Origin of the sequence: Lysobacter sp. ESA13C, from assembly GCF_019970005.1 — a bacterium.
Lineage (GTDB): Bacteria > Pseudomonadota > Gammaproteobacteria > Xanthomonadales > Xanthomonadaceae > Lysobacter > Lysobacter antibioticus_B.
The window spans coordinates 459,559-572,719 of sequence record NZ_JAHXYK010000002.1 but is presented as its reverse complement, the minus strand read 5'-3'; the positions used below and the strand labels follow the sequence as shown (position 1 = coordinate 572,719).

At 67.3% G+C, this 113,161-nt stretch carries 100 protein-coding genes, 5 tRNA genes and 2 pseudogenes (2 of these 107 running past the window's edge); 34 read left to right on the top strand and 73 right to left on the bottom strand.

Annotated elements, in window-relative coordinates; translation table 11 throughout:
- Nucleotides 1-390 carry the end of a TraB/GumN family protein gene (locus tag LC490_RS05570; RefSeq protein WP_223619547.1) on the top strand. The gene continues 840 nt to the left of window position 1, outside the view, so only the last 390 of its 1,230 coding nucleotides appear in the window; the start codon falls outside the window, past its left edge; its stop codon occupies nt 388-390.
- A 417-nt stretch (nt 391-807) separates the two neighbouring features.
- On the opposite strand, the gene LC490_RS05565 is transcribed toward LC490_RS05570, so the two are convergent.
- From LC490_RS05565 to LC490_RS05540, 6 genes are all read right to left on the bottom strand, one after another.
- Nucleotides 808-1,608: a general secretion pathway protein GspB gene (locus tag LC490_RS05565; RefSeq protein ID WP_223619546.1), complete on the bottom strand. Its 801-nt coding sequence runs from the start codon at nt 1,606-1,608 to the stop codon at nt 808-810.
- Nucleotides 1,609-1,617: 9 nt separating this feature from the next.
- Nucleotides 1,618-3,309, bottom strand: coding sequence for an AAA family ATPase (locus LC490_RS05560; RefSeq protein WP_031371678.1), 1,692 nt, complete (start codon nt 3,307-3,309; stop codon nt 1,618-1,620).
- Nucleotides 3,310-3,513: 204 nt separating this feature from the next.
- Nucleotides 3,514-3,657 (bottom strand): hypothetical protein, encoded by a 144-nt coding sequence (locus LC490_RS05555; protein ID WP_223619545.1) that lies wholly within the window; start codon nt 3,655-3,657, stop codon nt 3,514-3,516.
- An 84-nt stretch (nt 3,658-3,741) separates the two neighbouring features.
- Complete coding sequence (locus LC490_RS05550) at nt 3,742-6,819, bottom strand: efflux RND transporter permease subunit (RefSeq protein ID WP_223619544.1); 3,078 nt, start codon at nt 6,817-6,819, stop codon at nt 3,742-3,744.
- A gap of 12 nt (nt 6,820-6,831) precedes the next feature.
- Complete coding sequence (locus LC490_RS05545; RefSeq protein WP_223619543.1) at nt 6,832-10,359, bottom strand: efflux RND transporter permease subunit; 3,528 nt, start codon at nt 10,357-10,359, stop codon at nt 6,832-6,834.
- 90 nt (nt 10,360-10,449) lie between these two features.
- On the bottom strand, nt 10,450-11,595 hold the full coding sequence (locus tag LC490_RS05540) for an efflux RND transporter periplasmic adaptor subunit (RefSeq protein WP_223619542.1): 1,146 nt from the start codon (nt 11,593-11,595) through the stop codon (nt 10,450-10,452).
- Nucleotides 11,596-11,935: 340 nt separating this feature from the next.
- Here LC490_RS05540 and LC490_RS05535 point away from each other — a divergent pair, with 340 nt between their 5' ends.
- Together LC490_RS05535 and LC490_RS05530 are read left to right on the top strand one after the other, a co-directional pair.
- Entirely contained in the window at nt 11,936-12,334 is a 399-nt protein-coding gene (locus LC490_RS05535) for a cytochrome c (RefSeq protein ID WP_031371682.1), read from the top strand.
- Between the two features lie 8 nt (nt 12,335-12,342).
- Nucleotides 12,343-12,798: a cytochrome c gene (locus tag LC490_RS05530; RefSeq protein WP_031371683.1), complete on the top strand. Its 456-nt coding sequence runs from the start codon at nt 12,343-12,345 to the stop codon at nt 12,796-12,798.
- Between the two features lie 182 nt (nt 12,799-12,980).
- Here LC490_RS05530 and LC490_RS05525 read toward each other — a convergent pair whose 3' ends face one another.
- Both LC490_RS05525 and LC490_RS05520 read right to left on the bottom strand, forming a co-directional pair.
- Nucleotides 12,981-14,699 carry a hypothetical protein gene (locus LC490_RS05525; protein ID WP_223619541.1) on the bottom strand — a complete coding sequence of 573 codons (1,719 nt, stop codon included), beginning with the start codon at nt 14,697-14,699 and terminating at the stop codon, nt 12,981-12,983.
- Nucleotides 14,700-14,718: 19 nt separating this feature from the next.
- A complete protein-coding gene (locus LC490_RS05520) occupies nt 14,719-15,315 on the bottom strand; it encodes an NfuA family Fe-S biogenesis protein (protein ID WP_031371685.1) in 597 nt (198 codons plus the stop codon).
- A 143-nt stretch (nt 15,316-15,458) separates the two neighbouring features.
- On the opposite strand from LC490_RS05520, the gene LC490_RS05515 reads away from it, so the two are divergent.
- Nucleotides 15,459-15,800, top strand: coding sequence for a 4a-hydroxytetrahydrobiopterin dehydratase (locus LC490_RS05515; RefSeq protein ID WP_031371686.1), 342 nt, complete (start codon nt 15,459-15,461; stop codon nt 15,798-15,800).
- A gap of 7 nt (nt 15,801-15,807) precedes the next feature.
- A complete protein-coding gene (locus tag LC490_RS05510) occupies nt 15,808-16,224 on the top strand; it encodes an energy transducer TonB (RefSeq protein WP_051884795.1) in 417 nt (138 codons plus the stop codon).
- 151 nt (nt 16,225-16,375) lie between these two features.
- Here the strand turns inward: LC490_RS05510 and LC490_RS05505 are convergent, their stop codons facing one another.
- Nucleotides 16,376-17,332: an RluA family pseudouridine synthase gene (locus LC490_RS05505; RefSeq protein ID WP_031371688.1), complete on the bottom strand. Its 957-nt coding sequence runs from the start codon at nt 17,330-17,332 to the stop codon at nt 16,376-16,378.
- 501 nt (nt 17,333-17,833) lie between these two features.
- On the opposite strand from LC490_RS05505, the gene LC490_RS05500 reads away from it, so the two are divergent.
- A complete protein-coding gene (locus LC490_RS05500; RefSeq protein ID WP_223619540.1) occupies nt 17,834-21,220 on the top strand; it encodes an Rne/Rng family ribonuclease in 3,387 nt (1,128 codons plus the stop codon).
- 291 nt (nt 21,221-21,511) lie between these two features.
- On the opposite strand, the gene LC490_RS05495 is transcribed toward LC490_RS05500, so the two are convergent.
- On the bottom strand, nt 21,512-22,159 hold the full coding sequence (locus LC490_RS05495) for a response regulator (RefSeq protein ID WP_031371689.1): 648 nt from the start codon (nt 22,157-22,159) through the stop codon (nt 21,512-21,514).
- A gap of 202 nt (nt 22,160-22,361) precedes the next feature.
- Here LC490_RS05495 and LC490_RS05490 point away from each other — a divergent pair, with 202 nt between their 5' ends.
- Both LC490_RS05490 and LC490_RS05485 read left to right on the top strand, forming a co-directional pair.
- Nucleotides 22,362-23,213, top strand: coding sequence for a M28 family metallopeptidase (locus LC490_RS05490; RefSeq protein WP_223619539.1), 852 nt, complete (start codon nt 22,362-22,364; stop codon nt 23,211-23,213).
- Between the two features lie 105 nt (nt 23,214-23,318).
- The gene (locus tag LC490_RS05485) at nt 23,319-24,131 is read left to right on the top strand and encodes an isocitrate lyase/phosphoenolpyruvate mutase family protein (RefSeq protein ID WP_223619538.1); all 813 of its coding nucleotides are present in this window, start codon (nt 23,319-23,321) and stop codon (nt 24,129-24,131) included.
- 13 nt (nt 24,132-24,144) lie between these two features.
- On the opposite strand, the gene LC490_RS05480 is transcribed toward LC490_RS05485, so the two are convergent.
- Nucleotides 24,145-24,456 carry a DUF2782 domain-containing protein gene (locus tag LC490_RS05480; protein ID WP_223619537.1) on the bottom strand — a complete coding sequence of 104 codons (312 nt, stop codon included), beginning with the start codon at nt 24,454-24,456 and terminating at the stop codon, nt 24,145-24,147.
- A gap of 1,034 nt (nt 24,457-25,490) precedes the next feature.
- Here LC490_RS05480 and LC490_RS05475 point away from each other — a divergent pair.
- On the top strand, nt 25,491-26,951 hold the full coding sequence (locus LC490_RS05475) for a TIGR04222 domain-containing membrane protein (RefSeq protein WP_223619536.1): 1,461 nt from the start codon (nt 25,491-25,493) through the stop codon (nt 26,949-26,951).
- An 80-nt stretch (nt 26,952-27,031) separates the two neighbouring features.
- Here the strand turns inward: LC490_RS05475 and LC490_RS05470 are convergent, their stop codons facing one another.
- A complete protein-coding gene (locus LC490_RS05470) occupies nt 27,032-28,474 on the bottom strand; it encodes a hypothetical protein (RefSeq protein WP_223619535.1) in 1,443 nt (480 codons plus the stop codon).
- 490 nt (nt 28,475-28,964) lie between these two features.
- On the opposite strand from LC490_RS05470, the gene LC490_RS05465 reads away from it, so the two are divergent.
- A complete protein-coding gene (locus LC490_RS05465; protein WP_223619534.1) occupies nt 28,965-30,332 on the top strand; it encodes an alpha/beta fold hydrolase in 1,368 nt (455 codons plus the stop codon).
- 136 nt (nt 30,333-30,468) lie between these two features.
- Here the strand turns inward: LC490_RS05465 and LC490_RS05460 are convergent, their stop codons facing one another.
- Complete coding sequence (locus LC490_RS05460) at nt 30,469-31,779, bottom strand: hypothetical protein (RefSeq protein ID WP_223619533.1); 1,311 nt, start codon at nt 31,777-31,779, stop codon at nt 30,469-30,471.
- Nucleotides 31,780-31,992: 213 nt separating this feature from the next.
- Between LC490_RS05460 and LC490_RS05455 the strand changes: the two genes are divergently transcribed.
- Entirely contained in the window at nt 31,993-33,348 is a 1,356-nt protein-coding gene (locus LC490_RS05455) for a hypothetical protein (RefSeq protein WP_223619532.1), read from the top strand.
- Nucleotides 33,349-33,403: 55 nt separating this feature from the next.
- Here the strand turns inward: LC490_RS05455 and LC490_RS05450 are convergent, their stop codons facing one another.
- From LC490_RS05450 to LC490_RS05440, 3 genes are all read right to left on the bottom strand, one after another.
- Entirely contained in the window at nt 33,404-34,450 is a 1,047-nt protein-coding gene (locus LC490_RS05450) for a saccharopine dehydrogenase NADP-binding domain-containing protein (RefSeq protein ID WP_223619531.1), read from the bottom strand.
- Nucleotides 34,451-34,648: 198 nt separating this feature from the next.
- Complete coding sequence (locus LC490_RS05445; protein ID WP_223619530.1) at nt 34,649-35,371, bottom strand: hypothetical protein; 723 nt, start codon at nt 35,369-35,371, stop codon at nt 34,649-34,651.
- Between the two features lie 207 nt (nt 35,372-35,578).
- Entirely contained in the window at nt 35,579-36,706 is a 1,128-nt protein-coding gene (locus LC490_RS05440; protein ID WP_223619529.1) for a serine hydrolase domain-containing protein, read from the bottom strand.
- Nucleotides 36,707-37,088: 382 nt separating this feature from the next.
- Here LC490_RS05440 and LC490_RS05435 point away from each other — a divergent pair, with 382 nt between their 5' ends.
- The 3 genes from LC490_RS05435 (at nt 37,089) to LC490_RS05425 (ending at nt 39,054) form a co-directional block, all read left to right on the top strand.
- Nucleotides 37,089-37,688, top strand: a complete 600-nt coding sequence (locus tag LC490_RS05435; protein ID WP_343223001.1) for an isochorismatase family protein — start codon at nt 37,089-37,091, stop codon at nt 37,686-37,688.
- A 37-nt stretch (nt 37,689-37,725) separates the two neighbouring features.
- The gene (locus tag LC490_RS05430; protein WP_223619527.1) at nt 37,726-38,634 is read left to right on the top strand and encodes a LysR family transcriptional regulator; all 909 of its coding nucleotides are present in this window, start codon (nt 37,726-37,728) and stop codon (nt 38,632-38,634) included.
- A 132-nt stretch (nt 38,635-38,766) separates the two neighbouring features.
- On the top strand, nt 38,767-39,054 hold the full coding sequence (locus tag LC490_RS05425; RefSeq protein ID WP_223619526.1) for a hypothetical protein: 288 nt from the start codon (nt 38,767-38,769) through the stop codon (nt 39,052-39,054).
- Between the two features lie 85 nt (nt 39,055-39,139).
- On the opposite strand, the gene LC490_RS05420 is transcribed toward LC490_RS05425, so the two are convergent.
- From LC490_RS05420 to LC490_RS05410, 3 genes are all read right to left on the bottom strand, one after another.
- On the bottom strand, nt 39,140-40,051 hold the full coding sequence (locus tag LC490_RS05420; protein ID WP_223619619.1) for a DUF2268 domain-containing protein: 912 nt from the start codon (nt 40,049-40,051) through the stop codon (nt 39,140-39,142).
- Nucleotides 40,052-40,268: 217 nt separating this feature from the next.
- Nucleotides 40,269-40,775 (bottom strand): hypothetical protein, encoded by a 507-nt coding sequence (locus LC490_RS05415; RefSeq protein ID WP_223619525.1) that lies wholly within the window; start codon nt 40,773-40,775, stop codon nt 40,269-40,271.
- 73 nt (nt 40,776-40,848) lie between these two features.
- Entirely contained in the window at nt 40,849-41,691 is an 843-nt protein-coding gene (locus LC490_RS05410; protein ID WP_223619524.1) for an energy transducer TonB, read from the bottom strand.
- 259 nt (nt 41,692-41,950) lie between these two features.
- Here LC490_RS05410 and LC490_RS05405 point away from each other — a divergent pair, with 259 nt between their 5' ends.
- Nucleotides 41,951-42,286: a hypothetical protein gene (locus LC490_RS05405; protein WP_223619523.1), complete on the top strand. Its 336-nt coding sequence runs from the start codon at nt 41,951-41,953 to the stop codon at nt 42,284-42,286.
- 798 nt (nt 42,287-43,084) lie between these two features.
- On the opposite strand, the gene LC490_RS05400 is transcribed toward LC490_RS05405, so the two are convergent.
- Nucleotides 43,085-43,174: transfer RNA gene (locus tag LC490_RS05400), tRNA-Ser, on the bottom strand.
- Between the two features lie 273 nt (nt 43,175-43,447).
- Nucleotides 43,448-44,341 (bottom strand): annotated as a pseudogene (locus LC490_RS05395) (LysR family transcriptional regulator); the annotation flags it as partial.
- Between the two features lie 116 nt (nt 44,342-44,457).
- Here LC490_RS05395 and LC490_RS05390 point away from each other — a divergent pair.
- Nucleotides 44,458-45,036, top strand: a complete 579-nt coding sequence (locus tag LC490_RS05390; RefSeq protein ID WP_223619522.1) for an NAD(P)H-dependent oxidoreductase — start codon at nt 44,458-44,460, stop codon at nt 45,034-45,036.
- A 137-nt stretch (nt 45,037-45,173) separates the two neighbouring features.
- Here LC490_RS05390 and LC490_RS05385 read toward each other — a convergent pair whose 3' ends face one another.
- Both LC490_RS05385 and serS read right to left on the bottom strand, forming a co-directional pair.
- A complete protein-coding gene (locus LC490_RS05385; RefSeq protein WP_223619521.1) occupies nt 45,174-45,557 on the bottom strand; it encodes a hypothetical protein in 384 nt (127 codons plus the stop codon).
- Nucleotides 45,558-45,588: 31 nt separating this feature from the next.
- Complete coding sequence (gene serS / locus LC490_RS05380) at nt 45,589-46,881, bottom strand: serine--tRNA ligase (protein WP_223619520.1); 1,293 nt, start codon at nt 46,879-46,881, stop codon at nt 45,589-45,591.
- Nucleotides 46,882-47,074: 193 nt separating this feature from the next.
- Here serS and LC490_RS05375 point away from each other — a divergent pair, with 193 nt between their 5' ends.
- The gene (locus tag LC490_RS05375) at nt 47,075-47,743 is read left to right on the top strand and encodes an energy transducer TonB (RefSeq protein WP_223619519.1); all 669 of its coding nucleotides are present in this window, start codon (nt 47,075-47,077) and stop codon (nt 47,741-47,743) included.
- A gap of 135 nt (nt 47,744-47,878) precedes the next feature.
- Nucleotides 47,879-48,502, top strand: a complete 624-nt coding sequence (locus tag LC490_RS05370; protein ID WP_223619518.1) for an energy transducer TonB — start codon at nt 47,879-47,881, stop codon at nt 48,500-48,502.
- 213 nt (nt 48,503-48,715) lie between these two features.
- Here the strand turns inward: LC490_RS05370 and aroA are convergent, their stop codons facing one another.
- From aroA to serC, 4 genes are all read right to left on the bottom strand, one after another.
- On the bottom strand, nt 48,716-50,041 hold the full coding sequence (gene aroA, locus LC490_RS05365) for a 3-phosphoshikimate 1-carboxyvinyltransferase (RefSeq protein ID WP_223619517.1): 1,326 nt from the start codon (nt 50,039-50,041) through the stop codon (nt 48,716-48,718).
- On the bottom strand, nt 50,038-51,222 hold the full coding sequence (hisC, locus tag LC490_RS05360) for a histidinol-phosphate transaminase (RefSeq protein ID WP_223619516.1): 1,185 nt from the start codon (nt 51,220-51,222) through the stop codon (nt 50,038-50,040). Before hisC ends, aroA begins: the two co-directional genes overlap by 4 nt.
- Nucleotides 51,219-52,439 carry a prephenate dehydratase gene (gene pheA, locus LC490_RS05355; RefSeq protein WP_031371719.1) on the bottom strand — a complete coding sequence of 407 codons (1,221 nt, stop codon included), beginning with the start codon at nt 52,437-52,439 and terminating at the stop codon, nt 51,219-51,221. Before pheA ends, hisC begins: the two co-directional genes overlap by 4 nt.
- A 141-nt stretch (nt 52,440-52,580) precedes the next feature.
- A complete protein-coding gene (gene serC, locus LC490_RS05350) occupies nt 52,581-53,666 on the bottom strand; it encodes a 3-phosphoserine/phosphohydroxythreonine transaminase (RefSeq protein ID WP_031371720.1) in 1,086 nt (361 codons plus the stop codon).
- 160 nt (nt 53,667-53,826) lie between these two features.
- On the opposite strand from serC, the gene msrP reads away from it, so the two are divergent.
- Nucleotides 53,827-54,798, top strand: coding sequence for a protein-methionine-sulfoxide reductase catalytic subunit MsrP (gene msrP / locus LC490_RS05345; protein ID WP_223619515.1), 972 nt, complete (start codon nt 53,827-53,829; stop codon nt 54,796-54,798).
- 100 nt (nt 54,799-54,898) lie between these two features.
- Nucleotides 54,899-55,516 (top strand): protein-methionine-sulfoxide reductase heme-binding subunit MsrQ, encoded by a 618-nt coding sequence (gene msrQ / locus LC490_RS05340; RefSeq protein WP_031371722.1) that lies wholly within the window; start codon nt 54,899-54,901, stop codon nt 55,514-55,516.
- A 225-nt stretch (nt 55,517-55,741) separates the two neighbouring features.
- Here msrQ and LC490_RS05335 read toward each other — a convergent pair whose 3' ends face one another.
- Nucleotides 55,742-56,545, bottom strand: coding sequence for an FHA domain-containing protein (locus LC490_RS05335; protein WP_031371723.1), 804 nt, complete (start codon nt 56,543-56,545; stop codon nt 55,742-55,744).
- 202 nt (nt 56,546-56,747) lie between these two features.
- Between LC490_RS05335 and LC490_RS05330 the strand changes: the two genes are divergently transcribed.
- Nucleotides 56,748-57,023 (top strand): polyhydroxyalkanoic acid system family protein, encoded by a 276-nt coding sequence (locus LC490_RS05330; protein ID WP_031371724.1) that lies wholly within the window; start codon nt 56,748-56,750, stop codon nt 57,021-57,023.
- 176 nt (nt 57,024-57,199) lie between these two features.
- Here LC490_RS05330 and LC490_RS05325 read toward each other — a convergent pair whose 3' ends face one another.
- Complete coding sequence (locus LC490_RS05325) at nt 57,200-58,003, bottom strand: hypothetical protein (RefSeq protein WP_223619514.1); 804 nt, start codon at nt 58,001-58,003, stop codon at nt 57,200-57,202.
- Nucleotides 58,004-58,096: 93 nt separating this feature from the next.
- Between LC490_RS05325 and LC490_RS05320 the strand changes: the two genes are divergently transcribed.
- From LC490_RS05320 to LC490_RS05310, 3 genes are all read left to right on the top strand, one after another.
- Nucleotides 58,097-59,389 carry a patatin-like phospholipase family protein gene (locus tag LC490_RS05320; RefSeq protein WP_031371726.1) on the top strand — a complete coding sequence of 431 codons (1,293 nt, stop codon included), beginning with the start codon at nt 58,097-58,099 and terminating at the stop codon, nt 59,387-59,389.
- A gap of 156 nt (nt 59,390-59,545) precedes the next feature.
- The gene (locus LC490_RS05315) at nt 59,546-60,151 is read left to right on the top strand and encodes a phasin family protein (protein WP_223619513.1); all 606 of its coding nucleotides are present in this window, start codon (nt 59,546-59,548) and stop codon (nt 60,149-60,151) included.
- A gap of 396 nt (nt 60,152-60,547) precedes the next feature.
- Nucleotides 60,548-61,594 (top strand): restriction endonuclease, encoded by a 1,047-nt coding sequence (locus tag LC490_RS05310; protein ID WP_223619512.1) that lies wholly within the window; start codon nt 60,548-60,550, stop codon nt 61,592-61,594.
- 287 nt (nt 61,595-61,881) lie between these two features.
- Here LC490_RS05310 and LC490_RS05305 read toward each other — a convergent pair whose 3' ends face one another.
- Nucleotides 61,882-63,870: an SDR family oxidoreductase gene (locus LC490_RS05305; RefSeq protein WP_031371729.1), complete on the bottom strand. Its 1,989-nt coding sequence runs from the start codon at nt 63,868-63,870 to the stop codon at nt 61,882-61,884.
- 152 nt (nt 63,871-64,022) lie between these two features.
- Between LC490_RS05305 and LC490_RS05300 the strand changes: the two genes are divergently transcribed.
- Both LC490_RS05300 and LC490_RS05295 read left to right on the top strand, forming a co-directional pair.
- Nucleotides 64,023-64,280, top strand: coding sequence for an acyl-CoA-binding protein (locus tag LC490_RS05300; protein ID WP_031371730.1), 258 nt, complete (start codon nt 64,023-64,025; stop codon nt 64,278-64,280).
- A gap of 34 nt (nt 64,281-64,314) precedes the next feature.
- Entirely contained in the window at nt 64,315-64,941 is a 627-nt protein-coding gene (locus LC490_RS05295) for a TetR/AcrR family transcriptional regulator (RefSeq protein WP_031371731.1), read from the top strand.
- A gap of 126 nt (nt 64,942-65,067) precedes the next feature.
- On the opposite strand, the gene LC490_RS05290 is transcribed toward LC490_RS05295, so the two are convergent.
- Complete coding sequence (locus tag LC490_RS05290) at nt 65,068-65,472, bottom strand: hypothetical protein (protein WP_223619511.1); 405 nt, start codon at nt 65,470-65,472, stop codon at nt 65,068-65,070.
- Nucleotides 65,473-65,654: 182 nt separating this feature from the next.
- Between LC490_RS05290 and LC490_RS05285 the strand changes: the two genes are divergently transcribed.
- The 3 genes from LC490_RS05285 (at nt 65,655) to arsC (ending at nt 67,267) form a co-directional block, all read left to right on the top strand.
- A complete protein-coding gene (locus LC490_RS05285; protein WP_031371733.1) occupies nt 65,655-66,509 on the top strand; it encodes a hypothetical protein in 855 nt (284 codons plus the stop codon).
- A gap of 140 nt (nt 66,510-66,649) precedes the next feature.
- Nucleotides 66,650-66,724: transfer RNA gene (locus tag LC490_RS05280), tRNA-Val, on the top strand.
- A 177-nt stretch (nt 66,725-66,901) separates the two neighbouring features.
- Nucleotides 66,902-67,267 (top strand): arsenate reductase (glutaredoxin), encoded by a 366-nt coding sequence (gene arsC, locus LC490_RS05275; protein WP_031371734.1) that lies wholly within the window; start codon nt 66,902-66,904, stop codon nt 67,265-67,267.
- Nucleotides 67,268-68,290: 1,023 nt separating this feature from the next.
- Here the strand turns inward: arsC and LC490_RS05270 are convergent.
- From LC490_RS05270 to LC490_RS05255, 4 genes are all read right to left on the bottom strand, one after another.
- Entirely contained in the window at nt 68,291-69,913 is a 1,623-nt protein-coding gene (locus tag LC490_RS05270) for an FMN-binding glutamate synthase family protein (protein WP_223619510.1), read from the bottom strand.
- Between the two features lie 148 nt (nt 69,914-70,061).
- Entirely contained in the window at nt 70,062-71,351 is a 1,290-nt protein-coding gene (locus tag LC490_RS05265; protein WP_223619509.1) for a nucleotide sugar dehydrogenase, read from the bottom strand.
- A gap of 153 nt (nt 71,352-71,504) precedes the next feature.
- Nucleotides 71,505-71,819 carry a hypothetical protein gene (locus LC490_RS05260; RefSeq protein WP_223619508.1) on the bottom strand — a complete coding sequence of 105 codons (315 nt, stop codon included), beginning with the start codon at nt 71,817-71,819 and terminating at the stop codon, nt 71,505-71,507.
- A 1-nt stretch (nt 71,820) separates the two neighbouring features.
- The gene (locus tag LC490_RS05255) at nt 71,821-72,888 is read right to left on the bottom strand and encodes a diguanylate cyclase (RefSeq protein ID WP_152566161.1); all 1,068 of its coding nucleotides are present in this window, start codon (nt 72,886-72,888) and stop codon (nt 71,821-71,823) included.
- A gap of 306 nt (nt 72,889-73,194) precedes the next feature.
- Between LC490_RS05255 and LC490_RS05250 the strand changes: the two genes are divergently transcribed.
- Nucleotides 73,195-73,542, top strand: coding sequence for a hypothetical protein (locus LC490_RS05250; RefSeq protein WP_223619507.1), 348 nt, complete (start codon nt 73,195-73,197; stop codon nt 73,540-73,542).
- A 107-nt stretch (nt 73,543-73,649) separates the two neighbouring features.
- Here the strand turns inward: LC490_RS05250 and LC490_RS05245 are convergent, their stop codons facing one another.
- The 6 genes from LC490_RS05245 to LC490_RS05220 form a co-directional block, all read right to left on the bottom strand.
- Entirely contained in the window at nt 73,650-74,039 is a 390-nt protein-coding gene (locus LC490_RS05245; RefSeq protein WP_223619506.1) for a nuclear transport factor 2 family protein, read from the bottom strand.
- 188 nt (nt 74,040-74,227) lie between these two features.
- The gene (locus LC490_RS05240) at nt 74,228-74,929 is read right to left on the bottom strand and encodes an SDR family oxidoreductase (protein WP_223619505.1); all 702 of its coding nucleotides are present in this window, start codon (nt 74,927-74,929) and stop codon (nt 74,228-74,230) included.
- Nucleotides 74,929-75,495, bottom strand: coding sequence for a hypothetical protein (locus tag LC490_RS05235; protein ID WP_223619504.1), 567 nt, complete (start codon nt 75,493-75,495; stop codon nt 74,929-74,931). Before LC490_RS05235 ends, LC490_RS05240 begins: the two co-directional genes overlap by 1 nt.
- A gap of 548 nt (nt 75,496-76,043) precedes the next feature.
- On the bottom strand, nt 76,044-77,027 hold the full coding sequence (locus tag LC490_RS05230) for an NAD(P)-dependent oxidoreductase (RefSeq protein WP_223619503.1): 984 nt from the start codon (nt 77,025-77,027) through the stop codon (nt 76,044-76,046).
- A 213-nt stretch (nt 77,028-77,240) separates the two neighbouring features.
- Nucleotides 77,241-78,062 carry a right-handed parallel beta-helix repeat-containing protein gene (locus LC490_RS05225; RefSeq protein WP_031371435.1) on the bottom strand — a complete coding sequence of 274 codons (822 nt, stop codon included), beginning with the start codon at nt 78,060-78,062 and terminating at the stop codon, nt 77,241-77,243.
- A 567-nt stretch (nt 78,063-78,629) separates the two neighbouring features.
- Entirely contained in the window at nt 78,630-79,394 is a 765-nt protein-coding gene (locus LC490_RS05220) for a hypothetical protein (protein ID WP_223619502.1), read from the bottom strand.
- Nucleotides 79,395-79,531: 137 nt separating this feature from the next.
- Between LC490_RS05220 and LC490_RS05215 the strand changes: the two genes are divergently transcribed.
- Nucleotides 79,532-80,626, top strand: a complete 1,095-nt coding sequence (locus LC490_RS05215; protein WP_343222999.1) for a M35 family metallo-endopeptidase — start codon at nt 79,532-79,534, stop codon at nt 80,624-80,626.
- Between the two features lie 90 nt (nt 80,627-80,716).
- On the opposite strand, the gene LC490_RS05210 is transcribed toward LC490_RS05215, so the two are convergent.
- The 3 genes from LC490_RS05210 to LC490_RS05200 all read right to left on the bottom strand — a co-directional run bounded on the left by LC490_RS05210 (nt 80,717) and on the right by LC490_RS05200 (nt 82,931).
- The gene (locus LC490_RS05210; RefSeq protein WP_223619500.1) at nt 80,717-82,081 is read right to left on the bottom strand and encodes a S8 family peptidase; all 1,365 of its coding nucleotides are present in this window, start codon (nt 82,079-82,081) and stop codon (nt 80,717-80,719) included.
- Nucleotides 82,082-82,276: 195 nt separating this feature from the next.
- The gene (locus LC490_RS05205) at nt 82,277-82,654 is read right to left on the bottom strand and encodes a hypothetical protein (RefSeq protein ID WP_152566162.1); all 378 of its coding nucleotides are present in this window, start codon (nt 82,652-82,654) and stop codon (nt 82,277-82,279) included.
- 7 nt (nt 82,655-82,661) lie between these two features.
- Entirely contained in the window at nt 82,662-82,931 is a 270-nt protein-coding gene (locus tag LC490_RS05200; RefSeq protein WP_031371440.1) for a hypothetical protein, read from the bottom strand.
- A 647-nt stretch (nt 82,932-83,578) separates the two neighbouring features.
- On the opposite strand from LC490_RS05200, the gene LC490_RS05195 reads away from it, so the two are divergent.
- Together LC490_RS05195 and LC490_RS05190 are read left to right on the top strand one after the other, a co-directional pair.
- Nucleotides 83,579-84,145 (top strand): XRE family transcriptional regulator, encoded by a 567-nt coding sequence (locus LC490_RS05195; protein ID WP_031371441.1) that lies wholly within the window; start codon nt 83,579-83,581, stop codon nt 84,143-84,145.
- Nucleotides 84,146-84,150: 5 nt separating this feature from the next.
- Complete coding sequence (locus LC490_RS05190) at nt 84,151-84,696, top strand: GNAT family N-acetyltransferase (RefSeq protein ID WP_223619499.1); 546 nt, start codon at nt 84,151-84,153, stop codon at nt 84,694-84,696.
- 179 nt (nt 84,697-84,875) lie between these two features.
- Here LC490_RS05190 and LC490_RS05185 read toward each other — a convergent pair.
- From LC490_RS05185 to LC490_RS05075, 23 genes and pseudogenes are all read right to left on the bottom strand, one after another.
- Nucleotides 84,876-84,962: transfer RNA gene (locus tag LC490_RS05185), tRNA-Leu, on the bottom strand.
- A 466-nt stretch (nt 84,963-85,428) separates the two neighbouring features.
- Nucleotides 85,429-85,502 (bottom strand) — tRNA-Cys (locus LC490_RS05180).
- A gap of 133 nt (nt 85,503-85,635) precedes the next feature.
- Nucleotides 85,636-85,711: transfer RNA gene (locus LC490_RS05175), tRNA-Gly, on the bottom strand.
- 126 nt (nt 85,712-85,837) lie between these two features.
- Nucleotides 85,838-86,413, bottom strand: coding sequence for a CDP-diacylglycerol--glycerol-3-phosphate 3-phosphatidyltransferase (gene pgsA, locus LC490_RS05170; protein WP_031371443.1), 576 nt, complete (start codon nt 86,411-86,413; stop codon nt 85,838-85,840).
- 119 nt (nt 86,414-86,532) lie between these two features.
- A pseudogene (gene uvrC, locus LC490_RS05165) lies at nt 86,533-88,356 on the bottom strand (excinuclease ABC subunit UvrC); the annotation flags it as partial.
- Nucleotides 88,357-88,754: 398 nt separating this feature from the next.
- Entirely contained in the window at nt 88,755-89,231 is a 477-nt protein-coding gene (locus LC490_RS05160; protein WP_031371445.1) for a low molecular weight protein-tyrosine-phosphatase, read from the bottom strand.
- A 2-nt stretch (nt 89,232-89,233) separates the two neighbouring features.
- Nucleotides 89,234-90,016 (bottom strand): 3-deoxy-manno-octulosonate cytidylyltransferase, encoded by a 783-nt coding sequence (kdsB, locus tag LC490_RS05155; RefSeq protein ID WP_223619498.1) that lies wholly within the window; start codon nt 90,014-90,016, stop codon nt 89,234-89,236.
- Between the two features lie 254 nt (nt 90,017-90,270).
- Complete coding sequence (gene lpxK, locus LC490_RS05150) at nt 90,271-91,314, bottom strand: tetraacyldisaccharide 4'-kinase (protein WP_223619497.1); 1,044 nt, start codon at nt 91,312-91,314, stop codon at nt 90,271-90,273.
- Nucleotides 91,311-93,059, bottom strand: coding sequence for a lipid A export permease/ATP-binding protein MsbA (gene msbA / locus LC490_RS05145; protein ID WP_223619496.1), 1,749 nt, complete (start codon nt 93,057-93,059; stop codon nt 91,311-91,313). Before msbA ends, lpxK begins: the two co-directional genes overlap by 4 nt.
- Nucleotides 93,056-93,505 carry a biopolymer transporter ExbD gene (locus LC490_RS05140; protein ID WP_031371449.1) on the bottom strand — a complete coding sequence of 150 codons (450 nt, stop codon included), beginning with the start codon at nt 93,503-93,505 and terminating at the stop codon, nt 93,056-93,058. The genes msbA and LC490_RS05140 overlap by 4 nt, the downstream gene beginning before the upstream one ends.
- Before the next feature lie 11 nt (nt 93,506-93,516).
- Nucleotides 93,517-94,182, bottom strand: coding sequence for a MotA/TolQ/ExbB proton channel family protein (locus tag LC490_RS05135; RefSeq protein ID WP_036148319.1), 666 nt, complete (start codon nt 94,180-94,182; stop codon nt 93,517-93,519).
- A gap of 27 nt (nt 94,183-94,209) precedes the next feature.
- Entirely contained in the window at nt 94,210-96,594 is a 2,385-nt protein-coding gene (locus LC490_RS05130) for a DNA internalization-related competence protein ComEC/Rec2 (protein WP_223619495.1), read from the bottom strand.
- Between the two features lie 2 nt (nt 96,595-96,596).
- A complete protein-coding gene (gene lolD / locus LC490_RS05125; RefSeq protein WP_223619494.1) occupies nt 96,597-97,343 on the bottom strand; it encodes a lipoprotein-releasing ABC transporter ATP-binding protein LolD in 747 nt (248 codons plus the stop codon).
- On the bottom strand, nt 97,336-98,580 hold the full coding sequence (locus tag LC490_RS05120; RefSeq protein WP_031371452.1) for a lipoprotein-releasing ABC transporter permease subunit: 1,245 nt from the start codon (nt 98,578-98,580) through the stop codon (nt 97,336-97,338). The genes lolD and LC490_RS05120 overlap by 8 nt, the downstream gene beginning before the upstream one ends.
- Nucleotides 98,581-98,745: 165 nt before the next feature.
- The gene (locus LC490_RS05115; RefSeq protein WP_031371453.1) at nt 98,746-99,192 is read right to left on the bottom strand and encodes a hypothetical protein; all 447 of its coding nucleotides are present in this window, start codon (nt 99,190-99,192) and stop codon (nt 98,746-98,748) included.
- Complete coding sequence (locus LC490_RS05110; protein WP_031371454.1) at nt 99,143-99,418, bottom strand: succinate dehydrogenase assembly factor 2; 276 nt, start codon at nt 99,416-99,418, stop codon at nt 99,143-99,145. Before LC490_RS05110 ends, LC490_RS05115 begins: the two co-directional genes overlap by 50 nt.
- A gap of 25 nt (nt 99,419-99,443) precedes the next feature.
- Nucleotides 99,444-100,127 carry a hypothetical protein gene (locus tag LC490_RS05105; RefSeq protein ID WP_223619493.1) on the bottom strand — a complete coding sequence of 228 codons (684 nt, stop codon included), beginning with the start codon at nt 100,125-100,127 and terminating at the stop codon, nt 99,444-99,446.
- Nucleotides 100,124-100,546, bottom strand: a complete 423-nt coding sequence (locus LC490_RS05100) for an MAPEG family protein (RefSeq protein WP_031371456.1) — start codon at nt 100,544-100,546, stop codon at nt 100,124-100,126. The genes LC490_RS05105 and LC490_RS05100 overlap by 4 nt, the downstream gene beginning before the upstream one ends.
- Before the next feature lie 107 nt (nt 100,547-100,653).
- Nucleotides 100,654-101,436, bottom strand: a complete 783-nt coding sequence (locus LC490_RS05095) for a succinate dehydrogenase iron-sulfur subunit (RefSeq protein WP_031371457.1) — start codon at nt 101,434-101,436, stop codon at nt 100,654-100,656.
- Nucleotides 101,437-101,517: 81 nt separating this feature from the next.
- Nucleotides 101,518-103,272 carry a succinate dehydrogenase flavoprotein subunit gene (sdhA, locus tag LC490_RS05090; RefSeq protein ID WP_051884726.1) on the bottom strand — a complete coding sequence of 585 codons (1,755 nt, stop codon included), beginning with the start codon at nt 103,270-103,272 and terminating at the stop codon, nt 101,518-101,520.
- 42 nt (nt 103,273-103,314) lie between these two features.
- The gene (gene sdhD / locus LC490_RS05085; protein WP_031371459.1) at nt 103,315-103,710 is read right to left on the bottom strand and encodes a succinate dehydrogenase, hydrophobic membrane anchor protein; all 396 of its coding nucleotides are present in this window, start codon (nt 103,708-103,710) and stop codon (nt 103,315-103,317) included.
- The gene (gene sdhC / locus LC490_RS05080) at nt 103,707-104,102 is read right to left on the bottom strand and encodes a succinate dehydrogenase, cytochrome b556 subunit (protein ID WP_031371460.1); all 396 of its coding nucleotides are present in this window, start codon (nt 104,100-104,102) and stop codon (nt 103,707-103,709) included. The genes sdhD and sdhC overlap by 4 nt, the downstream gene beginning before the upstream one ends.
- 96 nt (nt 104,103-104,198) lie before the next feature.
- On the bottom strand, nt 104,199-104,387 hold the full coding sequence (locus LC490_RS05075; protein ID WP_081930722.1) for a succinate dehydrogenase assembly factor 4: 189 nt from the start codon (nt 104,385-104,387) through the stop codon (nt 104,199-104,201).
- Nucleotides 104,388-104,525: 138 nt separating this feature from the next.
- On the opposite strand from LC490_RS05075, the gene LC490_RS05070 reads away from it, so the two are divergent.
- Nucleotides 104,526-105,290, top strand: a complete 765-nt coding sequence (locus LC490_RS05070; RefSeq protein WP_223619492.1) for a folate-binding protein — start codon at nt 104,526-104,528, stop codon at nt 105,288-105,290.
- Between the two features lie 387 nt (nt 105,291-105,677).
- Here LC490_RS05070 and asnB read toward each other — a convergent pair whose 3' ends face one another.
- The 6 genes from asnB to LC490_RS05040 form a co-directional block, all read right to left on the bottom strand.
- Nucleotides 105,678-107,654: an asparagine synthase (glutamine-hydrolyzing) gene (gene asnB / locus LC490_RS05065; RefSeq protein WP_223619491.1), complete on the bottom strand. Its 1,977-nt coding sequence runs from the start codon at nt 107,652-107,654 to the stop codon at nt 105,678-105,680.
- Between the two features lie 5 nt (nt 107,655-107,659).
- Complete coding sequence (locus LC490_RS05060) at nt 107,660-109,975, bottom strand: thiamine pyrophosphate-dependent enzyme (RefSeq protein WP_223619490.1); 2,316 nt, start codon at nt 109,973-109,975, stop codon at nt 107,660-107,662.
- 59 nt (nt 109,976-110,034) lie between these two features.
- Nucleotides 110,035-110,709 (bottom strand): glutathione S-transferase family protein, encoded by a 675-nt coding sequence (locus LC490_RS05055; RefSeq protein WP_223619489.1) that lies wholly within the window; start codon nt 110,707-110,709, stop codon nt 110,035-110,037.
- On the bottom strand, nt 110,673-111,227 hold the full coding sequence (locus LC490_RS05050; RefSeq protein WP_223619488.1) for a GNAT family N-acetyltransferase: 555 nt from the start codon (nt 111,225-111,227) through the stop codon (nt 110,673-110,675). The genes LC490_RS05055 and LC490_RS05050 overlap by 37 nt, the downstream gene beginning before the upstream one ends.
- Nucleotides 111,228-111,425: 198 nt before the next feature.
- The gene (locus LC490_RS05045) at nt 111,426-112,589 is read right to left on the bottom strand and encodes an acyl-CoA dehydrogenase family protein (RefSeq protein ID WP_031371466.1); all 1,164 of its coding nucleotides are present in this window, start codon (nt 112,587-112,589) and stop codon (nt 111,426-111,428) included.
- Nucleotides 112,590-112,936: 347 nt separating this feature from the next.
- On the bottom strand, nt 112,937-113,161 hold the end of the coding sequence (locus LC490_RS05040) for a glycine zipper 2TM domain-containing protein (protein WP_051884720.1). 597 nt of this gene lie beyond the right edge of the window; the window shows 225 of its 822 coding nt (coding positions 598-822); the start codon falls outside the window, past its right edge; its stop codon occupies nt 112,937-112,939.

Sequence of the window (113,161 nt, the reverse complement as noted above, 5' to 3'; positions counted from 1 at the left end):
GGCATCGCCTGGGGCTTCTGGAAGGGCGGCGCAGCGATGGGCGCCGACCTGCTGCTGCAATGGGTGCTGTTCACCGGCGGCCTGGCCGCGCTGGGCTGCCTGCTCGCCGGCGGCCATCCCTTCAGCATCATCACCGCCGCGGTGGTCGCCCCGTTGAAACCGTTCCGCCCCGGCGTGCCGACCGGCGCGCTCAGCGCCCTGGTCGAAGTGCATCGGCGCAAGCCGGCCTACGGCGACTTCATGGCCCTGCGCGACGACGCGCAGACGCTCAAAGGCTGGTACCGCAACCGCGTCGCCCGCGTGGTGCTGAACTTCATGCTGACCAACATCGGCACCGGCATCGGCGTGTGGCTGGCTGGGTTCCGCATCGCGAGCAAGCTGGTCGGTTAAGGGGCGGGTTTAAGCGGCACAGCTTCGCCGTCACGCCCTATTGCCCCTTTTGTGAGGGGCAAGTGCCCGACGCGGGATTCGTTGCAGACGAGCAAACGGAGCGCGGAGGTTGCCTTCGTGCCGATGACGTTGCGTGGAAGTGCAAGAGCAAATCCCCCTTGCCCCCTCACAAAGGGGGAGGACTGTTACGCGGTGTGACTACAGTTGGAGCCACTGAACTCCTGTACCGCGAACGCCCTCGCGCAGAGCGAACCAGCAGTTTCATGCGCCGTACCTGTTGCCCCCTTTGGAAAGGGGGCAAGCGCCCGGCGCAGGATTCGTTGCAGACGAGAAAACGTAGCGCCGGGGATTTGCCTTCGTGCCGATTACGCTGCGCAGAAGCGGCTATCGGAGACGGAGCTTCCGTATCGCCAAGGCTCAACGAATCGGCAGTTTCAGGCGCCGTCCGTTCCAGTCCAGGACCACACCGTCGGTCCTGATCGCGACCAGCACGGCATCGCCGATGCGGCCGCCTTCGGACAGGCGCTGGCCGTCGATGATCACGAACCGCTGCGCCGGTGCGTCGTTCCACATGTGCATGCTCAGTTTGAGCGGCGGCAGCTGTTTGCGCTCGGCGGCCGGAAGGTCGGCGAGTAGCAGCAGGCCTTCGTTGCGTTCGACGGCCACCGGCGCCGGCGGCGCGGGCGGCGCTACCGGCAACGGTTCCGGCACCGCGATGGGCGGCGCCGGCCGAGGTTCCGGCGCCGGCGGCGCGCGCGGCGCGACCGCGACGGTCTCTTTATTTGTCTCTCTCTCCGGCTTCGTATCCGCAGGCGCCGGGGGCGCTGGCGCCGCGACGACGGCCGGGCTCGCCGGCACCGGTGCGGGTGCTGCCGGCCTCTGCTCTGGTTCCGATTCTGATTCTGGCACCGGTTTGACCGGAGCAGCAGGCGACTCGGCGATCGCGGGCGCTTCGATCCGAGGCGGCCCGGCATCGGCGATCCGATCGCGCTGGCCGACTTCGCCCGTGCTATCGGCGAGAGGTTCGACGGGCGGGCTCTGCCGGCTGCCGAACCACCAGGCAAGCGCAGCGACGACGACCGCAGCGAGCACCAGCCACCACCCGATCGGCGTGGATTGACGCTGCACGCGGGCGACCGGCGGCAGTTCCGCATACAGGTCGGGCGACTCGCCGCGGCGGCGTTCGGCCTCGGATTTGCGCAGGGCTTCGAGAATCAACGACATCCTTTACTCCAGCACCGACTGCAGACGCGGGCCTGCGTCGCCGGACGACAGCGCCAGCATGGTCTCCGGACCGACGACGCCGTCGCTGAGCAAACCGCGTGCGGTCTGGAAACGACGCACGTCCTCGATGCTCGCGCCACCGGCCGCGGTCGCGCCGAGCCGCGTGCGCAACCACTCGCCGCGTACACCGCCGGCGCGCGGCGACAACGACGACGCCAAGCCCTCCGGGCCGCGCCATACAGCGGCATACTCGCCAGTCCATAAACGTTCGAGTGCGGCGCGCTCGGTGTCGAATGAAGTCCCGTCCAGCGACAAACGCACCTTGCTCGCATCTACCCCGCTCAGCAGCACCCAGGGGTCGCGGACGCCGAGGCGCAGATGCAGCAGCACCGGACGGCCGAACTGGACCAGTTTTTCCAGACTCGCCTCGCCGCGCAGGCAATAGACTCCAGGAGCGATAGGAGGGACACATCGCGATGCTGCGGCAACGGCCGCCTCATCCGTCGGCAGCTGCCACGCGCTCAGCAACTGCCGCCATGCCGGTAGCGAAGCGACCTCGGCCGCAGCGACACGCTGCGCGAAAGCGGTCTCGTCCAAATGCGGCGTTGCAGTCGGGTCCTTCGCTACAGCCGCCCGTTCCGTACTCGCTTCGGTCTTCGCTGCCGATGGCGTCTTATCCGCATCCGTGGTTCCGGCCTGGCCGCGCGGCTTGGCCGAGGTCTTCGCGATGAGCGCGCTGTTCCCCGCCCCGGCCTGGCCCGTCGATGCGTTCGCCGTGGCCGGTGGCGGCTGTGTCCACCACCACAGCGCGCCGAGCGCCAACGCCACTATGGCCGCGGCAGAAAGAATGGCGAGGCGTTGATGCGAAACGCCTCGCTGGCTCGGCGCCAGCGCTTCGGCAGCGGCCCGGTTCACGGTGCTCTCGTCGACCTGGATGTTGTCGTGAGCGTAACCGCCGAGCAAAGCGCGCTCGGCGATCACGTTGATCAGTCTCGGCACGCCGCCGGAATGCGCGTGAATGCGCTTGATCGCGCCGGGCGTGAACGGCAAGCGCTGACCGCCCGCGATGCGGTAGCGATGGCGCAGGAAGGCCGTGGTTTCGTCCGCGCTCAACGGGGTCAAGTGGAAACGCGCGGTGATGCGCTGCGAGAGTTGGCGCATGTCGGGGCGCGCGAGCATGACGCGCAGCTCCGGCTGGCCGAGCAGGATGATCTGCAGCAGCTTCTGGGTATCGGTTTCCAGGTTGGTCAGCAACCGCACCTGCTCCAGCGCTTCCAGCGAGAGGTTTTGCGCCTCGTCGATGATCAACACCACCCGCAGGCCCTGCGCATAGGCGCCGAGCAGGTAGGCATTGAGCGCGTCGACCAAGGCCTTGACGCTGCCGCGCTTGCCGGCCAGATCGAGGTGCAGTTCCTCACAGATCGTTTCCAGCAGCTCGACCGGGGTCAGGCGCGGGTTCAGCACCAGGGCGACGTGGGTCTTCTCCGGCAGTTGTTCGAGCAGCAACCGGCACAGGGTGGTCTTGCCGGTGCCGACTTCGCCGGTGAGCTGGACGAAACCGCCGCCCCCACCCTGGCCGATGCCGAACAGCAGGTGCGCGAGCGCATCCCGGTGACGCTCGCTGAGAAACACGAAGCGCGGGTCGGGGGTGATCGAGAACGGCGGCTCCTTCAGGCCATAGTGCTCGAGGTACATGCGCGTCGTCGTGGCTTCGAGGCGCCTAGCCTGCCATGAAATCGTGTTGGCACGCGCCCTGCCCTCGTCGGGACTGCGCGCGGCGCAAAAGGAACGTGCGCTCCGGCCGGTTTCGGCCTCTGAAGCGCCTATGCCCCCCAGTGGAAGGGATATACAAGCGCCCCGACCTCAGCCGGGGCGCGCTTCAGGCGGGTCGTCGCCGTGTCAACCGCAAGGCAAGGTGATAATCACCAAAATTTCGTTGACGCGTTGGCACAGGCCGATACCGCCATCGCCGGCGAACGCCGAACTCGCGAAACCGGTCAGCATCGCCGCCAGGGTCAGAACCGCCATGGTCTTCTTGCGCATCTTTCCTCCATAAGATGTGGCGCACGGCTCCATCTCCGTGCCCCACCAAGTTAGCGACCCGCAATAGCAGAGTCAACGCATGGCTCAAATCTGCTGTGACGTAGCGCCCACTTCGGATGGCACGCCGCGGGCGCGCCGCACCAGCTTGGCGCTACCGCTGCGCAGGTCGTCGAGGATGGCGTAGATGGTCGGCAGGAACAGCAGGCTGACCACGGTCGAGAACGCCAGGCCGCCGGCGATCGCGCGCGCCATCGGGAAGTACGGCGGCATATTGCCGCTGGTCTTGGTCGACAACGCGATCGGCACCATCGCCAGGATCGCCGTGCCCATCGTCATCAGGATCGGGCGCAGGCGCTCGCGGCTGCCTTCGACCAGTGCCTCGGTGCGCGACAGGCCCCGACGCCGCAGGTTGTTGATGTGCTCGATCATGACGATGCCGTTGTTCACCACCACGCCCATCAGCACCAGTACGCCGATGAAGGACATGATCCCGAAGGTGGTACCGGTGATCCAGAACAGCCAGAACACCCCGAACACCGAGAACAGCACGCCGCTCATGATCGCCGAAGGGAACAACAGCGATTCGAACACGGCCGCCATCACCACATAGATCATGATCAGGGCGATCAGCAGATTGAACAGCATCTGCTGGTTGGCCTCGTCGTCGCGCTGGAACGCACTGCCGTCGAAGGAATAGCTATAACCGGGCGGGAACGCGACCCGCTTGAGGATCGCTTCCATTTCCTTGCGCGCCTCCGGCACCGTGACCTTGTCGCCGAGGTTGGACTTGATGGTCAAGGTGGTCTGGCGGTTGACCCGGCTGATCTGGGTCGCCGAGGGATGCACGTCGACCTCGACCATGCTCAACAGCGGCACGCTGCGGCCGTCGGGCGCGCGCACGGTGAAGGACGCGATCTCGGCGGTGCTGAACTGATCGGCGCCGGCGAAGCGCGCCCATACCTGCACCTCGCTGTCGCCGCGCCGGAACTCGCGCAGGGTGGCGCCGCGCAAGGCCAGTCCGACGAACTTGGACACCTCGTCGGCGCTGAAACCAAACGCGGCGGCGCGTTCGCGGTCGACCCGGATGCGCAGCTCGTTGTTGCGGTCGCCGGCTTCGACACGCACGTCGCGAAAGCGCGGGCTGCGCGCCAGGATCGGCACGATGTCCTGGCCCAGCCGTTCAAGCATGGCGCTGGAATCGCCGACCAATTGCACCTGGACCTGATTCTGCTGGCCCTGATCGCCCTCGTCGCCGATGCCGATACCGGCGCGCGCCGATTTCGGCAGGCCCTTGCTGATCTCGTCGGTGATCGGCTTGGTCTTCTTGACCAGTTCCTTGTCGAAGGTGATGACCGTGTTGGCGTCGCCGTCCTCGCTGTAATACGAATAGACCTGGGTGATGTGGAATTTCTTGCGGTTGGCGTCGAGATAGTCCTCGATCCGCTTGACCTCGTCCGACATCTGCTCCTTGGTGTAGCTGCCCTTCCACTGGTAGTAGACGCGGGCGCTGTCGCCGCCCTCGCCGCCGAACATGTCGTACTTGGTCTGGGTCATCGGCCAGATGCTGATCGCGATGATCAGCAGGATGCCGAACACGCTCCAGCCGCGGTGCTCCAGGCTCCAGCGCAACAGCCGGGCATAATTGCGCTGCAGGTAAGGAATCAGCCCCGTGCTGCGGTTGATGGTCGGCGGCGTCTTGAGCCGCGCCGAGATCATCGGAATCAGGCTCACCGCGACCAGCCACGAGGCCAGCAGCGAGACCGAGATCGTGATCGCGAGCTGCGACATGAAGATCTTGATCTGGTTGGTTTCGCCGAACAGATTCGGCACGAACACGATGCAGTGGCACAGCGTGCCTGCCGACAGGGCGATGGCGACGTGGCGAGTGCCGATCACCGAGGCCAGCCGCGGCTGGTCCGGCATCTTCTCGCGCTCCTGGTAGATGCTCTCGACCACCACCACGGCGTTGTCGACCAGCATGCCGACAGCCAGCAGCAGGCCCATCATGGTCAGGATGTTGAGAGTCACGCCGACGAAGTACATGAAGCCCAGGGTGATCACGAAGCAGATCGGGATCGCGAGGGTTACCATCAACGTCGACGGCCAATGGCGCAGGAAGAAGAACAACACCGCCATCGACAACACCAGGCCGACCGCGCCGGCCTCGGCCAACTCCAGCAACGAACTGGTCACCTCCTCGCCTTCGTTGGAAATGATCTTGAACTGCACCCCGCGCAACGCCGACTCGGACTTGATCTTCTCGACCTCGGCCAGCGCCAGGCGCGACACTTCGACCAGATTGGCGCTGCGGTCCTTGAAGATGTCCAGGCCGACCGCCGGCTTGCCGTCGAGGCGCCGGCCGTAAGCCATGCGTTTGGGCTTGTAGCGGACCTCGGCGATGTCGCCCAGACGGGTGCCGTTGGTGCCGATGACCAGGTCGCGCAACTGCTGTAGGTCGGTGATTTCCCCGACCGGCTGCACCCGCAAGCGGCGCCCGCCGTCCTCGATCTCGCCGGCCGAGACCGAGAAGTTGACCGCCTGCAGGCGCGTGGTCAACTCATTGAGGCTGATGTTGTGCGCGGTCAGCCGGTCCGGCGCGATCGCGATCTCGACTTCGTTCGGAGAGACGCCGGAGATTTCGACCTTGGCCACTCCGGGCAGGCGCTCGATACGGCGCTTGAACTCGCGGTCGATCAGTTCATAGGAGCCGGACAGGTCGTGCTCGCCGGCCAGGCGGATGCGCAAGAACGCCTGATCGGTCGTGGAGAACTTGAACACGAAGTAGCGCTGCAGATCGTCCGGCAGGTCGCTGCGGATCGCATCGATGCGCTCGCGTGCCTCGGAGGCCGCGATGGCGATGTCGCGGTCCCAGTTCGCGAATTCGATCACCACCTCGGAACTGTCCGCGCGCGCAGTCCCCTCCATTCGCTTGATGCCGGTCATCGTCGACAACGCGTCTTCGGTCGGGCGCAACACCGTGCGCTCGACCTCTTCCGGGGTCGAGCCGGTATATGGCATCTGCACCACGAGGAACGGGAACGAGACCGACGGGAAGGCCTCCAGCGGCAGGCGCACCGCCGCAATCAGGCCGATCACGAACATCGACACGAAGGCCATGATGACCGTGACCGGACGCCGGATGCTGAACTCAGCAACACTCATCCTGGGTGCTCCTCAGGCCTGGCCCGGCTGGTGGCCGTGCAGCGAATGATGCGGGTCGGCGTCGTGCAAAGGCGCCTGCTCGTCGTGGATGTGTTCGGCGACCGCATTGGAGTCGCGGCGGGCGCGACGAGCGCGCTCGCGATAGTGCTCGTCGGAGCGGCGGTCGAGCAGGTCGTACACCACCGGGATCACCAGCAAGGTCAGCAGCGTCGACACCAGCAAGCCGCCGATCACCGTGATCGCCATCGGCGCGCGGACTTCGGCGCCCTCGCCGGTGGCGATCGCAAGCGGCAGGAAACCGAACAAGGTGCAGGTGGTGGTCATCACGATCGGGCGCAGTCGCGAACGCGCGCCTTCGATCAAGGCCTCGCGCTTGCCCACGCCCTCCTCGCGCAGCTGATTGACCTTGTCGATCAGGATGATCGCGTTCTTGACCACCAGGCCGACCAGCAGGATCAGGCCGATGAATACCACCACCGATATCGGCGAACGGGTCATGACCAGGGCCAATACCGCGCCGACCAGGGCCAACGGGATGGTGAACAGGATCACGAACGGATGCAGCAGCGACTCGAACTGCGAGGCCATCACCAGGTAGACCAGAAAGATCGCCAGGCCGAACGCGAACAGCAGCGAGTTGATCGACTGCTGCAGCTCCTCGCCCTGGCCGCCGATGTGCATGCCGATTTCCGGGCCGAGCGGCTGTTCGGCGACCATCCGGTTGACCTCGTCGATAGCGCCGCCGAGGTCGATCTCGCGCAAGTTGGCCGAGACGATCGCCACTCGAACCTGATCGGCGCGATGGATCTCGCTGGGGCCGGTGGTCGAGACCACGTCGGCGACCGAGCTCAAGGTCACCGGCCGGCTGCTGCCCGGATTGACGATCAAACGACGGATGCTTTCCAGCGAGGCCCGGTCGGATTCGCGCGCCCGCACCAGCACGTCGATCTTGCGGTCGCGGAAGCTATAGCGCGTGGCGACTTCGCCGCGCACCTTCTTGACCACCGCGTCGGCGATCTGGCGCGTGGTCAGGCCGAGCGCACCGGCCCGGTCCTGGTCGAAACGGATCTGGATCTCCGGGAAGCCTTGCTCCACGGTCGACTTGACGTCGGCGTAGTGCGGGTTGGCGCGCAGCATCGCCGCCATACGTTGACCGGCGCGCTGGATGGTCTCCAGGTCCTGGCCGCGCAGTTCGATTTCCAGCGGCGTCGAGAAACTGAACAACTGCGGGCGAGCGAAGCCGACCTGGGCCGACGGATGCGCACGCATGGTTTCGCGCAGGCGCTCGGTCTCGCCCGCCTCGACTTCCTTGCTGCCGCCGTCGGCCATCACCACGGTCAGCTTGCCGATGTTTTCGCCGCTCTCGGTCGGGTTCGCGTCCAGGCGAGTGCCGCTGCCGCTAACGCCGAACAGCGCGCGGATGCCGGGGTCCTTGTCGTGCTTGAGCTGCAGCTCGCGCACCAGCTTGTCGGTCTCGCGCAGCGGCGTGCCGGGCGGCAGCTTGACCGTCATCTCGAAGCGATCCTGGGCCAACTGCGGGATCAGATCGGTGCCGAGCAAGGGCACCGTCGCGATCGTCGCGACGAAGGCGGCGCCGGCGAGCAGCAGCACCAGGGCCGGTCGACCCAACGCCGCCGGTAACAGCTTGAGATAAGTGCTTTCGGCGCGACCGTACGGCGCCATGGCCAGATCGCTGGCCTTGCGCATGACAGGGCCGACCACCGCGGCGAGAATACGCCAGGCGCGCACCACCGCCCAGGAGATGCCGAAGAAGCTCCAGCGGACCGCCGCGACGATCGCGTAAAACGGCCACGACAGCACTTTCAGCACGCGGTTGCGCGGCCGCCAACGCGGATGCGGCGCTTCTTCCTGGAAACCCATCGCCGGCCGTCCGCGCAATGCGCTCAGCATCGGGATCAGGGTCATGGACACGATCAGCGAGATGCCGATCGCCAGGGCTACGGTCAACGCCTGGTCGCGGAACAACTGGCCGGCGATGCCTTCGACGAACACCAGCGGCAGGAACACCGCAATCGTGGTCAGGGTCGAGGCGACCACCGCCATGCTGACCTCGCGGGTGCCGGTAACGGCCGCTTCGAGAATGCCGAGCCCGCGTTCGCGCGCCTTGGCGATGCTTTCGAGCACCACGATCGAGTCGTCGACCACCAGGCCGGTGGCCAAGGCCAGGCCGCCGAGCGACATCACGTTGAGACTCAGATCGAGCTGGCCCATGAAGAAAAAGGTGGTCACGATCGAGACCGGCAGCGACAGGCCGATCACGAAGGTGCTCCAGCCATCGCGCAGGAACAGGAAGATGATCAGGATCGCGAGCAGGCCGCCGATCACCGCGTCCTTCTTGACGTCGGCGATGGCATGGCGGATGAACTGCGACTGGTCGTCGATCGTGGTCAGCTCGACGTCGGCCGGGATCTGCGATTTGATCGCCTCCAGCCGCGCCTGGATGGCGTCGGCGCTGGCCACGGTATTCGCGTCGCCTTCCTTGTAGATCGCCAGCTCCACCGCTTCCTTGCCGGCCAGGCGGATGATCGCTTCGCGCTCCTTGTAGCCTTGGCGGACTTCGGCGATGTCCTTCAACCGCACCGGCTTGCCGCCGGCCGGGGTGCTCTGCTCGCCCGAAGAGGCACTCTGCACCGAAGCCGCGGCGGCCATGGCGTCGGCCGAGCCGGAAGCGGCGGCGACTCGCGCCATTTCCGCGGCCGCGTCCGCGGCGGCGTTGCCGCCGGCCGCCTGCGTCGTGACCAGCATCTCGCGGATTTCCGGCACGGTCGCGAACTGATTGACCGTGCGTACCAGATAACGCTGGTTGCCTTCCTGCAGGCTGCCGCCGGAGATATTGATGTTCTCCTGCTGCAGGCGCTGGATGACGGTGTCAATCGGCAGATTGAGCTGGGAAATCTTTTGCTGGTCGATATCGACCTGGATCTCGTCCTCCAGACCACCGCCGACCTTGACCGCGGCGACGCCGTCGACCGGTTCGAGTTTCTTCTTCAGGTCGTCGTCGGCGTAACGGCGCAGTTCGGTCAGGCGCCTGATCGCATCGGTCTCGTCGGCCGCCGCCCCCTTGTTGGACAGGGCGATGCGCAGGATCGGCTCGGTCGAAGGATTGAAACGCAGCAGCACCGGCTTCTTCACTTCCAGCGGCAACTGCACGACTTCCATCTTGTCGCGCACTTCCAGGCTGGCCTGATCCATGTCGGTGCCCCAGGCGAACTCCAGCACGACGTCGCTTTGTCCGGTGCGCGAGACCGACTTGAGCTTGCGCAAGCCCTTGACCACGCCGAGCGCCTCTTCCAGCGGCTCGGTCACCAGGGTCTCGATTTCGGTCGGCGCGGCGCCGGTGTATTCGGTGCGGACCGTCAGCGTCGGGTAGCTGAGATCCGGCAGCAGGTTGACCTTGAGGCTGTTGAGGGCGATCACGCCGAACAGCAGGAAGGTAATGGTCACCATCGCCACCGTGACCCGGCGGCGCGTGGAGAATTCCACGAGGTTGAAGGACGTCGTGTCCGAAGGCTGAGCCACAGTCAGTCCCCACGTTCTTTAAGTGTTATGTGGGCCGCCGCCGCGGTGGACCGCGGCAGCGGCAAGGGCGCGCGTACGACGCGCGCTTGCTTACTGTTTCTGTGCGGCGGGCTTCGCGGCGGCGACTTCACGCGGCGCAGACTGGCCGATCAACTGCACCTCGGTCCCTTCGCGCAACGCCGTCTTGCCCGCGACCACGACCTGGTCGCCGAGCTTGAGGCCGTCGCGGACCTCGGCCCAGGCGCCGTCGAGATAGCCCAGCTTGACCGGGACGCGCGAGACCTTCTTGCCGCGCACCACGAACACCGCCGGGTCGCCCTCGTCGTCGAGCAGCGCCGCACGCGGCACCACCAGCGCATCGGCACGGTTGTCGTAATCGATGCGCAGGCGGCCGAACATGCCGGGCTGCAGCGTGCCGCCGCCTTCGAAGGCGCAGATCACCCGGAACGTGCCGCTGCCGGAATCGACCACCGGGGCGACGCGGTCGACCGTGCCGGTGAAGACCTTGCCGGGCATGGCATCGACCTGCATCTGTACCGGCAAGCCCGCTTTCAGCGTGGCCAGCTCGCGCTCGGGCACGTTGAGCGTGGCCTCCAGGCGCGAGGTGTCGACGATGCGGATGATCGGCGAGTTGATCTGGACGAAGTTGCCGGTCTTGATCGAACGCGAGGCGACGATGCCCGAGATCGGCGCTTCGACCTTGGCGTAAGACAACTCCAGGTTCGCCATGCGATTGGCGGCGCGGGCGTTCTCCAGGTCGTAGCGCAGTTGGTCGTTGTCGTTGGCGCTGAGCAGGCGTTGTTCGGCCAGTTGCTTGGAGCGGGCGTAGTTGGCCTCGAGCTTGCGCATGGTGGCGTTGGTCTGGGCGGCCTGCAGCTCGGCGCGCGCCGAGTCGAGCCGGACCAGGATTTGGCCGGCCTGCACGTGCTGGCCTTCCTCGACCATCACCGCGAGCGCCACGCCCGAGGTCTTGGCTACCACCTGCGATTCGGCCCGCGCCTCCAGCGGCGCAGTACCGGTGTAGCTGGCCGCGATCGCGCGCCGCGTCGCCTGGGCGACCTCGACCGGAACCGCTTCCGATGCTTTGTCCTTGGCTTCCTTGGCCTGCGCTTCCGCAGCGCCGGCGCCGCCCTTGCAGGCCGACAGGCCGAGCACACAGGCCAGGGCCAGGGCGGCGACTGCCACCGTGCCGCCCATTGCCGGACCGCTCTTGCGGATATTGGTGAGTTGACGCATTCGAGACGACCCCAAGCTCTAGTTTTTTCGTCGGTTACCGGTCGTATGCCGGTGTTGTATATAGGTATATCACCGGCCCTGAAAACCACCATCCGCCGAAGGTAATGGTGACTGGAGCCATGCATTTATTCTGAGGCACGGTTAGCGCGAGCGATGCCGATCGCGCGCCTGCGGCGGCCTCGGGCGGCGCGCCAGCGCCACCCGCCGAGTATGGATGCGCTCAAGGACGACTTCGTTGCAGTCGCATGGCCGGCTATACTCGCCGACTTATGCGCGGCTCCGGCCCTGCACAGCCAGCCACCACCTTTCGCTAGCCATTCGAGATTGCGGACTAGACATGATGCGACCGCTGATGACCGCCGCCTGCTTTGCCCTGACCCTGGCCGCCATGACGGCGCACGCCGAGGAACCCGCCAAGGCGCCGGCCCCCACCGCCGCCGCCGCCATTCCGGCGCCCTCGGCCACTCCGGCCGCCGCGCCGGCCATCAAGGGCAGTGCCGAGACCGGCCGCCAACTGACCTATACCTGCCAGGGCTGCCACGGCGTCACCGGCTACAAGAACGCGTACCCGAACTATCACGTTCCCAAGATCGTCGGGCAGTCGCCGGAATACCTGACGAATGCGCTGACCGAATACAAGAAAGGCACGCGCAAGCACCCGACGATGCAGGCCCAGGCTCAGAGCTTCTCTGACCAGGACATCGCCGATATCGCCGCCTTCCTTTCCAGCGCCAAGTGAGCCGCCCCATGACGAACTCCAGCTTCTTCAAGAGCGGCCTCGCCATCGCCCTGTTCTCGGTCCTGACCCTCGCCGCCTGCTCGCAGGGCGGTGAAGTCCCGGCCGGCCATTCTTCGGCCGACCGCGACGCCGGCCACACTTCGTCGTCGGCGGGCCTGCCGGCCGGCAACGTCGCCGCGGGCGAGAAGCTCGCCAGCGTCAAGGGCAAGGCCACCGGCCAGTCCTGCGTCGACTGCCACGGCGCCGAAGGCAATGCGCCGATCGACCCGACCTACCCGAAGCTCGCCGGCCAGTACCACGATTACATCGCGCACTCGCTGCAGATGTACCGCGATGGCGACCGCGAGCACCCGCTGATGTCGAGCCAGGCCAAGGATCTGAACGATCAGCAGATCGCCGATCTCTCCGCCTACTTCGGTTCGCGTCAGAAAAGCCAACTGCGCGACCTGCACGGCATCCACTGAGCCGTCGCGCGGCCTCGCCGCGCAGTCGATCAGACACAAACGGCCCGCATCAGCGGGCCGTTTTCGTTTGCGGCGGCATTTGCGAAAGAGCCGCTGCTGCCCGAGCCCTGGCGAACTGCGCTACCGCGACAACTAGCGCAGCCCAGCCCTCTGGAGCCAGGCATCCAATCCAGCGACCGCCTTCACCCGCCCGGCGGCGGCCGCACGCTGCCGTTGTCTTCCTGCAGATGCGGCTTGAACGGGATATCCGGCGGCGGCCGCGCGGTGGCCGGTTGTTCGTTGAGGTTCGGGTCGTTGATGCCGCAACTGCCGCCGAGCATCAGCAGGGCGACCGAACACTGGATGCTTTTGCCCTTGCTGCCCGGGATCGGAATCATCACCGTCTGCACGCTGCGCCGGACCCACTCGGCCAGCAGGGTCTCGTTCGGGCGCCAGTACTTGTCGAGCGCGGTCGGCTCGTAATCGGTGGGCTTGCGCCGCAACCAGGTGCCGGCACGGTCGAGGTCCTTGATCTCGGCGGTGATCGTGCCCGGCGGTTTGCCCGGCGAAGCCGAGCCCGGCGCATCGGCCAGACGCACGCTGCCGTCGCTGTTGTACAGGCCCGGCGTGTCGCCGCGCTGACCGCCGGGCTGGTTGCGGGTGGAATCGCCCCAATCGTCGCCGCGCTTCGGCGACGACCAGGTCCCGGGCGCGGGCGTCGGTTTCGGGCCGGCGCCGGCGGTCGCCGCGGGCGGGCTCGAACTCGCGGCCGGGGCCGAACTCGAAGCGGCAGGCTTGGAACTGGACGCGCTTGCCGGCGCAGGGCTGGTGGCGTTCGCAGCTGAGGCTGGAAACGACGGCGGCGCAGCCGGCGCAGTGCTCGGCGACGGCGCGGTCGAGGCGGCCGCGGACGGCGTGGGGATGTCGGCGATGCGCACCTGCGGCGCGGTCGAACGCAGCTGCGGCGCCGCGATCGATGGCGTCGGCAACTCGCGCACCGGCACCCGCGACAGCGGCGCAGGCACGTCGCGCACGCTCACTTCGCGCGGCTGCACCGCGATGCTCGGCGCGGCGATCTCGCGCTGCGGCAATTCGCGCGCGATCGGCTGCAACGGCGCCGGCACGTCGAGCGACGGCACCGGCTGGGTCTTGGCCTCGAGTTGCGGCACGCGCGGGGTGTCGTCGAGGCGGCGACGCGTCGGCGGCAACACGAAGATCTGCGGCGAATCCGGCACTTCCTTGCTGACCATCACCGGTTGCTCGACGGTCGGCGCCGGCAGTTGCGGTTCGGGCACGTCGCGCTGCGGCACCTCGGGCAAGGTCGCCTGCAGTTCCGGGGTCGGCAAGGGCGCATCCGCCGCCAATTGCGGCGGCGAAGGCTCGGCCGGGGCCGGCTGTTGCTGGGTGGGCTGCTGCGCCTGCGGGGTCTCGGCCTGCGGCTGGTCGCTCGGCTGCTGCGAGCCGCCGCCGGGTTCCTTCGGCGTGCCCTCGCCGATGTATTCGATCATGGTGACGTTCTCGCCTTCCGGCGGCGGCCGGGTGGCGAAGAACTGCAGATACATCAGCCAGATCAGCAGGCCGGCGACGAAGATATGCCAGACCAGCGAGAACGCGCCGGCGATCCAGCGCAGCCAGCGCTCCTCGCGCTCCGGCGGTTGCCATTGCTGACGCCACAGAGTCGCGAAGGCCTGCCAACGGTTGAGCATGGCCGCGCGCGGCGGCGGTTGCGCCAAGGGCCGCTGCGCGATCACCGCGACCAACGCGTCCGAAGTCGCGCCGGTCACCGCACCGCTGCGTTCCTGCAACGACTCCAGCCAGCTTTGCCAGCCCGCCGGGAATTCGCCCGGCGGGGGCGAATCGCGCCGCATGGAAAGCCGCAACCGGCGTTGCAGTGCTTCGATGACGGAGGCGGCGGTGGGCATAGGCTGCGCCGCGCCGGAATCAGGCGGCGGTGTCTCGAGGGATGTACGGCGCGTCACCGGTCTCGTGATCGGTGGCGTCGCGTACCGCGGTCACGCCCGGCACCTTGGTCATCAAGGTGGTTTCGATGCCCTGCTTGAGGGTCACGTCGGCCATGCCGCAACCGTGGCAGCCGCCGCCGAAGCGCAGCACGACCACGCCGTCGGCGGTCACTTCCTGCACCGAGACATGGCCGCGGTGCTGGGCGAGCTGCGGGTTGACCTCGTGTTCGACCACCCAGCGCACCCGCTCGACCAGCGAGGCCGAATCGGTCGGCGCCTCGCCCTTGATCTTGGGCGCGCGGATCTGCAACTGGCCGCCGGTGGCCTTGACCTCGTAATCGATCTCCGCGCCGTCCAGGTACTGCACGCTGTCGGCGCGCAGCCACAGGGTGAAGCCCTCGCAATCCACCGCCCATTCGTCGCCGGCCAGATCGGCCGGTTCGGCGAACTCCAGGCGCACGTCGGCGCGCGGCGTACCCGGATGCACCGCCGACAGCCGCACTCCGAGCCCCGGCAGGGCCTCGCGCTCGAGGAGTTTGCGGAAGTGGGTTTGCGCGGATTCGGAAATATTGATCATCGGGCTATTCTAACGGGGTCAGCACGGCATGAAGCCGTGCATGCATCCTACGACCGTCGGCGATACGATTCCGTTCATGGAAGGCGGTCGCGGCGCAGAAACAACGCCGCGGCGCCATCGCCGGGCCGCCAGGAGTCCGCAGCATGAACGATCTCATCCCGCTTTCTCAGGCTCATTGCATCGCCCGCCGCGGCAGCGAGCACCGGCTCAGCGAAGCCCGGGTCCGCGAACTGCTGCCCGAGGTGCCGGGCTGGGAGCTCGCCGAAGACGGACATGCCCTCACCCGGACCTTCCGTTTCGACGACTATTATCGAACGATGGCTTTCGTGAACGCCCTGGCCTTCATGGCCAATCGCGAAGACCATCATCCCGATCTCGGCGTCCACTACGACCGTTGTGTGGTGCGGTATTCGACCCACGATGTCGGTGGCCTGAGCGAGAACGACTTCATCTGCGCGGCCAAGGCCGACGCTCTGACCGGTTGATCCCGCCATGAACCCAATCCGCAGCAACTCCCGCCTCTCGCCGCGTCTGCTCCCGGTAATCGGCGCCGCCCTGCTCGCCCTGGTCGCCGCCGGCTGCGGCGAACGCGCCGCGGATGCGCCGATCATTCCATCCACGCCGCTGCGCGCGGTCGACACGCCGCCGCCGGATTACCCGCAGGAGATCGGTTGCGACCAGATCGGCGGCAAGGTCGTGCTGCAGCTCAGCGTCGGCCCGGACGGCAAGCCGAAGAAAGTCGACGTGCTCGAAAGCAGCCGCACCCCGGCGCTGGACCAGGCCGCGATCAAGGGCGTGCAGCGTTGGCGCTTCGAAGCCGCGACCCGCAACGGCAAGCCGGTGTCGACCGACATCCAGGTCCCGGTGACCTTCCACTCGCCGGCGACACGCCCGGAGCATTGCGGCTGAGGCCACTGGCGCAGTAAATCCAGCCAGACGACAACGCCGGCCTGAGCCGGCGTTGTTCGTTCGGAGCCGCCGCATCAGGCCGGAGCGCCTGGTACCGAAGCCTGATCCCCGTACCGCTCCCCGCAGGCAGCGACTACGCGGGGACTTCGGCTCAGCCCAGGCGATCCAGCACTTCGACCAGCTCCGGCGCCAACGGCGCGTTGAGCAGATACGGCTCGCGGCCGCCGTCGAGGGCGAACTCCAGGGTCGAGGCGTGCAGGAACAGGCGCTTGAGACCGGCCTGCTCGCGCAGGCGCTTGTTGGCCTCGACCTCGCCGTACTTGTCGTCGCCGGCGACCGGATGGCCGATGTGCTGGGCATGCACGCGGATCTGGTGGGTGCGGCCGGTTTCGATCCGCACCTCGCAATACGATTGCCCGCCGCGCCGCTCCAGCACTTTGAAGTGGCTCAGCGACGGCTTGCCGTCGCGGTGCACCTGGACATGGCGCTCGCCGCCCTGGCGCAGGCCGATGTGCAGGGCCGCGTCCACGCTCATCACGCCCTCGGGCATGCGCCCGGTCAGCAGCGCCAGATAGCGCTTGGCGATCCCGCCCTCTTCGCGCATCAAGGCCTGCATCTCGGTCAGCGCCGAACGCTTCTTGGCCACGATCAGCAGCCCGGAGGTGTCGCGGTCGAGCCGGTGCACCAGCTCCAGGGTCTGACCCGGGCGCAGCGCGCGCAGGGTCTCGATGGCGCCGAAACTGATCCCGCTGCCGCCGTGGCTGGCGACCCCCGAGGGCTTGTTCAGGGCGAGCAGGCGCGCGTCCTCGAACACGATCGCCGCGTCGAGGGCGTCCATGAACCCCTTCGGCGGGGTCGGCTTGTCGCCCTGTTCGCTGAGACGAACCGGCGGAATGCGCACCTCGTCGCCGGCCTCGAGCTTGCGCTCGGCCTTGGCGCGGCCGCCGTTCACGCGCACCTGGCCAGAGCGCACGAGCTTGTAGATCAAGGACCTGGGCGCACCTTTGAGTTGGCCCAGGAGGAAATTGTCGAGCCGTTGACCTTCACGATCTTCGGGTACACGCACCGTCCGTGCGCCGGTGTTACCGGAGTTTGCTGTCTGGGTCATCCCGAAGCGTTATCTGTTACACTCGCGACGCGAGATAAGGTTTTGATTTCGCTGGGAGTTGTACCCGACCGCGTCGCCTGACAAGCGTGCGGTTCGGTACGGGGCCGAAAGCCCCTCCCGCGATTCCGGTCCGCGTCTAACCACTGCCCACGGGGTAGCCATGTTAGCAGCGACGGACCGGCGGAACCGGCCAGCGCCCGATGGGTCAAACCGTCGAGATGAACACCCGTGCGGCGCCCAAGCCTGAGGCTCGTTGAGAGCCGGCTTGACGCGTCGCCGCCCGCCCCGAGCGACGTTCGCGTCGCCGGCCCCGAAAGAACCGAGTAGGTAAGAAGCGCTCCCGCGGCGTGCCGTGGTGATGTAGCGCTGGTAGTGGAGACCTCGCCGGCGCGCGGGCGGCCCGCATTCGCTGCGGCCGACGATCGCGACGGCGAAGTCTCAGTTCCCAGATAGCGAAACGCCATGGCGTTCCGCGCGGTAGAGCGCGCGAGGAACGCAACAATGAAGCGCATGCTGATCAATGCGACGCAGGCGGAAGAACTGCGCGTCGCCATCGTCGACGGCCAATCCCTGTACGACATCGATATCGAACAGCCGTCGAAGGAACAGAAGAAGTCCAACATCTACAAGGGCCGCATCACTCGGCTCGAACCTTCGCTGGAAGCGGCGTTCGTCGACTACGGCGCCGACCGCCACGGCTTCCTGCCGCTGAAGGAAATCTCCCGCGACTATTTCCAGCCCGGGGTCGACCATAACAAGGCCGGCTTGCGCGAGCTGTTGCGCGAAGGCCAGGAAATCGTCGTCCAGGTCGACAAGGAAGAGCGCGGCAACAAGGGCGCCGCCCTGACCAGCTTCATCTCCCTGGCCGGCCGCTACATGGTGCTGATGCCCAACTCCCCGACCGCCGGCGGCGTCTCGCGCCGGATCGAAGGCGAGGACCGCGCCGCGCTCAAGGACGCGATGGACAAGCTGACCATCCCCGACGACATGGGGGTGATCATCCGCACCGCCGGCGTCGGCCGCGATGCCGAAGAACTGCAGTGGGACCTGGATTACCTGGTCAGCGTCTGGAAGGCCGTCACCGACGCCGCCCTGAGCAAGCAGGCCCCGTTCCTGATCTACCAGGAATCGCGCCTGATCATCCGCGCCCTGCGCGACTACATGCGTCCGGACATCGGCGAGATCCTGGTCGATACCGACGAGATGTACGCCGAAGCGCGCGAGTTCGTCGAGCAGGTCATGCCGCACAACCTGCGCAAGCTGAAGAAGTACGCCGACGACACCCCGCTGTTCAACCGCTTCCAGATCGAGTCGCAGATCGAGAACGCCTACGAGCGCACCGTCCGCCTGCCCTCCGGCGGCGCCCTGGTGATCGACCAGACCGAAGCCCTGACCGCGATCGACGTCAACTCGGCGCGCGCAACCAAGGGCGGCGACATCGAGGAAACCGCGTTCAACACCAACCTGGAAGCGGCTGAGGAAGTCGCGCGCCAGATGCGCCTGCGCGACCTCGGCGGCCTGGTGGTCATCGACTTCATCGACATGGCCTCCAACCGCCATCAGCGCGACGTCGAGAACCGCCTGCAGAACGCCCTCAAGCAGGACCGCGCCCGCGTTCAGATCGGCCGCATCTCGCGCTTCGGCCTGCTCGAACTGAGCCGCCAGCGCCTGCGTCCGTCGCTCGGCGAGTCCAGCCAGTTGGTCTGCCCGCGTTGCGACGGCCACGGCCGTATGCGCAGCGTCGAGTCGATGTCGCTGTCGATCCTGCGCATCGCCGAAGAGCATGCGATGAAGGAGAACACCGGACAGGTGCTGGTGCAGGCCCCGACCGAGATCGCCAATTACCTGCTCAACGAGAAGCGCCGCGCGCTGACCGAGATCGAACAGCGCCACGGCGCGCCGATCGTGATCGTCGCCGACGAGCAGCTCGAGACCCCGCATTACGAAGTCACCCGTGTGCGCGAAAACGAGATCGGCGAAGAGTCCTCCAAGCCCAGCTACCAGCGCGGCACCCAGCGCAAGCTGCCGCTGCATGCGCTGACCAAGGCCCATCTGAACATTCCGGATGCGCCGATCGTCACCAACGTCAAGCCGCTGCAACCGGCGCCGCTGCGCGAACCGCGCGAGCCCGCCGTGGCCGCGGCTCCCGCCCCGGCACCGGCGCCGGTCGCCGCGCCGACCCATTCGGTCGGTCTGGTCGAGCGCATCCTGCGCATCTTCCGCGGCCCCTCGCAGCCCGCTCCGGCCCCGGCCGAACCGGCCGCGCGCAGTTCGGAAGGCCGCGGCCGCAACGACCGCAACGGCCAGCGCCGTGGCGAGAACCGCAACAACGCCGGCAAGGGCGGACGCGACGGCGGTCGCCGCGACGAGCAGCAGCGCCGCGACGAACCGCGTCGCGACGAGCAGCGTCGCGACAAGCCGGCGCAGAACGCCCAGCCGCAGGCCGCCCAGCAGCCGCCCAAGCAGAAGCAGCCGCAAGCGCAGCAGCAGCCCAAGCCGCAGCAACCGCAGCAGACGCAACAGCCCAAGCCGCCCAAGCCGCAGAACGACGAGCGCGCCGCCCAGGCCGCCGGCGGGACCCCGCGTCCGCCGCGCGAACCCAGGCCGCCGCGCCAGGACGCTCCGGCTCCGGCTGAAGCCGTCAGCGCCGCGGCGATCGTGCCGGCCGCCGTGGCCGCCGCATCGGCCAGCGCCGGCGCTCCCATCGCCGTGCCGGCCGTGCCGAGCGTCAGCGACGAGACCGCACTGAAGACCGAAGCCGCTGTCGCGGCCGTCGCCGTCGCCGTCGACAATGCCGGCAGCGAGCCGCGCGACACCGACGAAGCCGCAGGCGAAGGCGGCGGCCGTCGCCGTCGTGGCCGCCGCGGTGGCCGTCGCCGTCGTCGTGGCAACGGTGAAGCCGTTGCCGGTGGCGAAGGTCAGGGCCAGGACGAGAACGCATTCGACGACGAAGACGAGATCGGCGGCGAACCCGCAGCGGCCCCGGCCGCGGCGAACCGTTCGCAGCCCGAGTTCGACTTCGAGGACGAAGGCAGCGCACCGGCGCCGCGCGCCCAATCCACGGCACCCGCTGCTGCCGCAGTCGCTGCACCCGCAGCGGTTGCCGCCGTCGCCGCCAGCCGCGTCTACAGCCCGGCCCCGGAAACGGCGGCCGAGCCGAAGGCTTCGTTCGCGAACCTCGGCCACGAAGCCCAGCCTGCGGTCGGCGAGCCCGCCGCCAGCGAGCCGTCGTCCGCGCAGCCGCAGATCGAGTCGGTCCGGGTCGAGCCCTCGCGCAACGCCTATGTCGCCGCCGAGCCGGTCGTGAACGAACACGTCGCTGAGCCCGTGCTGGAAGCGGCGATGCCGGTCATCACCCGCCTGCCCGAGGAAGCGGTGGCGGTGCCTGCCGAAATCGTCACGCCTGCGCAGAGCGCCGTCGCCGCGATCGAACAGGCGCAGCCTGCCCTGCAACAGCCCGCCCTGCAGGCTGCGGCGCCGCGCAACGAGGACGTCGAACCGGTCGTCGAGCCGACTTCGGCCCTGGTCGAAGAGACCCGCGTCGAGGACACCCTCGTCGAACAGGCCGTGATCGAGCAGACCCCGGTCGAACCGACCGTGATCGAGCCGGTGGCCCCGCCGGTACAGGTCGAGCCGAAGGCCGCTGCCGCTGAAGCCGCTTCGGTCGAAGCTGCTCCAGTCGAAACCTCCTCAGTCGAAACTGCTCCGGTCGAACCGGCCCAGGCCGACGCCGGTAACGCGGCGCCGGCAACGACGCCGCGCACCGCTGGCCTGTTCGATGCCCTGCCCCATCCGGCCGAACCGGCCCGCACTGACGCGGCCAATGCCGCGGTCGAAGGCGAGCAGGATGCCACCGACGGGTCGTCCGACGACGAGCGTCGCGCCTGACCGGCAACGCTCCGGCCGGGCCGTAATCCGGTAGGTAACCACCAAGAAACCGGCCGCTGATGCGGCCGGTTTCTTTTTGCGCGTCGCATTGGCGGCGCTACTAGCTCGCACTTGCCGACACGCACCGGTCAGCGCCCCGGGACATCAGGCCTGGGTTGTGAATCGACGGCGTGGGCAACCGGGCTCGTTCGAGCCGGAGCGACAGCGCATTCATGCAGCGGCGGACCGCTTCAACCGGGGCCGCGCGCCCCGGAGCGACGCCGGCGCGAACTCAGCGCCGGCGCAGCCGCATTACAGCGAATGCGCGGGATCGGCGAGTCCGTACTGCGCGGCCAGGCGGGCCAGCGCGATGCTGTCCGTGATGGCCAGCTTCTCGAACAAGCGGGTCTTGTGGGTGTTGACCGTCTTCGCGCTGAGGCTGAGGCGCTTGGCGATTTCTTCCTGGCGGAAACCCTGTACCAGCAGCAAGGCGATCTCCAACTCGCGCGGCGACAGCTCGTCGAACGGCGAATTGCCGCCGTCGATGTTCGACAGCGCCAGATGCTGGGCGATGTTGCTGGCCAGATAGCGCTTGCCGCGGGCGACATCGCGGATGGCGCGCAGCAGTTCGCTGGCATCGCCGCCCTTGCCGACATAACCGGATGCGCCGACTTCGAGCAGACGCTTCGGCATCGGCCCGTCTTCCAGCACCGATACGATGATCACGCGCGTGCCGTGGTCGCCCTTGACGATGCGCTCGGTCACTTCCAGCCCGCTCACGCCGGGCAGGTGCAGATCGCACAGCACCACATCGGGCTTGAGCTTGCGGATCAGCGGCATGGCCTCTTCGCCGCTCTCGACGTCGCCGAGCACTTCGATATCCGTCTCCGCCGACAGGATCATGCGCATGCCCGTGCGGACCAACGCATGGTCGTCAACGATGAATACACGGATAGTCATTGTCCTTTCCCCTACGACCCAGACCTGCAACGCCAACGAGGCTACGCGCCGGCATGGTGCGGTGCAAGGCATTCATAATGTGAAAGTGGGCACAATGCGCTTCACATCCGGCCCTCCAACGCTCTCTCGAGAAGACCCAATGCGTTCTCAGAAACTCTCGCCGATCGTCACAACCGTCGTCACATCCTTGTTGTTGCTTTCAATGGCAGCCGCGAGCGCACGCGAAGCCGCTGCCGTTGCCGGCACGCCCGCAAGCGCGCCCGCCGCCACGACCGGCTCGTGGCTCGGCGATGTCCGCAGCCTGTCGCAGGCCGGCGCCGGCAACCGCCGCGCGCCGATCGAAAAGCGCCTGGATGGCCTGGGCCTGAAGTGGAAAGCGGTCGCCTTCGAAACCGCGAAGAAGCAACAAGGGCAGAACCTGATCGCCGAAGTCTCCGGCGCCGCCGCGGCGCCGTTGCTGCTGTTCGGCGCGCACTTCGACCAGGTCGACGAGGGCCACGGCGCGACCGACAACGCTTCCGGCAGCGCCACCGTGCTGGCCCTGGCCGAGCGCTTCAAGCACAAGCCGCTCGCCCACCATCGCGTCGCGGTGGCGTTCTGGGACCTGGAAGAAGCCGGCCTGCTCGGTTCCAGCGCCTACATCGCCCAGGGCAGCGAAAAGCCCGCGCTGTACGTCAATTTCGACGTATTCGGCTGGGGCGACACCTTGTGGATGATGACGCCCGATGCCGACAGCGCCCTGGTCGGCGCCAGCCGCGATGCGGTGAAAGCCTCCGGTCTGCAGTTGTCCGCCGGCCGCGAATATCCGCCGAGCGACCACTTGCCCTTCATCAAGGCCGGCTGGCCGGCGGTGTCGTATTCGCTGATCGGCAACGAAGAAGTGCCGTTGATCCTGGCCTTCTTCAAGGGCGAGAAAACAGCGACCCAGGCCAAGGTCATCAAAGTCATCCACAGCAGCAACGACACCGTCGAACAGATCGACGCGGCCGCCACCGCGCGCGGCGTCGACGCGGTCGAACGGGCGATCCGCCAGTGGGATGCGGCTCAAAATTGACCGATCACGTCAATAGCCGAAAACAGCGAGTCCGCGGGCCCGCGGCGTGAGATTCTTACGCCCTCGCCTCTCTCTTCTCGCCTTTTTTCTTTCGGAGTCTTTCGCATGAGCGCACAAGCCCAACAAGCCGATCACTTCCACAGCCTGCACCGCGACGGCCTGCTGCTGCTCGCCAATGCCTGGGACGCCGGCACTGCGCGCCTGATCGAAAGCCTCGGCGCCAAGGCGGTCGCCACCACCAGCGCCGGCGTGGCCTGGTCGCACGGTTATCCCGACGGCGACCTGCTGCCGGTGCGGCGCCTGGTCGCCACCGTCGCCGACATCGTCCGCGTCATCCGCGTGCCGCTCACCGTCGATGTCGAAGGCGGCTATTCCGACGATCCGGCCGCGGTCGCCGAAACCGTGGCCGGCCTGATCGACGTCGGCGCGGTCGGCATCAACCTCGAAGACGGCGGCGGCGATCCCGAGCTGCTGTGCGCGAAGATCGAACACATCAAGCGCGCCGGCGCGCGGCTCGGCGTGGCGCTGTTCGTCAACACCCGCACCGACGTGTATCTGCGCGGTCTGGCGCCGCCGGAGCGCCGGGTCGAGGAGACCCTGGCGCGCGCCGCACGCTATCGCGCCGCCGGTGCCGACGGCCTGTTCGTGCCCGGCCTGACCGAGGAAGCGCAAGTGCGCGCGATCGCCGCCGATGCCGGCCTGCCCTTGAACCTGCTCGCTCGCCCGGCCTTGCCGCCCGCAGCCGAACTGGAACGCTGGGGCGTGCGTCGCCTGAGCGCGGGCTCGGACATTTCCCAGTCGGTATTCGCGCGCACCAGCGCGCTGGCCAGTGGTTTCCTGCGCGACGGCGATTCGGCGCCGCTCGGCGCCGACGTCATGGCTTACTCGCAACTCAACGCACTGTTCGTCGACCGCTGAGCGGCGTCTGCGCTCAGCGCATCAGTCCGTAATCCTCGAAGCGGACCTTGAACCTCAGCGCATCCTGGTACCTCGGCGGAATATCGCCGAGGTGCCGGTCGATGCGCTGATCGTCGTCATCGTCGAACAGATAGAACGGCAGGCCATTCGCCGGCGTGATCTTGACGATGCGCCCCGGCCGGCCGGGCTCTCGGTATTCGCGAATCACGTCGTCGCCGGCATAACGCACGCGCACCTGCGGGTCGACCAGGCCCGCGGTCGGGTCCGGCAGGCTGGCGCAGGCCGCCAGCGCGGCCACGGTCGATAACAGCACGGCATACCGCATGGCAGTCTCCTTGCGATTCGCACCGGACTATACCTGGGCCGCGGTCCCCCGCTACAAGGGTACGGTTTCCGGGCAGGAGCGGCGCAAGCCGCGACCGGGCTGCAACAGTCTCGCAACGTATCGCTTAAACAAGATAAAGATCAGGATCAAACGCCTAGAGCTGCCTTCACTAAAGCGGCGGGTAACTTTCTTTTGGCCAAAGCCCGAAAAGAAAGTCACCAAAGAAAAGTACTTTTCCTTGACGAAGCTCCCCTGCGAGTACGATGTTCGCGCCGGGATTTTTCGATAAGACATCCTTGTCTTATCGAAAAGCGCCGCACGTCCTGTGCGGCGCCCTCCAGGTCTACAGTTGCATCGCAAGTCCGAAACTGCGCCAAGCTTTCAAGGCAAGGGCAACAGCTGCCGTGCTCTAAGGGTAGGAGCGGTGCAAGCCGCGACTGCGAATCCACGGCTGCCGGCGCGGGCGATCGTGACTGCGTGCTCGCGACTTGTGATCGCAGGAAATCCCTCTGCAACGCAGCTCCTACCCTTTGAAGCGCCGTCGCTGCAGGATTGCTGTTGCTGTGCGCGGCCCCGCACTCGCGAAAGCCATCGAAGACCCGGAGGGCGGCCCGCATGGATGTCGGCCGTTTTTCATCGGGACAGGGATGTCCCGTATGCAGAGCCCCGCGGAGGCACCGCTCTTGCGAGCCTATGATTCAAAGAAAAGCAACTTCTTTGGTTACCTTTGACCGAAGGGAATCCAGACGGACTTTTGTTGCTTATGACAAAAGAAAGTAACCCGCCGCTTTAGCGAAGGCAGCTCTAAGCGTTTGATCTTGATCGTGATCTTGCTTGAGCGTTACGCCGCGAGACCTAAACAGGCACTTCTCGCCCGGCGGGATGCAGCTCGCCGACTAGCCGCAACGGGCTATTTCGCCGCATCCGCGCCTGCCGTAGCTTGTGCCGTAAGCCGGATCGGCGCGTCCTCCAACGCATGCGCCGCCCCGGTCGATAGGCAGGCAGTTCAATGGATGGACTACCGAGGGACGATCATGAACGATCCGAACCGAGCGACGGCGGACACCGCCGGATGGACCGACGCGCAGCGCGCCTTGTGGCAACGCCTGTGCGATTACCGATTCGACGACGACGATTCCAACGAGTTCCTGACCCGCGTCGCCACGACTTCCCTGCTCGCTCTCAGCGAAGCGCGAGCGGCGCTCGACGAATACCGCCGTTTCTGTTTTCTCGCCGTCACCGTCGCCCATGCGGTTACTCCGAGTCAGCTCGTCGATGAGGTCTGGCACACGCATATCGTCGACACCCGGCGCTACGAGCGCTTCCGCACCGAAGTGCTGCAGTACGACTTGCACCACGTGCCTTCGCGCGGCGGCAGCGGCGAAGAGCTGAAACACCAACGCCAGTACGCCGACACCATCGACAGCTACCGGCGTTTCTTCGGCCTGCCGCCGAACCGGTTCTGGCCGGAACCGCGCGCACCACGACCGCCCTCGGCGGCGCAGGCGAGCGTCGCGCTGGCAGAGCCGCGCGCACCGTGGCGGCCGATGCGGTTCGGCATCGTCGCCGTCGTCGGCACCTATGCGCTGTTCGCGTCGATCGCCAACGAGAGCAATCCGCTGCATTGGACCGGCGGTTTGTTCCTGGCCTGGTTCGTCGTCCTGATGGTCGCCGCGCTGATCGCCGGCTCCTGGCTGCGGCAAGGCATGCGCGGGCCGAAGGGCCCGGGGCGGAGTCACGAGGCCGACCGTTGGGAGCTGGCCTATCTGTCCGGCGGCAGCGATCGTGTCGCCGACGCGATCGTGGTCGAGCTGCTCGCGCGCGACGCGGTCAGCCTGGAGTACGACCGCAAGAAGGCGCGCGAAGCCTACGAGAACGATCGCGTGTGGTTGCGCCCGCGCCTGCCCCCCGAGCAGCTCGAAACGCTGTCGCCGGTGCTGCGCGACGCTCTGGAAGTGGTCGCCGAGAAACAGACCCTCTCCCGAATCCTGTTGGCGCTGCGCGAACGTCATCGATCGCAGGACGAACACTTGCACCGCAAGGGCTGGCTGATGAGCCCGCGGCAGCAAGCCTGGGCGGCCTTGCTGTCGGCCCTGCCCCTGGCCGCGGTCGCCGCCCTGGGCTTGCGCAAGATCATGATCGGTCTGCAACTGGAACGCCCGGTCGGGTTCCTGATCGCCCTGACCGTCCTGGCCGTGCTCATCGCACTGTTTCGCGCGCTATCGACCCAGGAGCGGCCCCGCACCTGGGCCGGCGACTGGGAACTGTACAAAGCCGACCGGCAACGACGCGCAGACGGCAGCGATCCGGCCGCCACGGTCGCGCTGGCCGGCACGGCGGTCCTGATCGGCACCCCGTTCTCCGACTATCAACAGATCCGTACGCCCTCCTCGTTCAACAACGACGGCAGCGGAGGTGGCGGCGATGGAGGAGGTGGCGACGGCGGCGGAGGCGGAGGTTGCGGCGGCGGCTGCGGCGGCTGCGGCGGAAGTTGATCGACCGCTTCGCGATGATCCGTATTGAGACCTGCAGCCACGGCGCTCGCCCGCAAGGACGAACGCCGCGGCCCGATGCCTCAATCCACGTTGATCACGACCACGCTCATCCACGGCACCGACACCACCACTCGCCCCTGCGAGAACGCTCTCGCCGTGGCGATCTTCACCGGCGGCAGGAACTGCGCGCCGCTGGTGAAGTTGGCCGGGTCCATGCCGCGACCATATCGCCATGCCGTGTAGGTGCCGCTGCTCTTGCCGGTCAGGGCGAGCACGGCCTGGCGATCGGTGGTCTCGGACTTGTTGATCAGGACGATCTTCTTGGCGTTGTCGGTGGCGAACACTTCCAGGTCCGGCACCGCCGTCGTCGCCGCGACCATGCGCTGGCCGTAGCGCCGCGACCAGGCGCCGCCGCTCCAGGCCGACACGCCCCAGTACGCCGGCAAGCGAACGTGGCGGCCGCCGGGCTGATCGTTGAGGTCGGTGCCGTCGCTGATCAATCCCAGCGGGCCGTTGTTGTCGGAGTACTGATAAGCGCTGCCGCCGGCACGCAGCACGTGGCCGATCACCGAAGCGGTGTGAACGACGTTGCGCGAGGTGTAGAACGAATTACGCCACTGCGCATCGTAGCGCGTGTGGTAGTTGAACTCGCCGACCTGGATGGCGATGCCATTGGCGCGGTCGCCGAAGCTCAGGTCAATTTCGTTGCGCAACCAGGCGATCGCGTCGCCGTACTGCGAGGTCACGCCCAGGTTGCCCAGCGGCTGGCCGTCGCCGTACTTGTGGAAATCGACCACGTCGGTATCGGCGTGGCTGCTGGCGAAGAACTGGCGGAAATCGCCGTACTTGTAGTCGGCCCAGGTCACCAGCGACGGCCCGGCCAGCGATAGCGGTTGCGCGCTGGCCTGGCGCATCGCCACCGCGATGTTGTGGAAGCCGTCGCTGCCGTTGCCGCCGGCGATGTAGTTGCCGACGCCGAAGCCGTTGTCGGGCTCGTTGCCGATGATGTAGTCGACCACCGGGCCGCCGCGCTGGCCGCCGTTGTCGTTGAAGTAACGCACCAGCGCCGCTGCATCGGTCGCGCGAATGTCGTTGTCGCCGGTCGTGCCGCCGATGGCGATCATCGGAATGCCGCCGATGCCCTTGATCCCGCGGACATAGGCTTCGCCTTCGTTGCCGCCGTGGATGTTGCCGGCCGACGAGCCGACCTGGCCGTTGTGATGGAACAGCGGCACGCGCCAGACCAGCGGCCCCAGGTCGCGCAGGTACTGCGTCCACAGCGTGCGGTTGCTGCCCTTGATCAGGTTGGTGCCGCCGTCGGAATAGGTCGAAATCGTGCCGCCGAGCGAGTACTCGGACGTGGGTTGGCCATGCGCGGTGAAATCGACGAATACGTTCGCGGTCGGGTCGGCAGCGCTGACGGAAAACACGGAGCCGGCCGCGAACAAGCCGGCGACGATGGCGATCAACGCGCCGCTGAGGCGGCGGCGTCGGGGCGATGGGGGATTCGCTGTGCGGAGCATCGATGATCCTTGGTCGTTACGAAACGGAGAGCGCCGACTCCGGAAGCATCCGGAGAGGCTGCGTGTGCTGGACGGCGACCGCGGCATCGCCGTGCTCGGCCACACAGCCGAGGCCCGACGGATCGCAGCGCATGGCGCAGCCGGCCGCGACGGCGCACGGCCGGATAGGCTCCGGCCGCTGCACGCCATCTCCCGCCCTGCTCGAATCCGCCCTGCACGAATCGCCGGCAACATCCCCATTGCGCAACGGTCGCTGCGATACCGCATGCACGCCATCCAGCAGTGGCCCAGGCTAGTGGGCCGACGCAACGGACGGCGTGATGCGCCCGGCGCTTCGGCGATCCGATACGTGTCCAGATGTGTTTTCGTGATCGCGGCTGCGTTCCGCACGGAGTCGTCGCAAGCGCAGGCATTCGCTGACGGTCGCGCACTACAACCTTTCGCTTAGTTGCCGCATCACATTCGGCAGTCACCCTAGACGGACTCGCCGATGAACCTGTTCCGACTCTGCTTCGCCGTTGCGATCGCCGGCGCGATCGCCTTCGCGTGCGCCAGCGCCCACGCGGCCCCCGCTTCGACCAAGAGTTCCAAGGCGGCGGATGCGCGCTGCCACGTCGGCGCCTACCGGCTCGACGACGGCCGCGTCGTCAGCGTGATGCCGTCCGACGCCCCCGGCAAGCTACGCTGGCGCCTGCTCGACGGGCGCACCGGCAAGCTGGTCCGCGAGAACGGCGCGTGGATCAGCACCCGCGGTTGGACCGAGCAACCGGACGGCGTCAAGGTGGCGTTCGGCACCTGCAGTCAGTCCCGCATCCGCTTCGACGGCCACCGTGGCAGGAAGATCGGTTTCGACATCGCCGAGACCCGCTTCGACAGCCATGGCCTGAGCTTGCGCGGGCGCCTGGTGCTTCCGCGCGGCCAGGACAAGGTGCCGGTCGTGGTGCTGGTGCACGGTTCCGAGAAAGTGTCCGGCGTCGACGCCTATTTCCAGCAGAATCTGTTCCCGTCGCAGGGCGTCGGCGTGTTCGTCTACGACAAGCGCGGCACCGGCGGGTCCGAGGGCAAGTTTTCCAAGGATTTCGACCTGCTGTCCGACGATGCCGTCGCCGCGCTCGCCGAGGCCCGCCGTCTCGGCGGCGCGCGCATCTCGCGTATCGGTTTGCATGGCAGCAGCCAGGGCGGCTGGGTCGCGCCGCTGGCGGCGAGCAAGACGTCGCAGGCACAGTTCGTCATGGTCGTGTTCGGCCTCGCCGACAGCGTGCTGTCGGAGGATCGCGACCAGGTCGCCGCCGACCTGCGCACGGCCGGTTTCGGCGACGCCGAAACACTGGCGAAGGCACGTCGAGTCAGCGACGCCACCGGCCTGCTGGCCGCGAGCAAGGGCCAGCGCGGTTGGGACGAGCTGGAGGCATTACGTACGCAATACCAGCACGAGCCCTGGTGGAAGGCACTCAAGGGCGAATACACCGGCGAGGTCGTGCAGCGCCGTCGCGGCGACGACCTGATGCAGATCGCTATGCTCGACAGCGACGTCAGCTGGACGTACGACCCGATGCCGGTGCTGCGCAAGCTGACCCAGCCGCAGATGTGGATCCTCGGCGGCGACGACGCCGAGGCGCCTTCGCAGGAAACCCAACGCCGTTTGAGCGCACTCGCCGCCGAAGGCCGTGCGATCGAGGGCGCGGTATTCCCGCAGGCCGACCACGGCATTCTCGAATTCGAGACCGATGCCGCCGGCGAGCGTCTGCACACGCGCATGGCCGAGGGCTATATCGCCATGCAGTTGGATTGGATCAAGCACGGCAAGCTCGACGGCGGGCGCTACGGACGCGCCCTGCCCTTGCCGGTTTCCCATTGAGCGCAGCCTGAGGGCATCACCGAACGAGGGCTCGCATCGATGGGTTGCATGGCGCCCGTGGCCGATCCGACGATGCCGCACTCGAAGAGCTTCGCCGCCACGGTGACGGTCTGCTTCGGCCGTGGCTGCTCGGCGACTATCGCGACCGGCTCGTCGAGCCGGCCGCGGCGCCACCGATGCGCCGCAGGATCTGCCCGCCGTCGTCCTCGCTCACGGTCCAGCCCGGGTTTAGCTTCAACGTCCATCCCTCGCCCACCCACAGGCCATCGCTGTCGCGCAGCCGGCCCGCGCCCGGCAGGCGCGCCTGGCTCCAGGCCTCGTCGATCAAGGCACCGGCGTTCGCTTCGAGAATCCCCCACTGGTCGCTGACCCTCAGCGTCGGATAGACCGTGCCGTGCGGCGGTAGCGGAAACAGCGCACGCGGATCGAAGGAGATGTTCATCGCCACGAACGGTGCGCGCAGACCGGGCCGATCGATCAGCTTGGCGGTCCATTCGGCCGCCTGGCGCAGACGCGCGAGATCGCGGCCGATCTCATCCGCGCGCACGGCGTCGATGTCGTACCGCGCTCCGGCCTGCTTCGCGGCGCTCGCCGTGTCCTGCGTGACCACGACACCGGCTTTGCCCGCCAACAATTCGCCCAGGTCCGAATCGGGGGTCAAACCGGCACGCCAATCGCCGTAGCGATCCAACAGCAATCCGTAGGCCGGCCCGGAACGATAGGCGAAGCTGCGCACGAAGGAATCGTCGCCCTCGTGCTGGGCCAATTGCGCGGCGGCATAGGCCTCGGCTTCGGGACGGCCGGCGAGCCGCTGGCCGCTGTATTCGGCCAGGCCTTCGTTGAGTTCGAGCTGGTTCTCGAGTTCGCGCGCCTGCGCGGTGGCGGCGCGGCGCAGGGCGCGGAACGCCAACGCATCGCTTATCGCGTGCTTCCTCGACCTGTCGTCGCTCGCCCCCAATGCCGCCGCCAGGGCGCGCCATTCCATGCGCAGGGCGATGCGCCCCTCCAAGCCGGCCAGATGCGCGGGCGTCGGCGAGCGCGCGGGCAAGCGCAGCCGATCCTGCGCGGCATGCCAGGATTCGTGCATCAGCAACTGTCGCCGCTCGAACGCATCCTCGGGCAAGGGCCACAGCACCATCGCCCATCGCCTGCCGTTCCAGTCCACCGCGGTATTGGCCACGTTGCGCTCTTTCGGCAGGGTGCCGACGAACACCTCGCCCTTCGCAGCGAAGCCGTCGACGGCCTGGCTCGCCACCGTCGAACGGGTGGAGGCATCGACTAGCAGCAAGGGCGCGCACAGCGGCTCGCCCCACAACTGGCCGGCATCGGCGCGACACGCGGCGTCGCGCTCGGCGATGTAGCGCGCCGCGACTTCGGCATCGGGCGCTTCGGCGGCCGCCGTCGCGGTAGCGACTGCAAGCAGGAACGACAGGCAAGAGCGACGCACGAACAAGTCCAAGGCGGGATCTCCGATGAGCGGTCGGCGAAAGACGGTCGGTAAAGGCTAGCCGAGGATCGAGTGGTCGATAGCCGTCCTGCCATCGTCCCGGTTTCGCTTTCGAGAAAAAACACAGCCTAGCTGCCGATTCCCGATGGCCCTGGCCGCTGACCCGCGCAAACGGCGTTTATCTGGCAAACAGGGGCCAGGAAGGATCGATCCATGAACGGATTTTTCGCGAAGCTCGTGCTGTTGGCCGCACTTCCCTTGGCCGCCCAGGCCGGCACCTGCAGTCGCTTCGACGCCAAGAACAGCACCGCCTACGACCCGGCCGCGAAGAAGATTACGCTGCCGTGGCGCACCGACTATCCGGCCTCGGTTCCCAGCCATCCGCCTTACAGCTGGGAGTCGATCAGCTTCAAGACCAGTTGGAGGCGCTATACCGATGCAGTGCTCAAGGACGTCCGCGATTCGGGCATCAGCATCAACAGCGCCGGCAAGATCCGCATGCCGGCCGGTTCGCCCTGGTGGATCGCGCCCTGGATGGACTACGGTTCGAACGGGCGCGAACGCGTCAACGGCCTGACCAAGGAACGCAGCCCCGACCCGCTCGATCTTTCGCCGACCTCGCCGGGCGGTTTCGACGTATGGGCGATCGGTTGGTACAACAGCGAAGGCGCGGTCGGGCTGGGCAAGGTATTCGCCGACCCTTGCGATCCGGTGCTGCCCGCGCGCGACGCTCCCGGGTTGAAGTTTCCCGACAAGACCGTCTCGTTCAAGATGCTGTTCTCCAACGCCACCGGCCTGGACTATCTCGACGGCGCGCCCACGGTGCTCGCGAAGATCGACAGGAACAGCCGCGCCAAGCGCCTGAAGCTGCTGCAGGTCGACATCGCCATTCGCGACCCCGACGCGGACGAAACCGACTGGGTCATGGGCACCTTCATCTGGAAAGGCCCGGCCCGCGGCGACGGCTTTCTCGACAACCTGGTGCCGGTCGGCCTGATGTGGGGCAACGACCCGAATGTGCACGATGCGAATTGGGGCGCATGGGCGCCGATCAAGCAGAGCCGGATCAATAAAGACCTGGCCGGCGTGCTCTGGCAGGGCACGCCCGGTAGCTGGCTGCACCGGCCGTTCCCGGGCTTCCAGGGCCGCTTGAACGGGCCGGCCGACAACATGCGCTCGTCGTGCCTGTCCTGCCACGCCCTCGCCCAGTGGCCGCGCAACCCGACCCTGAGCATCGTGCCGACCTACCCGGTCGGCCCCAACGGCCCGCAACCGCCGCTGAGCGAAGCGGATATCGAGAAGAACGTCAGCGACTATTTCCGCAACACCCGCGGCGGCGACCTGGTCGATCCGACGTTCCCGGCGCGGCCGTTGGATTACTCGCTGCAACTCGAAGCCGGGCTGACCCGCATGTGCCAAGCCTGCAAAGAAGGCAAACTGCTCGGACCAACCCCCAAGCTGTGCAACGAGGCACCCACGCGCTATCGCGTCACCGCGCCGGCCTGCGACCTGCCTCTGCTGCGACGGGTCTTCATGAACCGCATCGAAGACGATCCGCCGCGGCAGTAAGCGTTGCATTCGAGCGCGGCGATCGCCATCGAGATCGCCGCGCTGCAGGACCGCATCAAGCGAGAACGAGATGCTCGGGCGCGAGTGCGGCCAGGAAACCCGGCGCATCGAAGGCTTCGCCCGCCGCGACCGTACCGGTGCGAGTGCGGCGGCCGTCGACGACCCGCTCCATCGCTTCGACGATCAAGGGCGCGCTGACCGCATAGATGTCGCGGCCCTGCGCGCTGGCATGACGTTGCACCTCGCCCTTGCGCACCATCACCTCGACCAGGAACACCTGCGCCGAGCGCCCGCTGCTGTCGGCCGCGACCGGCGCCGGCGTGGTGGGGTCGCGCACATCCTTGAGCGATACGAGATTCAAGAACGAATGCACTTCGCTCGAACGCAGATGCTTGGAGATCAGTACGATCTCGCTGAGCGGCACGCCGACCACCTCCTGGTTACCGAACGGCGCCTGGAACGCCCAGTCCCGCGTCGGCGCCGGATCGGCCACGAAATCCAGCGTGCCGTTCGAGACCACCACGCGCCGCGCCTTGTTGCGCTCGCCGGTCACCCGGGTGCCGTTGGTGGGGTGCCAACTGTCCAAACCGACCGCGATCAAGATCTCGTCCGCGCCGTCCCAATCGCCCATCGCGCTGGTCGCCAACAGATCGGCCAGCCCGCCGTAGAACGCCATCGCCGGCACGATGACGATGCCGGCCGCCTTCGCCGCCTCGTCGTAGCGCTCGAACAAAGCCAACGCAGGCTGCTGCTCCGCCACCGTATCCAGGTAGTGCACCTTTGCACGCAACGCCGCCTCGACCACCGGCACCGCGGTATCGCTGAACGGCCCGGCGCAGTTGATCACCGCGACCGTGCCTGCGAGCGCCCGATCCAGCGAAGCCGGGTCGTCGACCGAAGCGACGAAGCGATCGATCCCGGGGAAAGCGTCGTCGAGTGCGACCAAGCGCTCGGCGTCGCGGCCGCAGGCCACCGGCACCCAGCCACGCTCACGCAAACGCGCGATCACGAAACGGCCGGTATGGCCATAAGCGCCGAACACGGCGACGCGACGATTCTGGGTCGCCTGGGAATTCGGGGCTGCTGCTGGATTGATCGACATCGTGCGCTTCCGTGATGCCCGCGGATCGGGCACGCATAGGAAACCGCGAACCGGCACGACGGCGCTATCGAAATCTTTAGTTGCTCGGCCGGCGCTCGCATTACGCCGATGCGACACGCCCCCGAGCCGAGTACGCCTCAGGCGGGCTCAGGCGCCCTCTCCTGCCTGGGCGTAGACAGGACGCAGTCGCGCGAGCCTCTACTCGGCGGACGTCGCCGGCGGCCACACATAACAACCGCCGCCCGACGAGCGCATTGCCTGCGCAAATATCTCCGGCGGGAAGTGCCCCCGCTCGCACAAGGCACCAGAGAATTCCGCGCCGCCCTCGCCTTCGGTCAGTACGACGAAAGGATCGGTAGCGACGCTGGTGAAGAGGTAGAAGACGTCGCTGCTGCCGAAGCCCCCGTCTTCGAAGATGACGCGTTCGATCGAAGCCCACGGGAAGCCGGTATCGACCGGCGACGAACGCGGCGGATTTGCGCGGATCCGCACATCGACGTCGTCGAATTCCACCGCGAACCAATCCTTTATCTCCGGCGCAGGACCGCGAATGCCCTGGATGAAGAGGGCGATGCCGCCGGCTATGAAACAGGCCAGCAACACCGCCATCAGTGACTTCGTACCGAGCTCTTGGCCGTCCCGCAGCGACCACAGCAACACCGCCAGGGCGATGACGCCGCCGATCACGCAGACCACGGCCGTAGCGAACTGCGGCAACTGCAACATCACTCTGCGCAACGACCACGCCTTCATGTCGGTGGCTTTCACCAACTCGCCATGAAAATCGTTCCCATAAAGGCACACGGCCACCAGTCCCAACGGCAATCCGATCATCCAATAGCCGTTGCCCGTCGCGCCGGTCAGCAGCAGCGATAAAGGCACGACAGCCAATGCCGCACCGAACTTGTAGCCGGTCTTCATCCATTCCCCCATCGATGTCGCCGTCGCCCTTGCGCAGCAGCCATGACAGCGATGCGATCGACCGGGCACGCCAGCAAGCCGACTGCTGGCATGGATACTCGACGGGCGTCGGCCGCCGGTCAAGCCGTTCGCCCCGAGATCGAAATCGACCGGCACGCCCGTGCCAGATGCCGACCGATTACCCGGGGTCTGTCGGCACCTTCCGGATCAGCCGGCCGGCTTCGCCTCGCTCTTCGTTTGCGAAGGCCGATAAAACTCCGCGATCTGCGGGATGAAGCCTTCCGGGTTGGCGCCGACCAGATTGGTCAACACCACGATGGCCAGTCGCCGGTCCGGATAGACCACGAAGGCGGCACGCGCACCGCCGATGCCGGCCACCTGGCGGTCGGGCGACTTCGCCAGGACCGGCCAGCCGGCCGCCCAGGCACCGTCCGCGCCGCTGTTCAATGTTTCCGGCGTCCACATGCGTTGGACCAGGGCGCGATCGATCAGGCGCCCGTTCGACAGCGCGATGATCCAGCCGGCCACTTCATCGGCCGTGGTCTGGATGCCGCCGCCGGCCCAAAGGGCCTGCGGCATGTCGTAGAACCAGTGCGACAGACGCGGCTCGGCGTTCTCCGCATCGGTCTTGCGCGGGAAATAGCTGTACATGGTGGCGGCATTGGCGACCAGGTCGTAGCTGTCGCCGAAGGTCGACAGGCGCATGTCCGCGGCAGCGAACTGGCGTTCGGCGATGTAGCGCTCGTACGGCATTTTCGCCTGCCTGGCGATGATGCGCGCCAACAGGCCGTAGTTGGTCTGGTTGTAGAGGAAGCGTTCGCCGGTGGGAGCCGCCATGGGCAGTTCCCTCACCGCCTTCCAGGCGGCCGCCTCGGAGGCGCCTCCAACCAGACCGTTCTGGTCGACGATGTCCGGCAGCCCCGAGGTGTGGGCCAAGAGCTGGCGCACGCGGATGTTGCGCCACGCCACGGGCAGGTCGTCGAGGTAATGCGACAGCGGTGCCGCGAGGTCGACCTGCCCCGCTTGCGCCAGTTGCATCATCGCCACGCCGGTGAACGACTTGGTGGCCGAGTTGATCGGAAACAGGGTCGTACGGGTCGCGGGCACGCGGTTCTCGACGTTGGCCAAACCATAACTCTCGGACAAGATCACGCGGCCGTCCTCGACCACCGCGATCTGCAAGCCCGGTATGCGCTTGTCCTTCATGGTCTGCCGAATCCATTGTCGGGTGCGCTCGTTCGCTTGCTCCGAGGCGCTCGCGGCGCCGGCAAGGCCAGGAAGCGACAACAGGGCAACGGCGAGGATCGTGGTGTAGCGCTTCTTTGCAGACAGCATGGAGGTTCCTGAGGCGAAGTCGCCGATGAAGTGATGGCTAACGGTGTGTCCTGCGGTGTCGCATCCAGCGGTGTCAGTCCAGAGGGCGTGGGATGCATCGTGCGGCCGCAGGGTTTAAGCCCGCAGCGAAAACCGGCATGGCGGCGCGCGGCCGGCAGGAACCCGCCGGGCGCACCTGGATCTGTGCGCAAACCGCACAGTTGCTGTTCGCACAGACGTCTGGGCATTCGCCCGCAGATCTTCATCATGGCGCCTCCACCACAACGAGGCTCCCCGGATGCGAATTTCCTCTCTGATCGGATTTGCGACGCTCGGCATCGCCGGGCTCGGCGGCATCGACGCACAGGCGTCGAAACCCCAACCCCACCCGACCATCCGCGCCATGGCCGGGGCGGCGCCGGTGTCGGAACTGCAAGCCGGCAAGACCGCCCTGCTCGTCATCGATTTCCAGAACGAGTACTTCCCCGGCGGACGCATGCCGATCGCCGACGCCGATTCGGCGCTGCGGCAAACCCGTCGCCTGATCGATCTCGCCGATCGCCACCGCATCCGCGTGATCCATGTGCAGCACGTGCTGCCGGCGGGTGCGCCCCTGTTCGCCGAAGGCGGCAACACGGTGAAGTTCGTCGATGCGATGCAGCCGCGCCAGGGCGAGCTGGTGGTGAAGAAGGATGCGGTCAGCGTGTTCGCGGGCGCTTCCGCCGCCACGATCGAGAAGGCCTTGAAAGAGGCCGGCGCCGATACTTTGATCATCGCCGGCCTGCAGACGCATGCCTGCGTCGCCGGCGCCGCCCGCGACGCCGCCGCGCGTGGCTACCAGGTCATCGTGTCCTCCGACGCCACCGCCACCCGCGACCTCGACCTGCGCGACGGCAGCAAGGTCGGCGCCGCCCAGTTGCACGCATCGGCCCTGGCCGAAATCGAGGACACCTTCGGCGACGTGCTGAGCACCGATCAGATTCTCTCGTTGCCGGTCCGCTGATACCCTTCGCCGGAGTGCTGACGACCGGAGTCGAGTGATGGATCAATTGTCGGCCATGCGCGCCTACCGAAGCATCATCGAATCCGGCAGTTTCACCAAGGCGGCCGAGCGCCTGGGCACCACCCACACCTCGGTCTCGCGCCAGCTGGGCCAGTTGGAAACCCAGCTCGGCGTGCGCCTGTTGAACCGCAACAGCCGCAACCTGACCGCCACCGAGGCCGGTGCGCAGTACTACCGCGACTGCGTCGACATCCTCGACCGGATCGACGCAGCCCGGCAGCGATTGAACACCGACCCCGAGCTGCCGTCCGGCGTGCTGCGGCTCAGCCTTCCGCATGCCATCGGCGCACTCGAGCTGGCGCAGTGGCTGCCCGGCTTCATGCAGCGCCATCCCAAGATCGACCTCGACCTGTCCTGCGACGACCGCATGGTCGACCTGGTCAAGGGCGGCTTCGACATGGCCATCCGCATCTCCGGACCGCTGGCCGACAGCAGCCTGGGCGCACGCGAACTCGCGGTGTCCGAACGGGTGCTCGTGGCCGCGCCGCAGTACGTGGCGCATCGCGACCTGCCGCGCACGATCGATGACCTGCAGAGCCATCCCTTGCTGGCCTATGCCGCCGATGGCCCGGCTCTGCAATTGTCCTCGGACAGCGGCGAGGAAGCCGAGCTCAAGTTCGGCAGCCGGCTGCGCCTGGACTCGATCCTCGCCCTGCATGCGGCCGTCATGGCCGGCCAGGGCATCGCCGCGTTCACCTTCCTCACCGTCCGCGACGACCTCGCCGCCGGCCGCCTGCTGCGCGTATTGCCGCAACATCACGCCGGCCAACGCCACTACTTCGCGCTCTACCCTCATACGCGCCAATTGACGCCGAAAGTCCGTGCGTTCACCGAATACATGCGGGCGCATTACGCGATGGCCCGGCAGGGCTTTACCGGAAAGTAGGCTTGATCTCGTTCTTCCCGGCAGGGTCGTACACGGAGCAATCGACGCAGGGAGACGGCCTGCTGTGCCTGCGTTCTTAACATCGCTGGCGTAAGCTTCCGAGTGCGCCCTCTACCCGTTTCGGAGACCGTTATGGACAGGCAGCACGACCCGATCACCCGAGCCGAATTCGAAGCGCGCATCACCGCGCTCGAAGGCCAATGCGAGGTGTACCTGCGCTACATCAAGGCATTGTTGACCGCCCTCCCGGCAGAGCAGTACGAGCTCGACGTCATTGCAACCACGGTAAGGGAAATCAATATGGTCGCGGAAGAACAGCCAGAACCGCTTCGAACTGCCATACAGGCCGCGAACCAACGAGTGAACGCGTTAGAACTGCCCCGGCGCCGCTCCGGCAGCGCAGGCGGCATAGCGCGTTAGTCTCGTCACCGGCCCTGCCCGCCTTAGTGAAAAAACGCCGCCGGGTTCGCTCGAACCCGACGCGCGATGCGGCGCTCAAGCCGCCTCATTCTTCGCCGGAAATCTTGGCCGGCAAGCGCATGCCCGGCGTCCAGCCGCTCTGCGCCAGCAACGCCTTCGGGTCGTCGAATTCGATGATGTTCTTGAGCGCGGCCTTGCGATCCTTCGATCCCAGGTAATAAGCCTTGGCGATCCGGTACCCCACCCAATACCCCAAGTCGTAGGGCTCGTCCGGACTGCGGTAGTTGGCGAACCAGGCGGACAAGTCGGTGCCGTCCATAATGTCTGCGAAGGCGGACTCGATCTCGGCTTCCTTGCCGCGGGTCCACTCGGCGTGCCGGCCGTTGCCGACGTTGCCCGAGATCAGTTCGGCGACGAACTCGGCCCCGCCCTCGATCAGCGCGAAGCGCAGGGCGGTGGCGTTCGGGTCGCCCGGCTCGAACTCGGTCGGCCCCGTCTGCTGGATGTGGGCGTACTCATGGGCGATGACGTGGACGAAGCGGTCTTCTGCGTCCGGGTTCATGAAATCGGCCGAGCACAAGGCTTCCAGACCGATGGTGAGGCCGCCGTTATCCGCTATTCCCACCGGCCGTCCGCGGCCGACCACAACCGCCACTGGCGGGAATCGCGCCTCGGGATACAAGGTCGCAAGCTTGCCCAGCGCCGTTGCGACCCGCTGCTTCACCTCCGGCAACTTGACCAGACAGTCCTTCGCCTTCGCGTACACGGCCGGGTCCTTCGCCAGCCGGTCGGCGATGCTCTGCGCCGTCACCCGCCTGAGCCTGGCGAACTCGCTCAAGCTTCGTGTGCCCTTGGCGAGATAGTCCTTGTCGATCTGCTCCACCGTCGGCTGGCCGCCGGTGGCGTCGTACAACGCATAGAAGCGGGTGACGTCTTCCGTCAGGATTTCGGGTTCCGGCCTGGGCGCCGCGTGCACGAAGGTGGACGCTGCGAGCACGGAGAGGAAAACAGCGGAGCACGGTAACTTGGGCACGATTTCGATCCTGGAGGCTTGCGCAGCCGGACATCGGCTGCCGAATGGACGAACCGACGCGCCCGAAGCTTTGCCGGGCGCGTCTACGCGTACATCACCTCATACCCAGGCGCCGGCCAAAAGTGACGACAGTCACCCCGCCTTTCGCACCACGATGGCTTGAATCCATCTGCTCGACGAACTAGCGGATGTCCTCCCAAACCGGCACGGAACAGGCGTCCGGCCCAGGCTCGGCCTGCGGCGGCCGCTGCGCCACCATCCAACCCCGGAACACGCCTGCCACCTCGACGCGCTTGGCGACGATGCACTCGCCCTCGGGCTTTGCCGGATGCGCCTCGGCAGCGAGAAAGAGCGGCCCGGAAGCATCGAACGGCGAGTGCAGCCGCTCTATGCTTCGAGTCTTGACGTTGTAGTAGCAACTCTGGCGCTTGCCGCTGATATCGACGGTCGTCATTCCGACCCCGTCCAAGTGCGCGTGCCATATGCTCTCGATCATCGGCACGAACTTTTCCGATGCGTGCGCATCTAGACAGGCCTTGACCGCGGCGGCTCCGGCCTTTCCTCCAAGCATTTCCTCGATCCTGCCGACACGCTCATCGGTCTTGGTCGCGGGCAGCTCGGCCGCGTTCGCGGCGAGCGCCGACACGGCGATAGCCACCGCCGCCGCGGATTTTTTCAGGTCATGCATTCGGTGTTCCCGTCCCGCTCAATGGAAAAACAATGCGCCCGAGATAGCTCCGTAGCCTGAGCACGGCACTCGATCACTCTTGCGCCAGCTTCGTCAACAACCGGCGGCCCTGCCCGAGCAACTGCGGTTCGTTGTTGGCGAACGCATCCACGCCGAGCCCGGCCGTATCGTCGTCCTTGTACCAAGGGGCTTGCTGATGGGGACCTGGGACATAGACCTCCCATTGCCCGTATTTAACGCGCTTCTGGCCGAGCTGGACATATTCGACGGGAACCCGAGCCGTCCAGGCACTGGCTTCTCCATCGTTCTTCGGCAGCTCGAACTTCCAGCGCTTGGCCGCGCTGACCGCCGAACGCGCGAACTCCTTGCGGAGCCTCTGCATTTCCTTTTCTTCGGCAACCACGCTCAAGTTGACCTGCTCGGCGAACACCTCTTGCGCATCACCCGCCTCGCCGACCCGCACCAGCACGTACACCGTACCCGCGGCATTCGTGCCTTCCAACGCGCTCGGATAGCTCGGCGGAGGAAGCGATCGCGCCTTCAACACAGTGCCCGGATCGGGGTCGGCGAAATTCGCGCTCCGCATCGTCAACTGATAATTACCGTCGGCCTGTTTGCGGCCGACGACACGAACCGACATATTCAACGCCTCGGCAGACTCCTTGCCGGCAGCGGCCGGCTCGAACCGCCAATGCGGCACGGTGTGCTGCACGAGTTCAACGACGCCTTTCGGCAGCTCGCTCGGCTTATCCACATCCAGGCCTTCGACACTGCCATCGGCCTTGATGCGGACCTTGCCGGTGACGACCATGCTCATCTCCGAGCGCGCACGCACTTCGTCGACGTCCCTTTTCCCCGCGACCGTGGCGCCGCTCAAGGTAAACAGCGCCACAGCTGCAACGGCTGCAAATTTCATTCGATAGCTCCTGGGCCATTTCCAAATCGATGCCTGCGAAGCAGTACATCGACAGACCCGGCACGGCCGAGCCTGCCCGGAGATTACGAATACAGCGGTGAATCGGCTGCAACACAATCACACATGCGGGGAGGACGTGAAATCGACTGCGGAATGTGCTCCGTGCGCCAAAACAACACAACGCAATGTTTATCGGAGAATCCAGCCCCCTTCATCGGCTGTAAAATGAACCATCGCCCCAGCAGGAACGAGACACTGCATGGACCGCACAACGCCCCCTGTCCCGCAGCGCCTGCGCGACATGCTCAAGGACTATCCTGACCTGATAGAAGCGCTCGCCGGCACGCTTAAAGCCGCGGCGAGCAATTCCCGTGGCAACCCGCCGTTCGAAATGGCGATCTGGGCACTGGAGGACATGCTCAGCCGGTTTATCAGTGACGCCCGTGATGAACTCACCAAGGCCGAGGCCAGCGGCGATCCGCAGGCGATCGAGCGCGCCGACGATAAATTGAACCTGATGTTCCGAGCCCGCTCGCCCAACATCGGCCTGCGCGACCTCAATGAATTGTGGACGTTAGTTAAGCCGAGCTACTAAGCGGCTTCAGACAGGATGAACCTTTATACGTGCCACCTATTTACTTGGAACCCATGGGGCAGCGGTACCGCACAAGGGAGGAGCGGTCGCCGGTTACGTCCGTCAGATAGGTGTGATCTGCCGAAAGGCGGAAGTGTCCGTATGAGAGCCATGTTTGGCCGTGGCCGGATAGCTCGGCAATCACCGCTAGATCGAACTCCCCTTGAGTAACAACTGCCCGTACCGGGCCGCCACTTTCGTAGAAACGGATACGATCTACGCTAATTCTGAGTCGGGAATCATTGAGGCCGGTACCGCAGTGCTCCACGTTTTTGTTCCACTCACCTAGAAACCGAGTGGGAACACTCCGTTGTTGCTCTGCTGCTACGACGGACCCAGCTATGAGCACTAGAGCCATAACAGACGACCGGATCATTGGATGCCCCTTCGTCGGCTAACAAGATGAATAGAGCCAATCCGCCTGGCCTCAGAGACACACTTTATTTACTCCAGTGACCGAGCACCCATTCCCATATCCGAGTGGAGTAATCCCAACGCCAGTGCGCGCGCACCCACTTCGTCTTGCCGAGGGGCCGCAGCGTTTGCATGTTTTGTAGTCTATCTGGCGGTTTTGGCGGTTTTGGCGGGTGAATCTTCTTGACTGCCATGCGCGTTTCTCCGGCGAAAGAACCGATAACTTTAGTTAACGGAGATCGCTTACCGGAACGGTCATACCTTCGCTGGGCGAGACATAAGGCGTAGAAAAATGGCCACGCAGCTTCATCGAAGCTGATTCAGCTCAATAGTGGGAATACGAAATGGCGGAGAGAGTGGGATTCGAACCCACGGAAGGTTTAACCCTTCGGCGGTTTTCAAGACCGCTGCCTTAAACCACTCGGCCATCTCTCCGTTGAGGTCTTGCGGCGACGGTCCTTGGGTCCGTCGCGGGCGGTTCCTTGCGAACCGCCCTGGGCGCCCGGTCTTGCACCGGGCGCGGGGCATTCTCTCATGCCGCCGGCGGTTGCGTCGCCGGCCTCGCGCCGGCGGCTTTCAGCCCGCCGGAGCGGAAATCTTCAGCGACTTGTCGTGCTTCTTGTCGTGGCGGGCAATGCCGTCGGGGCACGGGATGCCCTTGATGTCGCTGCACTGCAGGCGCGCGGACTCGACCAGGGACGGGGCCTTTTCGGCCAGGAAGTCGATGAACACGCGCACCGCCGGCAGCAGGCCGCGGCGCGAGGCGAACACGGCGTGGAAGATGCCCTGCGGCAGGCGCCAGTTCGGCAGCACCACTTCCAGGTCGCCGCGGCGCACGGCTTCGGCGCAGACGGTCTCGGGCAGCAGGGTGATGCCGACGCCCTGCTCGGCCAGCGCCATCAGCATCGGGAAGTCGAAGCCCATCACCCGCGGCTTGAGTTCGACCCGGCGCACTTCGCCGTCGGGGCCGTGCAGTTCCCAGCGCTGGCGGGCATCGTCTTCGCTGATGCTCAGGGTGACGTGGTCGGACAGTTCGTCGGGGTTGCTCGGGCGGCCCATGCGGGTCAGGTACTTCGGGCTGGCGACCAGCAGTTCCTGGATCTGGCCGAAGCTGCGCATGACCAGGCTGCCGTCGTCGTCGAGCTTGGAACGCACGCGCAGGGCCACGTCGACGCCTTCGTTGATGATGTCGACGCGGCGGTTGCTGACGTTCAACTGCACCCGGACCTGCGGGTATTTGGCGAGGAATTCGGGTAGCAGCTTGGGGATCTGCTGCTGGGCCAGGCCGACCGGCACGCTGACCCGGATCACGCCACGCGGCTCGGCGCTGAGGCGATCGACGACTTCGCGGGCGGCCTGGGCCTCGGCCAGCATCGATTGCGCATGGCGGTAGACGCTGTTGCCGACTTCGGTGACGGCGAAGCGGCGGGTGGAACGCTGCAGCAGGCGCACGCCCAGGTCGGTCTCGAGCTGGCTGATGCGCCGGCTGAGGCGCGACTTCGGAATGCCCAGGGCGCGTTCGGCGGCGGCGAAGCCGGCGTGGTCGACGACCATCGCGAAGTAATACAGGTCGTTCAAATCGTGCATGACGATAGTTCCAATATTAGAACAATAAGTGACATTGAAGCATCTTTATCCCACCGAAGCAACGATACAGACTTTGCTCCAACGCGGCGACGCCCGCTTTACCGGCTCCGACCGAGCCACCGAGGTCCACCATGAAGCTGTTGCATATCGATTCGAGCGCCCTGGGCGCCAATTCCGTGACCCGTGAGCTTAGCGCGGCGGTGGCGGCGCGTTGGCAGGACGAGGTGCCGGGCCTGACGATCGACTACCGCGACCTGGATGCCGACCCGATCCCGCATCTTACCGGCCGTTCGCTGGCCAAGGCCGATCCGGCCGAAGCCGAGGAGTCAGAGCGCATCCTGCAACAATTCCTGGCGGCCGACGTGATTGTCCTTGGCGCTCCGATGTACAACTTCGGCATTCCTTCGACCCTGAAGGCCTGGGTCGACCGCGTCGCGGTCGCCGGCAAGACCTTCCGCTACACCGAGAAGGGTCCGGAGGGTCTGGCGACCGGCAAGCGCGCGATCGTGGTCAGCGGCCGCGGCGGTTTCCACACCGATGCGCCGAGCGATTTCCAAGAGGCCTACCTGCGTCACGTACTCGCATTCATCGGCGTGACGAATGTCGAGTTCGTGCGAGCGGAAGGTGTGGCCTACTCACCTCAGCATCGTGCCGACGCGCTCGCTGCGGCGCACGCATCGATTCCATTGCCGTTGCGTCGGGCCGCGTAAGTCTTCGCGATCGAGTCTGCCCCGCCCAACCGTGTAGCTCCAAGTCCGACGCTTCCTCCCCCCGCGTCGGAATTAGCCGGGTCCTGACAGGCCCGGCTTTTTTCTTGCGCGATCGAAACGCAAGCAGCCCGGAAAGATCAGGGCGCGGCGGGAGTGGTGACGACGTCGCCGCGTGCCCGCACAACTAACCACCGACTCAAACAATGACTGACGCCCAACGCGACCAGCCCGCCGACCGGCATGGCGATGAACATCATCAGCCACGGCAGCCCCTGGAAGTCGCCGGTGAGGTAGGACGGGACGTACATGGTCAGCCAGAGTGCGCCGAACCCCACCGCGCTGCCGACGATCACGCCGACCGCGGCGCGCCCGGCCACACCCCAGCCCGACAGCGGCGCGGAGCGTTTGCGGTTGCGGCCAATCAACATCGCGTACTGCAGGACGAAGAAGCCGACGAAGGCAGGGCCGACCATCGTCGCGACGGTCAGGTAGTAGTCGAGTGCTTCCGTGTCTAGGTTCATGCGCTTGCCTTCCATGCGGCGCGATGGCCGGTCAGCTTAGGACTTCGACGCCACCCATGTAGCGGCGCAGCGCCTCGGGCACAGTGATCGAGCCGTCGGCGTTCTGGTAGTTCTCCATCACCGCGATCATGGCGCGGCCGACGGCGACACCGGAGCCGTTGAGAGTGTGGGCGAGCTCGGGCTTGCCGGTGGCCGGGTTGCGCCAGCGCGCCTGCATGCGGCGGGCCTGGAAGGCCTCGCAGTTCGAGCAGGAGGAAATCTCGCGATAGGTGTTCTGGCTCGGCAGCCAGACTTCCAGGTCGTAGGTCTTGGTCGCGGCGAAACCCATGTCGCCGGTGCACAGCAGCATGCGCTTGTACGGCAGGCCGAGGGTTTCCAGCACGACTTCGGCGCAGCGGGTCATGCGCTCGTGTTCCTCGTAGCTTTCGTCCGGGCGCACGATGCTGACCAGTTCGACCTTCTCGAACTGGTGCTGGCGGATCATGCCGCGGGTGTCGCGGCCGTGGCTGCCGGCTTCGGCGCGGAAACACATCGAGTGCGCGGTCATGCGCAGCGGCATCGCCGCGTCTTCGACGATTTCGTCGCGGACGATGTTGGTCAGCGGCACTTCCGAGGTCGGGATCAGATAGCGCTTGCTCGCCGCCTCGCCCTCGCCGACCACGGTCGCGAACAGGTCGTCCTCGAACTTCGGCAACTGGCCGGTGCCGCGCATCGAGTCGGCGTTGACCAGCAGGGGCACGCTGGTTTCCTGGTAGCCGTGCTGCTCGGTGTGCAGGTCGATCATGAATTGGGCCAGGGCGCGATGCAGACGCGCCAGGCCGCCGCGCAGCACGGTGAAGCGTGCGCCGGACAGCTTGGCCGCGGTGTCGCCGTCGAGCCAGCCGTTGCGGGCGCCGAGTTCGACGTGATCCTTGATCTCGAAGTCGAACGTACGCGGCGTGCCCCAACGATGGGTCTCGACGTTGTCGGTCTCGTCCTTGCCGGCCGGCACGGTGGCGTGCGGCAGGTTCGGGATGCCGAGCGCGATCGCTTCGATTTCGGCCTTGATCGTTTCCAGGCGCGCTTCGCTGGCCTTGAGCTCGTCGCCGAACGCGGCGACCTCGGCCATCAACGGAGCGACGTCCTCGCCCTTGGCCTTGGCCTGGCCGATCGCCTTGGAGCGCGTGTTGCGCAGGTTCTGCAGCTCCTGGGTGCGCACCTGGATCTGCTTGCGCTCGCTTTCCAGCGATTCCAGCACGGCCGGGTCGAGGGCGTAGCCGCGCGTTTCGCGCAGGCGTGCGGCGAGTTCGGCGGGCTGTTGGCGCAGCAGGGTCGGATCGAGCATGGCGTAGCCGGTCGCAGTGGCGAGAAGAACCGCAGATTATCGCGTCACTCGGCGGTTTTCGCGAACCTTGCGCTTGCCGGAGACGGCGGATCGGGGCCGGATCGAGGACGCAATAGGGGGCGATCGGGGTCCGCGGAGCACGCTTTCGGGCATTTCGTTGCAGAATGCGGCCCAACGCATATTCGGACCGCCCATGTCGACCACGCCCCCCGCTCCGTCGCGCCGCTCCTTCGATTTCGCCGCCTGGCGCCCTTCGGGCAAGGCCTGGCTGTTGGTGCTGGGGGCCTTCGCCGTCGGCCTGGGGCTGTTCGCATGGGTGTGGTCGAGCAACCGCAATAACAGCGACGACTTCTACCGTGCCGACGGCGCGCTGCCGGCCGGCACCACGCCGCAGTACGCGCCCTTGCCGGCGCCGGCCGGGGCCGGCGGCGACGGTGTCGCCCCGTCTGCACAGCAAGCGCCGCAGGCCGCGGCGCCCGGCCAGGACGAAGAGCGCGCCGAGTTGGTCGAAAACCCGAACCCGCCGGCACCGCCGCAAACCATGCCGAGTGCGCCGCCGGCCGCGCCCGCCGCTTCCACCGCCGCGCAGACGCCGGCCACGCCGCTGCCCGGCAACCGCCCGCCGCAGTACCCGGCGCAGGCCCTGCGCCGCGGCGAAGGCGGCACGGTGCGGATCCGGGTGACGGTCGACGAACAGGGTTCCTTGAGCGAACTGCAGGTCATCGAGGGCAGCGGCTCGCGCCTGCTCGACCGTGCGGCAATGAATGCGGTGCGTTACTGGCGCTTCCGCCCGGCGATGCGCAACGGCCGTCCGGTCGCCGATGCGGTGATCGTGCCGATCACCTTCAACGCGAACCAGTGATCGGCGTCTTTTAATCCGTGGCCTGCCTGTCGCTCGCCTGAATCTTCTTTACCTTCCGTTCACCGCTGGCTAACGACCGCGCTTGGAAGCTCGGCGCTCGGTTGCGCCCCCGGGACCGCAGAAAGGAGGCCAAAAATGAGCGTTGCATCACATCCATTGGACCCGAATAGCCACGATTTCGAGGCCACGCCGGCCCCCGAAGCCGATGCGATCGAAGTCGCACCGAGTTCCACCGGTCTGTGGTTGCTGCTGCTCCTGCTCGGTGCCACTTTCATGGGCTGGTACTACTACGGCAAGCGTCCGCCGGCGCCGCCGCCGGCCCCGGCGATGCCGCTGGTCATCGTCCCGCCGATCGAGCGCAACGCAGTCGCCGAAGCGACGCCCAGCATCGCGCGCAAGACCGCCGTTACAGCGGCCGCCGCCGCCGAAGCCGCGGCGAAACCGGTGACCGAAGCTACGGCGAAGATCGACCCGCCACGTTCGACCGAGGCACTGCCCTTGGCCGCAGACAATGCCGCACCGCGCTACCCGGCCGGCGCCTTGCGCCGCGGCGAAGGCGGCACCGTGGTCCTGCGCGTCAACGTCGGCGCCGACGGCCTGCCCGAAGAAGTCGAGGTCGCGCGCCACAGCGGTTCGCGCGAACTCGATCGCGCCGCCTTGGTCGCGGTGCGCGATTGGCGCTTCCGCCCGGCGACCCGCGACGGCCGCGAAGTGGCCTCGGTGGTGGAGCAGCCGGTGGAGTTCAAGCCACGCCAATGAACATTCCGGCCGCAGGCCTAGATAGGCGGCCATGATGGTGAAAGCAGGCAATCGCGACACTCTCAATGGACATCGCGTCGGTAAGCCGAGATAAGCGGCCATGATGGCGAAAGCCGGCCATTACGCTATCGGTTGACTCTCAAGCATCGCCCACACACAAGAACGGCGGCCCAAGGCCGCCGTTTTAGTTGCCGATCAGTTCGTCTCGGCGCCCTACTCGGCCGGGCCGACCCGCATGCCCGCCTTCGCCGCCAAGGCCTCGAAGCCCGGGAACGAAGTCGCGACGTTGGCGACGTCGCCGATGCGCACTTCGCCGCTCGCCAGTTGCGCCGCGATCACGAAGCTCATGGCGATGCGGTGATCGCCGTGGCTGTCGACTTCGCCGCCGTGCAAGGCGCCGCCTTCGATGATTGCGCCGTCGGGCGTCTCGACGATGTTCGCGCCGAGCGCGCGCAGGCCGGTGGCCATGGTCGCGATGCGGTCGGATTCCTTGACCCGCAACTCGGCGGCGCCGCGGATCGTGGTGCGGCCCTTGGCGGTGGCCGCGGCGATGAACAAAGCCGGGAACTCGTCGATCATGTCCGGCACCAGCGCTTCCGGCACGTCGATGCCGTGCAGCGGCGCGTAGCGCACCCGCAGGTCGGCGACCGGCTCGCCGCCTTCGGCGCGCGGGTTTTCCTCGACGATGTCGGCGCCCATCAGGCGCAACGCCGCCAACAGGCCGGTGCGGCGCGGGTTCATGCCGACCGCTTCCAGGCGCAGGTCCGAACCGGGCACCACGCTCGCGGCGACCAGGAAGAACGCGGCCGAAGAGAAGTCGGCCGGCACGGCGATGCCGGTCGCGCGCAGCACGTGGCCGCCGCTCAGGCGCGCGTAGCCGGGCGAGAATTCGATCGGCCAGCCGAACGCGGCGAGCATGCGCTCGGTATAGTCGCGGGTCGGATGCGGTTCGTGCACCACGGTGTCGCCGTAGGCATACAGGCCGGCCAGCAACAGCGCCGACTTCACCTGCGCGCTGGCGACCGGCAAGGTGTATTCGATGCCCTGCAGCGAACGGCCGCCGCGGATGCGCAGCGGCGGCAGGCCGCCGTCTTCGGTGTCGATCTGCGCGCCCATCGCCGCAAGCGGCTCGGTGACGCGGCGCATCGGCCGCTTCGACAACGAGGCATCGCCGATCAGCACGCTGTCGAAATCCTGCCCGGCCAGCACGCCGGCGAGCAGGCGCATGCCGGTGCCGGCGTTGCCGCAGTCCAGCGCTTCGGCGACGCCGCGCAGGCCGTGCATGCCGACGCCGTGGACGATGCGTTCGCTCGCGCTCGGCGTCTCGATGCGCACGCCCAGGCGCTCGAACACGCGCGCGGTGGCGCGGGTGTCCTCGCCTTCCAGAAAACCGGTGACGCGGGTGACGCCTTCGGCCAGCGCGCCGAGCATGACCGCCCGGTGCGAAACCGATTTGTCGCCCGGCACGCGCAGCGAACCGCGCAGGGGCGAACCCGATCCGGCCGTCCAGGCCGCTTGTTCTTCGATGAGCGCACTCATGTCAGCACTTGGTCCAATGCCGCCAGCAGGCGACGGTTTTCGTCGGGCGAGCCGACACTGATCCGCAGGCAATCGGCGAGCCCGTAGCCGGCCATCGGCCGCAGGATCACGCCGCGCTCGACCAGGGCCGCTTCGATCTGCGCGGTGCGCGGACCGAACTCGACCAGGACGAAATTCGTCTGCGAGGGGAAGACGCGCAGGCCGCGCTGCTGCAAGGCCGCCGCCAGCGCGGCGCGCTGCTCGGCGTTGCGCGCGCAGGCCCAGTCCAGGTGCGCCTCGTCGGCGAGCGCCGCGACGCACGCGGCCAGGGCGGGGCCGTTGACGTTGAAGCTTTCGCGCAGCCGGTCCATGACCTGGACCAGGCCGGGCTGGGCGAGCAGATAACCGACCCGCAAGCCGGCCAGGCCATAGGCCTTGCTGAAGGTGCGGGTGATGGCGAGGTTGGGATAACGGCCGAGCAAAGACAGCGCGCTGGCATAGTCCGGCGCGTCGGCCATTTCGGCGTAGGCCTCGTCCATCACCACCAGCACGTCGGAGGGCACGCGATCGAGGAAATCGATCATCGCCTCGCGGCCGAACCAGGTGCCGGTGGGGTTGTTCGGATTGGCCACGTAAACCAGGCGCGTGGCCGGGCCGATCGCGGCCGCGATCGCATCGAGGTCGTGGCCGCAGGGCATCGCCGCGTCGCGCGGCAAGGCCTCGACGATGCGCATCGTCGCGCCGGCAGCCTGGGTCGCGAGCGCGAACACGGCGAAACCGTAACGCGAGAACACCACCTCGTCGCCGGGGCCGGCGAACACCTGCGCCAGTTGCATCAGCAATTCGTGCGAGCCGTTGCCGAGCTGGATCTGGGCGACGTCGACGCCGTGCTTCGCGGCCAGCGCGCGCTTGAGATCGGCGCCGAGCGGGTCGGGATAACGATGCAGCGCGTGCAGCGCATCGAGGATCGCCGCGCGCGCCTGCGGCGACGGGCCGTAGGGGTTTTCGTTGGAGCCCAGCTCGGCGAGGTTGGCCTCGCCGAAACGGCGCCGCAGCGCGACCAGGTCGTGCCCCGGGTCGTAGGCCTTCAGGCGCTGGATGCCGGCCTGCGCGCGCGCGGCGAACCAGGCTTCGTCATAGGCCGGTGTGTCCCTGCCCTCGCGACTGGCAGGCTCTTGCGCTTGCGTGGCCGGCGCGCTCATGCGATCGCCACCGGGTAGGAACCGAGCACCTTCACTTCGTGCGCCAGCTCTTCCAGTTCTTCCAGCGCTTCGCGCATCGCCGGCTCCTGCACGTGCCCGCCGATGTCGACGAAGAAGGCGTACTGCCAACGGCCGGTGTGGCCCGGACGCGACTCGATGCGGTTCATGCTCAGGCCGCGCTTGGCGAACGGCGACAGCACGTTATAGAGCGCGCCCGGCTGGTCCTTGATGAAGATCAGCAGCGAGGTACGGTCGTTGCCCGAAGGCGTGAACAGCTCGCGGCCGATCACCAAAAAGCGCGTGGTGTTGTCGGGCCGGTCTTCGATCGGCCCGGCCACCGTGCGCAGCCCGTACACGCTGCCGGCGCTGGCGCCGGCGATCGCAGCGGCGTCGTCGGCATTGCGCGCCCTGCGCGCAGCTTCGGCGTTGCTCGACACCGCGATCTTCTCGGCTTTCGGCAGGTACTCGCGCAACCAGGCCTTGCACTGGGCGAACGACTGCGGGTGCGAATAGACGCGTTCGATGTCCTCGATGCGGCCGCTGCGCGAGAGCAGATGCTGATGCACGCGCAGCTCGACTTCGCCGCTGATCTTGAGCTTGGAAGTCAGGAACATGTCGAGGGTCGACTGGATCGTGCCCTGGGTCGAGTTCTCGACCGGGACCACGCCGAAATCGGCGCTGCCGGCTTCGACTTCCTGGAACACTTCCTCGATGCTCGCCAGCGGCAGGCCGTGGATCGAGTGGCCGAAGTGCTTGTACACCGCCTGCTGCGAGTGCGTGCCTTCCGGGCCGAGAAAGCCGATCTTGAGCGGCTCCTGCTGGGCCAGGCAAGCCGACATGATTTCGCGGAACAGGCGCACCAGCACTTCGTCGTTGAGCGGGCCGTCGTTGCGGTCGACCACCCGGCGCAGCACCTGGGCCTCGCGCTCGGGGCGGTAGTAATCGACCGCGGCGGCGAGCTTGCCCTTGGCCTTGCCGACCTGGTTGGCGAACTGCGCGCGCTCGCCGATCAGTTCTTGGATGTGCCGGTCGATGCCGTCGATGCGCTCGCGCAGCAGCGCCAGGTCGGGACTGACCACGGCCGGTTCCGACCCGGCTTTCGCCTTGCCGGCGGGCTTCTTTTCGGTCGCGCCCTTGGCGGCGGCCGGTTTCTGCTTGCCGGGCTTGGCCGGCGGCTTGCTGTCTGCTTGCTTGGTCTTGCGTGACTTGTCGGTCATTGTCGTCTCGTCGCTACCGAAGGTGTTGCGATGCCGTCCCTGCTGGAACACGAAGCCTTCGGATCGCACGGCCCGGCCATCCGAGGCCGGGCGTTCGCAGCCGCGGCCGATGCCGATGCGGCATCGGCCAAGCGCGGCGGCTTACCCGTGCCGTTGCTGGAAGTCCTGCATGAAGGCCGCGAGCGCTTGCACGCCCTGCTCAGGCATCGCGTTGTAGATCGAGGCGCGCATGCCGCCCAGGGCGCGATGGCCCTTGAGCGAGATCAGGCCCGCGTCCTGCGCTTGCTTGAGGAAGGGCTTGTCGAGCGCTTCGTCCTTGAGGAAGAACGGCACGTTCATGCGCGAGCGCGCGGCGGGGGCGACTTCGTTGCGGTAGAAACCGCCGGAGTTGTCGATCACGCCGTACAGCAGCTTGGACTTGCGGTCGTTGCGCTTGGCGAATTCTTCCACGCCGCCCTCGGCCAGCATCCACTTGAACACCAGGCCGGCCAGATACCAGTTCCAGGTCGGCGGCGTGTTGAGCATCGACTCGCCCTTGACGTGGGCGCGGTAGTCGAAGATCTCGGCGCGCGGCTGGCCGGCGCGTTCGAGCAGTTCGCGCTTGACGATGACCACGCTGACGCCGACCGGGCCGAGGTTCTTCTGCGCGCCGGCGTAGATCACCCCGAACTTCGACACGTCGAGCGGTTCGGAGACGATGCTGGAGCTGAAGTCGCCGATCAACGGCACGTCGCCGGTGTCGGGGATGTCGCGGAACTCGACGCCGTGGATGGTCTCGTTGGCGGTGTAGTGGACGTAGGCCGCGTCCTTGGACAGGGCCCAGGTGTCGCGCGCCGGGATGGTGCGGAAGCCGTCGGCCTCGCCGTTGGCGGCGATGTTGGCGTTGACGTAGGGCTTGACCTGCTTGAGCGCGGTCTTGCCCCAGTGGCCGGTGACCACGTAGTCGACGGTCTGGCCCGGGTTGGCGAAGTTCAACGCGATCAGCGCCTGCTGCGCGGTCGCACCGCCCTGCAGGAACAACACGGCGTAATCTTCGGGGATCGACATCAGCGCGCGCAGGTCGCGCTCGGCCTCGGCGGCGACCTGGATGAACTCCGGGCCGCGGTGGCTGAGTTCTACGATCGAGGCCCCGGCGTTGTTCCACTCCAGCAGTTCCGACTGCGCCTGCAGCAGGACCGGTTCGGGCAGGGTCGCGGGACCGGCACTAAAGTTGAAAGCGCGGGACATCGGAAACTCCGTAGTGGGGGTTGGCCCCTCAGTATGCCGCAGTGCAACACCGTGTGCGCCTCCGTTTCGCGCGCAACTTTTGCCCCGTTGGCTGCCTCTATCCTCATATCGGGTCCCGTATGTCTGGAGGACTCGGAACCCGCCCCGCCGGAGCCGTCTCATGTCGTTGCGCGATGCCCTCGCTATCCCCTCCTCTCAGATCACCGACGAGGCCGTCTACCGCGAACGCCGGCGCCTGCTGGCCGCCTTCGCCCTGACCCCGGCGCTGGGCCTGTCCGGCTGCGCCGAGGCCGAACCCCCGGCGCCGAGGTCGCTGCCGGCGGCGAGCCCGGAACAGATGAAGGCCGGCTTCCGCACCGACGAAGTCCTGACCCGCTACGAGGACATCACCACCTACAACAACTTCTATGAGTTCGGCACCGACAAGTCCGACCCGTCGCGGGCCGAGCGGACCCTGCGCACCAGTCCGTGGACGGTCGCGGTCGGCGGCGCCTGCGCCAAGCCGGGCAGGCTCTCGCTGGAGGACCTGATCAAGGGCCTGGCCCCGCAGGAGCGGATCTACCGGCTGCGCTGCGTCGAGGGGTGGTCGATGGTGATCCCGTGGCTGGGGGTGCCGCTGGCCGACGTGCTCAAGCGCTTCGAGCCGACCTCGAAGGCCAAGTACGTCGCCTTCACCACCCTGGCCGACCGCAAGCAGATGCCGGGCCTCGCCTATCCGTCCATCAACTGGCCGTATCGCGAAGGCCTGCGCATCGACGAGGCCATGCACCCGCTGACCCTGCTCGCCACCGGTCTGTACGGCAAATCCCTGCCGCAACAGAACGGCGCGCCGTTGCGCCTGGTGGTGCCGTGGAAGTACGGCTTCAAGAGCATCAAGTCGATCATCGCCATCACCTTCGTCGAGCGCCGGCCGCTGACCAGTTGGAACGACCTGCAACCCAGCGAATACGGGTTCTTCTCCAACGTGAACCCGAGCGTCGACCACCCGCGCTGGAGCCAGAAGACCGAGCGCCGCATCGCCGGCACCGGCAGCAAGTTGTTCGTCGACCGCATCCCGACCCGCTTGTTCAACGGCTACGGCGACCAGGTCGCCAGCCTGTATGCCGGCATGAGCCTGCGGCTCTGGTTCTGAGATGGCGAAGGAATCCGCGTCGGTGGCGCGTTCGTCCGCCTCGTCTTCCGCTTTCGGGCGCCCGCCCGGGGTGGCATTGAAACGCCGGACTCCGGCTGGCGTGATCTGGGCCAAGGTCGCCGTGCACGCCTTGGCCTTGACCCCGGCGGCGATCCTGGCCTGGCAGATCCGCTCCGAAGTGCTGACCGGCAGCGGCGGGCTCGGCGCCGACCCGATCGCCGAGATCGAACATCGGTTGGGCCTGTGGGCGCTGCGTTTGCTGATGATCGCCTTGGCGGTCACGCCGCTGCGCCAGCTCAGCGGCCAGGCGGTGTTGCTGCGCTTCCGACGCCTGCTCGGCCTGTACGCCTTCTTCTACGCCAGCCTGCACCTGACCGCCTACCTGGTGCTCGACCTCAAGGGTTACTGGACGCAGATCTTCGAGGAAATCGCCAAACGGCCCTACATCACCGTCGGCTTTCTGGCGTGGCTGCTGCTGATCCCGCTCGCCGTCACCTCGACCCAGGGCATGATGCGGCGCCTCGGCCGGCGCTGGGGGCTGTTGCACCAACTCGTCTATGCGATCGCCGTATTGGCCGTCCTGCATTTCTGGTGGCTGGTGAAGTCGGACATCCGCGAGCCTTTGCTGTACGCCACGATCCTGAGCGTCCTGCTGGGCTGGCGGGTGTGGCGCAAGTTCGCCGAGGCGCGGCTGCGGCGCAAGGCCGCGGCGCAATAGGCGCGGCTGACACCGCTCTTACACGAAGCCGCGGCTCTTAGGGGTAGGAGCGGCGCAAGCCGCGACCGCGTGAAACAAACGGCGGCGCAGGCTACGGCAAAATCCACGCAATCGGACGCGGCCCCGGTCGCGGCTTATGACCGAAGGAAATCCCTATGGGACGCCGCTGCTACAGAAAGCCGTAATCCCCGTGGGACGCGGCGCCTATTCCGAGTGTCGCGGGGCTCAGCGCGTGCCGTACAGCAACAGCAGGCTCAGCAGGCCGGCCATGACCACGGCGGCGAGCAACAGCCAGGGCATGCGTCGCACCGAGGCCGGCAGGGCCGACGGCGGCTGCATGCGCTCTTCGTTCGAGGCCGCTTCCTGGGCCAACTGGGCCTGCAGGGCTTCGGCGGCGCTGAACTGGCGGGTCGGGGCTTCGATGACGAAACGGTGTTGGCCGTCGAGCAGCAACTGATCGCCGGGTTTGAGCAAGGCGTGCCGCACCGGCTGGCCGTTGACCACGCTGCCGTCGACCGAACCGACATCGCGCAGCACCACGCCATCGGCATGGGCTTCCAGGCGCGCATGGCGATCGGCGAAGGCCGGTTCGTTGATGCGGATGTCGCAATCGCCGGCGCGGCCGATCAGGCGCGGCTGCTCCAGGGTGTAGCAACGCCCGTGATGAATGCCGCCGACGCCGCGCACGACCATGCGCGAATCTGCCGGGATGTCGACCCCGAACGGCGGCGCGGGCTCGGGCTTGTCGTCGATCAGCAGCAGTTCGACGCCGTCGAGAAAGATCGCGTCGCCGGCGCGCAGCATCGCCACGCGTTTCACCGGGCGGCCATTGACGTGCAGGCCGCGCAGACCTTCGCGCACCTGCAGCCAGACGCCGCGACGGTCGACGCTGAGTTGCGCGATCGCCGCACCGGCGTCTTCGACCAGCACGGTGCGTCCGGCCGAATCGCGGCCGATCGCATGCACCCCGGGCTTGAGGGCCAGGTCGGCATGTTCGCGATTCGGGTATCGAAGTTTGAGGGCGCTCACTCCGCCGCAATCTAGCAGGTTGTCGAATCGCGTACATCCCGTCGTCGCGGACCGAGCCCAACGCTGCGGCGCGTTCGAACCGATACCCGGCGGCCGCGTCGCTTCGCCCGCTCGCAACACCGCGCTGCGGCGCAGTGCGCCCCAGGCTTGGATGCGCCGGTCCCTGCCCCCACAATACCGGCCTCCAGGGAGAACCCAGACCATGTCCAGCATCGATATCCGCCATCCGCATTCGCTCGCACCGGCCAAAGCCCGCAAAGCCGTCGAGGAAGTCGCGAAGAAGCTCGCCGAACGTTTCGATGTCGAATACGACTGGGTCGGCGATACCCTCAACTTCGTCCGCAGCGGCGTCGACGGCAAGATCTCGCTGCAGCCGAATCAGTTGCACGTGACCGCGCAACTCGGTTTCCTGCTCGGCGCCCTCAAGGGCCCGATCGAGTCGGAAATTCGCCGGGTGCTGGAAGAACGCTTCAAGTAAGCGGCGTCGCCCGCGGCGCAGCGGAACCGCTGCGCTTCAACGCCACGAACGGCTCGGTTCGCTCCAGCCTTGGCCGAGCTCGGGGATCGGCCCTACCCGTACCGATCCAGACACCAGGCCGCCCGCACTCGATCCGGCACCGGCTCAATCCAGTTCCGGCTCAATCCAATGCCGGATCACTCCAGGCGTGGAAAGGGATCGGCCTCGCCGGCGAACAGCCGCTCGGCGATGTCGCGCTCGTCCTGCTCGATCTCGGCGATGAACTCGCGCACGTCGCCGAGCCGGCCGAACGCTGCGAAACCGCGTTCGAGAAAGCCCTGCAGCTCCGACAAGCCCGCCGCCTTGGCCGGGCCGCGCGAGAGTTTGAGCAAAGTCAGGATGCCCGGCATCCGCACCGCCTGCCCCAGGCCCAGGCCGACCGCGGCGATCAGGTCGATCTGATGGCCGCGCAGCCGCGGCAAACCGCAGGCACGGTAGATCTGCGCGTACAGCGGGCCGTCGAGACGGCGCCGGCGCGGCGCCAGCGCTTGCAGGCGCTCGGCCATGCGCAGGTCGAAGGCGTGCGTCAGCAGGCCCAGCTCGATCGCATCGGCGACCGTGCTCAGCAACGAGCCCGGCAATAGCCGCTGCATCATCGGCAAGACCTTGGCGATGTCGGCGTCGCGACGGCTGAAGTCGCGGTCGTTGTAGACGTCGCTGAGGAAGAACTGCGCCGCCGGGCGCCGGCGCGGGTCGCGCAGGAAGCGGTCGAAGCTGGCTTCCAAGCGCCGTGCCTGCCACAACCGCAGTTCGGGCAGCCAGCGCAGCCGGTTGCGCGGTTCGCGCCCGGGGTCGTGCAGGGCCTGGTGGCGGGCCAGCAGACACCCCAGACGCTGGCTATGTTCGGTCGTCCTGGCCATCGCGACGATGATCGCGGCGCCGGCCGGCCTCCGCAAGCCGACCGGGGAGCCGGCACAGACCGGCTCATCAACCCGGTTCATCGACCCGGCTCAGACTTTGGTCCCGGCCCCTGGTGCCCCGCCCGTCCTGGGCTACACTCGACCGAATTCCGTCCGGGCCGTGCTGCCTATCACATGCTGTCACTCCATTCCGCCCAGAACCGGGCGAGCCGCAAACGTTCGGCCCACGGCACCAATGCTTCCGCACCGAAGATCGGCCTGGCCATCGCCGGCGGCGGTCCGATCGGCGGCATGTACGAGCTCGGCGCCCTGCGCGCGCTCGACGAAGCGATCGAAGGCCTCGACCTCACCCGCCTGGACTGTTACGTCGGCGTCAGCAGCGGCGCTTTCCTCGCCGCCGGCCTGGCCAACCGCATGGACACCGCCGAGATGTGCCGGATCTTCGTCACCGGCGACAGCGCCGATGTCGAGTTCCGCCCGGAAACCTTCATGCGCCCGGCCTTCCTCGAGTACGTCAAGCGCGCGGCGAGCTTTCCGCGCCTGGCGACCGAGTGGTGGCGCGAGCTGCTGTTCTCGCCGCTGGAAGCGCGCTGGTCGGACCTGATCACCCGCTTCGGCGGCCTGATCCCGAACGGCCTGTTCGACAACACTCAGGTCGAGCTGTTCCTGCGCGAGGTCTTCACCCGCCGCGGCCGCAGCAACGACTTTCGCGAACTCGACGCCGAGCTGTACGTGGTCGCGGTCGACATCGACAGCGGCGACGCGGTCCGCTTCGGCGGCGACAACTGGAGCGATGTGCCGATCTCGCAGGCGGTCCAGGCCAGCGCCGCGCTGCCCGGGCTGTACCCGCCGGTGCAGATCCGTGGCCGCCATTTCGTCGACGGTGCGCTGCGCCGGACCATGCATGCCTCGGTGGTGCTCGACCGCGGCATCGACCTGCTGATCGGCATCAACCCGCTGGTGCCGTTCAACCACAACCAGGGCGTGCCGGTCGCCGAGGACAACAGCCTCGCCGCAGGCGGCCTGCCGGCGGTGCTGTCACAGACCTTCCGCACCCTGCTGCAGTCGCGCATGCAGGTCGGCCTGGCACGCTACGCCCAGCAATACCCGGACATCGACCAACTGGTGTTCGAGCCCAACGCCGAAGACCGCGAGTTGTTCTTCACCAACGCCTTCAGCTTCTCGGCGCGCCAGCGCATCTGCGAGATCGCCTACCGCAACACCCTGGCCGACCTACACCTGCGCGCCGACGTGCTTGCGCCGGTGCTGGCCGCGCACGGCCTGCGCCTGCGCCGCGACGTGATCGCCGACGCCCAGCGCTCGATCCTCGACGGCATCACACCGCCCAAGCGCGATACCGAGACCACCGCACGCTTGCGGCGTGCGCTCGACGACGTCGACCGGCTGGTGGCGCAACCGCGGCCACGGCGCCGCAGGACGGCGTCTGCAGCCAGAAGCGGGAAGTGAGCGAAGAGGAGTGAGAAACGAGTAAGAGCGAGCCTGCTTTCACTCGTTTCTCACTCCTCGTTCTCATTACTGGCCGCTCACTGTGGGTTGGTGTGATTACTCTAGACAGGGGGGCCATCTTGAGTGCACAGCGATAGCACTCATTACAGGACGTCCATGGCCGCCAAGTTCAAGAAGACCGCTAAGAAGACCCCCGGCAAGAGCAGCAGCGCCGGCAAGGGCAGCGCGCAGGAACAGGCCGAGCGCCTGTCCAAGACGCTCAGCGAATCCGCGCAGCAGATCTGGCTGGCCGGCGTCGGCGCGTTCGGTCGCGCCCAGGCCGAAGGCACCAAGCTGTTCGAAGGCCTGGTCAAGGAAGGCCTGAACCTCGAGCAGACCGCGCGCAAGTTCACCGGCGGCCAAGCCGGCGTGCTGCGCGACGCGGTCGAGTCCAAGGTCGGCCAGGCGCGCGAACGCGCGTCCGACACCTGGGACCGCCTCGAGAAGGTGTTCGAAGAGCGCGTCCAGCGTGCCCTGGTCAAGCTCGGCGTGCCGGGCCGCGACGACCTGACCGACCTCAGCGAGCGCGTCGAGTCCCTGACCCGCGAACTGCGTCGCCAGGGCGGCAGCGTCCCTAGCGCGCGCAAGAGCGCAGCCAAGGCACCGGCCAAGCCCGCCGCGAAGAAGGCCGCAGCCGCCAAGCCGAAGGCGCAGAAGTCGCCGGCGGCGAAGAAGGCCACGCGCAAGTCGATCGCGCGCCCGAAGCCGCCGGTCGCACCGTAACCCAGCTTCAACTCCGGCTTCACCGCGCTGCGGGTCGTCCGCAGCGCGACGTTTAAGCCCGCCAGTCCGCGCTTCCGTATGCTCCCCTCCCCTTACGGTTTCGGACTGGCGGGCTTTCTTAATGCCTGCGACCGCCGCCGCCGGGTCGCGACGATGCCCTGCATCGAACGCCGCGCATCCGCCATGCCGTAGCGGATGGACTTCACGCTGACATCGAATCGTCGTTCTTGATGGAACGGCCGATAACGAACACGTCAATTTCGCGAACTACGTCTCAGTTCGTATAAGTGCTAGATGTCGCAGGCCGTATATCCTCAGCGTCTTTTATGGGCCTAGCGCTTCATGTCGAGTTTTTCCCTGTGGGCTGCTGCCGCCGTCGCACTGACGATCGGATTGGTGTCCACCGCCTATCTGTGGTCGTACCGCCGTCATCGCACTGAGGTCGCCACCGGTATCGCCGGCCTGGCCAAGATGCGCTGGCGCGAGTTCGCCCGCCTGATCGTCGAATCCCTGCGCGAACGCGGCTTCGAAGCCGAGTCGGTCGAGGAGTCCCTCGCCCGCGGCACCCAGGCCGAGCTGCGCTTGCTGCGCGCCGGCAAGCCATGGCTGCTGTCGTGCAAGCTCGGTGACGCCGACTATCGCGTGTCGGCGGCGACCGTGGCCGAACTGGCCGATGCGGTGCGCTTCAACGGCGCCGCGGGCGGGATGATGGTCACCACGGGGCGCTTCGACAGCAATTCCGAGCGCGTCGCCAACGGCCTGGACCTGTACAGCGGCGAGACGCTGTGGGAGCTGGTCGAACCGCAATTGCCGGCTTCGACCCGGCACGAGGTCATCGCCGCCGCGCAGAAGCGCAGCATCGGCACCATCGTCGGGGCCTGGGCCGCAGCGATCGTGCTGGGCCTGATCGCCGGCTTCGTCGTACCGCAGTTCGTTTCCAGCGAGCCCGACGCTGCGGCGCCCGCGCAGGCCACGCCGGTCGACCCGGCGGCTTCGCAAGAAGCGCCGTCCGACACCGCAGCGCCCGCCGCCGCATCCGCGCCGCCCGCAACGCCGCCTGCGGCCACGCCTGCACCGACGCCGGCCGCAACCGCACCGAACCCGGCGCCGGCCGCGCAGGCGCCGCCTGCGACCGCTCCGGCGGCTACCGCCGGCACGCGACCGGCGAATCCGCCCACGGCCGTCCCCCACACCGGCAACCCTCCGGCCGAACGCGCCCAGGTCATCCGCAGCATCTCCACCCTGGACGGCGTCGAACGCGCCCTGTGGTCGACGCCGTCGAACCTGCTGATCTACCGCCTGACCGACGCGCAGCAACAGGACATCGACCGGATCTGTTCGATCCTCGACGCCTATCCCGACCTGCGCTCCTCGCGCGTGCAGTTGCAACCGCCGCCGGGCAGCAAGGCACGCGTGCGCTTCTTCCAGTGCCGGGCCTATTGATCCGGGCTCGCCGAAGCGAACCGAGCGAACCCGACCACAGCGCGCCGCGACGAACGGCGCGCTGTTTTCGTTTCACGCCTTGGTCGATCCCTCCCCCCTTGTAGGAGCGGCGTCAGCCGCGACCCGCGACCACGCCCACGACGCGATGCCGAGGCCGCACCGGACCTCTGTCGCGGCTTACGCCGCTCCTACAGGAGGCCGCGGCCCGAGGCGCGCAAACGCATCGGGGCGGCCTGAGCCGCCCCGAATTCGCTACTCGATGCGCGCCACCGACCGGCGCGCAACTCTTACCAATGCACGCCGCGCATCAGCGCCGCGAACGCGATCTGTTCGCTGCTGGCGTGTTCGTCCTTGAGCCCCTTGCGGTCGCCCTTGGCTGCGGCCGAGTCGGGGAACAACTCGAACGCCGTGCTCATCACCACCTCGTAGGCCTTCGGCGCCAGTGCGTTGACCACCGAGGCGAAGATGCCCAGGCGGGTGGCGATGCGGGTCGGCCTCTCGATGATGCCCTTGACCACCAGGTCGGCGGCTTCGTCCGGGGTCAGGGTCGGCACGCTGTCGTACATCTTGGTCGGCGCGATCATCGGCGTCTTCACCAAGGGCATGTTGATGGTGGTGAAGCTGATGCCCTTGCCCGACAACTCGCCCTGGGCGCAGCGGCTGAACGCGTCCAGCGCCGCCTTCGAGGCGACATAGGCCGAGAACCGCGGCGAGCTGGCAAGCACGCCGATCGAACTGATGTTGATGATGTGGCCCTTGCGGCGCTCGGTCATCTTCGGCATGAAGCCCATGATCAGGCGCAGGCTGCCGAAGTAGTTGAGCTGCATGGTGCGTTCGAAGTCGTGGAAACGATCGTAGCTGAGCTCGATCGAGCGCCGGATCGAACGGCCGGCGTTGTTGACCAGGATGTCGACGTGGCCATGCTCGTCCAGGATCTGCTTGACCAGGCGGTCGCAGTCGGCCATGTCGGCGAGGTCCGCGGTGTAGGCGAAGACCTTGCCGCCGGCGGCCTTCATCGCGTCTCGGGCCTTGAACAGCTCGTCTTCGCCGCGGGCGATGATCACCGTCACCGCGCCGGCCGCGGCCACCTTCTCCGCCGTCGCCAGACCGATGCCCGAGGAACCGCCGGTGATCACCACGACCTTGTTGCGGACCTTGCCCTTGAGGGTGCGGTCGATGAACAGGTCCGGGTCGAGATGGCGCTCCCAGTAGTCCCACAGGCGCCAGGCATAGGTGTCCAGGTTCGGCACCTTGATACCGCTGCCGCGCAGCGCGCGCTCGGTCTCGCGGTTGTCGAAGCGGGTCGGATAGGTGATGAACTTCAGGGTTTCCTTGGGAATCTTGAAGTCGCGCAGCAACATGCCGATGAAACGCCGCACCGGCGGCAGGTTGCCGACCGCGCCGCGCACGCTGCTGGGCACGAAGGCGAACATGCGCGCGTCGATGCGCATGGTCATCTCCGGGGTGTGGCCGGCGCGGGCGAAGGTGTTGAGCACCTCGCCGACGCGCTGCGGCTCCGGATCGGTCAGGTGGAAGCAATGCCCGTCGAGCTTGGGCTTGTGCGCGATGTGGTCCATCGCATCGACCACGTAGTCGACCGGGATGATGTTGATGCGCCCGCCTTCGACGCCGAGCATCGGCATCCACGGCGGCAGCATCTCGCGCAGCTTCTTGAGGAAGGTGAAGAAGTAGTACGGCCCGTCGATCTTGTCCATTTCGCCGGTCTGGGAATGGCCGACGACCATGCCCGGGCGGTAGATGCGCCACTTGATGCGCTTCTCGGCCCGCACCAGGCCTTCGGAATCGTGCTTGGTGCGCAGGTAGGGATCGTCGAGGCCCTCGGCCTCGTCGAACATGTCTTCGCGGAACACGCCCGGGTACATGCCGGCGGCGGCGATCGAGCTGGTGTGGTGGAAGCAGCCGACGTTGAGCGCCGTGCCCAGGTCCAGTGCGTGCTGGGTGCCGTCGATGTTGGCGGCGCGCTGCGCGGCCGGGCTGGCGGTCAGGTCGTAGATCGCGGCCAGGTGGAAGAAGTGCTTGATCTTGCCGTTGAGCGCGCGGATCTGCGCGGCGCTCAGGCCGCACTTGGCCTGGGTCATGTCGCCGGCGACCGGGATCACCCGCTTGAGGTCCCAGCCCATTTTTTTTGCGGTGGCGTCGAACTTTTTCTGCGAGTCCTTGCGCACCAGCACGTGGATCGTGCCCTTGCGTTTCAGCAGATTGCTGACGAGGAAGCGACCGATGAAACCCGTCGCGCCGGTGACGAAATAGCTCATACCCCTCTCCTGGATGGCCGATCGACCGCCAATGCGGCGGCATGACGCTACGGTGCCAGAGCCCGTGCCGCGGAACAATTCCTTTCCGTATTGACCGTCCCGGGCGTGCATGCTGTTATGCCGCTTCACCCTGGCGCCAGGAGAGGCTCGCCGTGTCCGATATCCAGTCCGCGTTCGAACAAGCCGCCAAAGACGTCCAATCGCTGACCGACCGCCCCGACAACGACACCCTGCTGCGCCTGTACGCGCTGTACAAGCAGGGCGCCGACGGCGACGTCAGCGGTCCCAAGCCCGGCTTCTTCGACTTCGTAGGCACCGCCAAGTACGAAGCCTGGGAAAAGCTCAAGGGCACCGCACAGGCCGACGCGCAGAAGAAGTACGTCGACCTGGTCAAGAAACTGCGCGGCTGACGCCGCGCCCGCCCGCCCCTGCACGGCACGCCCGATGGCGAAACAGACCCGTCAGCGCATCCTCGACACCGCGTTGACCATGTTCAACGCGCAGGGCGAGCCGAACGTCACCACCAACCACATCGCCGACGAGCTGGAGATCAGCCCGGGCAATCTGTACTACCACTTCCGCAACAAGGACGACATCATCGAGCAGCTGTTCGCGCGCTTCGAGGAGCGCATGGACGCCGCGTTGGCCGCGCCGCAAGGCCGCCTGCCCGGGCTCGAGGACATCTGGCTGCAACTGCACCTGGTGTTCGAGTGCATCTGGGACTATCGCTTCCTCTACCGCGACCTGGTCGAGATCCTCAGCCGCAACCGCCGCTTGCGCATGCGCTTCGCCCGCATCCTCAAGCGCGCCGATGAACAGGCCCACATGGTGATGCGCGGGCTGTCGCAGGCCGGGATCATGCGCGCGTCCGGCGACGAGCTCGCGGCTACGGCCACGAACGTGCTGGTCATCGCCACCTTCTGGCTCAACTACGCCGCCGCTCGCGGCGACAAGGACGAGCACGCGGCGATCCGCGACGGCATCGTCCAGGTGATGATGCTGTTGGCGCCGTTCCTGCGCGACGCCGAGCGCATGCATCTGAACACGCTGATCCGGGCCTATCTGGACTGAACCGGCGGGCGCTCGCCGGCGGCGCCAGACCCGAGTCCGCTCCCCAACGCAGAAAGGGCGCCGTTAGGCGCCCTTTCCTGGTTCGTTCGAACCGACCCGCCGCCGTGGACGCGGCGAGCGGACCGATCAGGCCTTGCGGGCGCGACGCGCCGCCGGCTTACGCGTCGCCACCCGGCGCGACTGCGGCTTCTTCGCCGCGGTCTTGCGGGCCTTGCGCTGGCCGCGCTTGGGCTTCTTCAGGCCCAGCTTGTCCAACACCGGCGCCAGGCGCGCCTCGACCTCGGCGCTGAATTTGACGACCTTGGGCTCGACCTGGTCGCGCACGTTCTCGATGCCGCCGCGCACGTTGCTGCGCGCGTCGTCGGCGAAATCGCGTACGCGCTGCTGCAGCGCATCGACACGGCCGATGCTGCGGCCCGCCGCGGCGATCGCTTCGCGACGCGCCAACACCACCAGGCCCAGGCCGGCCAGCCAGACATGGCGCAGCGTGGTTTCGCTCGCCGCCGGTTTCTTGCGTTTCACTGCTGCCATCGTTAGCTCCGCTGACCGCTCCGGATGAGCGGTTTCACCAGGCCACTGTGGCGGCGGAGCATCGAGCAATCACACTAGCCGCTTCAGCTTTCTGACGGCGAAGCGCCGATACCTCGTCCCCTCTTGCCACAGCGCGGCGACGGCGGGATGCTGCCTTCCCGACCTGTCGACAAGGACTGCAGATGGCTGCCAAATCCGCTTGGGCCAACTTTCCCCATGATGCCAAGGGCTACGCCTACGCCGGCGACGCCCTCAAGAAAGCCTGGCCCAAGCTGCACGCCGGCGATACCGAGCCCTTCCCCGACGCCAAGCGCGCCAGCGCGCTGATCGGCGCGGCCGGCAAGGCGGCCCCGAAGGGCCTCGACGCCGACGCACTCGCCGCCGCTCTGCAGGACGCCTGGCGCGCGTTCCATCGCGGCGACTTCAAGGCCGCCTTCGATGCCGGCCAGGCGCTCGGCCCGGTCGGCGCCAGCGTCGCGGTCAAGGCCATGGGCATCCACGCCACCTATCTGGTCGACGACGACACCGAAAAGCTGCAGCGCTTCGAGCAGGCCGCCAAGCTCGCCGAGACCGCGATCAAGGCCCTGCCCGAGGACGCCAACAGCCACTATCGCCACGCCTTCGCCCTGGGCCGCTACAGCCAGGGCCTGAGCATCGCCAAGGCGCTCAAGGCCGGCATCGCCGGCAAGGTCCGCAGCTCGCTGGAAACCGCGCTGGAGCTGTCGCCGAAACATGCCGAAGCGCATACCGCGATGGCCCTGTACCACGCCGAGATCATCAACAAGATCGGCGGCATGATCGGTGGCCTGACCTACGGCGCCAAGGCGGCCGAAGCCGAGAAGCACATCAAGGCCGCGGTCAAGCTGACTCCGGACTCGCCGATCGCCCACATCGAATACGGCAACGTGCTGATGCTCCTGCACGGCGACAAGCAGGAAAACGCCGCCGCCGCGGCCTACGAGAAAGCCGCCAAGCTCAAGCCGCTGGACGCGATGGAAGCGCTGGATGCCGGCTATGCCAAGGAACAACTGGAGTAACACGCGCCTGGGTTCGCAGGGCGCTCGCCCGCTCCCGTGGGCCTGGCGGAACGCCCGAGAGCCCGCCCCTGCGGCCGATTCATCCAGAGGCTTGCCTGTTCCGCGAGTCCCCCTGTAAACTTTGCGGCCCGATTCAACTCGGGCGGTTAGCTCAGCGGTAGAGCATCGCCTTCACACGGCGAGGGTCGCAGGTTCGAACCCTGCACCGCCCACCAGTTCCACGAAAAGGCCGGCGCAAGCCGGCTTTTTTCGTTTCCGGGCCGCCACCGCGGCACGACCAGGGCGCAGCCCCGGCCGCGCACCAGCGCGAGCGGCCTCGCGCGGCCCGCCCTGCCGATGCGCCGCACCGAAGCCTCCGCGCCCACGCGACCACCGAACCGTGAGGACCCGCCATGACCGACACCCACGCCGCCCCGACCCGCCTCTACCACAACCCGCGCTGCTCCAAATCGCGCGGCGCCCTGGAACTGCTGCAGGCTCGCGGCATCGAACCGACCCTAGTCGCCTACCTCGACACCCCGCCGAGCGTCGACGAACTGCGCGGCCTGCTGGCCCTGCTCGGCCTGCCCGCCCGCGACCTGCTGCGCAGCGGCGAAGACGAGTACCGCCAACTGGGCCTGGCCGACCCCGCGCTCGACGACGACCGCCTGCTCGCCGCCATGGCCGCCCACCCGCGCCTGATCGAACGCCCCATCTTCGTCCACGCCGCCCGCGCCGTGATCGGCCGCCCGCCGGAGCGTGTGCTGGAATTGCTTTGAGCGAAGACGCGGCGACAAACAGCTGCAGCTGCAACTGCCGTTGTCGTTGTCGTTGTCGTTGTCGTTGTCGTTGTCACGAAGATTTTGCTGTTGCGGTGCGTAGCCTCGCACTAGCGAAGGCCATAGAAGACCCGGAGGGCGGCCCGCAGGGATGCGGGCCGTTTTTCATCGGGACAGGGATGTCCCGTATGAAAAATCCCCGCGTCGGCATCGCGCGTGCGGGCCTGTGATTCAAAGAGAAGCATTTTTCTTTGGTTACCTTTCTTTTGTTGCTTATGACAAAAGAAAGTAACCCGCCGCTTTAGCGGCGGAAGCTTTCGGCGTTTGATCCAGATCTTGCTTGATCGCTTCGAAGCGAGACCATCACAGTGCGGTCGCGGCTTGCGCCGCTCCTACTCTTTGAAGCGGCGACCACGACGCCCTGATCTCGCGTCGTTTCCGACTGGAGCCCAGGGTAGGAGCGACGCAAGTCGCGACCGCGCTCTCACGGCCCCCGGCGTGTCTCTAAAGCAAGAGCAAAGCTTCCGCCCGCTACGCGGCCGGGTTACTTTCTTTTGCTAAGCCCAAAAGAAAAGTAACCAAAGAAAAGGGCTCTCCTTGCAAGGGCACAGGCCACGAGTGCGTAGCTAGCGCCGGGATTTTTCGATAGGACATCCTTGTCTTATCGCGGCATTCCATTTAACAGCCGGGCGCACGTCCTGTGCGCCGCCCTCCGGGTCTACGATCGCATCGTGAGTTCGGAACTACGCCAAGCTTTCACAGCAACCGCAACGGTCTCGCTGGTAGACCTGTCAGACAAAAAAATGACCCGTCGCTTTGTCGGCGAAAGCTCTTAGTGTTTGATCCCGAACCCGCTCGATTGATCGATGCGGCGCAAGACCATCGCAGCGCGGTCGCGGCTTGCGCCGCTCCTACCCTCGCGGCAGGACGCCCCTTCGATAGAGAGCATCAGCCTTGCTGCCTCAGCGCATCCCCTGGTCGCGGCTCACGCCGCTCCTACAGTCGGGAAATCCGCACCGCCTCTCAAAACGACTTGCTGCCCCGCATCGCCAACAACCGATCCGGCGCCGCAAACGAATCGCTGCGCGCGTTCGCCCAGAACGACTGGAACACCGCATGCGCCGGGATCTTGCCCAACAAGTCGCCAGGCGCCAGGAAGTTGTACAGCGCACCGAGCGAACGCACCTCGGTCGGCGAGACGCGACGCAGGATGTGTTCGGGCCCGATCTCGGCCGGATGGCTCAAGCCCGCTGCGCACAGCAAATCGCGCAAGGCCTTGAGGGTGTTGTCGTGGAAGTGGAATACCCGAGTGGCCTTGTCCGGCACGTCGAGCTTGCGCCAACGGCTCGGGTCCTGGGTCGCGACGCCGGTCGGACAACGGTCGGTGTGGCAACTCTGCGCCTGGATGCAGCCCAGGGCGAACATATAGCCGCGCCCGGCGTTGCACCAGTCCGCGCCCATCGCCAGGGTGCGGGCGATGTCGAAGGCGCTGGTGATGCGGCCGGCTGCGCCGATGCGGATCTTGTCGCGCAGCTCCAGGCCGACCAGGGTGTTGTGGACCAGCATCAAGGCCTCGTGCATCGGCACGCCGACGTGATCGATGAATTCCGCCGGCGCGGCGCCGGTGCCGCCCTCGGCGCCGTCGACGACGATGAAGTCCGGCAACACCCCGGTCTCGTGCATGGCCTTGGCGATGCCGAACCACTCCCAGGGATGGCCGATCGCCAGCTTGAAGCCGGTCGGCTTGCCGCCCGACAATTCGCGCAGGCGGGCGACAAAATGCAGCAGGCCCTGCGGCGAGTCGAAGGCGGTGTGCGCGGCGGGCGATACGCAGTCCTGCCCCATCGGCACGCCGCGCGTGGCCGAGATCTCGGCGCTGACCTTGGCCGCCGGCAGCACGCCGCCGTGGCCCGGCTTGGCGCCCTGCGAGAGCTTGATCTCGATCATCTTGACCTGCGGGTCGCCGGCGTTGCTGGCGAAGCGTTCTTCGTTGAACAACCCGCGTTCGTCGCGACAGCCGAAGTAACCCGAGCCGATCTCCCAGACCAGGTCGCCGCCGTTCTCGCGGTGATACGGCGATATCGAGCCTTCGCCGGTGTCGTGATAGAAGCCGCCGAGCTTGGCGCCGCGGTTCAGAGCGCGGATCGCGTTCGCCGACAGCGATCCGAAGCTCATCGCCGAGATGTTGAACACGCTGGCCGAGTACGGATGCGCGGTGTTCTCGCCGATGACGATGCGGAAGTCGTGCGAGACGTGCGCGGTGGGCGCCATCGAATGGTTGATCCATTCGTAGTCCAGGCCGTAGACGTCCTGCTGGCTGCCGAACGGGCGCACGTCGTTGACCGACTTGGCGCGCTGGTAGACCAGGGCACGCTGCTGACGCGAGAACGGCACCTCGGCGGTGTCGGCCTCGATGAAGTACTGGCGCATCTCCGGGCCGATCGATTCCAGGCCGTAGCGAAAATGCGCCAGCACCGGATAGTTGCGACGCAAGGTGCTGCGGGTCTGCAACAAGTCCCAGGTGCCGAGCGCGGCGAGCGCGCCGAACAGGCCGACACCCCACAACCAATCGGCGTGGTGCAGGAACACCAACACCACCGAGATCAGGGTCAGGAGCAGGCTGGCGACATAAGCGGCATAACGCATGGCGATCGGATCAGTTCACGAGCTGAGGGCGAGCATAACCCTGCGCGTGTGCAATCGCTGTACGAGGCCGGGCGGATGAGCGCTCGGCCTAAACACGCCGCGCCACTACCGGCCCCCAGACCCGCGGGCAGGCGCGCCCGGCGACCGATCAAAGCCGTGCATCGACCTCGATGCGCGGATACAGGCTCTTGATGTCGTACAGCAAGGCGCCCGGGCGGCCATAGGCGCGCGCGCCGGCCGAGCCAAGGGCGCGGAACTCCTCGTGGGCGACCGCGACGACGACCGCATCGAAGGCCCCGGCCTCCGGCGTGCCGATCATCTCTACGCCGTACTCGCGCCGCGCCTCCTCGGCGTTGGCCCAGGGGTCGTGGATCTGCACCTGGGCCCGGTACTCGCCGAGTTCGCGCGCCAGATCGACCACGCGGGTGTTGCGCAGGTCGGCGCAGTTCTCCTTGAAGGTGATGCCGAGGATCAGGATGCGCGAACCGGCCAGGGCCACGCCGCGCTGGATCATCAGCTTGACGATGTCGGAGGCGATGTGGCTGCCCATGGCGTCGTTGATGCGCCGGCAGGCCAGCAGGATGTCGGGGTAATAGCCCGCGCTTTGCGCCTTCTGGATCAAGTAGTACGGGTCGACGCCGATGCAGTGGCCGCCGACCAGGCCGGGCCGGAACGGCAGGAAATTCCACTTGCTGCCGGCCGCCTCCAGCACCTCGGTGGTGTCGATGCCGAGCTTCTGGAAGATCAGCGCGAACTCGTTGATCAGGGCGATGTTGGCATCGCGCTGGGTGTTCTCGATGACCTTGGCGGCCTCGGCCACGCGCAGGCTGGAGGCCAGGTGGGTGCCGGCCGGGATGATGCTGCGGTACAGCGCGTCGACGCGCTCGGCGGTCTGCGGCGTCGAGCCCGAAGTCACCTTGGGAATATCGACCAGGCGGCGCTTACGGTCGCCGGGATTGATGCGTTCGGGGCTGTAGCCGACGAAGAAGTCGACGTTGAAACGCAGCGACGAGGCGCGTTCGAGCTCGGGAACGCAGATCTCCTCGGTCGCGCCGGGGTAGACCGTCGACTCGTAGATCACCGTGTCGCCGGGCTTGAGCAAGCCTCCGATGACGCGGCTGGCCTCGATCAGCGGCGTGAAGTCAGGGCGCTTGTGCTCGTCGATCGGGGTCGGCACCGTGACCACGTAGACATCGCGATCGGTCAGGTCCGCGGCGCTGGCGGTGAAGCGCAGATGCGTCGATGCGGCGATCTCGTCGGCGTCGTTTTCGCGGTGGTGGTCTTCGCCGACGCTGAGCTGGGCCACGCGCACGGCATTGGTGTCGTAACCGACGGTGTCGTAGCGCTTGCCGAACTCCAGGGCCAGCGGCAGGCCGACGTAGCCCAGACCGATCACGCCGATGCGCGTTTGCGCGATGCTGCCTTCGTACTGCGTCATGCCCTGCCCTAGGTTCACCGCCGTGGTGGCGGTCCGGTCCTGGATTCTAGAGACCCGCTTTCCGGACTGGCAAACCGGTGCGCTCGGTCGCGTTCCCGGGCGCCGGTAAAAACGCTCGGATCGCTCCGCCCACGGGGCCCTGGGCGACTTCGGCTAAGGCGCCGGGCCTTCCTGCGCGATCAGGCCGAACGGCGCCAACGCCGCGCGCAGGTAAGCCTGCGCCTCGCCCGCGCTGGAATGCAGGCTGTCGATGCGCTCGCCGCGGTACTGGATCACGATCTCGCTGCCGTCGGCGCGGTGTTCCCAGATCGAGTGGTCCTGGCTGAAGTTCATGTACTGCCAAACGCCGTCGGCCTCGGACAGCCCGCTCCAGATCGCGTCCGACAGCGCCCGGTGCGCGTCGAAGCCGGCCCAGCCCGGGCCCGGCGTCCAGCGTGTCCACATCACCGGCGCGCGTTCCCCGCTCATCTCAATCCTCGGCGACCACCACCGCATTGCGCCCGAGCTCCTTGGCGCGATACAGCGCGCTGTCGGTATGGCGCATCCACATGGCCGCGCTGATGGTCTTCGGCCCGGTCGTCGCGACACCGACGCTGACCGTGCAGCGCAAGGCCGGCGCTTCGTCGAAGCGCGCGTCCTCGACCGCATTGCGGATGCGTTCGGCGATCGCCACCGCCGCATCGAGGCCGGTGTCCATGAGGATGAGGGCGAACTCGTCGCCGCCGATGCGGCTGGCGGTGTCGGTCAGGCGCACCACCTCGTGCAAGGTGCCGGCGACGCGCCGCAACACCGCATCGCCGACCAGGTGGCCGTGGAAGTCGTTGATCTCTTTGAAGCGGTCGATGTCGATCAGGATCAAGGCCGCGCCCTTCGAGGAGCGCGCGCAGTAGGTCATGGTCGCGGTGGCCGAATCGTCCCAATGCAGGCGGTTTTGCAGGCCGGTCAGCGGATCGGTACGGCTGAGCTGGTCGAGTTGCTTGTTCTGGCGCACGACCTTACGCGCCAGGCCGTAGGCCGCGCTGCTGATCGCCATGGGATAGACGAACATGAAAGGCAGGCTGGCCAGGATCACCGGCATCGAGCTGTCCGGCGCGAACGGAAAGCCCAGCAGCGCCCACACCGTGGCGCAGGTGAACAGCTGCGCGGTCGCGGTGCGCACGAAGAAACGCCAGCCGCCGACGCTGATCTTGTCGGCCGACAGCATCACGGCCAGCAGCGCGCTCGGCACGACGTTGAAATGCATGACCGCGATCCAGATCCCGCCGAGGGCCGAATCGATCACCAGGTTACGGTACTCGGCGTATTCGGGGTCGACGCTGCGCGAGGCGACCAGGTAGGCCAGCGGCGGCCACAGATAACCGTTGGCGAACAGCAGCGCCCAGACCCAGGCGCTGGCATCGTGTTCGTACAAGACCCCCGCGACGGCGAAGAACCCCGTCCCCAGGCCGAGGGTGCGCATCTGGTAGATGCGGCGCACGAACCGCAGATGTTCGGTCGCTCGAACCGGGTCGAATGAGGTGTCGGCAATTCCAGTCACGCACGCTCCCAGCGGCCTGGATCATCGAGACGAGTACCGCCCGGGGGTTGCGGCGGCTACCAGCATACCCTGCTCGCCCGGGCCTGAATGCGCAAGCGGGCCGCCGCCGACGGCTTCCGATGACCGGCGCCAGGGCCGTGGCCAGCCCGTGGGTCGGGGCCCGGGGTACGGGACCCAGCCCACCCCGGCTCGAACCCGCTCGCCCCACCTCCGACAGCGGGGATTGAACGTTCCGTACACGAAGGACTAACGCCGGGGTCGGGCAAGATTCGCCCCACAGGGGGTTCCCAGAGCGGAGCCTGTGTGATGACGAGCACCCTGCAAGGCCGCCCCGCCCCGACCACGCCCGGCTTGAGCTACTGGGCGAGTCAGTTCCGCAGCGCCGGTTTCTATCGCGACGGCCTGCGTTTCAGCGATTACGCACCTGCGTTCTACGTCGGCATCGCCGCCCACCTCGAACATCCGGACCGCGACTTCGACGATCCCCGCCTGGACTTGAGGGCCCGCTATCAACGCATCCGTCTCGGCTCGGTATTGAACTGGGAACAGGCCGAAGAGGCGGCGCGATCGGCGTGGCAGCGCGCGAAAGAGAACGCCGAGGCCGCGCAGGCGCAGATCGGGCGCCGCGTGGCGCAACTGGCCGCCCATTCCTGAGAGAAACGTTTCTCGAAACCCATCCCGGGAGCGCGTTGCGCGCTCCGGGCGTCGGCGAGCGCATCCGACGCCCGTCGCCACAGCGAGGCCGCGGCGCTGCCGCCCGATCAGGCGGCGTCGAGTTCGTAGTGAAACACCTTCGAGATGATCTGCCAGCGGCCGTCGAGCTTGATCAGCGTCAGCAGGTCGGTGAAGCGCTTCGGCGGGATCGCGCATTCGACGCGCGCGAACGCGGTCACCGGGCCGGCGAATTCGATCGAGACGATTTTATCCTCGCGTGCGGCGCCCTGGCTGGCCGGCGATGCGCGTTGCTCGACGACCGCCCAATACGCCTCCATGTCGAGCTTCAGCAAACTGCCGTCGGTCGCGCAGACGTAATGCGCCTGCGGATGCATGGCGCGACGCAATCGGGCGGTGTCGCTGTGGAACAGGCCATCGAAATAATCGGCCAGGGTCGCGATGACCGCGTCGTAGTCGTGGCTGCGGGTGGCGCTCATGCGGTCTTCCCTGGCGAGTTGGCGATGGCGATGGCGATGGCGATGGCGATGGCGATGGCGATGGCGATGGCGATGGCGATGCGCCGATTATGGGCAGCGCCCGGCGCCGCCACGAGCCCATCCATGGACCGGCCTGTCGCACCCTTGCAACGCCGGCCGGCGCAGGCCGCACTCGGCGTTCGCCGCGCTCAGAGTTTGAAGCGGCCGCCGTCGATGCGCAGGATTTCGCCGGTGCTGTAGCTGGCATCGCGCAGATACAACACCGCCTCGACCACGGCCTCGACCGTGCCGATGCGACCGAGCACGGTGCGCGCGGCGATCGCGTCTTCCTGTTCGGCGCGTTCGGCCGGGTCGCGCGCCGACGGCAGCACGGTGCCCGGGGCGACCGCATTGACCCGGGTCGGCGCGAGCTCGGCGGCGAGCGCACGCACCATGCCGGCACCGGCCGCGCGGCTGACCTGATAGGCCGCATGACCGGCGAAGGAGCGATCGAGATAGGTGTCGAGCATCACCACCACCGAGCGCAGCGGATGCCGCTGGTGCAGGCCGATCACCAGTTCCCAGGGCGCGATCAGGTTGACCCGCAGATGCCGCTCCAGGCGCTCGCGCTCCTCGTCGGTATCGCCGGCGCCGAGGTCGCCCCAGGCATGGCCGCGCTCGAACAGGGAGGCATTGAGGACCAGGTCGGTCACCACCACCGGCGGCAAGACCTGCAGCGGCTCGGTCATGTCCCAGCTCCATTCGTGCACCGGCGCCGAGTACGGCGCCGGCGTCGAAGCGGCGCGGCGGCGATGGGCGACGACCTGCTCGCCGCGTTGCAGGCAGGCCTCGACGATGGCCCGGCCGATGCGTTGCGAAGCGCCGGTAACGAGAGTGATGCGTTCGGACATCAGCTGGCCTCCTTGGCGGCGGTGGCTGGCTCGGCCTGGGCGTGCAGGAAACGTTCGACGAAATCCGCTCCGGCCAAGGAATAGAAACCCATCGCATTGTGTTCGGGGCGGAAGCCGCGCTGCAAGGCGACGGCATCCAGCGCCTTGCGCAACGATGGCAACGCCAGCTGATGCAGGCCATGGAACAGATACGGCCGGGCCGGGTCGTAGCGATCCTGCCACTGCACCTCGCCGTCGATCCTGCCGACCAGGTCGATATCCAAGGGCACCGGCAGGGCGCGTTGTGGATCGCGCTCGCGTCCGAACGCCGCCTCGATCTGTTTGAAACGACGCTCCATGATTTCGATCGACCAGCGCGGCGCGACCTTCATCGCCAGCATCAGGTTGACCGTGGCGCCGCCGCGATGGACGCGATGGCGGTCGCCGTACAGTTCCGAGCATGCGCGCAAGGCGCTTGCATCGGCGGCATCGTCGAACTCGGTCAGCAGCTGCGCCGCCGACAACAGCAGATTCTCGACACGCGGGCCGTCGCTGGCCCCCAGGCAGATCAGTGCGGTCCAGCTCATAAAGCGCAAACGGTCCCGGCCGACGACGCCGGGCGCGGCATGGATGAGGCGGCCTGCGATCGCAGGCGCGGGGCCGCAGCGATGCGGCGGGTTACAGGCGGGTGCGGCAGGGGCCGGCCAGAATCGATCGCCATCTCGTCTACTCCTCGGCGCTGCGTCCAATCGACGGCGGCCGGAGCGTCGGCGACCGGACGTACCCGCCGCAAAGCTCCGATCGCGATGATCCGCATTCTAGCCAGCTGACGGCGGTTTTCCCTATTCCAGGCCAGACACGGCGCGGAAACGAGACCGGTTAGGCGGCGAAAGACGATGGCCGCGACGCATCTTGCTGCGCTGCGAGAACGGATGCAGCAGTCATCGCCGCGTGCCGACACCGCTCCAGCCCTGCTCTGCGTCCACGATCCGCCCCTGTTTTTGAGTAGGAGCGAGGCAAGTCGCGACCGTGAACTTCCGGCCAGGCACCTCCGCGGCCGCGCGCAATGCCGCTCTCACCGCTCGCGCCGCTGCTACCCCGCGCTTGCAGCCACCTCAGCGCGGCCCGCTCCGCTTCAAGCTACCGGATACGGCATGCCCTCGAACACGCGGTCGTGATAGCCCTTCACGCCGACCTCGTGGGCGAGCGCGCTGCGAAAATCCATGCCGGCGCGCAGGCAATCGAGCACGTAGGCGAAACCGTAACGCGGTTCCCACCCCAGGTCGCGGCGGGCCAGTTCGTTGACGTAGACCCGGTCGAGCTGCGGAAACAGCCGCCAGCCCTTGGCCGCGTACAACTCGCGGCAATCCGGGAACAACCGCTCCACCACCGCGGCGGCATCCTCGCGCAAGGCGAGCAGGTCGTCGCGGCCGAACGGCGCGGTAGCCGACACGATGTAACGGCCGAAGCCGAGCGCCGGCGCGCGTTCGACCGCCCGCAGATGCGCGTCGACGATGTCCTCGATGTCGGCGCGGCGATACAGCAATTCGTTGGCCTGGACGTTGGCCGGCGCGTAGACGTCGCGCACCGAGGCGTCGTCGTCGTCCTCGGGAAAGAAGCGCGAGGTCCGCAACACCAGCACCGGCAACTCGTGCTTGCGATGAAACAGCTCGCACAGGCCTTCGGCGGCGATCTTGGTGGTGCCGTAGATGTTCTTGGGCACCGGCGTCACCGCTTCGGTGATCCAGGTGGCCGGGCCGCCGGGCACCGGCTTCAAGGCCGCGCCGAACGCGCTGGTGGTACTGGTGAAAACGAAGGATTCGACGCCGGCCGCGACCGCTTCCTCGAGCAGCACCAGGGTGCCGGTGACGTTGGTGTCGACGAAATCCTGGTAGCGGTGGGTGGCGACGTGCGGCTTGTGCAGGGTCGCGGTGTGCACCACCGCGCTCACGCCTTGCATGGCGCGCCGGACGAAACCGCGATCGGCGATCGAACCGACCTGGCCGGTGAACGCGGAGGCCTTGATGTCGATGCCGACGGCGTCGCGCGACTGCGCGCGCAGACGGCGCATCAGGCCTTCACCGAGGTGGCCGGCACTGCCGGTAACGAGGATGGACATCGAGACGGACTCCTGGCGACGCGCACGCCCGCTGCCGCAGCGGCCCAGGCTTGGATGGATGCGCAAAGCCTAGCAAGGCTGCGATGGCGACGCCATGTGCGGAGCGCTGAAACCCGCCGCTGCGATGGCTGGCTGGTGCGCTTCTGGAGAAAGCGGGCCGCATGCGCAAGAACGCCGGCGCTGCGAACGCAGCGCCGGCGTTTCAGCACGGGCTTACGGCATGAACGGCGATGGCTCTTCGACGTTGTAGCGGGTGACCGCGCACTCGGAGAAGCCCGAATGCGCGGTGTTGATGGCGACGTTCTCGATGCAGGTCGCACTGCTGCCGCCGATCAGCCCCTGCACGCCCGAACGCGTCCGCAGCATGATCGAGTTGTGCACCAGCCGCGCCCGCGGCGACTGGCGCAGTTCGATGATCCGCTGCGTATTGTCCGGGAAATCGAGGAACTGGTTGCCGGTCGCCTGCACGTCGGCCGAGCGGTCGACGAGCAGGCCGCCGCCGCTGTAGCCGGCGATCACGTTGTTGGTGACGACGGTGCGCGGCGCCATCGTGATCTGGATGGCCTCGCGCCACGGCGAGATGTTCGGGTTGCCGTAATCGATGACGCGATTGCCGACCACACGCGCCCCTGTACCGTCCGGCGGGCTGTCGCCGAAGATCACGATGCCCGCATCGTAGGGACGCACCACGGTGTTATTGAGCAGTTGATCGCCCGATCGCGTGCGCAGGTGGATGCCGAGCGAATAGCCCTCGATGCGGCAGTTGCGTACCGTCACCCTGGACCAGGAGTCGACGGTAATGGCGGCGGCGCCGTTGGGGTTCGGGTCGGGATTGGCCAGAGTGCGTCCCTTGCAATCGAACTCGATGTCTTCGCCGGTGATGACGATGGGGACGCCAAGATTCCCGGCCAGGCAGTATTTTCCGGGCGCGGTGATATGCGGATTGGCCGAGGTGACGACGGTGTCGCAAGCCAGCGAGCTGGCACTGAACATCGCGGCCGACAGGGCCAGGCTGGAAAGCAGAATGGAGCGCATGAATATCCTTTTAAGAGCGCCGATGAAACGACGGCTGCGCGAGACGCGCCCGTCGTGCCGCACAGGAACACGCGGCGACATGCCGCATCCTGCGTTGGGTGGAATGTCGTGATGAAGCAGACCGGCGATCCCGATGGTCGTCCCTGGACCTGCGGCGCGCCGGAAGCATCGCATTCGATGCCGACATCCCTGTCGAATGCGAGATTCCTGGCGTCGACCGCGAATGAAGCAGCTTCCCCGGCCTGCCTGCATCGCGACCGGGACAGAATCGCCGGTCGGCGTCGCAGGCGCCGCGACGGCGCGGGCCGTCGGCGTCTATTTGCAAGAAGCGGGGAGGTATCGCGCTGCGTTCGGACGCGCATGCCGTTGCGGCTGCGTCTGCGTTCGATCAATCGGGAACTGCGATCGCGTATCGCGGCGATGACCTCGGCGCGGCGCTTCGGCTCGCGCCTGGCTCGCGAGCCGCGCCTTAAACCCGAAAAATCTTAGCCACTGGCATAGTCTTTGCCGGTTGCATTGAACGAAACCCGAGGCTAACGCCTCGGGTCCGTTTCTTACCGGCCCGACTCAGCCGTGACCCTTGTCCTTTCCTTTGCCCTGGCCCTTGCCGCCGCCGTGGCCTTTGTCGCCACCCTGCCCCTTGCCATGGCCACCGCCCTTGTCGGAGTTGCCGCGTCCGTTTCCTTTCGAACTAGGGTGGTCGTAATGCGAGGGGCCGGCTCCGCTCTTCTTGTCCCCGGGATGGCCGTTGCTCTTGCCTTTGCCCTTGCCCGGCCCGTGCTGGGCCCAATCCACGTGCACCGACTGATTGACGGTGATCGGATAGCCCCAGCGGTCGTAGGTACCGATGGCGCCGCGCTTGAGCGCATGGAAGGCCGGCGAACCGGGCTTGATGCCCATCCGCTTGGCCACCGCCCCCCAACCCTGGCCGGGGTTGCGATCGTATTCGCGCACGACGTTCAGACACGGCACGCCGAGCGCACGCGCGATCGCGCATGCGTAGTAAACATCGCCGGGGGCCCAGCCGCGGCGATCGAGCAACTCGTCGATCAGCGAACGCGGTGCGCCGTAATAACCGCTGATCTCGTGGATGAAGGGCTCGCGATAGCGACGACCGTAGTCGTTGATCTCACCGAGCCGCGTATCGACCCAGACGTCGCCGGTGCGGATGTTGTAACCGACCGTCTGTGCTTGCGCGGCCCCCGCCAGGCTCAAACCCAGCAACAGGGCCATACCCGCTTGCTTCATGTACCGCATGGCAAACACCTCGTCGTGATCGTGCGTGAAGTCCGGATGAAGGCGCCGAGCATACGTTTTTGCCGGCTCTTCCACCGCAGTATCCGCCGCACGCCTTAACCTCGACCGATTAAAGCGTGATGCGTCGCACAATGCATTCAGGGCGACATTCTGGTTACGTGGACGTGTCCGCCCTCGCGGACTTTGTCGTTCATTTTCTCGGGGATTTTTGAATGAAAATCAGTCTCATGTCCGCAGTCGCGGGCAGCGTCGTTCTCGCCGGCGCGATCGCCTCCGTCACCGCCGCCCCGCCACACGAAAAGAACAATCCTTTGCGCATCGGTTTGATGGCGCTCGCCGATCAGAACGGACACTTCGGCGGCCAGGTCGAAGTCACCGTCACCAACACCAGCCGTCACACCGCTCGCGTGCCCACATGGCAACTGCCTTCGAATCTCGCCGAATCCAAGTTGTTCGAGATCAGCCGCGACGGCGTAGCGGTTTCCTATAGCGGCCCCATGATCAAGCGCGGCCTGCCCGATGCAGCCGACTTCACCATCCTGCGCGCCGGCGAAACCCTGCGCAGCGTCGTCGACCTGTCCAAGGCCTACGACTTCTCGCAAAGCGGCCAATACGTAGTCGCCCTGGATTCGCCGCTGCAATTCGCTTCGCTATCCGACGGCAAACTGCTACGCCAGGACAACGGCCTGCCGCTGGTCGCCAAGAGCGCTCCGCTGAGCCTGTGGGTCAACGGCAAGGGCGAGGTCAGCGGCCAAGGCAAGCCCGGTGGTGGCGGCGGCAGCAGCGTCGTCAACGGCGTGTCCTACAAGAGTTGCAGCGCGACCCAGATCGACACCATCGGCAGCGCCATCACCGCCGCGCGCGGTTATTCGGAAAATGCCAAGAGCTATCTCGGCGCCGGCACCGTGGGCCCGCGCTACACCACCTGGTTCGGCGCCTACACCTCGCAACGCTACGGCACCGCCAGCCAGCACTTCGTCGCCATCGACGCCGCCATGGACCAGAGCAACGGCGCCATCACCGTCAACTGCGGCTGCAACCAGAAGTACTACGCCTACGTCTATCCGAACCAGCCTTACGAGATCTACGTCTGCCGCGCGTTCTGGTCCGCGTCGCTGACCGGCACCGACTCCAAGGCCGGCACCCTGATCCACGAGATGAGCCACTTCGATGCCGTCGCCGGCACCGACGATCACGTCTACGGCCAGGCCGGCGCGAAGAACCTCGCGATCAGCAACCCGACCAACGCGCTCGACAACGCCGACAGCCACGAGTACTTCGCCGAGAACACGCCGGCGCAAAACTGACCCTCACCCGACGCAACAACGAACAGGCCCCGGTTTTCCGGGGCCTGTTCTTTTACGGCCGGTCTTTTACGATCGGTCTTTAGCGCGGCCTCAGAAGCCGCTGGCGTTGAGACGCCCGCCGCTCACCGTCTTGCCGCTCAGCGAGGGCGTGGCGATCGCCGAACTCATGATCGCGCTCTTGATGTCGGCCGCGGTCGCGCCCGGATGCGAGGACGCATACAAGGCCACCGCACCGGTCACGTGCGGCGTCGCCATCGAGGTGCCGTTGTAGCTCGCATAGCTGGGTATGACGTTGCCCTTCGACGACACCGGCACGGTCGACCAGATGCCGTAGCCCGGCGCGCCGATATCGATCGTGGTCGAGCCGTAGCTGTAGATCTGCGTGCCGTTCGAACGCAACGCCGTTACCGACAACACGTTCGGGTTCGGGTACTCGGCCGGATAACAATCGGAGGTTTCGCAATTGACGCCGGCATTGCCGGCGGCGACCACGAACAGGATGCCGGCGGTGTTGGCGCGGCCGATCGCATCCTGAAGCGCCTGCGAGAACGGCCCGCCACCCCAGGAGTTGTTGGTCGCGACGATGTTCAGGCCATGACGCGACTTCAGGTCGTTGAAGTAGTCGATGGCCTTGATCGCATTCGCGGTGGTGCCGCTGCGGCGGCCGAGGAACTTGCCGCTGATCAGCTTGACGCCGCTCCAGCACACGCCGGCCACGCCCTGGCCGTTGCCGCCCGCACCGGCGATGGTGCCGGCCACATGGGTGCCGTGATCGTCGCCCGCGCCGTCGAAGACCTGATTGTCGTTGCCTTCGAAGTCCCAGCCGCGCACGTCGTCGATATAGCCGTTGCCGTCGTTGTCGACGCCGTCGACCGGATCGTAGGGGTTGGTCCAGGCGTTGGCGGCCAAGTCCGGATGCGAATACATATAGCCTTCGTCGATGATGCCGACGACGACGTTGCTGCAATCGGTGTGGCCGCCGGCCCAGGCCACCGCGGCCTGCGAGCCGTATGGGTTCGCCGGGCTCGATCCGGAGCCGTACATGCCCCACAGGGAACCGTTGGTGTAATAGGTGTCGTTCGAGCTGGCCTGATGTTCGTACTGCCAGTTCGGTTCCGCGTATTCGACGCTCGGGTTCTTGCCGAGTTCGTACAGGGTCGCGGCCAGATCGCGCCCGGCCGGCACACGCATCAGCGCCAGCTCGCCGCGGGATGAATTGCCGCCGCGCAGGGTGTCGAGCTTTTGCAGTCCGAACGCCTGACGGGCCGAAGCTTGCTGTACGGCATTGCTGCCGTCGCGGTATTTCACCAGGAGCTCTCCCGGCTGGTGCGCACGGCCGGCCTTCAGCCCGGCCAGGACGAGGTCCGGCCTGCCGCCGGCGACCGCGGCGGAGGAAACACCGAGCGCGGAAAGCACCGCGCCGCACAGCAAAGCGATACGAAATGACGACTTCATTGGCTCATGCCCTTCAGGTTTTGGCTTCAGGTATTGGCTGGCGACCCGACCGGTCGCTTCACGAGCGTATGTGCCAAATCGGTCACATACATGCTGCGTCGCAGCAAACGCTGAATTGACTGAATTCGGGCGCAGCCACGCTTGAGACCAGCGCCCTGAGCCGCCCACCGAAGGGCTATGCCATGCCGTGCCGGGTCAGGAATCCTTGCGCGGACGCGAGGGTGCGCGGTCGGCCTTGCCGCGGACGGGCGCCGCCTCGGGCAACTGCGGATCGGTATCGGTGCCGAGCGCGCGCAGCCTGACCGGGGTGAACTCGCCGTCGCCGAGCAAATCGAGGCTGGCGAGCGGATTGCGCAACAAGGCCTCGCGCTGCAGGAAGGTCTCGCTGCCGACCTTGGGCGGCCTGCGCTCGCTGCACAGGCGCAGGCTGATTTTAAGGATGCTGGTGCCGGAGCGGCTCCAGGCACGGCCGGGGATAAGACGACTGACGATGGCGCTGTCGAGGCGAACCGTCACCGACGATTGGTCGATGGATTCGCATTTGCCAACGGCGATATCGAACATAAGCTGCATGAAAACCTCAATGCGACACGAAAGTTAAGACACTGCTGAGCCTGGAATCGTCCAGCAGCCGGCGAAGACGCGACTCGACGATGCGCAGATCGCCGAGCCTGGGCGAAGCGCGCAAGGAATAGATCGCCGTCTGTTTTCCCAACAACAGACGATGCGTGCGGTGAACGCTCACATTGGTGGAGCTGCAGGCTTCCATCCAGATTCGCCGCAGTTGCAGCGGCCCGATGCTCTGGCCGTTTCCCAGCGTGAAATAGAACCATTCGACGTTCTCTTGCATCGGTCTCTCCGGCACACGGCGAACGGGTTGCGTTGCGCCCGGCTGATTCCATCGCGAGCCGCTGCGGCAGTGCCGGACCTAGAGTCCCGCACCGTCGACTCCTTGGCTCGCACCTAAACGACGGCGAAGATTTTCCTCGCCGCCTCGCTTTTCCTGATGGATCGTTGACTCTTCGATTCGGCGCGCCGGCGATCCGCTCGTGCCGCGCCGGCGCTGCAGCCGAAGCCGCACCAAAACCGGATGCGGAACCCGCAAACGCTAGTCACGCCGATCGTTCATAACCGTCTCCAGCGACGCGATAAACGACCAAGACCGTGCACTCGCCGGACGTGGGAGTGCGAAGCTGATGCGGAAGGAAAAGAATCTTCTGCGCCTGAATGGCTGAATACGACATTGCGTCGTGGTGACGGGCCAGCCTGCGCCCGCAAGCGTTAGCCGCACGTGAATCGATCCTGAGTCTGACCCAGGCGACGACGGTCTCGGCCGGCCGCATCGCATCGGCGCGGCCGGGTCGGGGCGCCGCCCGGACCGGCCGAGCGCCTTGCTGCACGGCCTTCTCGGCGACTTCCACGCGCGCCAGGCCCGCGTCTCCCCTCTCTCGCCGAGCGCAATTGACGCCGGACGGGAACGTCCAGTAAAAGATACGAATGACCACTTTACTGGACGAATCGAGCCTGCAACTGGCCCGCCGGATACGCCTGGAGCGCGAAACCCGCGGCTGGTCCCTGGCCGACCTGGCGGCGCGTTCGGAGGTGTCGAAGGCTGCGATCAGCAAGATCGAGCGCGGCGAGACCAGCCCGACCGCGGCCTTGCTGGTCCGCCTGGCCGGCGCGTTCGACCTGACCCTGGCCGGGCTGCTGCTGCGCGCCGAAGGCGATGCCGGCCGGCTGTCGCGAGCCGACGCGCAACCGGTTTGGCGCGATCCGGAAACCGGCTATCGGCGCAAACAGGTGTTCGTCCGCCCCGACCATCCGATCGAGATCGTCGAGGTCGAGATGCCCGCGGGACGGCGCGTCTGCCTGCCCGCCTCGTCCTACGCCCGCATCCGCCAGGCGATCCGGGTGATCAAGGGCGAGCTCAGCATCGTCGAAGGTGGCGAAAGCCACCGATTGCAGGCCGGCGATTGCCTCGGCTTCGGCGCGCCGTCGGACGTCACGCTCGCCAACGACACACCGAGACCTTGCGTCTACCTCGTCGTCCTGGCCAGGAGCTGAGCCGCATGCTTTCCATCGATATGCACTCCATCGATATGCCCGCCTTGGAGATCAGAGCGCTGTCGTCCTCGGCCGAAATCCTCTCGATGCTGAGCGAACTGCTGGTCGACGTCGTCGCCCACGGCGGCTCGGTCGGCTTCATGCATCCCCTGCCGCCGCCGCAGGCGCAGGCGTTCTGGCGCAACTCCCTGGCGGCGGCCGATATCGGCGCGCGCATCGTGCTCGGCGCCTTCGATGAAGACACGTTGGTGGGCACCGTGACCTTGTTGCTCGATTGCCCGCCCAATCAACCGCATCGCGGCGAGATCGCCAAACTGATGACGCGCCGCGACTATCGCGGCCGGGGCGTGGCTTCATCGCTGATACGCGCCGTCGAAACACTCGCTGCCGAGCACCGACGCTCGCTGCTCGTGCTCGATACCGCCAGCGACGAAGGCGCATCGGCCTTTTACGAAAAGCTGGGCTACGTACGCGCCGGCGAAATCCCCGATTACGCCCTGAAACCGCACGGCGGGCTGACCGGAACGATCATTTTCTGGAAGAAGGTTTGAGCCGGGCCGGCGCGGCCGCCCCGTTATCGGCGCGCACGCGGCGCCCGAACGAGCCGAGCGCGATATCCGATGCGGCGTGGGAAAAACCTGCAGGGAAAGCGGTTTTCGGCAGGCCGCGTGCTGCGCTGGGGGCGCTGGACCCGAAGCGCAAATCCAAACCTTTTCCCAGAACCGCGCGATGGTGCCCGGAGCCGGAATCGAACCGGCACGGAGTTGCCCCCGGCAGATTTTAAGTCTGCTGCGTCTACCGATTTCGCCATCCGGGCAGGATGCGGTGACCGCGATAGCTTACGACAGCCGTGCGCGACACGACACCAAGAGCGTTGTCCGAACCATCCCGGGACGGTTTCGCTTGCTCCGGACAACGGCGATGCGACGCACTCGACTGTGCCGTGAGGACGGGGCGGCAATGCGCTTGCGGATCGGGTCGCGACGGCTTGCGTGCCCGATCCGATCCCGACGCTCCGACTGTCGAATCCGCGAAGCGGTCGCGGCGAAACGGCCCACTGCGGATACTCGCGATCGTCGATGCGCGCGGGTCCCGGGGCAGCCTGCGGGCAAACTCGGCATGCACGCCTGCACAACTGCCCGAATGGATCGAACCGACCCCGAATGCGCACGGAGCACGGCGCAACCTCGAACCGGGTGCCGCGCAACCCTCTCGCTTCGGTCGATTCGCACGAAACGATGGCGCAAAAAAAACGACCAGGTTGCCCTGGTCGTTTTTCGAATTGGAGGCCGAGGTCGGAATTGAACCGGCGTACGCGGATTTGCAGTCCGCTGCATAACCACTCTGCCACCCGGCCGGTGACTTGCCACAGCATACTGCCTGCGGCTGCGTCGGCTTGCAATCGCTGCAAGCCTTCGCCTGAAAAAACAAAACCCCGCGGGCGGGGTTTTGTTTCTGAGGATGACTCCGTTACCGGAGGCCCTCTAATTTGGAGCGGGAAACGAGACTCGAACTCGCGACCCCGACCTTGGCAAGGTCGTGCTCTACCAACTGAGCTATTCCCGCTGAAGGAAGCGATATTTTAGGGATCGAAAGAAAAGTGTCAACTACTTTTTTTCGATGCCTGGAAACGATTCAGTCCCCGATGCGTTCGTTGCCTGCCAGGGCTTCGTTCGCGCCGAACCGATGCGATCAGTTCGTGGGCTTGTTGGCGTCCTCGCGCATTATAGGCCATGCCGCGCGTAAATACGCTAGTCCCGACCACAAAGTTAGCAAGGCCGCTGCAGCAAGCAACCATTCGCCGATGCCGAAGATCGGCAAACCCCACACGCGCTCCTGATAAAGCAGGCAAACCAGCGCGACCATCTGCACGATGGTCTTGATCTTGCCGATCGAGGCGACTTTCACCGCGGCGCGCTGACCGAGCTCGGCCATCCATTCGCGCAGCGCGGAAACGGCGATTTCGCGGCCGACGATGACCGCCGCCCACAAGGTCATCCACACCGTCGGATGCTTCTGCACGATCAGCAGCAGGGCCACCGCGACCATCAGCTTGTCGGCCACCGGGTCGAGGAATGCGCCGAATGCCGAGTACTGGTCGTAACGGCGCGCGATCCAGCCGTCGAGCCAATCGGTGATCGAGGCGAAGGCGAAAATGAACGCGGCGGCGAAGTTGGTCCACGGATAGTCCAGGAAAAACACCACCACCAGCACCGGGATCAGCACGATCCGGGCCAGAGTCAGCATGGTGGGTATGGTCAACTTCATCCTTCACTCCGCTTGCGATCGGGTGCCGCAACCGCGGCCCCCTGCTTCTTGCCGCCCGTCGCCGCCGCAGCGGCGCCCTTTTGGATAGTGCCCGTAACCGCGGCCTCGGCGGGCGCGTCCAGCCCGTGCAAGGCGGCGTAGATGCGCTCGGCCAGGGCTTCGTTGACCCCCTCGACCCGGGAAATCTCCTCGATCCCGGCGGCCTTCAGGCCGCCCAGACCGCCGAAATGCCGCAACAGATTAGCGCGCCGACGCGGTCCGATACCGGGAATGTCTTCCAGCCTACTGCTGTTGCGGGCCTTCTGGCGACGCCCCCGATGGCCGGTGATGGCGAAACGGTGCGCCTCGTCGCGAACCTGCTGGACCAGCTGCAGGGCCGGCGATTCGGCGCCCGGGCGGACCACCCGGCCGTCCGGGAGCAGCAATTCTTCATCGCCGGGACGGCGGGCCGGGCCCTTGGCCACGCCCACCAGGATCAGCCCCTCGACCCCCAGCTCGTCCAGGGCAGACCGGGCCTGGGCCACCTGTCCGGCGCCGCCGTCGATCAGCAGGACGTCCGGCACCACCCCGTTTTCCTCGACCGCGCGCCGGAACCGGCGCGAAATCGCCTGGTTCATGGCGGCGTAGTCGTCGCCCTCGACGATGCCGGCGATGTTGTAGCGGCGGTACTGGCCGCGTACCGGCCCCTCGGCATCGAACACCACGCACGAGGCCACGGTGGCCTCGCCCATGGTGTGGCTGATGTCGAAACACTCGATCCGGGCCGGCAGCGACGGCATGCCGAGCAGGTCGCGCAGCGCCTCGGCGCGTGCGAGCTGGGCGGCGTGGCTGGTCAGTTCGGTGCCGAGCGCGAGTTCGGCGTTGCGCCGCGCCATGTCGAGATAGCCGGCGCGTTCGCCGCGCACGTTGCATTTGATCTGCACCCGGCGCTCGCCCGAACTCGACAGCGCATGCTCGAGCAGTTCGCGATCGGGCAGGTCGCGATCGAGCACGATCTCGCGCGGCGGCGGTTGCTCGGCGTAGTACTGCGAGACGAACGCGGCCAGCACTTCCTCGGGGTTGTCGCTGCCGTTGGTCTTGGGAAAGAACGCGCGCGTGCCGAGGTTGCGGCCGTCGCGGAACGCCAGCAACAGCACGCAGGCCGAGACCCCCTGCATCGCCACCGCGAGCACGTCGAGGTCGGCGGCGCGGCCGTCGACGTACTGGCGCGCCTGCAAGGTGCGGATGCCGGTGATGAGGTCGCGCAGGCGTGCGGCGTCCTCGAAATCCAGGCGCATGCTCGCCTCTTCCATGCTCCGGCCGAGTTCGTCGGTGAGCTCGTCGCTGCGTCCGTCGAGCAGCAGCCCGGCGCGACGCACGCTTTCGGCATAGTCGCGCGCCGGCACCAGGCCGACGCAGGGCGCACTGCAACGACCGATCTGGTGTTGCAGACAAGGCCGCGAGCGATTGCGGAACACGCTGTCCTCGCAACTGCGCAGGCGAAACAGCTTGTGCATCAGGTTGAGCGTGTCGCGCACCGCGCCGACGCTGGCGTAAGGACCGAAGTAGCGGCCCGGGATGGCGCGCGGCCCGCGGTGCATGGCGATGCGCGGCCAGGCTTCCTGGGTCATCAATACGTAGGGGTAACTCTTGTCGTCGCGCAGCAGCACGTTGTAGCGCGGCTTGAGCGACTTGATCAGCTGGTTCTCGAGGATCAGCGCCTCGGCCTCGGTGCGGGTGACCGTGACCTCCATGCGTACCGTCTGCGACAGCATCGACATGATGCGCGTGGACTTCGGCGTGGCGTTGAAATAACTCGATACGCGGTTACGCAGCGCCCCGGCCTTGCCGACATAGAGCACGTTGTCGTCGGCGCCGATCATGCGATAGACGCCCGGCGCGGTGCTCAGATGCTTGACGAAGGCCTTGCCGTCGAACGTGGCGGGCTGGGAGGCGGTCGTCACGAGGCTCTCGCTTGCGGGTGCGCGCGAACGCTCGCGACGAGGCCGGGCGCGGCACAGGCGGGCATCGCCCGCGCGCCGGCGACGGCACGATTGAGAGCGTTCGAACGGGCGGGCGCGGTGGCGGGCATCGGCAGATCGGGGAACCGGAAACGGAGGACCGGGTTCTGGATTGGGTTGATTATGCGCGAGCGCAAGGGCCCGAACCGGGCCTTGGGGCCGAATGCATCGGGGAACGGCCCAGACGGCAAGGCGGTCGTGCCGCGAACGGCAAATCCGTGTGCGCCATGGCGGTGGCCCGGCCCGGCGAGTCTGCGGCGCTTGGTTCGTTACCGTCGCCCCGCCCCATCCGCATCGACCAGCGCCGGCGCGGTGCCGGAGCCTGTCGCCTCATCGGGCGATCAACGCAGATGCAGTTCTTCGCGCAGGCGTGCGATCGCGCCGTCGGCGGCGCGGTCGAGCAACTGGAACACGTGCTCGAACTGGGCCGGCCCGCCGGTGTAGGGATCGGGCACTTCGCCTTCGGTTTCCAAACCGCACCAATCCAGCAACAGCGCGGTGCGCGCCCTGGCGCCGCGCGGCGCGCGGGCACGGACATCGCGCAGGTTGGCGCGGTCGGCGCACAGCAGCCAGTCAAAGTCGGTGTAGTCCGACGCGGCGAGTTGGCGCGCGCGCAGGCCGGAGATGTCGACGCCGTGCTCGGCGGCGTTGGCGATCGAACGCCGGTCCGGCGGCTCGCCGACGTGCCAGTCGCCGGTGCCGGCCGAATCGAGCTCGACCCGCCCGGCCACCGACGAGGTCTCGATGCGGGCGCGCAGCACGCCCTCGGCGACCGGCGAGCGGCAGATATTGCCGAGGCAGACGATCAGCAGGCGCATGCTCAGGCGCCCTCTCCCACCGCGCGGCCGGCCAGATGCGCTTCGGCGCGGGCGAGATCTTCGGGGGTGTCGACGCCGGGCGGGAACGGCTCCGGGGTGATGCCGACGGCGATTCGGTAGCCGGCTTCGAGCGCGCGCAATTGCTCCAGCGATTCGATCTGTTCGAGCCGGCCCGGCCGCAGCTTGGCGAACTTGCGCAGGAAACCGGCGCGATAGCCGTAGATGCCGATATGGCGCAGCCATTCGCCGCCGCCGGGCATGCGCTGGCGGTCGTTGGCGAAAGCGTCGCGCGGCCACGGAATCGGCGCGCGGCTGAAGTACAGCGCATCGCCGTTGCCGGCACGCACCAACTTGACCGCGTTCGGATCGAACAACACCTCGACTTCGGTAATCGGCGCGGCCAGGGTCGACATCTCGGAGCCGCTGTCGCGCAAGGCGGTCGCGGTGGCGACGATGCCCGAGGCCGGCGCGAAGGGTTCGTCGCCCTGCAGGTTGACGATCACGGTGTCGTCGCGCCAGCCGGCGATGTCGGCGCATTCGGCGAGGCGGTCGGTGCCGGAGGCGTGTTCGGTCGAAGTCATCGCCACCTGCACGCCGCTGTCCTTCAACGCTTGGGCGATGCGCTCGTCGTCGGCCGCGACCCAGACCTCGCGCGCACCGGCCGCGAGGGCGCGGCGGGCGACGTGCAGCACCAACGGCTCGCCGGCCAGCTCGCGTAGCGGTTTGCCCGGCAGGCGTGAGGCGGCGTAACGGGCGGGAATGGCGACGACGAAATCCTGGCTCATGTTCGCTCCAACGGTCGCGGCTGGCCGCGAGAAATTCGATGCGCGCGTGCGGCGCGGGACAAGCTTACGTCAGGCCGGCTTAGGTCGGGCCGGCTTGGATCAGGCCGGCTCAGCTCGGGTCGGGTGCTGGCGAAGCGATAGACGGAAGGGTCGCGGCTTGCGCCGCTGCCGCCCTTGGAACTCCGGCGTGCCGGGGGCGCACGATGGCGCCTCGGGCGGATCGATGGACGCCGCCGGCGCGCCGCCGTGCAACGTCAGCGCGCGACGCGCGCCGGCAGTTTGTCGAGCAGCGAAACCCAGAACGCTTCCGGCAATTCGGCACGCACCGGCACGCTGTAATGCAGGTCCGAGGCGAACGCGCCCTCGCCCGCCAGCGGAATCTTGACCGCGTCCTTTTCGGTCATCAGCACCGGCAGACGGCTGCCGAATTCGAAATCGGCGGCGCTGTAGCGATGATGATCGGCGAAGGCGTGCGGCACGATGGCGATGCCGAGGCTGCGCAGCATGCCGAAGTAGCGCTCGGGGTCGCCGATGCCGGCGACCGCGTGCACGCGCTGGCCGGCGAAAGCCTCGAGCTTGAGCGGGCGGCCGCCGAGCAGCGGCAGCGCCTGGTCGGCGATCAATCGCATCGGCCATTCGCCGAAACCGGTGGTCGCGGCGGCGGCGTCGCCGGCGAGGTTGGGCATGTTGACCACACGGAAATCGCATTCGGCGCCGCGTTCGGGCGGCTCGCGCAACGGTCCGGCCGGCAGCAATTGGCCGTTGCCGTAACGACGGCGGCCGTCGACGACTTCGATCTCGATGTCGCGGGCGAGGCGGTAATGCTGCAGGCCATCGTCGCAGACGACGATGTCGCAGCCGGCGTCGGCCAGGGCTTTCGCGGCGGCGGCGCGGTCGCGGTCGGCGCGCAGCCTGGCGCCGGTGCGGCGCGCGATCAGCACCGGCTCGTCGCCGCCGATACGCGGATCGGTGTCGCGCTCGACCCACAGCGGCGTGGCGATGTCGTCGCGGCCGTAGCCGCGGCTGGCCACGCCCGGGTTCCAGCCTTCCTGCTTCAGGCGCTGCACCAGGGCGATCGTGAGCGGTGTCTTGCCGGCGCCGCCGGCGGTGATGTTGCCGACCACGATCACCGGCACGCCGGGGTGGCGGCGGCGCTTGAGGCCTTTGCGGTACAGGGTGCGGCGCAGGTCGGTGACCGCGCCGTACAAGCCCGAGAGCAGGCGCGCATGCGCGGGCACCGGGACGTCGCCGTACCAATACGCCGGCACATGTGGTTGCCGATCCGAAGCGCCGCTCATTCGGCTTCCCGGAACTGCATGCGGTGCAGATGCGCGTACAGACCGCCCTGGGCGATCAATTCGCCGTGGCTGCCGCGCTCGACGATACGGCCCTGATCGAGCACCAACACCTGGTCGGCATGCTCGATCGTCGACAGACGATGGGCGATGACCAAGGTGGTGCGATCCGGCATCAGGCGTTCGAGCGCGTCCTGGACCAGGCGTTCGGATTCGGTGTCGAGCGCCGCGGTGGCTTCGTCGAGGATCAGGATCGGTGCGTCCTTGAGCATCGCGCGCGCGATCGCCAGGCGTTGGCGCTGGCCGCCGGAGAGCTTGCCGCCCTTGGCGCCGATCGGCGTGTTAACGCCTTCCGGCAGGCGCTCGATGAACTCGCTGGCATTGGCGCCGCCGACCGCGCGTTGCAGGGCCTCGGCGTCGCTGTCCTGCAGTTCGCCGTAAGCGACGTTGGCCGCGACCGTGCCGTCGAACAGCATCACCTGCTGGCCGACCAGGGCGATCTGGCGACGCAGGTCGGCCAGGCGGTAGTCCTGCACGGGATGGCCGTCGAGCAGGATCTGCCCGGCCTCGGGGTCGTAGAAGCGCGGGATCAGCTTGATCAGGGTCGACTTGCCGCTGCCGGAGCGGCCGACGATGGCGGTGACGGTGCCGGGACGCGCAACGAAACTGATGTCCGACAACGCAGGACGGTCCTGGCCCGGATAACGCGCGGTGACGTCGCGGAACTCGACCAGACCCTGGCTGCGCGCGAGTTCGCGCGTGCCTTCGTCCAATTCGTCGGAAGCGTCCAGCACGTCGAACAAGCGCTCGGCCGAGGCCAGGCCGCGCTGCAGCATGTTCTGCACGTTGGTGAGCTGACGCAGCGCCGGAATCATCGCCATCATCGACATCATCAGGGCGACGAAACCGCCGGCGCTGAGGCGCCCGGCGAAGGCTTCGTGGCTGGCGACCAGCAGCAGCAAGGCCAGGCCGATCGAGCCCATCAGCTGGACCATGGCCGAGGCGATGCTGCGGGTGGACTCGACCTTGAGGCTGAGGCGCAGGTAGTCGTCGGCGATGGCGCCGTAGCGGGTCAGCTCGGTCGGCTGCGCGCCGTAGACCTTCACTTCCTGCTGGTTCGACAGCGCCTGATCGGCCGCGAGCAGCAACTGCGCGCCGCTTTCCTGGATCTTGTGGCTGATGCGGCGATAGCGGCGGCCGACCTTGTCCATGACCCAGGCCAGCGGCGGCGCCATCACCGCGACGGCGATGGTGACCTGCCAACTCGTCCAGATCATCACGCCGAGCAGCGCGAGCGCCTGCAGCGACTGCTGGACCATGACCTTGAGCGCGTCGACCGCGGCCTGCGCGACCTGGTCGCTGTCGGAGCCCAGCCGCACCAACATCGACGGCACCGGCTCGGTATCGAAGCGCGAACCCGGCAGGCGCAGGTACTTGCCGAGCACCTTCACTCGCAGGTCGCGGGCGACGCCGCGGCCGGACTTGGCCATGTAGTAATCGGTGAGGTAACCGGCGAGACCGCGCAGCACGAACAAGGCGACGATGGCCGCCGGCAGCCAAATCGCCAACGCCGAGTTCTTGGCGATGAAGGTCTGGTTGATGATCGGTTCCATGATCTTGGTGAAACCGGCGCCGGCGGCGGCCTCGATCACCATGCCGAGCGCGGCGATCCAGAGCAGTCCGCGGTAAGGCCGCGAGAATTCGAGCAACCGGCGGTAGGTCTGCCAGGGCGATGCGGTGGCTGTCACCGCACCGTCCCCGCGGCGGCCTGAGCACCGGGTTGCGGCGGCGCGGTCGCGCTCATGATCCTGCGGAAACCGAGCTGGCCGAGCGCGTCGTAGACGGTGACCACGGCCTGGTACGGCGTGCGCGCATCGGCGCGCAGCATGACGGTGCGGTCGCGGTCGCTGCCGGCGACCTCCGCTATCGTGGTCTTGAGCGATTCCAGATCGTCGCGCAGCACCTCGCGGTCGCCGACGAAATAACGGCCTTCGGCATTCACCAGCACGATCAGGGCCTTGCTGGCGTCGCCGGAGGGCTCGCCGGTGGCGCGCGGCAGTTCGAGCTTGAGCACCGAGCGCGCGTCGAAGGTGGCGGTAACGACGAAGAAGATGATCAGGACCAGGATCACGTCGATCAACGGCACCAGGTTGATCTCGGGCTCATCGTCGGAGCGATGGTCGCGGATGCGCATGCGTCGGCGCCTCAGCCGGCCTGGCCGGCCAGGCGCACCGGCGCGCGCGCCTCATGCTGCTGGCGCGACTCGACCGTGCCCGGGGTCAGCACGTCGACCAGGGCGATCGCTTCGTGCTCCATCGCGACGATGTATTCGGCGATGCGGCCGCGGAACCAGCGGTGGGCCATCAGCGCCGGAATCGCGACGATCATGCCGGTCGCGGTGCAGATCAGCGCCTTGCCGATGCCGCCGGCGAGTTGGTTGACGTCGCCGATGCCGTGGTCGTTGATGACCATGAACATCTGGATCATGCCGACCACGGTGCCGAACAGCCCGAGCAGCGGGCCGGCGGCGGAAATGGTGCCGAGCGTGTTCAGGTAACGCTCCATGCGGTGCACGAGGTGGCGGCCGACGTCCTCGATGCGCTCGCGGATTTCCTCGCGCGGGCGATGGCGGACGTCGAGCGCGGCGGCGAGCAGTTCACCGAGCGGCGCGGTCGCGCGCAGCGACTCGATGTGGGCCGGGTCGAGCTTGCCGGTCGCGGCCCAGGCGCGGACTTCCTGGCCGAGCTGCGGCGGCAACACCGCCCTGCGACGCAGGGTCCAGAGGCGTTCGATGATGATCGCCAGCGCTACCGCCGACAGGATCAACAACGGAATCATCGGCCAACCGCCGGCCTTGACCAGTTCCAGCACTCGCGAACCCCCGGCCCGTGGCCGACATCAATCTGGCCGATAGGATAGCCCAGCGCCCGCACGCCGGGTCGCATCCCACAGACGCGGGTGTGTCTGGCGTCGCGTTTCCACGGCGATGCCGCCGGCGCGCAGCCCCGTCCGCAAGGCGCCATCGGCCGCGGTATCGCGGGTGCCCGCCCCGGCGCGGCGCCAGCGTTCCAGCACGTCCGCGCGCGGGTGGCCGAAGCGGTTGCCATGGCCGCTGGATACCAAGGCGTGGCGGGCGCCGGTCGCGGCGATGAACTCCGGATCGGAGGAGCCGCCGCTGCCGTGGTGGGCGACCAGCACCACCTCGGCGCGCAGGCGGTCCTGCGCCGAAAGCCCGGCACGGCGGACCAGATCGCGCTCGACCACCTCGCCGATGTCGCCGGTCAACAGCGCCGCGCCGTGCCGACTTTCGACCCGCAGCACGCAGCTCGATTCGTTGCCCAGGTAGGGAAAATGCCGGGGCGGGTGCAGGAAACGCAGGCGCACGCCGTCCCATTCCCAACTGCGCCCGGCCTCGCAGGGACGGGTGCGGATGCCCTCGAGCGCCTCGCCGTCGACTTCGGGCGGCGCGAACACGACCGGCGACGGAAACGCGCGCAGTACGCTGGCCACACCGCCGGCGTGGTCGTTGTCGCCGTGGCTGGCGACGACACGGTCGAGGCGACGCACCCCGAGCGCATGCAGGGCCGGCACCACCGCGCGCTCGCCGGCGTCGAAACCGTCGCGCACCGAGGGCCCGGCGTCGAACAGCAGGCTGTGGTTCGCCGTGCGCACCAGCACCGACAAGCCCTGCCCCACGTCGACCACGATCAGTTCGGCTTCGCCCGGCCCGGGCAGATGCCGATCCGGCCACAGCAAAGGCAGCCACAACAGCAGCGCCAGCGCCTTACCGGGCACGCCGCGCGGCAGCAGCAGCCAGAACGCGCCCAGCATCGCCAGCGGCAAGGCGAACCAGGCCGGCTCCGGCAGCCACCACAAGGCCAGACCGCTGTCGGCCAGGGACTCGAACCCGGGCCAGCTCGCGTCGAAGCAGGCCGCGGCGCCGCGCCAGGCGAACTCGCCGGCGCCGGCGTGGAGCGCCTCCAGGCCGGTGCCGAGCAAGGCCAGGGGCACCACCACCAGGCTCCACCACGGCACCGCAATCAGATTGGCGAACGGCCCGGCCAGGGAGGCCTGGCCGAACAACAGCACGCACACCGGCAGCAAACCCAGGCTCGCCACGCCCTGCGCGCTCAGGAACCCGCGCAAGCGATCGCGCCAGCCGGTCGCCGCCATCGAATCCGGCAAGCACCACAGCAGCCAGGCGACGCCGAGAAAGCTCAGCCAGAACCCTGCACCGAGCAAGGCCAAAGGATCGGCCAAGGCCATCGCGATCGCCGCCATCGCCAAGGCGTCGAAGGCGTGAAAAGGCCGGCGCGACATGCGCAGCGCCGCGACCAGCGCGATCATCAGCCAGGTGCGCACGGTCGGCAGGGCGAAGCCGACCGCGGCCGCATAGGCCAAACCGCCGAGCATCGCTGCGACCGCCGCCGCGACCACCCCGGGGCAGCGCCGCCCCAGCGCGGGGAATACCCGCCATAACCGGCCCGCGAACAAGGCGAAGAAGCCCGCGACCAAGCCGACATGGAAGCCGGAGATCGCGATCAGATGAGTCAGGCCGTCGGCGCGCAGCACGCTCCAGTCGCGCTCGTCCAAGCCGCGGGTGTCGCCGAGCGCGAGCGCACGCACGAAGCGCGAAGACGGCGACCGCACCGTCGCGGCGATGCGGTCGGAGATCGATTCGCGCCAGGCATCGAGCCCGCTCGCCTTGGCCAACAGCCGTGCGCGCTCCGGCTCGCGCAGGTAGCCGGTCGCGGCCAAACGCTGCATCAAGGCGTATTTTTCGGCGTCGGGACCGCCCGGATTGCGCAGGCCGCGCGGCGCCCGCACCCGCGCCTGGAACCGCCAACGCTGGCCGGCCCGCAGCACGCGACGCGGTTCGAGTTCATCGTCGTACCAGGCCAATCGCAACAAGCGGCCGCGCAAGGGCTCGGGCTGTTGCGCGTCCTCGTCGATACGAAACAGAAAACGGCTGCGGCGCGGTTCGTGCTGCGGAAGATCGACGATGCGCCCGCTGACGACGACCTCGCGCTTCTCCCAGTCCGGCGGCAACTGCAGGCTCAGCGCATAGGCCGCATGCAGACTGGCGAGCGCGAACCCCAACACCGCCGCGGCGAGCCAGCGCCAGCGCGGCAAACGCCACCACGCAACGGTGGCGGCGATCAGGGCGGGTAACGAAACTCCCCACGGGCACGCATGCGGCAAGGCCAGTCCGGCACCGATGCCGGTCAGCAATGCGCAGGCGACGAGTTTTCCGAAGGGCGGCGTCCTTGCCGCGTCGTGCATGTCTACACCTCGGCGGCGTCCAGTTGCCGCAGTTTGCCTTCGTGCAATTCCAGCACGCGGTCCAGGCGCCGCGCGAGGCGGCGGTCGTGGGTCACCAACACCAGGCTGGTGCCCTGGTCGCGATTGAGCGCGAGCATCAGCTCGAACACCACCGCGGCGGTTTTTTCGTCGAGGTTGCCGGTCGGCTCGTCGCCGAGCACGCAGGCCGGGCGATTGACCAGGGCGCGCGCGACCGCGGCGCGCTGGCGCTCGCCGCCGGACAGTTCGCCCGGCTTGTGATCGAGACGATGGCCCAGGCCGACCGATTCCAGCAATGCCCTGGCCCGCTCCGACGCCTGCTTGGTCGTGGCCGAACGGCTGCGGCCGTCGAGCAGCACCGGCAGCATCACGTTTTCGAGCGCGGTGAACTCGGGCAACAGGTGATGGAACTGATAGACGAAACCCAAGGCCTGATTGCGCAGCAGGCCGCGCGCGCGATCGGACAGCGCGCTCATGCGCTCGCCGGCGACGTAGACCTCGCCCGCGGTCGGCGTGTCGAGGCCGCCGAGCAGATGCAGCAAGGTGCTCTTGCCGGCGCCGGACGCACCGAGAATCGCAACGGTCTCGCCCTTGCGCACGGCCAGTTCCAACCCCTGGAACACCGGCGTGTGCAGCTTGCCTTCGGAATAAGTCATCGCCAGGCCGTCGCAACGCAGCACGATGTCGTCGGCGACGGTCCGGCGGACGTCGGCATTTTGAGGGTTATTCATAGCGCAGCGCCTCCGCCGGCGCCGTGCGCGCGGCGCGCCAGGCGGGATAGATCGTGGCCAGGAAGGCCATCGCCAGCGCCACGCAGGCGATGATGGTGACGTCGCTGGTCTGCAGGTCGGTCGGCAGGCCGGTGATGTAGTAGACGTCTTCCGGCATCAACTGCACACCGAGCACGGTCTCGATGGCCTTGAGGATGTGTTCGAGGTTCAAGGTCAGGACGATACCGCCGACCACGCCGAGCACCGTGCCGACGATGCCGATCAGGGTGCCCTGGACGACGAAGATCCGCATCACGCTCATCGGGGTCAGCCCGAGGGTGCGCTGGATCGCGATATCGGCCTGCTTGTCGGTGACCAGCATGACCTGCGAAGACACCAGGTTGAACGCACCCATGGCGATGATCAGCGACAGCAGGACCGCCATCACGACCTTTTCCATCTTCAGGGCGCGGAACATGTTGGCGTTGTCGCTGCTCCAATCGGTGATCCGGTAGGGGCCGCCGAGGGCCACCGAGAGATCGCGGGCGACGTCCCAGGCCTTGTCCATGTCGTGCAGCCTCAAGCGCACGCCGGTGACGCCGTCGCCCATGCGCAGCACCCGTTGGATGTCGCTCATGTTGACCACCGCCAGGCCCTTATCGTATTCGCTGTAGCCGGCCTCGAAGATGCCGCTGACGGTGAAGCGCTTGAGCTGCGGCATCGCCCCCATCGGCGTGCTGCGGCCGTCTGCGGTCATCACCACCACGCTGTCGCCGACCTGGGCGCCCATCCACAGGGCCAGTTCCTTGCCCAGGACGATGTTGAAGCTGCCCGGGGTCAACGAGCCGAGTTTGCCTTCGACCATCTTGTCGGCGAGCACCGAGACCTTGCTCTCCTCAGCCGGGTCGACGCCGCGGATGATCGCCGGCTGTTGCCGCGTCGACGACAGCAGCGCTTCCTTTTCGATGTAGGGCGCGGCGCCGGCGACGCGCGGGTCGGCGGCGGCCTTGTCGATCGCGAGCCGCCATTCGGTCACCGGTTCGCCGTAGGCGCTGATAGTGGCGTGGGCGGCCATCTGCAGCATGCGGTCGCGGATCTCGCGCTGGAAGCCGCTCATCACCGCCAGAGTGGTGATCAGCGCAGTCACGCCGAGGGCGATGCCCCCGATCGAGGCCAGGGAGATGAAGGAGATGAAGCCGTTGCGGCGTTTGGCGCGCAGGTAGCGCAGGCCGATGGCGACGGAGATGGGTTTGAACATCTATGCGGCCGAGACCGGAAGCTGGGGACTGGACATTGCTTTCATCGTGAACTCTGTCTCTCTAGTGCTGGCGGCTTGGACAGGCGCGGTGCTCGGTGGTTCGGCGCTGGCCGCCTTGCCCATCCCGAATCCCGGCTCCCTGATCGCCGCGTTCAAATCCGGGCCTCATGGTGCCATCGAACGCGGATCGCGCGCAGGGGCTGAGACCGCCACGGCCAGCCTGAGTTCACGGCGGCCGCGGGCGTCCAGGCGGTCCGGCCACCACAGCAGGCGCCGCCCCTGCCCGTCCGGGCCGGTGAAATCGAGCCGGGCCAGCCAGCCGCGCCACTGCAGGCGCAGCTCGGTGATCGGCAATTCGTCGAGGCTGGCGCGCTCGCCCGCGATGACCAGACGCTGTGGCGGCCGGCGCAGTTCGCGCCGCGCCGAATACAGCGCCCAGGCCAGGGCCAGCACCGCCAGCGGCCCGGCCACGGCACGCGGGCATTCGCTGAACCACAGCGACAACGCCGCCGCCAGCCCCAGAACGATCAGCGCCGCCGCGAGCAGACGCGACGGCCGCCACTCAAGGCGGCAAGGCCCGGATCGATTGGACGAGACGGTCGAGTTCGGCATCGCTGGCGGCCTCGTGGCCCATGAACCAGTGCCAGAGCTTATCGTCCTCGGTTTCCAGCAAACGTAGGAAAACCCCGCGCTCGGCGTCGGAAGCCTGCTTCCAGACACGGTCGAGATAACGCCCGAACAACTGGTCCAGTTCGCGCATGCCGCGCCGGCAACGCCAGCGCAAGCGACGCAATTCGATCTCGTCGCGCTCCTCGCGGCTGATTTCGGCTTCGCTCATCTCGTCGCTTCCTCGCATCGAACGCTCAGGGCGCCGCCTGGGTCGGTTTCAGCACATCGCACAGGCCGCCCGGATGACTTCCGCAATAGGCGTCGAAGTCCTTCGCCAACGTCGGATCCTGCTCGAGCGCGAGCTTGGCCGAGGCGGCGAAATCGGCATCGCCGCTGTCGCCGGCCATGATCTCGCCGAGCTTGTTCTCGATCGAGCTTTCGGCGAAGGCGCTATGCGCCTGCAGCTGCGCTTCGCCGCCGCGCTCGCGGATGCAGTCGAGCGTGGTCGGCGTGCCGAGCGTGTCGCGCACGCAAGCCAGTTCGGTCTGTCCGGCCGCGCCGCGGAAGTACGCCAGGGCCTCGTCGATTTCGGCCTGAGTCGCGCTCTGCGCCAGACGCTTGGAGGCGCCGTCGAGGAAAGGCCCGGCCGGCATGCTGTCGAACAAGCGCTTCATGACCCCGTTGTGCTCGTCGGAAAGCGCCTCGCTGCCGGGTATGGCCTGGCTGAACACCAGGCTCAAACCCTGCTTGAGGATCTCGGCGTAACGCATCGTCTCCAGCAACTGGCGGGCATCGGCGACACGGGCGCCGCCCTGCGCAGCATCGGCGGCCTTGGCCGTATCGGCGAAAGCCGGTGCGACGCAGAACGCAGCGGCGATCAACGCAGCCAAGGTGCGATGGGCGAAACGCGAAGCGGTGACGCGGGAAAAACTGTTCATGAGCTCAGCAGTCCGATTGCGAGATGGATCCACAACGCCCACAGCGCGAGCGCGCCGGCGGCGTAGACGAAAAAACGGTGCATGACCCGGTTATAGCTGCAGTGGATCGCGCTGTGGGCGATGCGCAGCGCGACGAACAACCAGGCCAAGACGAGAGTCGCGCCATCGGCCAATCCGGCCAGTGCAGCCACGACCACCGCCAGATAGAACAGTACCGGCAGTTCGAACAGATTGCGGAAATTGTCGGCCGCGGCGCTGTCGGTGAGCCGGGCGACGGCCTGCGCCGAGGTCGCGACCGCTTGCGGGTGGATGCGCTCGCGGCGCATCTGCCCGATCCGCACCGCGTACATGCGCAGCCACACCGCGCAGGTCAACGCGACCATCGCCACCGCGGGCAGGAAAATCGCCTTCGACTGCATCGCTCACCCCTGGCGCGGCGCGGATACGCCGCCTGCGACTGGCTGGACGGCACGACGGCGCCCGAGGCGCCGTCGTGGGTTGGAACCGGGCGGTACCGCGTCGGACGTCAGACGCGACGCGCCAGCATCAGCTTCTTGATCTCGCCGATCGCCTGCGCCGGGTTCAGCCCCTTCGGGCAGGTGCGGGCGCAGTTCATGATGGTGTGGCAGCGATAGAGCTTGAACGGATCTTCCAGATCGTCCAGGCGCGCACCGGTGTCCTCGTCGCGCGAATCGATGATCCAGCGATAGGCCTGCAGCAGGATCGCCGGGCCGAGGTAGCGGTCGCCGTTCCACCAATAGCTCGGGCAGCTGGTCGAGCAGCACGCGCACAGGATGCACTCGTACAGGCCGTCGAGCTTCTTGCGGTCTTCCGGCGACTGCAGACGCTCGCGGTCCGACGGGGTCGCGCTCTGGGTGCGCAGCCACGGGCGGATCGAGGCGTACTGGGCGTAGAAGTGGGTCAGGTCCGGCACCAGGTCCTTGACCACCGACATGTGCGGCAGCGGGTAGATCGGCACCTCGGGCTTGTCGCAATCGGTGATCGCGCGGGTGCAGGCCAGGGTGTTGGTGCCGTCGATGTTCATCGCGCACGAACCGCAGATGCCTTCGCGACAGGAGCGGCGGAAGGTCAGGGTCGGGTCGATCTCGTTCTTGATCTTGATCAGCGCGTCGAGAACCATCGGGCCGCAGGTCGCAAGGTCCACTTCATAAGTGTCCACGCGCGGGTTGAGGCCGTCGTCGGGGTTCCAGCGATAGACCTTGAAGGTACGCGGCTGCTTGGCGCCCTGCGTCGGCCAGTGACGGCCCTTCTGGATCTGGGAGTTCTTGGGTAGAGCGAATTCGGCCATGCTGGCGATCTCTCGGCTTGCGGCAGTACTGCGGTGGGTTGCGTGAATGGCGCGCAGCGGAACTGCGCGCCGTAGCGCCGATCAGTACTTGCGTTCCTTGGGCGGGACGTAGGCGACGTCGTCGGTCAAGGTGTAGTTGTGCACCGGACGGTAGTCGATGCTCGTCGTACCCTTCTCGTCGACCCAGCACAGCGTGTGCTTCTGCCACTGCTCATCGTTGCGCGTGGCGAAGTCCTCGCGGGCGTGGGCGCCGCGCGACTCGGTGCGGTTCTCGGCCGAGACGATGGTGGCCAAGGCCTGGCCGAGCAGGTTCGACAGCTCGTAGGTCTCGATCAGGTCCGAGTTCCAGATCAGCGAACGGTCGCTGACCTTGACGTCGGCGAACGAAGCGTGGATCTCGCGCATCTTGCGCACGCCGTCGGCGAGGGTCTCGCCGGTGCGGAACACCGCCGCGTCGGCCTGCATGGTGCGCTGCATCTTGTCGCGGATGACCGCGGTCGGCGTGCTGCCGGTGGCGTTGCGCAGCTTGTCCAGGCGCGCCAGCGCTTCGTCGCAGGCGTCGCCGGCCAGGCGGGCGTGGGCGCCGCCGGGCGTGACCGTCTCGGCGCAGCGGTTGGCCACCGCGCGGCCGAACACCACCAGGTCGAGCAGCGAGTTCGAGCCCAGGCGGTTGGCGCCGTGCACCGACACGCAGGCCGCTTCGCCGATCGCATACAGGCCCGGCACGACCGCATCGGGGTCGCCGTTCTTCAACTGCACGACTTCGCCGTGGTAGTTGGTCGGGATGCCGCCCATGTTGTAGTGCACGGTCGGGATGACCGGGATCGGCTCCTTCTCGACGTCGACGTTGGCGAAGATGCGCGCCGATTCGGCGATGCCGGGGAGTTTTTCGTGGATGACTTCGGGGCCGAGGTGGGTCAGGTCGAGCAGGATGTGATCCTTGTGCTCGCCGACGCCGCGGCCTTCGCGGATCTCGATGGTCATCGAACGACTGACCATGTCGCGCGGCGCCAGGTCCTTCACGCTCGGCGCGTAGCGCTCCATGAAGCGCTCGCCGTTGGCGTTGCGCAGGATGCCGCCCTCGCCTCGCACGCCCTCGGTGATCAGGCAGCCGGCGCCGTAGATGCCGGTCGGGTGGAACTGGACGAATTCCATGTCCTGTAGGCCGAGGCCGGCGCGCAAGGCCATGCCGCCGCCGTCGCCGGTGCAGGTGTGGGCCGAGGTCGCCGAGAAATAGGCGCGGCCGTAGCCGCCGGTGGCCAGCACCGTGCCCTGGGCGCGGAACAGGTGCAGCGTGCCTTCGGCCATGTCGAGCGCGAGCACGCCGCGGCAGGCGCCGGTCTCGTCCATGATCAGGTCGAGGGCGAAGTATTCGATGAAGAACTGCGCGTCGTGCGCCAGCGACTGCTGGTACAGGGTGTGCAGAATGGCGTGGCCGGTGCGGTCGGCGGCGGCGCAGGTGCGCTGCGCCGGCGGGCCTTCGCCGTACTTGGTGGTCATACCGCCGAACGGGCGCTGGTAGATCTTGCCTTCGTCGGTGCGCGAGAACGGCACGCCCTGGTGCTCGAGCTCGATGATGGCCGGGATGGCCTCCTTGCACATGTACTCGATCGCGTCCTGGTCGCCCAGCCAGTCCGAACCCTTCACGGTGTCGAAGAAGTGGTAGCGCCAATCGTCCTCGCCCATGTTGCCGAGCGCGGCCGAGATGCCGCCCTGGGCGGCGACGGTATGCGAGCGGGTCGGGAACACCTTGGTGATGCAGGCGGTCTTCAGGCCCTTCTGGGCGAGACCGAAGGTGGCGCGCAGACCGGCGCCGCCGGCGCCGACCACGACCATGTCGAACTTGTGTTCTTGAATCTTGTAGGCAGAGGCCACGACTCAGGCTCCCAACGCGATGCGGATGATGGCGAGCACGCTGGCGAGAGCCGCGAGTACGCAAACGAAAACGACCGCGAGCTGCGAGGCGATCGCCAGCCCCGGGGTGTGGACGTAGTCCTCGATGACGACCTGCAGGCCGAGCTTGGCGTGCCAGAACATCGCCACGACGAACGCGCTCAGCAGCACGGCGTTGCAGGGATGGGCGACCGAGGCGCGCACCGAGGCGTAATCGCCGCCGATCCACGACACGATCAGGCCCAGCACGTACAGGGTCAGGACGATCAGGGCGACCGCGGTGACGCGCTGGACCACGAAGTGGTGGGTGCCGTCCTTCGCCGAGCCCAGGCCGCGCGCGGTCTTGAGCGGGTTGCGCAAATGCTTGTTGTTCGCGCTCATGCGCCACCTCGCGACATCATGGCGACGATCCAGATCAGGGCGGTCAGCACCAGGCTGCCGATGACGCTGATCCAGCCGTTGCGCACGAAGGTATCGACCTTGTAGGCGTAGCCCGCGTCCTGGACCAGATGGCGGATGCCGTTGATCAGGTGGTAGGCGAAGGCCCAGGTCCAGCCGAACAGGATCAGGAAACCGAGCGGCGAGCGGGCGCAGGCGGTGAACTGGGCCCAGGCTTCGGGACCGGCCGCGAGCGATACCAGCGCCCAGGCGATCAGCAAAGCGCCGACGGAAAGGATGACACCGGTGGCCCGGTGCAGGATCGAGGTCACCATCTGTATCTGCCAGCGGTAAACCTGCAGATGCGGTGACAGGGGTCGTTCGCGGTTCGCCATGCGATGGCAATCTCAGCTGGGCGGCGGCGCCGCGTGGCGGGGGGAGCGTGGGAGCGCTGTGTGGGGGGCGTGAGGGGCTAGCGGTCGGACGTCGGATCAGAAATCGATGCAGCGGCCGTTCTTTTCCCAGTCGCCGTAACGGGTCGGTTCGGGACCCTCGCGACCACCGTGCTCTTTGCGAGCGTCCTTGGCGGAAGACGAATCGCCTCCCGTCTCGGGTACGGGAGTCGCCGGGGTCTCGGACGCAAGGTCCGAAGGTGCTTCCGGGGTGGTTTCGCCTATCATCACAGCGTTAAATATTAATTCCCGGCCCCCATGCCTGACAACCCGCACCCCTTGCACGGACAGGCGTTTGCCCTGCCCGGCCAACGCCTCATAACCCTCGAAGGCCGCGACGCAGCAGCCTTTGCGCAGTCTCAGTTCATGAACGACGTGAAGACGCTCGCCGATCGACATTGGCACTGGAGCGGCTGGCTGACGCCCAAAGGGCGCCTGATTGCGCTATTCGCCCTGCTCCGCCTGTCCGACCAACGCGTCTGGCTGCTGGTCCCCGACGCCGACGCCGCGGCCATCGCCGAGGCGTTGAAACGCTTCGTCTTCCGCAGCAAGGTGGTCATCGCCCTGCGCGAGGACCTGAGCGCCGAAGGGCGCTGGGCCGAGCCGGCGCAGGCGCGCGGCGGCGCCCTCGGCGGCGACGAAGAGACAGGCCTGGAGCTGGACTTCAGCGGCGACGGCGGTGCGCGCAGCCTGCGCATCGTCGCGGACGCGAGTGCGCCGGAGGACCCGGCAGCGACCGCGCAGTGGGCGCTGGCCGATCTGCGCCACGGCCTGCCGCGGCTGCCGGCGTCGCAGGCCGAACAATGGACCCCGCAACAGCTGTCGCTGGAGCGCCTGCGCGCTTTCAGCGTCAAGAAAGGCTGCTATCCGGGCCAGGAGATCGTCGCCCGCACCCATTTCCTCGGCAAGGCCAAGCGCGGCGTGGTGGCGTTCGCCGCTGCCGCACCGATCGAGGCCGGAACGGAAGTGCGTGGCGAAAGCGCAGCACTGGGCACCGTGGTCGCCGCGGCGAGCGATGGTGGGACCCATCTCGCCCTGGCGGTGCTGCCGCTGGAGCGCCCCGAACAGGCGCTGAGCATCGGCGGCCACGGGGTCGAGGAAGTGCCGCTGCTGGAAGGTTTCGCGCGCTGAGGTTGCGCCTCCAGGAGTAGGAGCGGCGCAAGCCGCGACCACGGGACGCGCAGAAAACTCCGGTCCCGCGTCATCGACCGAAGCGGTCAAACATCCACCGCATGGGCCGTTCGCAGTGAACCCCGACAGACGCTGCGCCTTGTAGAAGCGCGGTCGCGGCTTGCGCCGCTCCTACCCCTTGCCTGCGTTGCCCTGGGTAGGAGCGGCGCAAGCCGCGACCGCGCGCCCACCAGACAGCAACGCCGCGACCCGAAACTCCGCGGTCGCGGCTCGCGCCGCTTCTACAAGGGGTTGCACTGCGAAGGCCGGCACGGCGCCGCGGCCTGACACCCTGCGGTCGCGGCTTGCGCCGCTCCTACCCTTGGCGGCGCGGGTCGACCATGCCGCCTACAAACCGCCCTCGCCGGTCGTCGACATCCAGACCGAGCGCCCGACTTCGTTGCGCTCGGTTTTCCAATGCGCCTGCCAGGCCTGGAACATCAACACGTTCCACAGGTGCGTATGCCAGCGGCGCTCGCCGGCCAGGAACTGTCGCCACAGGCCGCCGATCAACTCGGCGTCGAAATACCCCTCCTGCGCCAGGCGCGACGGGTCGAGCAACGCCGCTGCCCACTCGCGCAGGTCGCCGCGCAGCCATTGCGTCACCGGCGCGCCGAAACCGCGCTTGCCGCGATCGACCATGGCGTCGGGCAGGTAGCGCTTGAGCACACGCTTGAGCAGGTACTTGCTGCCGCTGTCGCCGCGCTTGAATTGCAGCGGCAACGACCAGGCGAATTCGGCGACGTGGGTGTCGAGCAAGGGCGCACGCGCCTCCAGCCCGACCGCCATGCTGGCGCGGTCGACCTTGCACAGCAGGTCGTCGGGCAGGTACACGCTGTAGTCGGCCAGCATCATCGCGTCGGCGGGCGTGCCCAGCCCGCCCAGCGGTTCGGCGAGGTCGTACATGGTCGCCGGCAGTTTCGATCCGGGCACGGCGGCCTGGGGGAAACGCCAGCGCACGATGCGATTGCGATAGACATCGCCGATGCCCTGCGCGCCCATCTCGGCGGCGAACGCAGCGAAACCGCCGGCGCGCGAGGCTTCGCCGTGACCGCTCGCGGATTTCGCCAGCCAGCGCCGCAGCGGCGCCGGCACGTGCCGCTGCAGACGCAGGTTGCGCAAGGCGCGCTCGTAGCGCGTATAGCCGAAGAACAACTCATCGCCGCCGTCGCCCGACAGCGCCACCGTGACCTGGCTGCGCGCCAAGGCGCAAACCAGCGCGGTCGGCACCTGCGAGGCGTCGGCGAAGGGTTCGTCGAACATCGCCGACAGCCGCGGCACCACCGCCAAGGCATCGGCGCCGCTGACGTAGAGCTCGGTGTGGGCGGTGCCGAGATGGCGCGCGACTTCGAGCGCGAGCGGCGCCTCGTCGTGGTGCGAACCCTCGAAACCGATGGTGAAGCTCTTGACCGGCTTCGCGCTCAAGGCCTGCATCAACGAAGTCACCACCGACGAATCGGTGCCGCCGGAAAGAAACACACCGACCGGCACGTCGGCGACCATGCGCAGGCCGACCGCGTCGCGCAGCAGGTCGTCGAGCCGGTCTTCAGCGGCGTCGATGTCGCCGTCGAACGGGTGCCGGATCGCCGCGGCCATACGCTCGCGCGCATGCCAGTAACGGCGCTGATCGCGCCCCGGGTCGTGCGCGGCGGCGCCGCGCGCGACCGCAGCGGCGTCGAAACGCAGCAAGGTGCCCGGCATCAGCTTGAAGGTGTCGGTATGGATCGCGTACGGCGCCGGCACGTAGTCGTAACGCAGCAACAGGGCCAGCGCATTGCGGTCGACGCCGTTGTCGAACTGCGGATGCCGCCACAGCGCCTTGAGTTCGGAACCGAACACCAGGGTGTCGCCGGCCCAGCCGTAGTACAGCGGCTTCTTGCCGACCCGGTCGCGGGCCAGCCACAACGTCTGTTCGTGGCGGTCCCACAGGGCGATGGCGAACATGCCGCTGCAACGCGCCACCGCGTTCTCGACGCCCCACTCCACCACCGCGGCCAGCAGCACCTCGGTGTCGGAGTGGCCGCGGAAGGCGTGGCCCAGTTCGAGCAGTTCTTCGCGCAAGGCGGCGAAGTTGTAGACCTCGCCGTTGTAGGCGATCACGTAGCGGCCGTCGGCCGAGGCCATCGGCTGATGGCCCAGCGGCGACAGGTCGAGAATGCTCAGGCGCCGATGCGCCAGGGCAATGCCGTGTTGCGCATCGGCCCAGACGCCGTCGTCGTCGGGGCCGCGGTGACGCAGGGCGTCGCCCATCGCGCCGGCCAGTTCGAGCAGATGCTCGTGGCCGATATCGGTGCGCGGACACAGCAGGCCGGCCAGTCCGCACATGAGGGTCAGCCCTTGGCCAGCACGTCGGCGGCGCGGACGATGTCGTCCTCGCCGGGGATCACCAGGAAGGCCGCGCCGGCCAGCGGCGTGTAGGTGTCGACGCCGACCACGCGCTGCAGCGGCACGCCGCCGAAACCGGCCTCGGTCAATGCCGTGATCACGCCCTCGCCGACGCCGGCGCTGCGCCGGCCTTCGTCGACCACGATGATGCGCTTGGCGCCGCGCGCCTGTTCGGCGATGTAGGCATCGTTGAGCGGCACCAACCAGCGCAGGTCGATCACGCGCGCCTTCCAACCGTGCTGCTTCTCGATCTCGCGCACTGCGCGCAGGCTCATCGGCACGCCGTTGCCGTAGGAGAACACGACCAGGTCGTCGCCCTCTCCATAGCTGCGGCCTTCGCCGAGCGTCATCGCCTCGTCGGGCTTCGGATAAGAAGTCAGCCAGGCGCCGTCGCCGGCTTCGTACAAATCCTTGGTCATGTACAGCGCGATCGGTTCCAGGAATACCGAAACGCGGCCGTCGACCTTGGCGAGCGCGGTCAGGGTGCGCAGCATGGTCGCGGCGTCGTCGCCGCGCGAGGCGCAACCGACCACCAGACCGGGGATGTCGCGCAAGGCGGTGATCGAGTTGTCGTTATGGAAATGCCCGCCGAAACCGCGCTGGTAGCCCAGGCCGGCGATGCGCACCACCATCGGGTTGCGGTACTGGTTGTTGCTGAAGAACTGCAGCGACGCCGCCTCGCCGCGGATCTGGTCGCAGGCGTTGTGGAAGTACGCCAGGTACTGGATCTCCGGGATCGGCATCAGGCCGACATTGGCGAAGCCCTGGGCCATGCCGAGAATCATGGTCTCGTCGAGCAAGGTGTTGAACACGCGACGCGGGCCGAAGGCTTTCTGCAGGCCCTTGGTGACCGTGTAGACGCCGCCCTTCTGCGCCACGTCTTCGCCGAACAGCAGCGTTTCCGGGTACTTGGCGAACAGATCGTGCAGCGCGTTGTTGATCTGGATCGCCAGATGCCGCGGCGGCTGTTGCTCGGGCAGTTTGGCCTCGCTGCCGAACACCTGCAGACGGCGTTCGGCGAAATCGGCGCGCTTGGCTTCCTGCTGCACCGCTTCGGGCGAATACGGCGCCAGCGGCGCGATCACCTCGTCGAGGCGGTCGAGCTTCGGCCGGCGATCGGCCTCTTCGGCGGCCGCAAAGCATTGCTTGCGCGTGGCCTCGTACAGGTCGATCACGTCCTGCTTCGACATCAGCCCCGATTCGAGCGCGATCGCCGCCGAACGCAGCAGCGGGTCGCTGGCTTCGACCGCGCACAGTTCCTCGAAAGAACGCCATTCGATCTCGAAGTCGGTGCCGGCGTGGCCCATGATGCGGGTCGTGCGCAGGTGCAGGAAGGTCGGACGGCGGCTGCGGCGGCAATGCTCGACCGCGCGCTGCACGTCGGCGTAACCGCTGGCCAGGTCGAGGCCGTCGGCGGCGAAATAATCCAGGCCGTCCATGTTGCGGAAACGGTTGGCGATCCAGCCGCCCGGGGTCTTGACCGAGATGCCGATGCCGTTGTCTTCGCAGACGAACAACACCGGTGCCGGCAGTTTTTGATACGCGGTCCAGGCGGCGGCGTTGAACGCGGTCTGGGCGGTGGCGTGGTTGGCCGAGGCGTCGCCGAACGAACAGATGGCGATGCTGTCGTCGGGGATCGGCAGAGCGTGGCCGAGGCGGCGACCGGTTTCGATGGCGACCGCAGTGCCGAGCGCCTTAGGCAGGTGCGAGGCGATCGTCGAGGTCTGCGGCAGCACCCACAAGGGCTTGCTGCCCCACACTTTATGGCGGCCGCCCGAAGCCGGGTCGTCCTTGCTGGCGGCGAAACTCAGCGCCGAATCCATCACCGGGTCCATACCGGGCAATTTGCGGAAGCGCTCGGCCATGAAGCCGCCGCTGCGGTAGTGCAGGAAGGCCGGATCGGTGTGGCGGGTCAAGCGCGCGACCATCGCGTTGCCTTCGTGGCCGCTGGAACCGATGGTGTAGAAGACCTTGTTCTGCACGCGCAGCACGCGCGCCATCAGGTCGAGGTGGCGGCTGATCAGCTGCGACTCGAACAGTTCGCGGAAACCGCGCGCGTCGAGCGCGCTGCCCTGCAGGATCGCCTCGTCCGGCGCAGGCCGCGCATCGGCGCGGCCGTTCCACTGATTGACGAACTCGACGAAATTGACGTCGCAGATCTCGGCCCGGTTGAGGCCTTTCATGCGCGCCGGGATCGGGCTCGGCACCGCGTTGAAGTTCGGCACGTTGTTGAAGATCGAAGACTGCAGTTGCGCTGACATCGAACACTCCGCCGCCCGTCGCCGGGCCGGCTCATCAAGGAAGAATTAGACGGAACCCGTCACGGCGTCTGCGCGATGCGCTGCGCCGCTTGCGGGTCGGGATCGGGCAAGGCGACGAAGCCCGGCGTCGCCCGCACCCGCGCGCGCCAGGCGTCGATCGCCGGATACGGCGCCAACGCGATGCCGCCGTGGCCGGCGACGTCGGTGTAGGCGAACAGGGCGATGTCGGCGATGCCGTAGGCCTCGCCGCTGAACCAATCGTGGGACTGCAGATGCCGCTCCATCACCGCCAGCGCGCGATGGCCGCGTTCGCGCAGCGACGGCAGCTCGGCGCGGCGCGGCGAATCCAGCGGCGTCCAGCCGGCGATGAAACGGGCCACGGCGACATAGGGCTCGTGGCTGTACTGTTCGAAGTTCATCCAGCTCAAGGCCTGCGCGCGCTGCCAGCGGTCGCTCGGCAAGAACGCGCTGCCGTCGGCGAGGTAGTACAGGATGGCGTTGGATTCGCTGAGGGTGCGGCCGTCGTCCAGCTCGATGACCGGCACCTTGGCATTGGGATTGAGGGCGAGAAATTCCGGCGTATGCGTTTCGCCGCGGCTGCTGTCGACCTCGACCCAGACGTAGGGTTCGCCGAGTTGTTCGAGCAACAGGCGCAGCTTGTGGCAATTGCCCGAGGGCGAGAAGCCGTAGACGGTGATCACGCGCCCGCTCCCCGCTTGCGCCGCGCCTGCCATTCCTCGCGGGTCTGGCCCCAGACCTCCACTTCGATGTCGGCCGGCGCCGGCAAACGGTCCTGGCGCATATAGCGCGAACCGAGTTTGGCCGCTACGCCTTTCGACGGCAGATTGTCCGCATCGATGGTGTGGATCACTTCGCTCCAGCCCAGGTGTTCGAAGGCCCAGTCGGTCGCCGCGGCCGCACCCTCGGTGCCATAGCCCTTGCCGCCTTCGCTTTCGACGATGCCCCAACCCACCTCGGTGCCGGGCCAACCATCCGGCTGCCAGGGACCGAGACGGCCGATCCAGCGGCCGGAGGTTTTTTCGTAGACCGAGAAGAACCCATAGCCGTATGCGGCCCAGGAGCCGATCACCGACATCAGGCCGCGCCAGGCCACCGAGCGCGGCTGCGGCCCGCCGATGTAGCGCAGGTAATCGCCGGCATCCATGAAGGCGGCCCAATCGTCGAAGTCGTCCAGGCGCGGCGGGCGCAGGATCAGGCGCGGCGTTTCCAGTCTAATGTCGGGAATCGTCATCACGGCTCGGTTCTCCCCTTGCGCCAGCATCGCCATGTGGAAGCCCCTTTCCCGCCTGCGGGAGAGGGGTTGGGGTGAAGGCCGATAGCTCGTGCTGCATCGGCAGCATCGCGGCCTGCCCTCACCCGGCCCTGCGGGCCGACCTCTCCCGCACGCGGGAGAGGCGAACGCAAAGCTCCCGCGAACGGGAGCTGGCACTCAGAACGCGCTGATCCCCGTCAGCTCGCGGCCGACCACCAGTTGGTGCACGGTCTCGGTGCCTTCGTACGTGATCACCGATTCCAGGTTCAGGGCATGACGGATCGCGGCATGCTCGGTGGTGATGCCGGCGCCGCCGAGCAGGTCGCGGCATTCGCGCGCGATGTCGATGGCCATGCGGCAGTTGTTCCACTTCGCCAGGCTGACCTGGGTCGGCTGCATGTTGCCGGCGTCCTTGAGGCGGCCGAGCTGCACCACCAGCAACTGCGCCATGGTGATGCGGCGCGCCATCTCGGCCATCTTGATCTGCGCCGACTGGGTCGCCGCGACCGGACGCTCGAACAGGATGCGTTCCTTGGTGTAGCCCAGCACCTCGTCGAGGCAGGCGATGGCCGCGCCGATCGGGCCCCAGGTGATGCCGTAACGGGCCTGGGTCAGGCAGCCCAGCGGGCCCTTGAGACCCTTGACGTTGGGCAGGCGGTTGGCCTCGGGCACGCGCACGTTGTCGAAGAACAACGACGACGTCACCGACGCGCGCAGGCTCATCTTGTGCTTGATTTCCTGAGCGGCGAAACCGGGCATGCCCTTCTCGACCACGAAGCCCTGGATGCCGTCGTCGGTCTGCGCCCAGACAATGGCGATGTCGGCCAGGTTGCCGTTGGTGATCCACATCTTGGAGCCGTTGAGGACCCAGTCGCCACCGTCGCGCTTGGCGTTGGTCTTCATGTTGGCCGGGTCGGAACCGCCGTGCGGCTCGGTCAGGCCGAAGCAACCGATGATCTCGCCGCGGGCCATGCCCGGCAGCCAGCGTTCGCGCTGCTCTTCGGTGCCGTAGGCGTAGATGGGGTACATGCACAGCGAGGACTGCACGCTGACGAAGCTGCGGATGCCGCTGTCGCCGCGCTCGAGTTCCTGGCAGATCAGGCCGTAGCTGACCGCATTGAGGCCGGCGCAACCGTACTTTTCCGGCAAGGAGGAACCCAGCAGGCCGAGTGCGGCGATTTCCGGCACCAGTTCCTTCGGGAAGCGGCCCTGGTCGAAGGCATCGCCGATGATCGGGATCACGCGCTCATCGGTGAAACGGGCCACCGTGTCCTGAACGGCGCGCTCCTCGTCGCTGAGCAAGGAACGGACGTCGTAGAGATCGTAGGGATTCAGGGCCATGGCGCGCTTGGGAGACCTCTAGGACAGAAAGACGGTCATTGTAATGGCCTGCCGCGGCCCGGGTAAGGCCGAAAACCCTCGGAACTGCGCACTGGGCGGTATCCGGGGAATTCTTGCGCAAGCCAGTACGGCAGCGGGCGGGTTTCTCGTCGGCACCTGCGACCCGGCACAAAACCGCGCGCGATAAGCAGGCCCGCCGGTTGGCGCGCGTGCTCCGACGAAGCGCCCCGGCCGTTCCGAGCCAGCACTGCGGCTGCACCTGCCCTGCTCTGCCGCCGAACTGTCAGGCAAAAAGAAACGGGGCCGGAAGATCCGGCCCCGTTCGGGTATCGCGTGTAGCGCTGGACTCAGCCGCGGCTCGGCACGCCGGCCGACGCGGTCTGGGTCACGACCTGGCCGTCGATGACCGGCAGGCGCTGGGTCGGGCGCTCGTCCATGCGGATGGTCTGCTCCTGGCCCTGGTAACGATAGGTCACGTCGTAGCCGACGACCTTGTCTTCGCTGCCCAGTGCGATGCGGCTGCCCGGCTTGCTCTCGGTGCGCATGGTGCCGGTGGTGCCGTCCGGGTTGCG

Coding starts and splice junctions, on each gene's coding strand:
- kdsB (WP_223619498.1), bottom strand. CDS start 90,016: ATGAGCCAGGATTTCGTCGTCGCCATTCCCGCCCGTTACGCCGCCTCA.
- LC490_RS05515 (WP_031371686.1), top strand. CDS start 15,459: ATGAACGATCTCATCCCGCTTTCTCAGGCTCATTGCATCGCCCGCCGC.
- serS (WP_223619520.1), bottom strand. CDS start 46,881: ATGCTCGATCCGACCCTGCTGCGCCAACAGCCCGCCGAACTCGCCGCA.
- LC490_RS05510 (WP_051884795.1), top strand. CDS start 15,808: ATGAACCCAATCCGCAGCAACTCCCGCCTCTCGCCGCGTCTGCTCCCG.
- LC490_RS05485 (WP_223619538.1), top strand. CDS start 23,319: ATGAGCGCACAAGCCCAACAAGCCGATCACTTCCACAGCCTGCACCGC.
- LC490_RS05115 (WP_031371453.1), bottom strand. CDS start 99,192: ATGCCGAACTCGACCGTCTCGTCCAATCGATCCGGGCCTTGCCGCCTT.
- LC490_RS05530 (WP_031371683.1), top strand. CDS start 12,343: ATGACGAACTCCAGCTTCTTCAAGAGCGGCCTCGCCATCGCCCTGTTC.
- LC490_RS05525 (WP_223619541.1), bottom strand. CDS start 14,699: ATGCCCACCGCCGCCTCCGTCATCGAAGCACTGCAACGCCGGTTGCGG.
- LC490_RS05205 (WP_152566162.1), bottom strand. CDS start 82,654: ATGCAGCTTATGTTCGATATCGCCGTTGGCAAATGCGAATCCATCGAC.
- LC490_RS05465 (WP_223619534.1), top strand. CDS start 28,965: ATGAACCTGTTCCGACTCTGCTTCGCCGTTGCGATCGCCGGCGCGATC.
- LC490_RS05295 (WP_031371731.1), top strand. CDS start 64,315: ATGGCGAAACAGACCCGTCAGCGCATCCTCGACACCGCGTTGACCATG.
- LC490_RS05120 (WP_031371452.1), bottom strand. CDS start 98,580: ATGTTCAAACCCATCTCCGTCGCCATCGGCCTGCGCTACCTGCGCGCC.
- LC490_RS05455 (WP_223619532.1), top strand. CDS start 31,993: ATGAACGGATTTTTCGCGAAGCTCGTGCTGTTGGCCGCACTTCCCTTG.
- LC490_RS05260 (WP_223619508.1), bottom strand. CDS start 71,819: ATGAGCGGGGAACGCGCGCCGGTGATGTGGACACGCTGGACGCCGGGC.
- LC490_RS05390 (WP_223619522.1), top strand. CDS start 44,458: ATGAAGCTGTTGCATATCGATTCGAGCGCCCTGGGCGCCAATTCCGTG.
- LC490_RS05550 (WP_223619544.1), bottom strand. CDS start 6,819: ATGAGTGTTGCTGAGTTCAGCATCCGGCGTCCGGTCACGGTCATCATG.
- LC490_RS05410 (WP_223619524.1), bottom strand. CDS start 41,691: ATGAAATTTGCAGCCGTTGCAGCTGTGGCGCTGTTTACCTTGAGCGGC.
- sdhA (WP_051884726.1), bottom strand. CDS start 103,272: ATGGTCGTGGTCGGCGCCGGCGGCGCCGGTCTGCGCGCCACCTTCGGT.
- LC490_RS05225 (WP_031371435.1), bottom strand. CDS start 78,062: ATGCGCTCCATTCTGCTTTCCAGCCTGGCCCTGTCGGCCGCGATGTTC.
- LC490_RS05470 (WP_223619535.1), bottom strand. CDS start 28,474: ATGCTCCGCACAGCGAATCCCCCATCGCCCCGACGCCGCCGCCTCAGC.
- LC490_RS05520 (WP_031371685.1), bottom strand. CDS start 15,315: ATGATCAATATTTCCGAATCCGCGCAAACCCACTTCCGCAAACTCCTC.
- asnB (WP_223619491.1), bottom strand. CDS start 107,654: ATGTGCGGACTGGCCGGCCTGCTGTGTCCGCGCACCGATATCGGCCAC.
- LC490_RS05240 (WP_223619505.1), bottom strand. CDS start 74,929: ATGTCCGAACGCATCACTCTCGTTACCGGCGCTTCGCAACGCATCGGC.
- LC490_RS05405 (WP_223619523.1), top strand. CDS start 41,951: ATGGACCGCACAACGCCCCCTGTCCCGCAGCGCCTGCGCGACATGCTC.
- LC490_RS05495 (WP_031371689.1), bottom strand. CDS start 22,159: ATGACTATCCGTGTATTCATCGTTGACGACCATGCGTTGGTCCGCACG.
- LC490_RS05060 (WP_223619490.1), bottom strand. CDS start 109,975: ATGTCAGCGCAACTGCAGTCTTCGATCTTCAACAACGTGCCGAACTTC.
- LC490_RS05325 (WP_223619514.1), bottom strand. CDS start 58,003: ATGAACCGGGTTGATGAGCCGGTCTGTGCCGGCTCCCCGGTCGGCTTG.
- LC490_RS05100 (WP_031371456.1), bottom strand. CDS start 100,546: ATGCAGTCGAAGGCGATTTTCCTGCCCGCGGTGGCGATGGTCGCGTTG.
- pgsA (WP_031371443.1), bottom strand. CDS start 86,413: ATGAAGTTGACCATACCCACCATGCTGACTCTGGCCCGGATCGTGCTG.
- LC490_RS05105 (WP_223619493.1), bottom strand. CDS start 100,127: ATGAACAGTTTTTCCCGCGTCACCGCTTCGCGTTTCGCCCATCGCACC.
- LC490_RS05045 (WP_031371466.1), bottom strand. CDS start 112,589: ATGGCCCTGAATCCCTACGATCTCTACGACGTCCGTTCCTTGCTCAGC.
- LC490_RS05265 (WP_223619509.1), bottom strand. CDS start 71,351: ATGACGCAGTACGAAGGCAGCATCGCGCAAACGCGCATCGGCGTGATC.
- LC490_RS05250 (WP_223619507.1), top strand. CDS start 73,195: ATGACGAGCACCCTGCAAGGCCGCCCCGCCCCGACCACGCCCGGCTTG.
- LC490_RS05140 (WP_031371449.1), bottom strand. CDS start 93,505: ATGCGCATCCGCGACCATCGCTCCGACGATGAGCCCGAGATCAACCTG.
- lpxK (WP_223619497.1), bottom strand. CDS start 91,314: ATGAGCGGCGCTTCGGATCGGCAACCACATGTGCCGGCGTATTGGTAC.
- LC490_RS05320 (WP_031371726.1), top strand. CDS start 58,097: ATGCTGTCACTCCATTCCGCCCAGAACCGGGCGAGCCGCAAACGTTCG.
- LC490_RS05200 (WP_031371440.1), bottom strand. CDS start 82,931: ATGCAAGAGAACGTCGAATGGTTCTATTTCACGCTGGGAAACGGCCAG.
- LC490_RS05535 (WP_031371682.1), top strand. CDS start 11,936: ATGCGACCGCTGATGACCGCCGCCTGCTTTGCCCTGACCCTGGCCGCC.
- LC490_RS05480 (WP_223619537.1), bottom strand. CDS start 24,456: ATGCGGTATGCCGTGCTGTTATCGACCGTGGCCGCGCTGGCGGCCTGC.
- LC490_RS05070 (WP_223619492.1), top strand. CDS start 104,526: ATGAACGACGTGAAGACGCTCGCCGATCGACATTGGCACTGGAGCGGC.
- aroA (WP_223619517.1), bottom strand. CDS start 50,041: ATGAGTGCGCTCATCGAAGAACAAGCGGCCTGGACGGCCGGATCGGGT.
- sdhC (WP_031371460.1), bottom strand. CDS start 104,102: ATGGCGAACCGCGAACGACCCCTGTCACCGCATCTGCAGGTTTACCGC.
- hisC (WP_223619516.1), bottom strand. CDS start 51,222: ATGAGCGCGCCGGCCACGCAAGCGCAAGAGCCTGCCAGTCGCGAGGGC.
- LC490_RS05500 (WP_223619540.1), top strand. CDS start 17,834: ATGAAGCGCATGCTGATCAATGCGACGCAGGCGGAAGAACTGCGCGTC.
- LC490_RS05555 (WP_223619545.1), bottom strand. CDS start 3,657: ATGCGCAAGAAGACCATGGCGGTTCTGACCCTGGCGGCGATGCTGACC.
- msrP (WP_223619515.1), top strand. CDS start 53,827: ATGTCGTTGCGCGATGCCCTCGCTATCCCCTCCTCTCAGATCACCGAC.
- LC490_RS05370 (WP_223619518.1), top strand. CDS start 47,879: ATGAGCGTTGCATCACATCCATTGGACCCGAATAGCCACGATTTCGAG.
- LC490_RS05270 (WP_223619510.1), bottom strand. CDS start 69,913: ATGCGTTATGCCGCTTATGTCGCCAGCCTGCTCCTGACCCTGATCTCG.
- LC490_RS05425 (WP_223619526.1), top strand. CDS start 38,767: ATGGACAGGCAGCACGACCCGATCACCCGAGCCGAATTCGAAGCGCGC.
- LC490_RS05375 (WP_223619519.1), top strand. CDS start 47,075: ATGTCGACCACGCCCCCCGCTCCGTCGCGCCGCTCCTTCGATTTCGCC.
- lolD (WP_223619494.1), bottom strand. CDS start 97,343: ATGAATAACCCTCAAAATGCCGACGTCCGCCGGACCGTCGCCGACGAC.
- LC490_RS05475 (WP_223619536.1), top strand. CDS start 25,491: ATGAACGATCCGAACCGAGCGACGGCGGACACCGCCGGATGGACCGAC.
- LC490_RS05540 (WP_223619542.1), bottom strand. CDS start 11,595: ATGCGTCAACTCACCAATATCCGCAAGAGCGGTCCGGCAATGGGCGGC.
- LC490_RS05160 (WP_031371445.1), bottom strand. CDS start 89,231: ATGCGCCTGCTGATCGTCTGCCTCGGCAATATCTGCCGCTCGCCGGTC.
- LC490_RS05290 (WP_223619511.1), bottom strand. CDS start 65,472: ATGGCAGCAGTGAAACGCAAGAAACCGGCGGCGAGCGAAACCACGCTG.
- LC490_RS05195 (WP_031371441.1), top strand. CDS start 83,579: ATGACCACTTTACTGGACGAATCGAGCCTGCAACTGGCCCGCCGGATA.
- LC490_RS05445 (WP_223619530.1), bottom strand. CDS start 35,371: ATGAAGACCGGCTACAAGTTCGGTGCGGCATTGGCTGTCGTGCCTTTA.
- LC490_RS05285 (WP_031371733.1), top strand. CDS start 65,655: ATGGCTGCCAAATCCGCTTGGGCCAACTTTCCCCATGATGCCAAGGGC.
- LC490_RS05385 (WP_223619521.1), bottom strand. CDS start 45,557: ATGAACCTAGACACGGAAGCACTCGACTACTACCTGACCGTCGCGACG.
- LC490_RS05490 (WP_223619539.1), top strand. CDS start 22,362: ATGGCAGCCGCGAGCGCACGCGAAGCCGCTGCCGTTGCCGGCACGCCC.
- LC490_RS05095 (WP_031371457.1), bottom strand. CDS start 101,436: ATGGCCGAATTCGCTCTACCCAAGAACTCCCAGATCCAGAAGGGCCGT.
- LC490_RS05245 (WP_223619506.1), bottom strand. CDS start 74,039: ATGAGCGCCACCCGCAGCCACGACTACGACGCGGTCATCGCGACCCTG.
- LC490_RS05330 (WP_031371724.1), top strand. CDS start 56,748: ATGTCCAGCATCGATATCCGCCATCCGCATTCGCTCGCACCGGCCAAA.
- LC490_RS05440 (WP_223619529.1), bottom strand. CDS start 36,706: ATGCTGTCTGCAAAGAAGCGCTACACCACGATCCTCGCCGTTGCCCTG.
- LC490_RS05560 (WP_031371678.1), bottom strand. CDS start 3,309: ATGTACCTCGAGCACTATGGCCTGAAGGAGCCGCCGTTCTCGATCACC.
- LC490_RS05110 (WP_031371454.1), bottom strand. CDS start 99,418: ATGAGCGAAGCCGAAATCAGCCGCGAGGAGCGCGACGAGATCGAATTG.
- LC490_RS05075 (WP_081930722.1), bottom strand. CDS start 104,387: ATGATAGGCGAAACCACCCCGGAAGCACCTTCGGACCTTGCGTCCGAG.
- pheA (WP_031371719.1), bottom strand. CDS start 52,439: ATGACCGACAAGTCACGCAAGACCAAGCAAGCAGACAGCAAGCCGCCG.
- LC490_RS05315 (WP_223619513.1), top strand. CDS start 59,546: ATGGCCGCCAAGTTCAAGAAGACCGCTAAGAAGACCCCCGGCAAGAGC.
- LC490_RS05215 (WP_343222999.1), top strand. CDS start 79,532: ATGAAAATCAGTCTCATGTCCGCAGTCGCGGGCAGCGTCGTTCTCGCC.
- LC490_RS05190 (WP_223619499.1), top strand. CDS start 84,151: ATGCTTTCCATCGATATGCACTCCATCGATATGCCCGCCTTGGAGATC.
- arsC (WP_031371734.1), top strand. CDS start 66,902: ATGACCGACACCCACGCCGCCCCGACCCGCCTCTACCACAACCCGCGC.
- LC490_RS05435 (WP_343223001.1), top strand. CDS start 37,089: ATGGCCGGGGCGGCGCCGGTGTCGGAACTGCAAGCCGGCAAGACCGCC.
- LC490_RS05305 (WP_031371729.1), bottom strand. CDS start 63,870: ATGAGCTATTTCGTCACCGGCGCGACGGGTTTCATCGGTCGCTTCCTC.
- LC490_RS05415 (WP_223619525.1), bottom strand. CDS start 40,775: ATGCATGACCTGAAAAAATCCGCGGCGGCGGTGGCTATCGCCGTGTCG.
- LC490_RS05235 (WP_223619504.1), bottom strand. CDS start 75,495: ATGAGCTGGACCGCACTGATCTGCCTGGGGGCCAGCGACGGCCCGCGT.
- LC490_RS05430 (WP_223619527.1), top strand. CDS start 37,726: ATGGATCAATTGTCGGCCATGCGCGCCTACCGAAGCATCATCGAATCC.
- LC490_RS05050 (WP_223619488.1), bottom strand. CDS start 111,227: ATGACGATTCCCGACATTAGACTGGAAACGCCGCGCCTGATCCTGCGC.
- sdhD (WP_031371459.1), bottom strand. CDS start 103,710: ATGAGCGCGAACAACAAGCATTTGCGCAACCCGCTCAAGACCGCGCGC.
- serC (WP_031371720.1), bottom strand. CDS start 53,666: ATGTCCCGCGCTTTCAACTTTAGTGCCGGTCCCGCGACCCTGCCCGAA.
- LC490_RS05055 (WP_223619489.1), bottom strand. CDS start 110,709: ATGGCAGGCGCGGCGCAAGCGGGGAGCGGGCGCGTGATCACCGTCTAC.
- LC490_RS05450 (WP_223619531.1), bottom strand. CDS start 34,450: ATGTCGATCAATCCAGCAGCAGCCCCGAATTCCCAGGCGACCCAGAAT.
- LC490_RS05210 (WP_223619500.1), bottom strand. CDS start 82,081: ATGAAGTCGTCATTTCGTATCGCTTTGCTGTGCGGCGCGGTGCTTTCC.
- LC490_RS05130 (WP_223619495.1), bottom strand. CDS start 96,594: ATGCACGACGCGGCAAGGACGCCGCCCTTCGGAAAACTCGTCGCCTGC.
- LC490_RS05505 (WP_031371688.1), bottom strand. CDS start 17,332: ATGACCCAGACAGCAAACTCCGGTAACACCGGCGCACGGACGGTGCGT.
- LC490_RS05230 (WP_223619503.1), bottom strand. CDS start 77,027: ATGTCCATCCTCGTTACCGGCAGTGCCGGCCACCTCGGTGAAGGCCTG.